The organism is Rhodococcus coprophilus NBRC 100603 (assembly GCF_001895045.1).
Classification (GTDB): domain Bacteria; phylum Actinomycetota; class Actinomycetes; order Mycobacteriales; family Mycobacteriaceae; genus Rhodococcus; species Rhodococcus coprophilus.
In genome coordinates this window covers 454970-539392 of the sequence record NZ_BDAM01000003.1, presented here as the reverse complement: position 1 = coordinate 539392, position 84423 = coordinate 454970, and the positions used below count along the sequence as shown (strand labels likewise).

At 67.0% G+C, this 84423-nt stretch carries 92 protein-coding genes (1 of these 92 running past the window's edge); 73 read left to right on the top strand and 19 right to left on the bottom strand.

Annotated elements, in window-relative coordinates; all coding sequences use genetic code 11:
• Positions 1–1145 (top strand): thioesterase domain-containing protein (locus RDCOP1_RS08450; RefSeq protein ID WP_255311414.1); only part of this gene is annotated, 1145 nt, incomplete at its 5' end.
• A 134-nt stretch (positions 1146–1279) separates the two neighbouring features.
• Positions 1280–2338, top strand: coding sequence for an alpha/beta hydrolase (locus tag RDCOP1_RS08445; RefSeq protein WP_084722497.1), 1059 nt, complete (start codon positions 1280–1282; stop codon positions 2336–2338).
• A gap of 110 nt (positions 2339–2448) precedes the next feature.
• On the opposite strand, the gene RDCOP1_RS08440 is transcribed toward RDCOP1_RS08445, so the two are convergent.
• From RDCOP1_RS08440 to RDCOP1_RS08430, 3 genes are read right to left on the bottom strand one after another with little or no spacing between them, the layout of a single operon-like run.
• Entirely contained in the window at positions 2449–3294 is an 846-nt protein-coding gene (locus tag RDCOP1_RS08440) for an ABC transporter permease (RefSeq protein WP_072699616.1), read from the bottom strand.
• A 4-nt stretch (positions 3295–3298) separates the two neighbouring features.
• Complete coding sequence (locus RDCOP1_RS08435; protein WP_072699615.1) at positions 3299–4141, bottom strand: ABC transporter permease; 843 nt, start codon at positions 4139–4141, stop codon at positions 3299–3301.
• A complete protein-coding gene (locus RDCOP1_RS08430) occupies positions 4138–5184 on the bottom strand; it encodes an ATP-binding cassette domain-containing protein (protein WP_084722496.1) in 1047 nt (348 codons plus the stop codon). The genes RDCOP1_RS08435 and RDCOP1_RS08430 overlap by 4 nt, the downstream gene beginning before the upstream one ends.
• Positions 5185–5421: 237 nt before the next feature.
• Between RDCOP1_RS08430 and RDCOP1_RS08425 the strand changes: the two genes are divergently transcribed.
• The 25 genes from RDCOP1_RS08425 (at position 5422) to map (ending at position 20278) form a co-directional block, all read left to right on the top strand.
• A complete protein-coding gene (locus RDCOP1_RS08425; protein WP_072699701.1) occupies positions 5422–7077 on the top strand; it encodes an amidase in 1656 nt (551 codons plus the stop codon).
• A 465-nt stretch (positions 7078–7542) separates the two neighbouring features.
• Entirely contained in the window at positions 7543–7848 is a 306-nt protein-coding gene (gene rpsJ, locus RDCOP1_RS08420; RefSeq protein ID WP_003938093.1) for a 30S ribosomal protein S10, read from the top strand.
• 28 nt (positions 7849–7876) lie between these two features.
• Positions 7877–8530: a 50S ribosomal protein L3 gene (gene rplC / locus RDCOP1_RS08415; protein WP_072699614.1), complete on the top strand. Its 654-nt coding sequence runs from the start codon at positions 7877–7879 to the stop codon at positions 8528–8530.
• The gene (gene rplD / locus RDCOP1_RS08410) at positions 8527–9207 is read left to right on the top strand and encodes a 50S ribosomal protein L4 (RefSeq protein ID WP_072699613.1); all 681 of its coding nucleotides are present in this window, start codon (positions 8527–8529) and stop codon (positions 9205–9207) included. Before rplC ends, rplD begins: the two co-directional genes overlap by 4 nt.
• Positions 9204–9509 (top strand): 50S ribosomal protein L23, encoded by a 306-nt coding sequence (gene rplW / locus RDCOP1_RS08405; protein WP_072699612.1) that lies wholly within the window; start codon positions 9204–9206, stop codon positions 9507–9509. Before rplD ends, rplW begins: the two co-directional genes overlap by 4 nt.
• Positions 9510–9547: 38 nt before the next feature.
• Positions 9548–10381 (top strand): 50S ribosomal protein L2, encoded by an 834-nt coding sequence (gene rplB, locus RDCOP1_RS08400; protein WP_072699611.1) that lies wholly within the window; start codon positions 9548–9550, stop codon positions 10379–10381.
• Positions 10382–10400: 19 nt separating this feature from the next.
• Entirely contained in the window at positions 10401–10682 is a 282-nt protein-coding gene (gene rpsS, locus RDCOP1_RS08395; RefSeq protein WP_072699610.1) for a 30S ribosomal protein S19, read from the top strand.
• Positions 10679–11077, top strand: a complete 399-nt coding sequence (gene rplV, locus RDCOP1_RS08390) for a 50S ribosomal protein L22 (protein WP_072699609.1) — start codon at positions 10679–10681, stop codon at positions 11075–11077. Before rpsS ends, rplV begins: the two co-directional genes overlap by 4 nt.
• Positions 11077–11874, top strand: a complete 798-nt coding sequence (gene rpsC, locus RDCOP1_RS08385) for a 30S ribosomal protein S3 (RefSeq protein ID WP_072699608.1) — start codon at positions 11077–11079, stop codon at positions 11872–11874. Before rplV ends, rpsC begins: the two co-directional genes overlap by 1 nt.
• Before the next feature lie 3 nt (positions 11875–11877).
• A complete protein-coding gene (rplP, locus tag RDCOP1_RS08380; RefSeq protein WP_072699607.1) occupies positions 11878–12294 on the top strand; it encodes a 50S ribosomal protein L16 in 417 nt (138 codons plus the stop codon).
• A complete protein-coding gene (rpmC, locus tag RDCOP1_RS08375; RefSeq protein WP_072699606.1) occupies positions 12294–12530 on the top strand; it encodes a 50S ribosomal protein L29 in 237 nt (78 codons plus the stop codon). The genes rplP and rpmC overlap by 1 nt, the downstream gene beginning before the upstream one ends.
• Positions 12527–12811: a 30S ribosomal protein S17 gene (rpsQ, locus tag RDCOP1_RS08370; RefSeq protein ID WP_072699605.1), complete on the top strand. Its 285-nt coding sequence runs from the start codon at positions 12527–12529 to the stop codon at positions 12809–12811. The genes rpmC and rpsQ overlap by 4 nt, the downstream gene beginning before the upstream one ends.
• Positions 12812–13123: 312 nt before the next feature.
• On the top strand, positions 13124–13492 hold the full coding sequence (rplN, locus tag RDCOP1_RS08365) for a 50S ribosomal protein L14 (RefSeq protein ID WP_072699604.1): 369 nt from the start codon (positions 13124–13126) through the stop codon (positions 13490–13492).
• Entirely contained in the window at positions 13492–13809 is a 318-nt protein-coding gene (gene rplX, locus RDCOP1_RS08360; protein WP_072699603.1) for a 50S ribosomal protein L24, read from the top strand. Before rplN ends, rplX begins: the two co-directional genes overlap by 1 nt.
• A 1-nt stretch (position 13810) precedes the next feature.
• Positions 13811–14377, top strand: a complete 567-nt coding sequence (gene rplE, locus RDCOP1_RS08355) for a 50S ribosomal protein L5 (protein ID WP_072699602.1) — start codon at positions 13811–13813, stop codon at positions 14375–14377.
• A gap of 4 nt (positions 14378–14381) precedes the next feature.
• Entirely contained in the window at positions 14382–14567 is a 186-nt protein-coding gene (locus RDCOP1_RS08350; RefSeq protein ID WP_072699601.1) for a type Z 30S ribosomal protein S14, read from the top strand.
• 168 nt (positions 14568–14735) lie between these two features.
• Positions 14736–15134 carry a 30S ribosomal protein S8 gene (gene rpsH / locus RDCOP1_RS08345; protein WP_072699600.1) on the top strand — a complete coding sequence of 133 codons (399 nt, stop codon included), beginning with the start codon at positions 14736–14738 and terminating at the stop codon, positions 15132–15134.
• Between the two features lie 14 nt (positions 15135–15148).
• Complete coding sequence (rplF, locus tag RDCOP1_RS08340; RefSeq protein ID WP_072699599.1) at positions 15149–15688, top strand: 50S ribosomal protein L6; 540 nt, start codon at positions 15149–15151, stop codon at positions 15686–15688.
• 2 nt (positions 15689–15690) lie between these two features.
• Positions 15691–16098, top strand: coding sequence for a 50S ribosomal protein L18 (rplR, locus tag RDCOP1_RS08335; RefSeq protein ID WP_072699700.1), 408 nt, complete (start codon positions 15691–15693; stop codon positions 16096–16098).
• A 31-nt stretch (positions 16099–16129) separates the two neighbouring features.
• Positions 16130–16780, top strand: a complete 651-nt coding sequence (gene rpsE / locus RDCOP1_RS08330) for a 30S ribosomal protein S5 (RefSeq protein ID WP_072699598.1) — start codon at positions 16130–16132, stop codon at positions 16778–16780.
• Entirely contained in the window at positions 16780–16959 is a 180-nt protein-coding gene (gene rpmD, locus RDCOP1_RS08325) for a 50S ribosomal protein L30 (protein WP_006554593.1), read from the top strand. The genes rpsE and rpmD overlap by 1 nt, the downstream gene beginning before the upstream one ends.
• Positions 16960–16961: 2 nt before the next feature.
• A complete protein-coding gene (gene rplO / locus RDCOP1_RS08320; RefSeq protein WP_072699597.1) occupies positions 16962–17405 on the top strand; it encodes a 50S ribosomal protein L15 in 444 nt (147 codons plus the stop codon).
• Between the two features lie 202 nt (positions 17406–17607).
• Entirely contained in the window at positions 17608–18921 is a 1314-nt protein-coding gene (gene secY / locus RDCOP1_RS08315) for a preprotein translocase subunit SecY (RefSeq protein ID WP_072699596.1), read from the top strand.
• A complete protein-coding gene (locus RDCOP1_RS08310) occupies positions 18918–19463 on the top strand; it encodes an adenylate kinase (protein ID WP_072699595.1) in 546 nt (181 codons plus the stop codon). The genes secY and RDCOP1_RS08310 overlap by 4 nt, the downstream gene beginning before the upstream one ends.
• Positions 19464–19480: 17 nt before the next feature.
• Positions 19481–20278 (top strand): type I methionyl aminopeptidase, encoded by a 798-nt coding sequence (map, locus tag RDCOP1_RS08305; protein WP_072699594.1) that lies wholly within the window; start codon positions 19481–19483, stop codon positions 20276–20278.
• 63 nt (positions 20279–20341) lie between these two features.
• Here the strand turns inward: map and dtd are convergent, their stop codons facing one another.
• The gene (gene dtd / locus RDCOP1_RS08300; RefSeq protein WP_072699593.1) at positions 20342–20779 is read right to left on the bottom strand and encodes a D-aminoacyl-tRNA deacylase; all 438 of its coding nucleotides are present in this window, start codon (positions 20777–20779) and stop codon (positions 20342–20344) included.
• Positions 20780–20963: 184 nt separating this feature from the next.
• Between dtd and infA the strand changes: the two genes are divergently transcribed.
• The 8 genes from infA (at position 20964) to truA (ending at position 25695) form a co-directional block, all read left to right on the top strand.
• A complete protein-coding gene (gene infA / locus RDCOP1_RS08295; RefSeq protein ID WP_005140011.1) occupies positions 20964–21185 on the top strand; it encodes a translation initiation factor IF-1 in 222 nt (73 codons plus the stop codon).
• Positions 21186–21275: 90 nt separating this feature from the next.
• Positions 21276–21389, top strand: a complete 114-nt coding sequence (gene rpmJ / locus RDCOP1_RS08290) for a 50S ribosomal protein L36 (RefSeq protein ID WP_003938068.1) — start codon at positions 21276–21278, stop codon at positions 21387–21389.
• 212 nt (positions 21390–21601) lie between these two features.
• Positions 21602–21970, top strand: a complete 369-nt coding sequence (rpsM, locus tag RDCOP1_RS08285; RefSeq protein ID WP_072699592.1) for a 30S ribosomal protein S13 — start codon at positions 21602–21604, stop codon at positions 21968–21970.
• Entirely contained in the window at positions 21970–22383 is a 414-nt protein-coding gene (rpsK, locus tag RDCOP1_RS08280) for a 30S ribosomal protein S11 (RefSeq protein ID WP_072699591.1), read from the top strand. Before rpsM ends, rpsK begins: the two co-directional genes overlap by 1 nt.
• Positions 22384–22409: 26 nt before the next feature.
• A complete protein-coding gene (gene rpsD, locus RDCOP1_RS08275) occupies positions 22410–23015 on the top strand; it encodes a 30S ribosomal protein S4 (RefSeq protein WP_072699590.1) in 606 nt (201 codons plus the stop codon).
• A gap of 98 nt (positions 23016–23113) precedes the next feature.
• Entirely contained in the window at positions 23114–24175 is a 1062-nt protein-coding gene (locus RDCOP1_RS08270) for a DNA-directed RNA polymerase subunit alpha (RefSeq protein ID WP_072699589.1), read from the top strand.
• 30 nt (positions 24176–24205) lie between these two features.
• The gene (gene rplQ / locus RDCOP1_RS08265; RefSeq protein WP_072699588.1) at positions 24206–24757 is read left to right on the top strand and encodes a 50S ribosomal protein L17; all 552 of its coding nucleotides are present in this window, start codon (positions 24206–24208) and stop codon (positions 24755–24757) included.
• Positions 24758–24762: 5 nt separating this feature from the next.
• Positions 24763–25695, top strand: a complete 933-nt coding sequence (gene truA / locus RDCOP1_RS08260) for a tRNA pseudouridine(38-40) synthase TruA (RefSeq protein ID WP_072699587.1) — start codon at positions 24763–24765, stop codon at positions 25693–25695.
• Positions 25696–25873: 178 nt separating this feature from the next.
• Here truA and RDCOP1_RS08255 read toward each other — a convergent pair whose 3' ends face one another.
• The 3 genes from RDCOP1_RS08255 to RDCOP1_RS08245 all read right to left on the bottom strand — a co-directional run bounded on the left by RDCOP1_RS08255 (position 25874) and on the right by RDCOP1_RS08245 (position 28899).
• A complete protein-coding gene (locus RDCOP1_RS08255; protein WP_072699586.1) occupies positions 25874–27139 on the bottom strand; it encodes an MFS transporter in 1266 nt (421 codons plus the stop codon).
• Positions 27136–28476: a dTDP-4-dehydrorhamnose 3,5-epimerase family protein gene (locus tag RDCOP1_RS08250; protein WP_169848853.1), complete on the bottom strand. Its 1341-nt coding sequence runs from the start codon at positions 28474–28476 to the stop codon at positions 27136–27138. The genes RDCOP1_RS08255 and RDCOP1_RS08250 overlap by 4 nt, the downstream gene beginning before the upstream one ends.
• Positions 28477–28572: 96 nt before the next feature.
• Complete coding sequence (locus RDCOP1_RS08245; RefSeq protein WP_072699584.1) at positions 28573–28899, bottom strand: hypothetical protein; 327 nt, start codon at positions 28897–28899, stop codon at positions 28573–28575.
• A gap of 410 nt (positions 28900–29309) precedes the next feature.
• Here RDCOP1_RS08245 and RDCOP1_RS08240 point away from each other — a divergent pair, with 410 nt between their 5' ends.
• On the top strand, positions 29310–29891 hold the full coding sequence (locus tag RDCOP1_RS08240) for a hypothetical protein (RefSeq protein WP_072699583.1): 582 nt from the start codon (positions 29310–29312) through the stop codon (positions 29889–29891).
• On the top strand, positions 29884–30204 hold the full coding sequence (locus tag RDCOP1_RS08235; protein WP_072699698.1) for a transcriptional regulator: 321 nt from the start codon (positions 29884–29886) through the stop codon (positions 30202–30204). Before RDCOP1_RS08240 ends, RDCOP1_RS08235 begins: the two co-directional genes overlap by 8 nt.
• A gap of 37 nt (positions 30205–30241) precedes the next feature.
• On the opposite strand, the gene RDCOP1_RS08230 is transcribed toward RDCOP1_RS08235, so the two are convergent.
• The gene (locus RDCOP1_RS08230) at positions 30242–31384 is read right to left on the bottom strand and encodes an acyl-CoA dehydrogenase family protein (RefSeq protein WP_072699582.1); all 1143 of its coding nucleotides are present in this window, start codon (positions 31382–31384) and stop codon (positions 30242–30244) included.
• 56 nt (positions 31385–31440) lie between these two features.
• On the opposite strand from RDCOP1_RS08230, the gene RDCOP1_RS08225 reads away from it, so the two are divergent.
• Complete coding sequence (locus RDCOP1_RS08225; RefSeq protein ID WP_072699581.1) at positions 31441–32022, top strand: TetR/AcrR family transcriptional regulator; 582 nt, start codon at positions 31441–31443, stop codon at positions 32020–32022.
• A gap of 20 nt (positions 32023–32042) precedes the next feature.
• Entirely contained in the window at positions 32043–32618 is a 576-nt protein-coding gene (locus tag RDCOP1_RS08220; protein WP_072699580.1) for an NADPH-dependent FMN reductase, read from the top strand.
• A gap of 7 nt (positions 32619–32625) precedes the next feature.
• Here RDCOP1_RS08220 and eccE read toward each other — a convergent pair whose 3' ends face one another.
• Positions 32626–34245, bottom strand: coding sequence for a type VII secretion protein EccE (gene eccE / locus RDCOP1_RS08215; RefSeq protein ID WP_072699579.1), 1620 nt, complete (start codon positions 34243–34245; stop codon positions 32626–32628).
• 105 nt (positions 34246–34350) lie between these two features.
• On the opposite strand from eccE, the gene eccB reads away from it, so the two are divergent.
• On the top strand, positions 34351–35802 hold the full coding sequence (eccB, locus tag RDCOP1_RS08210) for a type VII secretion protein EccB (RefSeq protein ID WP_072699578.1): 1452 nt from the start codon (positions 34351–34353) through the stop codon (positions 35800–35802).
• Positions 35803–35806: 4 nt separating this feature from the next.
• Here eccB and mycP read toward each other — a convergent pair whose 3' ends face one another.
• A complete protein-coding gene (gene mycP, locus RDCOP1_RS08205; protein ID WP_072699577.1) occupies positions 35807–37174 on the bottom strand; it encodes a type VII secretion-associated serine protease mycosin in 1368 nt (455 codons plus the stop codon).
• A 4-nt stretch (positions 37175–37178) separates the two neighbouring features.
• Positions 37179–38636, bottom strand: a complete 1458-nt coding sequence (gene eccD, locus RDCOP1_RS08200; protein WP_072699576.1) for a type VII secretion integral membrane protein EccD — start codon at positions 38634–38636, stop codon at positions 37179–37181.
• Between the two features lie 245 nt (positions 38637–38881).
• Here eccD and eccCa point away from each other — a divergent pair, with 245 nt between their 5' ends.
• The 9 genes from eccCa (at position 38882) to RDCOP1_RS08155 (ending at position 49827) form a co-directional block, all read left to right on the top strand.
• Positions 38882–42859: a type VII secretion protein EccCa gene (gene eccCa / locus RDCOP1_RS08195; protein ID WP_072699575.1), complete on the top strand. Its 3978-nt coding sequence runs from the start codon at positions 38882–38884 to the stop codon at positions 42857–42859.
• Complete coding sequence (locus RDCOP1_RS08190) at positions 42856–44331, top strand: type VII secretion-associated protein (protein WP_169848851.1); 1476 nt, start codon at positions 42856–42858, stop codon at positions 44329–44331. The genes eccCa and RDCOP1_RS08190 overlap by 4 nt, the downstream gene beginning before the upstream one ends.
• A 136-nt stretch (positions 44332–44467) precedes the next feature.
• Positions 44468–44830: a WXG100 family type VII secretion target gene (locus RDCOP1_RS21160; protein ID WP_231922907.1), complete on the top strand. Its 363-nt coding sequence runs from the start codon at positions 44468–44470 to the stop codon at positions 44828–44830.
• A 46-nt stretch (positions 44831–44876) separates the two neighbouring features.
• On the top strand, positions 44877–45182 hold the full coding sequence (locus RDCOP1_RS08180; protein ID WP_084722494.1) for a WXG100 family type VII secretion target: 306 nt from the start codon (positions 44877–44879) through the stop codon (positions 45180–45182).
• 257 nt (positions 45183–45439) lie between these two features.
• On the top strand, positions 45440–45883 hold the full coding sequence (rplM, locus tag RDCOP1_RS08175) for a 50S ribosomal protein L13 (protein ID WP_072699573.1): 444 nt from the start codon (positions 45440–45442) through the stop codon (positions 45881–45883).
• On the top strand, positions 45880–46395 hold the full coding sequence (gene rpsI / locus RDCOP1_RS08170) for a 30S ribosomal protein S9 (protein WP_072699572.1): 516 nt from the start codon (positions 45880–45882) through the stop codon (positions 46393–46395). The genes rplM and rpsI overlap by 4 nt, the downstream gene beginning before the upstream one ends.
• A 194-nt stretch (positions 46396–46589) precedes the next feature.
• Positions 46590–47930 (top strand): phosphoglucosamine mutase, encoded by a 1341-nt coding sequence (gene glmM, locus RDCOP1_RS08165; protein WP_072699571.1) that lies wholly within the window; start codon positions 46590–46592, stop codon positions 47928–47930.
• A gap of 149 nt (positions 47931–48079) precedes the next feature.
• Positions 48080–48433: a hypothetical protein gene (locus tag RDCOP1_RS08160; RefSeq protein ID WP_072699570.1), complete on the top strand. Its 354-nt coding sequence runs from the start codon at positions 48080–48082 to the stop codon at positions 48431–48433.
• Positions 48430–49827: a hypothetical protein gene (locus RDCOP1_RS08155; protein WP_072699569.1), complete on the top strand. Its 1398-nt coding sequence runs from the start codon at positions 48430–48432 to the stop codon at positions 49825–49827. Before RDCOP1_RS08160 ends, RDCOP1_RS08155 begins: the two co-directional genes overlap by 4 nt.
• A 47-nt stretch (positions 49828–49874) precedes the next feature.
• Here RDCOP1_RS08155 and RDCOP1_RS08150 read toward each other — a convergent pair whose 3' ends face one another.
• Positions 49875–50720, bottom strand: a complete 846-nt coding sequence (locus RDCOP1_RS08150) for a poly(ethylene terephthalate) hydrolase family protein (protein ID WP_072699568.1) — start codon at positions 50718–50720, stop codon at positions 49875–49877.
• A gap of 161 nt (positions 50721–50881) precedes the next feature.
• Between RDCOP1_RS08150 and glmS the strand changes: the two genes are divergently transcribed.
• From glmS to tsaD, 8 genes are read left to right on the top strand one after another with little or no spacing between them, the layout of a single operon-like run.
• Complete coding sequence (gene glmS, locus RDCOP1_RS08145; protein ID WP_072699567.1) at positions 50882–52747, top strand: glutamine--fructose-6-phosphate transaminase (isomerizing); 1866 nt, start codon at positions 50882–50884, stop codon at positions 52745–52747.
• Between the two features lie 43 nt (positions 52748–52790).
• The gene (locus RDCOP1_RS08140) at positions 52791–54260 is read left to right on the top strand and encodes a bifunctional ADP-dependent NAD(P)H-hydrate dehydratase/NAD(P)H-hydrate epimerase (RefSeq protein WP_072699566.1); all 1470 of its coding nucleotides are present in this window, start codon (positions 52791–52793) and stop codon (positions 54258–54260) included.
• Positions 54261–54318: 58 nt separating this feature from the next.
• On the top strand, positions 54319–55500 hold the full coding sequence (gene alr, locus RDCOP1_RS08135; protein ID WP_072699565.1) for an alanine racemase: 1182 nt from the start codon (positions 54319–54321) through the stop codon (positions 55498–55500).
• Positions 55497–56555 carry an alpha/beta fold hydrolase gene (locus tag RDCOP1_RS08130; RefSeq protein ID WP_072699564.1) on the top strand — a complete coding sequence of 353 codons (1059 nt, stop codon included), beginning with the start codon at positions 55497–55499 and terminating at the stop codon, positions 56553–56555. The genes alr and RDCOP1_RS08130 overlap by 4 nt, the downstream gene beginning before the upstream one ends.
• Positions 56548–57030, top strand: a complete 483-nt coding sequence (tsaE, locus tag RDCOP1_RS08125) for a tRNA (adenosine(37)-N6)-threonylcarbamoyltransferase complex ATPase subunit type 1 TsaE (RefSeq protein WP_072699563.1) — start codon at positions 56548–56550, stop codon at positions 57028–57030. Before RDCOP1_RS08130 ends, tsaE begins: the two co-directional genes overlap by 8 nt.
• Positions 57031–57061: 31 nt before the next feature.
• The gene (gene tsaB, locus RDCOP1_RS08120) at positions 57062–57742 is read left to right on the top strand and encodes a tRNA (adenosine(37)-N6)-threonylcarbamoyltransferase complex dimerization subunit type 1 TsaB (RefSeq protein WP_072699562.1); all 681 of its coding nucleotides are present in this window, start codon (positions 57062–57064) and stop codon (positions 57740–57742) included.
• Positions 57739–58221 carry a ribosomal protein S18-alanine N-acetyltransferase gene (gene rimI, locus RDCOP1_RS08115; protein ID WP_072699561.1) on the top strand — a complete coding sequence of 161 codons (483 nt, stop codon included), beginning with the start codon at positions 57739–57741 and terminating at the stop codon, positions 58219–58221. The genes tsaB and rimI overlap by 4 nt, the downstream gene beginning before the upstream one ends.
• Positions 58222–58256: 35 nt before the next feature.
• Positions 58257–59285: a tRNA (adenosine(37)-N6)-threonylcarbamoyltransferase complex transferase subunit TsaD gene (tsaD, locus tag RDCOP1_RS08110; protein ID WP_072699695.1), complete on the top strand. Its 1029-nt coding sequence runs from the start codon at positions 58257–58259 to the stop codon at positions 59283–59285.
• A gap of 37 nt (positions 59286–59322) precedes the next feature.
• Here the strand turns inward: tsaD and RDCOP1_RS08105 are convergent, their stop codons facing one another.
• Positions 59323–60936: an Hsp70 family protein gene (locus RDCOP1_RS08105; RefSeq protein WP_072699560.1), complete on the bottom strand. Its 1614-nt coding sequence runs from the start codon at positions 60934–60936 to the stop codon at positions 59323–59325.
• A 336-nt stretch (positions 60937–61272) separates the two neighbouring features.
• Between RDCOP1_RS08105 and groES the strand changes: the two genes are divergently transcribed.
• On the top strand, positions 61273–61575 hold the full coding sequence (groES, locus tag RDCOP1_RS08100; protein ID WP_006550071.1) for a co-chaperone GroES: 303 nt from the start codon (positions 61273–61275) through the stop codon (positions 61573–61575).
• 87 nt (positions 61576–61662) lie between these two features.
• Positions 61663–63279 carry a chaperonin GroEL gene (groL, locus tag RDCOP1_RS08095; RefSeq protein ID WP_072699559.1) on the top strand — a complete coding sequence of 539 codons (1617 nt, stop codon included), beginning with the start codon at positions 61663–61665 and terminating at the stop codon, positions 63277–63279.
• 172 nt (positions 63280–63451) lie between these two features.
• Here groL and RDCOP1_RS08090 read toward each other — a convergent pair whose 3' ends face one another.
• A complete protein-coding gene (locus RDCOP1_RS08090) occupies positions 63452–63745 on the bottom strand; it encodes a WhiB family transcriptional regulator (RefSeq protein ID WP_072699558.1) in 294 nt (97 codons plus the stop codon).
• A gap of 538 nt (positions 63746–64283) precedes the next feature.
• Here RDCOP1_RS08090 and RDCOP1_RS08085 point away from each other — a divergent pair.
• From RDCOP1_RS08085 to RDCOP1_RS21905, 3 genes are all read left to right on the top strand, one after another.
• On the top strand, positions 64284–65201 hold the full coding sequence (locus RDCOP1_RS08085) for a hypothetical protein (protein WP_231922908.1): 918 nt from the start codon (positions 64284–64286) through the stop codon (positions 65199–65201).
• 120 nt (positions 65202–65321) lie between these two features.
• A complete protein-coding gene (locus RDCOP1_RS08080) occupies positions 65322–65900 on the top strand; it encodes a sigma-70 family RNA polymerase sigma factor (RefSeq protein ID WP_072699557.1) in 579 nt (192 codons plus the stop codon).
• Positions 65893–66915 (top strand): anti-sigma-D factor RsdA, encoded by a 1023-nt coding sequence (locus RDCOP1_RS21905; protein WP_072699556.1) that lies wholly within the window; start codon positions 65893–65895, stop codon positions 66913–66915. Before RDCOP1_RS08080 ends, RDCOP1_RS21905 begins: the two co-directional genes overlap by 8 nt.
• Positions 66916–66997: 82 nt before the next feature.
• Here the strand turns inward: RDCOP1_RS21905 and RDCOP1_RS08070 are convergent, their stop codons facing one another.
• The gene (locus tag RDCOP1_RS08070) at positions 66998–67408 is read right to left on the bottom strand and encodes a DUF5319 domain-containing protein (RefSeq protein WP_072699555.1); all 411 of its coding nucleotides are present in this window, start codon (positions 67406–67408) and stop codon (positions 66998–67000) included.
• Between the two features lie 296 nt (positions 67409–67704).
• On the opposite strand from RDCOP1_RS08070, the gene guaB reads away from it, so the two are divergent.
• The 5 genes from guaB to RDCOP1_RS08045 all read left to right on the top strand — a co-directional run bounded on the left by guaB (position 67705) and on the right by RDCOP1_RS08045 (position 75481).
• The gene (gene guaB / locus RDCOP1_RS08065) at positions 67705–69228 is read left to right on the top strand and encodes an IMP dehydrogenase (protein ID WP_072699554.1); all 1524 of its coding nucleotides are present in this window, start codon (positions 67705–67707) and stop codon (positions 69226–69228) included.
• A 72-nt stretch (positions 69229–69300) separates the two neighbouring features.
• A complete protein-coding gene (locus RDCOP1_RS08060; RefSeq protein ID WP_072699553.1) occupies positions 69301–70440 on the top strand; it encodes a GuaB3 family IMP dehydrogenase-related protein in 1140 nt (379 codons plus the stop codon).
• A 196-nt stretch (positions 70441–70636) separates the two neighbouring features.
• Positions 70637–72364 (top strand): GMC family oxidoreductase N-terminal domain-containing protein, encoded by a 1728-nt coding sequence (locus RDCOP1_RS08055; RefSeq protein ID WP_072699693.1) that lies wholly within the window; start codon positions 70637–70639, stop codon positions 72362–72364.
• A gap of 58 nt (positions 72365–72422) precedes the next feature.
• Positions 72423–73994: a glutamine-hydrolyzing GMP synthase gene (gene guaA / locus RDCOP1_RS08050; RefSeq protein WP_072699552.1), complete on the top strand. Its 1572-nt coding sequence runs from the start codon at positions 72423–72425 to the stop codon at positions 73992–73994.
• A 161-nt stretch (positions 73995–74155) separates the two neighbouring features.
• A complete protein-coding gene (locus RDCOP1_RS08045; protein ID WP_072699551.1) occupies positions 74156–75481 on the top strand; it encodes a hemolysin family protein in 1326 nt (441 codons plus the stop codon).
• 28 nt (positions 75482–75509) lie between these two features.
• On the opposite strand, the gene RDCOP1_RS08040 is transcribed toward RDCOP1_RS08045, so the two are convergent.
• A complete protein-coding gene (locus RDCOP1_RS08040) occupies positions 75510–75758 on the bottom strand; it encodes a hypothetical protein (RefSeq protein ID WP_072699550.1) in 249 nt (82 codons plus the stop codon).
• Positions 75751–77163 carry a PspC domain-containing protein gene (locus RDCOP1_RS08035; RefSeq protein WP_072699549.1) on the bottom strand — a complete coding sequence of 471 codons (1413 nt, stop codon included), beginning with the start codon at positions 77161–77163 and terminating at the stop codon, positions 75751–75753. The genes RDCOP1_RS08040 and RDCOP1_RS08035 overlap by 8 nt, the downstream gene beginning before the upstream one ends.
• 95 nt (positions 77164–77258) lie before the next feature.
• On the opposite strand from RDCOP1_RS08035, the gene RDCOP1_RS08030 reads away from it, so the two are divergent.
• Both RDCOP1_RS08030 and RDCOP1_RS08025 read left to right on the top strand, forming a co-directional pair.
• Complete coding sequence (locus tag RDCOP1_RS08030) at positions 77259–78566, top strand: PspC domain-containing protein (RefSeq protein ID WP_111731637.1); 1308 nt, start codon at positions 77259–77261, stop codon at positions 78564–78566.
• Entirely contained in the window at positions 78566–79249 is a 684-nt protein-coding gene (locus RDCOP1_RS08025) for a response regulator (RefSeq protein WP_174555787.1), read from the top strand. Before RDCOP1_RS08030 ends, RDCOP1_RS08025 begins: the two co-directional genes overlap by 1 nt.
• 4 nt (positions 79250–79253) lie before the next feature.
• Here RDCOP1_RS08025 and RDCOP1_RS08020 read toward each other — a convergent pair whose 3' ends face one another.
• Together RDCOP1_RS08020 and RDCOP1_RS08015 are read right to left on the bottom strand one after the other, a co-directional pair.
• The gene (locus RDCOP1_RS08020) at positions 79254–79742 is read right to left on the bottom strand and encodes a hypothetical protein (protein ID WP_072699547.1); all 489 of its coding nucleotides are present in this window, start codon (positions 79740–79742) and stop codon (positions 79254–79256) included.
• A gap of 106 nt (positions 79743–79848) precedes the next feature.
• Positions 79849–81048, bottom strand: coding sequence for a serine/threonine-protein kinase (locus tag RDCOP1_RS08015; protein ID WP_169848849.1), 1200 nt, complete (start codon positions 81046–81048; stop codon positions 79849–79851).
• A gap of 205 nt (positions 81049–81253) precedes the next feature.
• Here RDCOP1_RS08015 and imuA' point away from each other — a divergent pair, with 205 nt between their 5' ends.
• The 4 genes in view from imuA' to RDCOP1_RS07995 are tightly spaced (at most 24 nt apart) and all read left to right on the top strand, a layout consistent with a single transcriptional unit that may run on beyond the window.
• The gene (gene imuA', locus RDCOP1_RS08010; RefSeq protein WP_072699690.1) at positions 81254–82027 is read left to right on the top strand and encodes a DnaE2-dependent mutagenesis accessory factor ImuA'; all 774 of its coding nucleotides are present in this window, start codon (positions 81254–81256) and stop codon (positions 82025–82027) included.
• Between the two features lies 1 nt (position 82028).
• Entirely contained in the window at positions 82029–83615 is a 1587-nt protein-coding gene (locus RDCOP1_RS08005; protein ID WP_072699546.1) for a DNA polymerase Y family protein, read from the top strand.
• Positions 83616–83630: 15 nt separating this feature from the next.
• Positions 83631–84392, top strand: coding sequence for an alpha/beta fold hydrolase (locus tag RDCOP1_RS08000; RefSeq protein WP_072699545.1), 762 nt, complete (start codon positions 83631–83633; stop codon positions 84390–84392).
• 24 nt (positions 84393–84416) lie between these two features.
• Positions 84417–84423, top strand: partial view of an exodeoxyribonuclease III gene (locus RDCOP1_RS07995; RefSeq protein WP_072699544.1) — the beginning only. The gene runs 908 nt beyond the window's last position; the window shows 7 of its 915 coding nt (coding positions 1–7); its start codon is at positions 84417–84419; its stop codon lies off the right edge, out of view.

Sequence of the window (84423 nt, the reverse complement as noted above, 5' to 3'; positions counted from 1 at the left end):
CGTTGGTGGTGCTCGACGAGTTGCCGCTCAACAGCAGTGGGAAGCTCGATCGGAAAGCGTTGCCTTCCCCTGTCTTCGAAGCTCGGGAGTTCCGGGCGCCGCAGACAGCTGTCGAGCAGGTTGTGGCGTCGGTGTTTTCCGAGGTGCTCGGGGTCGAGCATGTCGGTCTCGACGACAACTTCTTCGAGCTCGGTGGTAACTCCCTGATCGCGACGCAGGTCGCCAGCCGGTTGCAGAAGGGGACTGGCGTCGACGTTCGGGTCCAGTGGCTGTTCACCGACTCCTCGGTGGCTGCACTCGCGCACCGCATCGAAACCGATGCCGGGAGCGAGGAGGACTTCGATCCGCTCACGGACGGCGCCGTACAGGTTCTGCTGCCGTTCCGTACCCACGGTTCCGGAAACCCGTTGTTCTGCATCCATTCGATGTACGGCCTCGCCTGGACCTATTCGGGTCTGACCAGATTCGTGGACGATCGGCCCCTGTATGGGATACAGACGCGCGCACTCTCGGACGACGGCTACCTTCCTGGGACCATCGCGGGGATGGCGGACGACTATCTCCGGGAGATCAGGACGGCGCAGCCCGAGGGACCGTACAACCTGATGGGATGGTCGCTCGGAGGGGTGGTGGCACACGAAGTCGCCGTGAAGTTGCAGAAGCAGGGCGAGTCTGTGGAGAGCCTCGTGATGCTGGACAGTCACTGGGATCTCGAGGCAGCGGAGTTCCGCCGCGCCATTCGCGACAACCTCGCACAGATCGGTGTGATGCTCGAGGACCCGGACGATGTGGCGGCCCTGTCCGACGAACACATCCAAAGACTCTGGGACGCGATGGCGCAGGACGTGACTGCGCTCAGCACGCTCACCCTCGGGCGTTTCCGCAACCTGTACCGAAGTGCCGTCCGATCGGGACAACTGATCGCATCGCATCTCCCGGGAACGTTCGACGGTGACATCCTGTATTTCAGTGCAGCCGACCATCCGCCCGCCCGGCACGGAGCGGCGAAGCGGTGGGCTCACCTCGTGACCGGACAGGTCACCGATGTACCGATCGACTGCAGCCACGACGACATGACCTCGACCGAGGCGCTCGCGGAGATCGGCCCCGTGCTCGACCACTACCTCAAACGGAATGTGGTGTAAGAAGTTGCCGCTGGAATGCGACGCATGTAACTGTACGTAGGCTGCGATCGGGTACGTTCCGTTCGTACTCGCCTCGGCTGAGGCGCCGTTGATGTCGACCACGCTGTCCAACCCGAAAAAGGTGAAAGAACCGTATGAAGCATCCGAGACGAGGATCCGGACGACTTCGCGTCCTGACTGCAGGCGCAGCATGCGCGTTGTTCTCTTCCGCTCTGCTGGTCTCCCCGGCAGCGGCTGATCCGGTCGCGGACACCCTGCAGCCGCTCGAGTCGGTGACGAGCGAGAACGGATCGCACATCAGCCGCATCGAAAAGTACGACGAGCATCAGTTGCTGGTCTACGTTTACTCGGCCTCGATGGACAAGGAAATCCTGCTCGACGTATGGCGTCCGGCAGACGTCAGCGAACCGCGCCCCACGCTGTACCTGCTCAACGGTGCCGGTGGCGGAGAAGACAGCGCGACGTGGCGTTACCGCACCGACGCCATCGACTTCTTCAAGGACAAGAATCTCAACGTCGTCTCGCCGGTCGGCGGTAAGTGGAGCTACTACACCGACTGGAAGAACGAAGACCCCGTCCTCGGCGTGCACAAGTGGGAAACCTTCCTCACCAAGGAGATCCCTCCGCTGATCGACGCGGCACTCGGAACCAACGGCGTCAACGCGATCGCAGGCCTGTCCTCCTCAGGTACGTCGGTACTCCAGCTGGCGATCGAAGGCGGAGATCTGTACAAGGGCGTGGCCGCATACAGCGGATGCGCGCAGACCTCCGATCCGATCGGCCAGGAGTTCGTCAAGCTCACCACCGAGGTGTGGGGCGGCGGCGACACCCGCAACATGTGGGGCGAGCCCGACGACCCGACCTGGGTCGAGAAGGACCCGTACGTCAACGCCGAGAAACTTCGGGGTCTCGAGCTCTACATCTCCAACGGCAACGGACTGCCCGGCCAGTACGACACCCTCAACGGCCCGGAGATCGACGGCAAGGCGGAGATTCTCGCTAATCAGGTGGTCGTGGGCGGTGTCATCGAAGCCGCGACGAACTACTGCACCCACAATCTTCGCGACCGGCTCGACGAGCTGGACATCCCCGCGACCTACAACTTCCGTGACTCCGGCACTCATTCGTGGAAGTACTGGCAGGACGACCTGAAGGATTCGTGGCCTGTGCTGCAGAAGGCCCTCGGCCTCTGACAACGACTGTGAACGCGTGAAGCCTCTCCCATCCGTGGGAGAGGCTTCACTGCTTTCTGCCGCCGGGACTACCCGGTTCCGTGCACGCTCTGCTCGGGACCCTGGCGACGTCAGCCGTCCTGCGCCGCGCGCCGGTACCCCCGGATCGCCGGCACGAGGAAGACCGCCACGGTCCCGAACGACCACGCGAGTGTTTTGACGAACGGTTCGGCCACAGGACCGCCGATCGCCAGCGCGCGCATCGTGTCGATCGCGCACGACATGGGCTGGTTCGCCACGATCGGCTGCAGCCACGTCGGGTATGCCATCACCGGCACGAATCCCGAGTTGAAGAACATCAGCATCGTGCAGATGATCGATACCAGTTCCACCAGGGGGATCCGGCCCGGAACCGTTGCCAGCACGGTCACCATCATCGCGAAGCCCAGCCCGAAGACGAGCGGAACCACGAAGATCAGCAGGGATGCGCCGATACCCTGCGTGAAGCGGAAGCCCATTGCCACGCCCGCGGCAAAGATCACCAGCGACGTGACGAAAACACGTGTCGTCTCGGCCATCATCCGGCCGACGAGACCCGCCGAACGGTGGATCGGCAGGGTGTAGAAGCGTCCCAGCAACCCGGAGTCACGCTCACCACGAAGCCCCACCGCGCTCACCACCGACCCGAACATCGCGCCGACGAGCACGATCATGGGAACGGTACCGAAGATCGACGACTGGCCGGTCACGGCGGTGATGCTGTCGCCGAGCACGATTCGGAACATCACCAGTGTCAGAGCGGGATAGATCAACGCCTGGATCAACGTCGCAGGGTCGCGTGCCCACCGCAGCAGCAGGCGCCCACATTGCAGCCGGCTGTGCTCCCACAACGCGGAAAGTGACTTCTCGTCGCGCACGCGGTTCGGTACCGGAGACAGAAAGGTGTCGTGGTCGCGCGATTCGACGGTATCGCTCATGCACTCACCCCCTCCTCGTCGTGGCCCAGAGGGCAGCCGGAACACAGACCGCAGCGAGTCCCAGCATCCAGAACAGGCTCGGCCGGAACACCTCCCACGTCACCCCGTCCTGCGCCATGTCCCGCATCGCGAAGGAGAACTGCGAGATCGGCTGGTTGCGGACGAACGGTCTGATCCATTCGGGAAAGCCGCTCTCGGGCACGAACCCGCACGAGAGCATCCCGAGGATCAGCTGCGGCAGGGTCAGCGCCTGAGACGTCGCCTCCGGACTCTTGGAGAGGCTCCCGATCGCATCGGCGCCCAGACACAACACCACACTGATGGCGAGCGCCGTCGCGCAGAACAGTGCCGCCTGGCCGAAACCCGCCGAGAATCTGAACCCGATCGCGTAGCCGAACCCGATCGCCGCGATCAGCGAGATCACCGACCGGACGGTCCCGGCCGCCAATCTGGCGAGCAACGGTATTCCGGCGACCACGGGCATGGTCTGCATACGCGCCATGAGCCCGGTGGACGCCTCCGAGGCCGCGAGCTGAGCTGCCGAGATCGCCGTGAAAGCCATGGACTGCAGCACGATGATGGGCATCAGGAACTGGGCGTAGTCGATGCCCTGTAGCTGCATCACGAACTTGAGGGGCAGATAGAACCCGAGTCCGAAGACGACCGGCGCGATCACCGCGACCACCAGTTCGCCCGTGCGTGCCATCGAGTGCAACGAACGGGTGGTCAGCACCCACCACTGGGTCGGCGCGGCCGGCGCGGCCCGTCGATGTTCTGCTCCGCGTGCATCGCCCGGTGCAGGACGGGGTGAACCGTCGGGGACTGCGGAATCGGTGCGCGTGGTCACGGTCGTTCCCCGGCTACCGCCGCCTCGGGCCGCTCCCCGGACGGGGCGTCCGGCGGTGCCCCGGTCGGCGCGGGCGTCGCGGTGTGTCCGGTGAGGCGAAGGAATACATCGTCGAGCGAGGGCCGGCGCAGCCCGATGTCCGCCAGTTCGACGTCGAGAGGTTCGAGGCGCCGGAGGGCTTCGGTGAGCGTCGTGGCCCCTCCGGGTGCCGGAATCGAGATTCGGTCCGCTTCGGCCTCTCCGCCGGGAGCGAATGTGGTGCGCATCGTCGGCGGCACCATGTCGCCGAGAGCCTGCGCGATCGCCGGGAGCGTGCGTGGCTCCACGGGCACGATCTCGCAGAAGCTTCCTCCCGCCGATGCCTTGAGTTGGTTCGCGGTGCCCTCGGCGATGACGGTGCCCCGGTCGATCACGATGATGTTGTCGCTCAGTACATCCGCTTCTTCGAGGTACTGGGTGGTCAGGAGCACCGTGATGCCCTGGTTCTTCAGGGCCGAGACCAGAGCCCACACGCCTTGCCGACTGCGCGGATCGAGTCCCGTGGTCGGTTCGTCGAGGAAGACCACCTGCGGGCGGACCACCAGTCCGCACGCGATGTCGACGCGTCGCCGCATGCCCCCCGAGTAGCCCTTCACCGGACGGCGACCGGCGTCGACGAGATCGAACTCGCGGAGCAGGTCGTCGGCGCGTTGTTTCGCCGACGCGTTGTCGAGTCCCATCAGCCGGCCGAAGAGCACCAGGTTCTCCCGGCCCGTCAGAGTGTCGTCGAGCGCTGCGAACTGCCCGGTCATCATGATCGAACGCCGCACCGCGGCAGCCTCCGCGACGACGTCGTGCCCCGCCACGACCGCACGTCCGGAGGTGGGACGCAACAACGTCGACAGAACCTTGACCATCGTGGTCTTCCCGGCTCCGTTGGGACCGAGGATCGCGAGAACCCGTCCCGCGGCAGCGGAGAAACTGATCCCTTCGAGGGCATGTACGTCGCCGAACGACTTGTGAACGTCCTCCACGACGACTGCCTGATCACGGTTGCTCAGCATCACACCCCACCGTCGAGCTCGGTCCCGTCCTGCTCCGGGACTTCGTCCCCTGCCTGCGGCGGTGCCGCCGACCTGTCGACGGTCGCGGCCGTCGAACCGTGATGTTACCGGCGTCACTGTCTCGAAGCGGGGGCAAACGAACGCATCCGCGCACCACGGAGAGAACGAACGGTAGACATTCCGGGAGAGATCACAGTCGGGCCCGTGCACCGAGCGGGCTCGTGATTCAGTGTGCACGTGGCAACCCCGGTGACGCGTCGGCAACTGATCGGGGGAGCGGCGGGCGGACTGTTCGCATGGGGGTCCGCCGCGGGCGCCGCGCGTGGTGCGCCGTCGCACCGGCTTCCCGAACCGGAGACGGTGAAGACCACCGATCCCGCGTCGATGAGTGCGGTGGAGGCCGCCGCGCTCCTGCGCGCCGGTCGGCTGCATCCTCGCGAACTGCTCGACTCGTGCCTCGCGCGCACCCGCGCATTCGACGGCGACATCGGCTCCTGGGTCCGGCTCTACCCGGAATTCGCGTACGAGGCCGCAGATGCGGCAGGAGCGCGGCTGGCCCGCGCGCGACGGGAGGACACCGACCTCTCACCCCTGTGCGGGTTACCGGTGGGTCTCAAGGACATCTTCGCGGTGTCCGGTCTGCCGTTGACCGCGTCCAGCCGGGTGCTCGAAGGCAATATCGCAGCAGGTCATTCGGGGGTGTGGCGTCGACTCGAGCAGGCCGGCGCGGTGCTCGTGGGACACACCCACACCGACGAGTTCGCGATCGGGCTCACCACCCCTCAGGTCGGTAATCCGTGGAACACCGACTTCTCGCCGGGAGGGTCGTCCGGAGGCAGCGCGGCGGCTCTCGCCGCCCGCTTCGTGCCGTTGGCGGTGGGTAGCGACACCGGGGGGTCGGTGCGAATGCCCGCCAGCGCGTGTGGGGTGTCGTCGATCAAACCCACGTACGGGCGCATCACCTCGCACGGGATGATTCCGCTCACCTGGACCCGCGACCATGTCGGTCCGATGGCACGAAGCCTGGCCGACGCGGCGCTCCTCATGTCGGTCCTCGCCGGAGCGGACGCGGACGATCCGATCACCTCGCTCGGACCCCGGGTTCCGGAGGGTGGATATCCCGTCGCCGCTCGGGGCGGGGCGTCACCGCTCGCCGGGATCCGCGTCGGAGTTTCCACGAACCCCGCTCCCGTTCCCGCGGCGGCCGTGCAGCGCGTCGTCGATATGTTTCTTGATCTCCTGCGGTCGCTCGGGGCGGTTACCGTGCCCGTGACGATGCCGGCGATGCCGTCGTCGCTCGCGACGGGCGACCGGGTGGAGATGGGCTCCTACCACCAGCAGTTCGGGGATCGTCTCGGGTTGTACCGGCCCGAGAACGGTGGGCTGGCTGCGGCGGCCGTGGCGTCGCTGGCTGTGCCGGCCGGCGACTACTTCATGCTCGAACGCGACCGCATCCGGTTCCAGTCGGAGTACAACCGGATGTTCGCGGAACACGCCCTCGATGCCGTCGCGGCGCCGGGCTGTGCCGTCGACGGTGTACGACGCGGCGAACTCCTCGGTGTCGCTGTCACGTCGGGTGCGGTGGCCGACGTGCGGTGGGCCAACTATGCGGGGGCGCCCGTGGTGACGATTCCGGCGGGGCGGTCGGCAGACACCGGGATGCCGGTGGGAGTCCAGCTCGGCGCACGCCCCTGGCAGGATGCCGAGCTCATCGCCATTGGGCTCGAAGTGCAAGCAGCACTACCCGTTTGGCGTGACGAGCCGGTACTCGCGGAGTCGATCGCCCGCGCTCCGGAGGTGCCGCGGGGGACTCCGGGGGCCGGACCGGACCCCACCAACACCAGTGGCGCCGCGGCGCCGGTGCGCACACCTCCGATGAATCCGGTGGGATAATGACGTCCGGGTAGCGCGGTGAGCAGGACCACGCACGGGGCCGAGTTGAACTCTCGTGGGGACTCCTGCATACTGGTCGGGTTGCCTTGACCGGGCCATGGGTTGTTCCGCGGCTCGGATCGGGAAATCGTGACAGTCGCTGCTCGACCCGAGGGTTGGTTGCGGCCACAATGCAAGACGGAAGCAGTACCAGTGTGCGCTCGCATGAGTGCATTCGGTCCCGTTCCTTGCGGTGTCGAAGCGTAGAGCCTTGACACCGGGGAATGAGCGACAGGGCGACACGCCCGACCGCGTGGGCCGGAGAACAATGACAGATGAACAGCGGCAGCGGATCGGGTGAGCCCGGCTCGCAATGTGTATTCCAGTGCTGTTCTCTGTCGCCGTTTCCTCTGGGGAACTGTGCAGACGAGGTGGTTCCCGGCCTGTTCGGGTGCTACGAAACGCGGCAAGAAAAGGACACAAAGCGTGGCGGGACAGAAGATCCGCATCAGGCTCAAGGCCTATGACCACGAGGCGATCGACGCATCTGCGCGCAAGATCGTCGAGACGGTCACCCGTACGGGTGCCCGCGTGGTCGGCCCGGTGCCGTTGCCTACAGAAAAGAACGTGTACTGCGTCATTCGTTCGCCGCACAAGTACAAGGACTCGCGCGAGCACTTCGAGATGCGTACCCACAAGCGGCTGATCGACATCCTCGACCCGACGCCGAAGACAGTCGACGCGCTCATGCGCATCGACCTTCCGGCGAGCGTCGACGTCAACATTCAGTGAGCTTCGGAAGACGCAGCGGAGATAACACATGACTAACCAGATCAAGGGAATCCTGGGCACCAAGCTCGGCATGACCCAGGTCTTCGACGAGAACAACCGGGTTGTTCCGGTGACCGTCGTCAAGGCCGGACCGAACGTGGTCACGCAGGTTCGTACCGAGGAGCGCGACGGCTACAACGCCGTGCAGCTCGCTTTCGGTGCCATCGCGCCCCGCAAGGTCAACAAGCCCGTCCGTGGCCAGTTCGACAAGGCAGGCGTGACCCCGCGCCGCCACCTCGTCGAGCTTCGCGTCGAGGACACCTCGGACTACGAGGTCGGCCAGGAACTCACCGCAGAGGTTTTCGAGGACGGCGCATTCGTCGACGTCACCGGCACCTCCAAGGGCAAGGGCTTCGCCGGCACCATGAAGCGTCACGGCTTCGCGGGCCAGGGTGCCTCGCACGGTGCGCAGGCTGTGCACCGTCGTCCGGGTTCCATCGGCGGCTGCGCCACCCCGGGCCGCGTGTTCAAGGGCACGCGCATGTCCGGCCGGATGGGCTCCGACCGCGTCACGACGCAGAACCTCTCGGTCCACAAGGTGGACGCCGAGAACGGTCTGCTGCTGATCAAGGGCGCGATCCCCGGCCGTAAGGGCGGCCTCGTGATCGTCAAGACTGCAGTGAAGGGTGGTGCACGGGCATGAGCACCGAGACCGCAACCAAGCTGACGCTGGACGTCAAGGCGCCCGGTGGCCAGTCCAACGGCACCGTCGATCTCCCCTCGGAGATCTTCGACGCTCCCGCGAACATCGCGTTGCTGCACCAGGTCGTCGTCGCACAGCTTGCGGCGGCTCGCCAGGGCACGCACTCCACGAAGACTCGTGGCGAGGTCCGCGGCGGCGGCAAGAAGCCGTACCGCCAGAAGGGCACCGGCCGCGCCCGCCAGGGTTCGACCCGCGCACCGCAGTTCGTCGGCGGCGGCGTCGTCCACGGCCCGCAGCCGCGTGACTACACGCAGCGCACCCCCAAGAAGATGAAGGCTGCCGCCCTCCGCGGTGCCCTCTCCGACCGGGCGCGCAACGAGCGCATCCACGTGATCACCGAACTCGTCGCGGGCCAGACCCCGTCGACGAAGAGTGCTCGCGCGTTCCTCGGCGAAATCAGCGACCGCAAGAAGGTCCTGCTCGTCGTCGGCCGTGAAGACGTGGCGGCGTGGAAGTCGGTTCAGAACCTTCCGAACGTCCACGCGCTCGCGCCGGATCAGCTGAACACCTACGACGTGCTCTACAGCGACGACGTCGTGTTCAGCGTCGAAGCGCTGAACGCGTTCATCCACGGCCCGGCAGAGTCCGGCCAGGAATTCAAGGAGGAGACCAAGTGAGCACGATCGCCGATCCGCGCGACATCCTGCTGGCTCCCGTCATCTCCGAGAAGTCCTATGGACTGATGGAAGACGGTACCTACACCTTCCTGGTCCACCCGGACTCGAACAAGACGCAGATCAAGATTGCCGTCGAGAAGGTCTTCGGCGTCAAGGTGACCAGCGTCAACACCGCGAACCGTCAGGGCAAGCGCAAGCGGACCCGCACCGGTTACGGCAAGCGCAAGGACACCAAGCGCGCGCTCGTGACCCTGGCCGCCGACAGCAAGCCCATCGAGATCTTCGGAGGCCCGGTCGCGTAGCGATCGGAACTCTCGAGAGATAGAGGACGAGAAGACTCATGGCAATCCGTAAGTACAAGCCGACTACGCCGGGCCGTCGTGGCGCCAGCGTGTCGGACTTCGCCGAGATCACTCGGTCGACGCCCGAAAAGTCGCTGGTTCGCCCGCTGCACGGTCGTGGTGGACGTAATGCGCACGGTCGCATCACCACCCGGCACAAGGGTGGCGGCCACAAGCGCGCCTACCGCCTGATCGATTTCCGTCGCAACGACAAGGACGGAATCCCGGCGAAGGTCGCTCACATCGAGTACGACCCCAACCGCACCGCTCGCATCGCGCTGCTCCACTACGTGGACGGCGAGAAGCGCTACATCATCGCCCCCAAGGGCCTGGTGCAGGGTGCTCCGGTGGAGTCCGGCCCCACGGCCGACATCAAGCCGGGTAACAACCTGCCGCTGCGCAACATCCCGACCGGTACCACCATCCACGCAGTCGAGCTGCGTCCGGGTGGCGGCGCCAAGATGGCACGTTCCGCCGGCGCGAGCATCCAGCTCCTCGGTAAGGAAGGCACCTACGCCACGCTGCGTATGCCGTCCGGTGAAATCCGTCGCGTCGACGTGCGCTGCCGCGCAACGGTCGGCGAGGTCGGCAACGCCGAGCAGTCGAACATCAACTGGGGTAAGGCCGGCCGTATGCGGTGGAAGGGCAAGCGCCCGACCGTCCGTGGTGTCGTCATGAACCCGGTCGACCACCCGCATGGTGGTGGCGAGGGCAAGACCTCGGGTGGTCGCCACCCGGTCAGCCCCTGGGGTAAGCCGGAAGGCCGTACCCGCAAGAACAAGGCGTCCGACAAGCTCATCGTCCGTCGCCGCCGTACCGGTAAAAAGCGCTAGTCAAGGAGGGAGTTAGAGAATGCCACGCAGCCTCAAGAAGGGCCCGTTCGTCGACGACCACCTCCTGGCGAAGGTCGACGTCCAGAACGAGAAGGGCACCAAGCAGGTCATCAAGACCTGGTCGCGCCGTTCCACGATTCTGCCGGACTTCATCGGTCACACGTTTGCCGTCCATGACGGACGCAAGCACGTGCCGGTGTTCATCTCGGATTCGATGGTCGGCCACAAGCTCGGTGAATTCGCACCGACCCGTACGTTCAAGGGCCACATCAAGGACGACCGGAAGAGCAAGCGTCGATGAGCACTGAAACCACAACCAACAGCGCTAGGGCTGTTGCGCGCCACGTGCGCGTGACCCCGATGAAGGCGCGCCGCGTCGTCGACATCGTTCGCGGTAAGTCCGTCGAGGAAGCCCTCGCAATCCTCAAGTTCGCGCCGCAGTCCGCGGCCGAGCCGGTCGCCAAGGTGATCGCCTCTGCCGCTGCGAACGCGCAGAACAATTACAACCTCGACCCCAGCACGCTCGTCGTCGCGACGGCGTACGTGGACGAGGGTACGACCCTGAAGCGGTTCCAGCCGCGTGCCCAGGGCCGTGCGTTCCGAATCCGCAAGCGGTCGAGCCACATCACCGTGATCGTGGAAAGCGTCGCATCTCGGTCGGGTTCGACTCGCAACCGCCGGAAGGGAGCTCAGTAGTGGGCCAGAAGATCAACCCGCACGGCTTCCGTCTGGGCATTACCACCGACTGGAAGTCGCGTTGGTACGCAGACAAGCAGTACGCGGAATACGTCAAGGAAGACGTCGCGATCCGTAAGTTCCTGGCCTCGGGCCTCGAGCGCGCCGGCATCGCGAAGGTCGAAATCGAGCGCACCCGTGACCGTGTGCGTGTGGACATCCACACCGCACGCCCGGGCATCGTCATCGGTCGCCGCGGCGCCGAGGCCGATCGCATCCGCGCCGAGCTCGAGAAGCTGACCGGTAAGCAGGTCCAGCTGAACATCCTCGAGGTCAAGAACTCGGAGTCCGAGGCTCAGCTGGTGGCGCAGGGCGTCGCCGAGCAGCTCTCGAACCGTGTTGCCTTCCGTCGGGCGATGCGCAAGGCCATCCAGTCGGCCATGCGTCAGCCGAACGTCAAGGGCATCCGCGTGCAGTGCTCGGGCCGCCTCGGTGGCGCCGAGATGTCGCGCTCGGAGTTCTACCGTGAGGGTCGCGTTCCGCTGCATACGCTGCGTGCGGACATCGACTACGGCCTGTACGAGGCGAAGACCACCTTCGGTCGTATCGGCGTGAAGGTCTGGATCTACAAGGGCGACATCGTCGGTGGCCGTCGTGAGCTCGCTGCTGCTGCAGCTGCTCCCGCCGACCGCCCGCGTCGTGAGCGTCCCAGCCGCCCGCGTCGTTCCGGCGCGTCGGGCACCACGGCGACGAGCACCGACGCCGGCCGCGCAGCTTCGGCCGACGCCCCCGCTTCGACTGAGAACAAGGAGGGCTGACGCATGTTGATCCCACGGCGGGTCAAACACCGCAAGCAGCACCATCCGAGCCGTACGGGTGCCGCCAAGGGCGGAACCCAGGTGACCTTCGGTGAATGGGGCATCCAGGCTCTCGAGCCGGCCTACATCACCAACCGGCAGATCGAGTCCGCTCGTATCGCCATGACCCGGCACATCAAGCGTGGCGGCAAGATCTGGATCAACATCTTCCCGGATCGCCCCCTCACCAAGAAGCCGGCCGAAACCCGCATGGGTTCCGGTAAGGGTTCGCCCGAGTGGTGGGTCGCGAACGTCAAGCCCGGTCGGGTGCTGTTCGAGATGAGCTACCCGAACGAGGAGATTGCTCGCGAGGCCCTGCGTCGCGCGATGCACAAGCTCCCCTGCAAGTGCCGCATCGTGACGAGGGAGGAGCAGTTCTGATGGCTACCGGTACCCCCGCCGCGGAACTCCGCGAGCTGAGCGACGCAGAGCTGGCCGACAAGGTCCGTGAGTTCAAGGAAGAGCTGTTCAACCTGCGCTTCCAGATGGCCACCGGACAGTTGGACAACAACCGTCGGCTGCGTGTCGTTCGTAACGAGATCGCACGTATCTACACGGTGCTGCGCGAGCGTGAGCTCGGACTGGCCACCGGCCCCAACACGGGTGATGTGGCATGAGTGAGGAAAAGACAGTGACCCAGAACGAAGAGCGCGCGAGCCGCAAGGTTCGTATCGGCTATGTCGTCTCGGACAAGATGGAAAAGACCATCGTGGTCGAGCTCGAAGACCGTGTGAAGCACCCGCTGTACGGCAAGATCATCCGCCGTACCACCCGGGTGAAGGCGCACGACGAGAACAGCGTCGCCGGCGTCGGCGATCGCGTGCAGCTGATGGAGACCCGTCCGCTGTCCGCGTCGAAGCGGTGGCGTCTCGTCGAGGTGCTCGAGAAGGCCAAGTAGGCCTTACCGGCATCGTCGGTGAATTACGTCGACAGCACCCCCGCCACCCGATCGCTCGGGCGGTGGGGGTGCTGTTCTTCGTCCCGCCGAAGATTTCGACGGGGTACGGAACGCGGTGGTACACCCCAGTTCGGGGCAGGCGACCGAGGGCACAGTTCGCTAATTTGCCCTGGGTACGGTATATGGCCTACTCTGGACGGGTTGCTCACGGGACCCGTGCGCCCAGCGCATGTGCGCCGTGAGCAAACGACGACCGCGTACGTCCAGGTCGGAAATCTGACGTGCATACCAATCCAGGTCAAGGAGAAGTAAGTGATCCAGCAGGAGTCGCGACTGCGCGTCGCCGACAACACGGGTGCCAAGGAGATTCTCTGCATCCGCGTTCTCGGTGGCTCGTCCCGTCGCTACGCCGGAATCGGTGACATCATCGTCGGCACCGTCAAGGAGGCGATCCCCGGCGGCAACGTCAAGCGTGGTGAGGTCGTCAAGGCCGTTATCGTGCGCACCACCAAGGAGCGCCGTCGGCCGGACGGCTCGTACATCAAGTTCGACGAGAACGCTGCCGTCCTCATCAAGGGCGACAACGATCCTCGCGGAACCCGCATCTTCGGACCCGTCGGTCGCGAGCTTCGCGACAAGCGCTTCATGAAGATCGTCTCGCTGGCTCCGGAGGTGCTGTGATGAAGGTGCACAAGGGCGACACCGTGCTCGTCATCTCGGGTAAGGACAAGGGCGCCAAGGGCAAGGTCATCGAGGCCTACCCGAAGCAGAACCGTGTCCTCGTCGAGGGCGTGAACCGCATCAAGAAGCACACCGCAGTCTCGGCCAACGAGCGTGGTGCCTCCACCGGCGGCATCGTCACGCAAGAGGCCCCGATCCACGTTTCCAACGTTGCGGTCATCGACTCGGACGGCAACGCCACGCGCGTGGGCTACCGCGTCGACGAGGAGACCGGCAAGCGCGTTCGGATTTCCCGGAAGAACGGGAAGGACATCTGACATGACCACCACTGAGACCAAGACCCAGCCGCGCCTGAAGGTGCGGTACCGCGAGGAGATTCGCGACGCGCTGCAGTCGGAGTACGGCTACGCGAACGTCATGCAGATCCCCGGCGTCGTGAAGGTCGTCGTCAACATGGGTGTCGGCGACGCCGCCCGTGACGCGAAGCTGATCAACGGCGCCGTCAACGACCTCGAGCTCATCACCGGCCAGAAGCCGGAGATCCGTAAGGCTCGTAAGTCCATCGCACAGTTCAAGCTGCGCGAAGGCATGCCGATCGGTGCACGCGTCACCCTCCGCGGCGACCGCATGTGGGAGTTCCTGGACCGCCTCGTGTCCATCGCGCTTCCCCGTATCCGGGACTTCCGCGGCCTCAACGGCAACCAGTTCGACGGAAACGGCAACTACACGTTCGGCCTGAACGAGCAGTCGATGTTCCACGAGATCGACGTGGACAAGATCGATCGCCCGCGCGGCATGGACATCACCGTCGTCACGACCGCCACCAACAACGAAGAAGGCCGTGCCCTGCTCAAGCACCTCGGCTTCCCGTTCAAGGAGAACTGAGCCCATGGCTAAGAAGGCACTGGTCAACAAGGCCAACAGCAAGCCGAAGTTCGCGGTGCGCGCCTACACCCGCTGCCAGCGCTGCGGCCGCCCGCATTCGGTCTTCCGCAAGTTCGGACTCTGCCGCATCTGCCTTCGCGAGATGGCACACCGCGGTGAGCTTCCGGGAGTTCACAAGAGCTCCTGGTGACGTGAACGGTGGGCGGAGCGCCGACGGCCTCCGCCCACCGCCACGCTGTCATGGGTTCGCGGCATCAACGCCGCGAGCCCGCATCGAAACCGAGTTCGATGTAGGCCCACGGCCGGGATATCCCGGTGTTGCATGGGAACCGCACCGAGAAAGGTGTACAGGTCAGCCATGACCATGACCGACCCCATCGCAGACTTCTTGACGCGTCTGCGTAACGCCAATACGGCGTACCACGACGAGGTCAAGCTCCCGTCTTCGAAGATCAAGGTGAACATCGCCGAGATCCTCAAGCGCGAGGGCTACATCTCCGACTACCGCACCGAGGACGCCGAGGTGGGCACCACCCTCGTCGTCGACCTCAAGTACGGGCCTTCCCGTGAGCGCAGCCTTGCAGGCGTGCGCCGCGTGTCGAAGCCCGGTCTGCGCGTGTACGCGAAATCCACCAACCTGCCCAAGGTCCTGGGCGGCCTCGGCGTGGCGATCATCTCCACGTCTTCCGGCCTGCTCACCGATCGCCAGGCGGCCAAGCAGAAGGTGGGCGGGGAAGTCCTCGCCTACGTCTGGTAAGGGAGGCCACCACAATGTCGCGAATCGGAAAACTCCCCGTAGTCGTCCCCTCCGGTGTCGAGGTGAACATCGATGGCCAGGCCGTCGCAGTGAAGGGCCCCAAGGGCAACCTTTCGCTGACGATCGCCGAGCCGATCGCCGTCGCCAAGGGTGAAGACGGAGCAATCAACGTCACGCGTCCGAACGACGAGCGTCGCAGCCGTGCGCTGCACGGTCTGTCCCGGACTCTGGTGCAGAACCTCATCGTCGGTGTGACCGAGGGCTACACCACGAAGATGGAAATCTTCGGTGTCGGCTACCGCGTGGCTCTCAAGGGCAAGGACCTCGAGTTCTCCCTGGGCTACAGCCACCCCGTGCTGATCGAAGCACCCGAGGGCATCACGTTTGCCGTCGAAACCCCCACGAAGTTCTCCATCTCGGGGATCGACAAGCAGAAGGTCGGCCAGATCGCTGCCAACATCCGCCGGCTGCGCAAGTCCGACCCGTACAAGGGCAAGGGCATCCGCTACGAGGGTGAACAGGTCCGTCGCAAGGTCGGAAAGACGGGTAAGTGATCATGAGCCAGACCGAGAACCAGAAGGCAAAGCGCATTCCGCGCGGCAAGGACGTGTCCACCACGCGTCGCCTCTCGAAGACGCGTCGTCACTTCCGCCTCCGCAAGAAGATCTCCGGTACCGCCGAGCGTCCGCGCCTCGTCGTCAACCGGTCGTCGCGCCACATGCATGTGCAGTTGGTCGACGACCTGACGGGCACGACCCTCGCCGCAGCTTCGACCATCGAACCCGACGTGCGTGCTGTCGAGGGCGACAAGAAGGCTCGTGGTGCGAAGGTCGGTCAGCTGATCGCGGAGCGCGCGAAGGCTGCCGGCGTGGAGGCCGTGGTCTTCGACCGCGGTGGACACACCTACAGCGGCCGTATCGCGGCCCTCGCGGACGCGGCTCGCGAAAGCGGGTTGAAGTTCTGATGATGACTTTTTCGAACGGAAGGAACGCCTGATGCCGGGACGTCAGCGGCGTGACGGCGGCAGCGGCCCTGCCGGCCAGAACCCCAACAGCAGCGGTGACAACCGCGGCGGTCGTGACCGCCGTGACCGCGACTCGCGTGGCGGCAACGCTGCCGAGAAGTCGAACTACATCGAGCGTGTCGTCTCGATCAACCGTGTGTCGAAGGTCGTCAAGGGCGGCCGTCGCTTCAGCTTCACCGCTCTGGTGATCGTGGGCGACGGTAACGGCTTGGTCGGCGTCGGCTACGGCAAGGCCAAGGAAGTTCCCGCGGCAATCCAGAAGGGTGTCGAGGAGGCTCGCAAGGGCTTCTTCCGCGTCCCGATGATCGCCAGCACCATCACTCACCCCGTCCAGGGTGAGGCCGCAGCAGGCATCGTCATGCTGCGTCCGGCTTCGCCCGGTACCGGCGTCATCGCCGGTGGCGCGGTGCGTGCCGTGCTGGAGTGCGCGGGAATCGCGGACATCCTGTCGAAGTCCCTGGGCTCCGACAACGCCATCAATGTGGTGCACGCGACGGTTGCTGCTCTCAAGATGCTGCAGCGTCCGGAAGAGGTTGCGGCTCGTCGTGGCCTCACCCTCGAGGAAGTTGCCCCTGCGGGCATGCTCCACGCCCGTGCACAGGCTGCTGGGAGCGTGAAGTAATGGCAGAGCTGAAGATCACCCAGATCAAGAGCACCATCGGCGCCAAGTCGAATCAGCGGGACAGCCTGCGCACCCTCGGTCTGCGGAAGATCCGTCAGTCCGTCGTCCGCGAGGACAATGCGCAGAACCGTGGCTTGATCAACGTGGTGCGTCACCTCGTGACCGTTGAGGAGGTCTGAAAATGACCATCAAGCTGCATCACCTGCGCCCGGCTCCGGGTGCGAAGACCGAAAAGACCCGCGTCGGACGTGGCGAGGGCTCGAAGGGCAAGACCGCTGGTCGCGGTACGAAGGGCACCAAGGCACGTAAGAACGTGTCGGCGGCCTTCGAGGGTGGCCAGATGCCCATCCACATGCGTCTCCCGAAGCTCAAGGGCTTCAAGAACGCATTCCGCACCGAGTACCAGATCGTCAATGTCGGCGATATCGCCCGGGTTTTCCCCGAGGGTGGCGAAATCGGCATCGACGAGCTCGTTTCGAACGGCCTGGTTCGCAAGAACCAGCTCGTGAAGGTGCTCGGCGAGGGCGAGCTGTCGGTGGCCGTGCAGGTCACCGCCAACAAGTTCTCGGGCTCCGCCAAGGAAAAGATCGCCGCTGCGGGCGGCACCACGACCGAACTGGTCTGACCTGTTCGTTCATGTGAGCCACGGCTCGCGAACGGCCGCGTTGCAGAACCCTGCATCGCGGCCGTTCGTGCTTTCACGGAGTTGAAGTACGCTACCGGCGTACGCCTCTGCTGATGGCGCACTGTTAGAGTTTTAGAGTTGTCTACCTTCCGACGGGTCCGAAGTCGACCCGTCGTCCCCGATCGGCCTGCCAGGAGGATCTTTGCTTTCCGCCTTCGTTTCGGCCCTCAGGACACCGGACCTGAGGCGGAAGATTCTCATCGCCCTCGGTCTCGTGGCGCTGTATCGCCTCGGTGCGACCGTGCCGTCCCCGGGCGTCGACTACGGCAACGTCCAGGCCTGTGTGGATCAGCTCGCCGGCGGCGACCAAGCCGGCATCTATTCGTTGATCAATCTTTTCTCCGGTGGTGCGCTACTACAGCTGTCGGTGTTCGCGATCGGCATCATGCCGTTCATTACCGCGAGCATCATCGTCCAGCTGCTCACTGTCGTCATTCCACGCTTCGAGGAGTTGCGCAAAGAAGGCCAGGCCGGCCAGGCCAAGATGACGCAGTACACGCGTTATCTGGCTGTCGCTCTCGCCGTTCTGCAAGCCACCGGCATCGTGGCCCTCGCGGCCCGCGGCCAGCTGTTGCAGGGCTGTTCCGAGCCGATCCTCGCCGACGACAGCATCTTTGCGATGGTCGTCATCGTGCTCGTCATGACCGCCGGTGCCGCCGTCGTCATGTGGTTCGGTGAACTCATCACCGAGCGCGGTGTCGGCAACGGTATGTCGCTGCTGATCTTCTCGGGTATCGCCGCGGCGCTCCCCACCGAAGGCCGGACTATCCTCGAATCCCGCGGCGGCCTCGTCTTCGCGATCGTGTGTGTGGTGGCCCTGGTCATCATCACCGGCGTCGTGTTCGTCGAGCAGGGTCAGCGCCGGATCCCGGTCCAGTACGCCAAGCGCATGGTCGGCCGGCGGATGTACGGCGGTTCCTCGACGTACCTGCCGCTCAAGGTCAACCAGGCCGGCATCATCCCGGTCATCTTCGCGTCGTCGCTGCTGTATCTGCCCAATCTCATCGGACAGCTCACCGGGGCAACCAGCGCGGTCGAGCCGAACTGGTGGCAGCGCATCGTCAACACGTATCTGATCGATCCGAGCAACCCGGTCTACATCTCGATCTACTTCGCGTTGATCGTCTTCTTCGTGTTCTTCTACGTCGCGATCACCTTCAATCCGGAGGAACGCGCCGACGAGATGAAGAAGTACGGCGGTTTCATCCCGGGCATCCGTCCGGGTCGGCCCACCGCCGAGTACCTAAGCTTCGTGCTCAACCGCATCACGGTTCCGGGCTCGATCTACCTCGGTCTCATCGCAACTCTGCCGAACTTCTTCTTGTCCGGGGGCCAGACCGCCTCGAGCATTTTCGGTGGCGCCGCGGTGCTCATTCTTGTCAGTGTCGCGCTGGACACCGTCAAGCAGATCGAAAGTCAATTGATGCAGCGTAACTACGAAGGGTTCCTCAAGTGAGACTTGTACTCCTCGGTCCTCCCGGTGCCGGCAAGGGCACGCAGGCCGCGATCCTGTCCGAGAAGCTCGGTGTCCCGGCGATCTCGACCGGCGATCTGTTCCGCGCCAACATCGGCCAGGGAACCCCGCTCGGTATCGAGGCCAAGAAGTACATCGATGCGGGCGACCTCGTGCCCGCGGAGATCACGAACAACATGGTTCGCGAACGTCTCGCCGAGCCCGACGCGGCGAACGGTTTCCTTCTCGACGGCTTCCCGCGCAGCGTCGAGCAGGCCAAGGAACTCGAGAACATCCTGCAGGATCTCGGAGTGGCACTCGACGGCGTGCTGTCGTTCGTCATCGACGAGGACGTGGTCGTCGGGCGCATGCTCGCTCGCGGTCGCGCCGACGACACCGAGGACGTCATCCGCAATCGCCTCCGGGTCTACCGTGAGGAGACAGCTCCGCTGCTCGACTACTACCGCGACGCGATCATCACGGTCGACGCCATCGGTGAGGTCGAGGAGATCAACGCCCGCGCGCTCTCGGCGCTCGGCAAGTAGGACGTAGGAATTTCGACATGGGTTTCGGGCGCAAGCGCAAGGTGGTTCCGTTCCGCACTTCCGGTGAACTCGACGCGATGGCGGCTGCGGGCGCCATCGTCGGTGCCGCACTCGTTGCGGTGCGGGACGCGGCGAAGCCGGGCGTGAGCACTCTGGAACTCGACAGGGTGGCGGAAGCGGTGATCCGCGACGCGGGCGCCGTTCCCTCCTTCCTGGGCTACAACGGTTTCACCGGCTCGATCTGCTCGTCCGTCAACGATCGCGTGGTGCACGGCATCCCGTCGGCGGACGACATCCTCGCCGAGGGCGATCTGGTGTCCATCGACTGCGGTGCGATCCTCGACGGATGGCACGGCGACTCCGCCTGGACGTTTGGGGTGGGGGAGCTCGCCCAGGAAGACACTGAGCTGAGCGAAGCCACGCGCCTGTCGATGGAGGCCGGAATCGCCGCGATGCTTCCGGGTAACCGTCTCACCGACGTCTCGCACGCGATCGAGACCGGCACCCACGACGCGGAGAAACTGTTCGGCCGCCCCTTCGGCATCGTGGACGGCTACGGCGGACACGGCATCGGTCGCGAGATGCACATGGAACCGTTCCTGGCGAACGAAGGCGCCCCCGGTAAGGGGCCGCAACTTGTCGTCGGTTCGGTGCTCGCGATCGAGCCGATGCTCACGCTCGGCACCTACGAGACCGAGGTGCTCGACGACGACTGGACCGTGGTCACCACCGACGGCAGTCGCGCCGCGCACTGGGAGCACACCGTCGCTGTCACCGAGTCGGGTCCGCGGATCCTCACCCTGCGTCCCGAATAACGACTGTGTCCCGAATAACGACTGCTTGCCGAAACAACGACCGCGCCCGAGCAGCGATATCGGTCACACCTCGACGAGCAGGGTCACCGGTCCGTCGTTGACGAGGCTCACTTCCATGTGAGCGCCGAAAACTCCCGTTTCGACGTGCGCACCGAGCCCGCGCAGGGCCTGTGCGAATTCCTCGACGAGTGGTTCTGCCACCGCTCGCGGTGCCGCGGCCGACCACGACGGTCGCCGGCTCTTCCGCGTGTCGGCCATGAGGGTGAACTGGCTGACGACCAGCAGCGGAGCGCCGACGTCGGATGCCGATTTCTCGTCCTCGAGGATCCGCATCGTCCACACCTTGCGGGCGAGCGTCGCCGCTTTCGCCGCGTCGTCGTCGTGCGTGACCCCCACAAGGGCCAGAAGTCCGTGTCCGCCCGCCGGCGGAGTGATCCGGGCGACCTCGTCGCCGTCGACCGCAACTGCCGCGGTCTTCACCCGCTGGATCAGTGCCCGCACGTGCGTCCTCCTCGTTCGTCTCCATTTGGCCTGGTGGGAAAACTCCCGTAGCATTGACCGGTGGTGCGCGCTGCGCTCCGGGAAGGTTCGCGTCGAATCTCGAATTCGTGCGACATCCGGAGGCTGGGCGTCACGGTATCGGATGCCGATGCAACCACACATCGAACGACGGATCGCGGAGGATATGGCTAAGAAAGACGGGGCAATCGAGGTCGAGGGCCGGGTTGTCGAACCACTGCCCAATGCGATGTTCCGCATCGAGCTGGAGAACGGTCATAAAGTTCTGGCCCACATCAGCGGCAAGATGCGCCAGCACTACATTCGTATTCTTCCCGAGGACCGCGTGGTCGTGGAGCTTTCGCCCTACGACCTGACGCGTGGACGCATCGTCTACCGGTACAAGTAAGAGCTTCCCCGGCTATACGGTCGGGGAGAACCCTGTCTTCGGTCGCGGTCAGCCGTGTCCGGGGGCGCACATACAGGAGATCGGACGCACGTGAAGGTTCAGCCTAGCGTCAAGAAGATCTGCGAGAAGTGCAAGGTGATCCGTCGTAACGGACGGGTCATGGTGATCTGCGAGAACCTGCGTCACAAGCAGCGTCAGGGCTAGATCGGACCTTCGTCTCGAAGATCTGCTTGGCAACAAGCAAAGAAGACCTTCCAGCACCAGTCGCGTGGTTACGATCCTCGATCAGTCGAGGAGCTGCGCGATCAACCCCCGGTTCGGAGGCCGGGGCCCCACTGTGTTTATCGACTTACACAGTTTTTCGACGCAGGGGACGGGCTGGGAGCAGACCTCCGCACACCGAATAGGAATGCCACATGGCACGTCTCGCAGGTGTCGATCTACCCCGTGAAAAGCGGATGGAGATCGCACTCACTTACATCTACGGCATCGGCCGTACGCGCTCCCAGGAAATCCTTGCGGCGACCGGCGTGAACCCGGATCTGCGCAGCAAGGATCTGTCCGACGAGGATCTCGCCAAGCTCCGCGAGCACATCGAGGAGAGCTACAAGGTCGAGGGTGACCTCCGCCGCGAGGTCCAGGCGGACATCCGCCGCAAGATCGAGATCGGCTGCTACCAGGGCCTGCGGCATCGTCGTGGTCTGCCCGTGCGTGGACAGCGCACCAAGACCAACGCCCGTACCCGTAAGGGTCCGAAGCGCACCGTCGCAGGAAAGAAGAAGTAATGCCTCCCAAGTCACGCACCGCCGGTCCGAAGAAGACCCAGAAGGCACGGCGCAGGGACAAGAAGAACGTCCCGCACGGCGCCGCTCACATCAAGAGCACCTTCAACAACACCATCGTGTCCATCACCGATCCTCAGGGCAACGTGATCTCCTGGGCGTCGTCGGGCCACGTCGGCTTCAAGGGTTCGCGCAAGTCGACCCCGTTCGCCGCCCAGCTCGCCGCCGAGAGCGCTGCCCGCAAGGCGCAGGAGCACGGTGTCAAGAAGGTCGACGTTTTCGTCAAGGGCCCCGGCTCGGGCCGCGAAACCGCGATCCGTTCCCTCCAGGCCGCTGGCCTCGAGGTCGGCACCATCTCCGACGTCACGCCCCAGCCGCACAATGGTTGCCGTCCGCCCAAGCGGCGTCGCGTCTAATACGGGAAAGGAAAAGGTTCTAAGTCATGGCACGTTATACCGGTCCCGTTACACGTAAGTCGCGTCGTCTCCGCGTCGACCTGGTCGGAGGCGATCAGGCCTTCGAGCGTCGCCCCTACCCGCCCGGCCAGCACGGCCGCGCGCGGATCAAGGAGAGCGAGTACCTGCTCCAGCTGCAGGAGAAGCAGAAGGCTCGCTTCTCCTACGGCATCATGGAGAAGCAGTTCCGTCGTTACTACGAGGAAGCCGCAAGCCGTCCCGGTAAGACCGGTGAGGTTCTGCTGACCATCCTCGAGTCGCGTCTGGACAACGTCGTCTACCGTGCCGGCCTCGCCCGCACGCGTCGTCAGGCTCGTCAGCTCGTGAGCCACGGCCACTTCCTGGTCAACGGCAAGAAGGTCGACGTCCCGAGCTACCGCGTCTCGCAGTACGACATCATCGATGTCCGCGAGAAGTCGCTGAGCACGCTTCCGTTCCAGGTGGCGCGGGAGACCCAGGGCGATCGCCCGATCCCGGGTTGGCTGCAGGTCGTCGGTTCGCGTCTGCGGGTGCTGGTCCACCAGCTTCCCGAGCGCGCGCAGATCGACATCCCGCTGCAGGAACAGCTCATCGTCGAGTACTACTCGAAGTAAGGCACATCGTGCCGTGTGTTCTCCGGTCCTTTCGGACCGGAGAACACGCACCCATCCACCAGGGCGTCAAATAGCGGACGCCCACAAGGAGGCAACAGATGCTCATCTCGCAGCGACCCACACTGACCGAAGAGGTCATCGCTGACAACCGTTCGAAGTTCGTCATCGAACCCCTCGAGCCTGGCTTCGGGTACACACTCGGCAACTCGCTTCGTCGCACCCTGCTCTCCTCGATCCCGGGCGCAGCCGTCACCAGCATTCGCATCGACGGCGTGCTCCACGAGTTCACCACGGTTCCGGGGGTGAAGGAGGATGTCACCGACATCATCCTGAACCTCAAGGGCCTCGTGGTCGGCTCGGAAGAGGACGAGCCGGTCACCATGTACGTCCGCAAGCAGGGTCCCGGCACCGTTACGGCCGGCGACATCGTCCCCCCGGCCGGTGTCACCATCCATAACCCGGACCTGCACATCGCCACCCTGAACGACAAGGGAAAGCTGGAGATCGAGCTCGTCGTCGAGCGCGGTCGCGGCTACGTCCCCGCCGTCCAGAACAAGGCGTCCGGCGCCGAGATCGGCCGTATCCCGGTCGACTCGATCTACTCGCCGGTGCTCAAGGTGACGTACAAGGTGGAAGCGACCCGCGTCGAGCAGCGCACCGACTTCGATCGGCTGATTCTCGACGTGGAGACCAAGAACTCCATCACGGCGCGGGACGCGCTCGCTTCGGCGGGTAAGACCCTCGTGGAGCTCTTCGGTCTGGCTCGTGAGCTGAATGTCGAAGCAGAAGGTATCGAGATCGGTCCCTCGCCCGCCGAGGCCGACCACATCGCCTCCTTCGGACTTCCGATCGAGGACCTCGACCTCACGGTCCGGTCCTACAACTGCCTCAAGCGCGAAGGCGTTCACACCGTCGGTGAGCTCGTGGCACGCACGGAGTCCGATCTGCTCGACATCCGCAACTTCGGTCAGAAGTCCATCGATGAGGTCAAGGTCAAGCTGCACTCGCTCGGCCTGTCGCTCAAGGACAGCCCCGCTTCGTTCGACCCCAGCACCGTCGCCGGTTACGACGCCGCGACCGGTACCTGGAGCGACACCGAGCCCGGCTCCTTCAGCGAGACCGACGGCAACGAGGACTACGCCGAGACCGAGCAGCTGTAGCAGCTCACGGTCCGTTACTAGGAGAAAATCATGCCCAAGCCCAAGAAGGGCGCCCGCTTCGGCGGGTCGGCCTCGCACCAGAAGGCGATCTTCGCCAACCTGGCCACCGCGCTCTTCGAGCACGGCCGCATCACCACCACCGAGTCCAAGGCCAAGGCCCTGCGCCCGTACGCCGAGAAGCTCGTCACGCACGCAAAGGCCAACACGCTGGCTTCGCGTCGTGAGGTGCTGAAGGTCCTCCGCAACAAGGACGTCGTCCACACGCTGTTCGCGGAGATCGGTCCTTCCTTCGAGGATCGCAACGGTGGCTACACCCGCATCATCAAGACGATGCCGCGCAAGGGCGACAACGCCCCCATGGCGGTCATCGAGCTCGTCCGTGAGAAGACGGTCAGCAACGAGGCGGATCGCGCTCGCCGCGTCGCCGCGTCGCAGTCCGCTCCTGCTGCCGAGGACAACGTGGTGGAGGCCGTCGAGGCCGACGCCACCGATGCCCAGGTCGAGAACGCGGATGCCGTCATCGAGTCGATCGAAGACGACAACGCCACGGCCGCCGATGCCGACGAGGCCAAGAAGGACTAGTTCCCTTGGTTTCGGCATCTGCTGAAGCACACGAGCCCGCCGACCCTTCCGAGGGCGGCGGGCTCGCTGCTTCCGACGACCCTGCTTCCCACGACTCCGGCGTCGTGGGAGGGCCCGAGCTCACCCGGCTCCGGCTCGATATCGCGTACGACGGCACCGACTTCTCCGGATGGGCACGACAACCCGGCCGCCGCACGGTGTGCGGTGAGATCGAGGAGAAACTCGGCGCGATCGTGCGTACCCCCGTGCTGCTCACCGTCGCAGGCCGGACCGACGCCGGTGTGCATGCGTCCGGCCAGGTCGCGCACGTCGACGTGCCCACGGCGGCACTGCCCGACGACCCTTCACGATGGATCCGGCGACTGGCACGGTTCCTTCCCCGCGATATCCGGGTGACCGGAATCTCTTTGGCGCCGGCGGACTTCGACGCGCGGTTCTCCGCGATCCGCCGCCACTACGAATACCGATTGACGACGGCGCCGTACGGTGCGGAGCCGCTGCGTGCGCGCGACACCGTGGCGTGGCCGAAGTCCGTCGACCTCGAGGCGATGCAACGTGCATCCCGGTCGCTTCTCGGATTGCACGATTTCGCCGCGTTCTGCAAACGCCGCGACGGTGCTACGACGGTCCGCGAACTCCAGCGTTACGACTGGTCGCGTGACGGTGACATTCTCACCGCCTATGTCAGTGCCGACGCGTTCTGCTGGTCGATGGTGCGAAGTCTCGTCGGTGCTGCCCTCGCCGTCGGTGAGGGCCGGCGCAGCGTCGAGTGGATGACCGCGTTGCTGGACGAGCGCGAACGCGCCGCATCGGTCGCCGTCGCGCCCGCGCACGGACTCTCGCTCGTGCGCGTCGACTATCCGGCCGACGACGAACTCGCCGCACGCAATGTCGCGACCCGTGAAGTCCGCGGGCCCATCGTGCCGGGCTGCTGCTGAGGGTCTCGCCTCCCGGTCGTGGGTACGCGGCGAATTTGCAGCTCACCTGATTTGCAGCTCACCTGATCGGCATCGTGAGCCACCTCGAACGCATGCTGGGATCTCCGGGTTACTCCGTCGACAACTGGGTCGATAACGACTTTTTCGGGAGAGGTTTGGTCTGCTGCGAAGCAGCGGTTCATCCGGAAGTGCGATTCAACGGCGGGGTCTCTGCTGGATCGATGGATGTTCGATCGGAGTTTGCCGAGCTGTCCTTGGCGATGATGGCGTACGCAATGAAGGCGAGGACCACGGGGACGGTGCCTGCGAGGAGGAAGAGGAGCCTGACGATTCCGTGGTCGATGAACAGCCCTGTCACCACTGTGGAGATGGGCATTAGAGAGATGCTGCCGAACCAGTCGACACTGGTCACTCTTCCCCGCAGGTCGTCGGGGACGCCTTGTTGCATCAGGGTTTGCCAGAGGACGTTTCCGTAGGCGTTAAAGAGACCGACGAGGGCCATCGCGACCGCCGCCACTGCGACTGTCGGATGAAACGCGATGGCGATGAGGGGAAGGGACCCAAGGCTCCACGCGGCGAAAAGGGTTCCGAATCGGTTGTTGGGGCGGATCGCGAACGATGAGACGAGTGACCCTACGGCGCTGGCGATTCCGTAGCCGACCATGATCAGGGCGTATGCCCCTGCTGATCCCTCACCGAATACGACGGGTAGTGCGACGGATCGTGGGCCCGCCTGCAGAAGGAGCGCTAGTGCGGACCACAGCACTGCCGTCCATATCCATTTTGTCTTGGCCACGTACCGGAAGCCGTCGCCGATGTCCTGAAACACCGATGCCCAGCCGGCCGACTGGTCGGGTGGGGGCGGTTCGTAGGCCGGCACGATTTGCCGAGAGAACGCCGCCGTGACCAGGAACAAGACGCCCACGACTGCGAGAGCAGGGGCGGGGCCGGCCAGAGCGATTGTCGCGCCTCCGATCGCTGGTCCGAAGGCTTTCAGCAGCAGGGACTCCACCAAGGCTTGGAGGCTGTTGCCGACGTGGAGGTGCTCCTTTTCGACGATTTCGGGCAGCAGGGATTCGTTTGCCGGCCCGTATACGCCGTCGCAGGCGCCGACGATCGCCGCTGTTGCGGCCAAGGCGTACCACGGGATGGTGGCGGTCTCTGCCCATAGGCAGACGGCCAGGAGCACGATCCCGGGGATGAAGGCTGACCAGGCGAGAATCGTCCGTTTGGGGTACCTGTCGAGAAGGGCGCCTCCGAAGAGCAAGCTCGACAGAGTGCCGATGAGTCCGCAGCCGACGACGATGCCGACGGTAGTCGGGCCGTATCCGAGGTGGAGTGTAAATAGGGGTAACGCGATGACCCACACGCCCGCTGCTAGCAGCGAGGATGAGAGCGCTAGCCAGAGGTATCGGAAGTCTCGATTACGGAGTGGGCTGGTCATGCCTTCCGGAGTGCCCTTTCCTTCGTGTCCACGCCTGCGTTGGTCGGGGGGTGCGCTCCGGCCGCCACCTTCTTGCGAACTGCGATCTTGACCGGCTGGCCGTCGGGACCATCGATCATGAGGACTGCTGGAGTTCCGGTTGCGGGCGGTCGACTGACGAGTTCCTGCTGCAGCGCTGCGCGTTGCTGGTAGAACGTCTCTGATGCGGGCACCGTGAGGGGCGTCAGTACGGGGAAAGGACGCTGATCGAGCGGCCAGTCGAGGACATCATTGCCGTTGATAGTGTCTATGCCATCATTCTCAGCTTTGACGTAGGACTGAGGCTTGTTGACTGTGAAGACACGCTCTAGCCCGTCGAACGCGTGGGCTACGCCAGCGGGGATCGCAAGGTAGCGCCCCGCGGAGGGAGTGAAGTCCACGGAGACTGTTGCGTGCAGTGTCGGTGAGCCCTCGCGTAAGTCCACGAAGTGTGCGCGCACTGTGTGATCAGGAGGTCCGAGGAACGTCAGCCGATCTTCTTGGGTCAGGTGAATCCCGTAGGCGTCGTGCGTGTAGCGGTCGGTGCCGTGGTCGATGAAGTACATGGGGGCCGCATCGGTCAGCGGTACGAAACCTGAGTTTGGGCCGCTCCACAGGATGGGGTGTGCCCGCCACTGGAGTCCGTCAATGCCGACGATCGGCTCGATGTCAGGATGCGGGTTTCGCTTCTTCGCGTTGACCTTCCGCAGCTTGATTCTGCGGGACTGCCCGTCGTCGAAGGAGACGTCCATCGTCAGGGGGTACTCCTCCGAGTTCGCGCTGATCGCGTTGTACTGCTGCTTCGCGAGCAACCGGTACCACCGCTCGGATGCAGCCTTGCTGTTCGGCTGGAAGAGCGCAACCTCTAGGGGGTCTGCGTCGATCGGGACGTTGATTACGTCGGAATCGGGGTTCCACGAGGTCTTGTCGATTTGGTCTTCCGCAGGAAGGTAGCAATCGTAGGTGTTCAGAGTATGGATCCGTTCGAGCCCGTCGAAGGCGTGTGCTATGCCGGGTGGGATCCGCAGATGACGACCAGACGAGGGTGACCACGTGTGGTGCTCGATCGTGTTCCGGGTGGGCGAATCGATTCGGCAATCGATGAAATGCCCAGTAATGACTTGGCTTTCATCGCCTAGGAAGGTCAGCACGTCCGCCTGGCCGAGGTGGATCCCGTAGTGCCCGTATGTGAATTCCTCTTCGCCGTGGAAAACGATCGTCGAAGGCCTCAGGGTGGGGAAAGGAACCACGTACGACTGGCCGCCGTTAGGCATCCGCCAGTTCTCGATCCAGGAGAGTCCGTCAATCGCGAAGGACATCGGCATGACCTTTCATCAGTCGAGATGGAGCCCAGGGAGCGTGGATGGATGACGATGCCGTGCCGCGAAGCAGCTACTCCGCGGCACGGCGACGCATCAGCTGAGAACTTCGATCTCGTAACCGGCCGCTTCCGCGGCCTCACTGAGCGCCTCGACCGAGGTCGTCGGGAACTCCGTGATGATCTCGTGAACCAGGAACTGCTTGATGCCCGCGAGCGCGTTCGACAGACGTCGAGCCTGCTCGCCGTCAGTCGCGTTGTTCATCACGAACTGCGCGAGGATCGCCTGAAGCGCATCGTCACCGCTCTCGCGCTCGGTGCGGATGCTGTCCGCCGCGGAACTATTGAGAACAGTCAGGTCGGCGTCGGTAGACGGCTTCTCGTCGGCGTACAGGCTCCGGAGGGTTGCAGTGAGGTCGCTCATCGTTCTTCCCAATCTGTCGGAGGATCACCGGAAGAATTCCCAGTGCTCCGAAGCTAGGTCAACGAGTGCGTACGCAAAGTAATTTTGAACTTACTGAATGTAACAAGTTTTTTTACCTTCATGTAACGAGTTGTTTTACCTTCGCCGCGCTCGATCGTTGCGCGATACTGCAGCTCGGCCCGACTCGCTCACTCCTGCTCGGCCCGCCTGTTCTTTCACTTTCACATGGAGCGAGCGACCGGCTCGAGGACGCGGAGTGCAACCCCTGGGACGAAAAGTGTCGGAGGAGCGAAGCGGGGAGAGAGTTTTTGCCGCGCCGGTCGGCGCGGCGGCGGTCCGGCTGTCTTCGCAACTGCACCGTTACCGAATACCCGTTGACAGCGTTCACTTTGCGTTGCAAAGCGAACGGCATGAATTCTTCCTCGCACGGCGCACGCGATGCCGACCACGCGCGGGATCTCATCACCGACATCGACCAGTGGTCGCGACAGGGCAGAAGGCTGTCGTCGCCCGCGTGGTTCCCGCTTCTCGTCGTATCCGTCGCGGTGTTCGCGGCACTGCCGTTCGCACTTCTGCTCGGCGGAAACGCGGCCGGTTACTGGGCTGTCGTGGCTCCGCTCTCCGCGGTGGTCACGGGGTGGTACTTCGCCACCCGTCGTGTGCAACTGCCGTTCGTGCGCGGCACGATCGTGTTGGTAACCGGCGTCGTGATGCTCCTCGTCGTGGCGGCCTTTCTGCTGTGGTTCGCCGGAGACAGCGCGGACTTCCTGCCGTGGATCGTGATCGCCTGCGGTTTCGGGATATTCGCTCTGGTGTGGCGATCGGTGCCGACCGCGTTCTTCGCCGCATCGACCGCGGTCGCGATCGTGGTCGTCGCGCTCGGAGGGTGGGGGAACGTAGGAGTGATCATGACGCTCGTCGTCGGGGTCGGTGCGGTCGCGGCGGCCATGGTCGAACTCGCGCAGGCGGATCCGGGACGTGCGCATGCCTGACACGTCTTCCCCGGACGAGCATCCGACGCTCGGCCTCGACGACGTCGTGCACCAGCGCACCCGCCTCGGAATTCTTTCGCTCCTCCGAGACGGTGCGTCGATGCAATTCGGGGTGCTGCGCGAAACGCTGCGGCTGACGGACGGGAACCTGAACCGTCATCTCAAAGTGCTCGTCGATGCGGGACTGCTGGAGAGCACCCGCGAAGAACGCAAAGGGCGCGCACGTACATGGGTCACGATCACCCCGGCCGGGCGCGCCGCACTCGACGCCGAGATCGCCGCGCTCCGTACGCTGATCGGCGCGCACGACTAGACGGAGACCCGCCCGGTCCGGGGACCGCCGGTCCGGCTCAGCCGGCCAGGGACCGCGCGATCACCAGACGCTGAATCTGGTTGGTGCCCTCGAAGATCTGCGTGATCTTGGCATCGCGCATGAACCGTTCGACGGGGAAGTCCCGCGTGTACCCGTAACCGCCGAGCACCTGCACGGCATCGGTGGTGACCTTCATGGCGGCGTCCGTCGCAACGAGTTTCGCGACCGAGGCCTGGCGCGAGTAGGAGAGCCCCGCGTCCTTGCGGCGCGCGGCGTCGAGATAGGTGGCGCGGGCGGAGTCGACTGCGGCCGCCATGTCGGCAAGGACGAATCCGAGACCCTGGTGGTCGATGATGCGCTTGCCGAACGCCTTGCGTTCCTTGGCGTAGGCGGTGGCCTCGTCGAGTGCTGCCTGCGCGATACCGGTGGCAACGGCGGCGATACCGAGGCGGCCCGAATCCAGCGCGCTGAACGCGATGGGCAACCCTTGGCCTTCGGCGCCGATGCGGCGGTCGGCCGGAACGAACGCGTCGTCGTAATGCGCTGCGGTGGTGGGGATCGCGTGCAGGCCCATCTTCTCCTCGGGCTTGCCGAAGCTCAGGCCCTCAGTTCCGTCCGGCACGAGGAAGCACGAGATGCCCTTCGAGCCGGTGTCGGCGGTACGCGCGAACAGCGTGTAGAAATCGGCTTTACCGCCGTTGGTGATCCACGCCTTCGATCCGGTGATGCGGTACCCGCCGTCGACGGCGGTCGCCCGGCACGCGAGCGCGGCCGCATCCGATCCGGCCTGCGGCTCGGACAGGCTGTACGCGCCGATGGTGTTGCCGCCGAGCATGTCCGGAAGCCACGCGTTCTTCTGCTCGTCGGTGCCGTGGGTGGCCAGGGCGAAACAGGAGAGGCCGTGCACGCTCACCGCGACCGCGACTGCAGCCCACCGGGCTCCGAGCTCTTCGAGGACCTGCAGGTAGACCTCGTAGGGCTGGTCGCCGCCGCCGAACTCCTCGGGATACGGCAGGCTCAGCAGGCCGGCCGCGCCGAGCGCCGGGAACACACCCTCCGGGAACGTCTCGGTGCGCTCGTGCTCGTCGACGCGCGGGGCCAGGACCTTGTCGGCGACGTCGCGGGTCAGCTCGATCAGGTCGTAGGCCTCTTGGGTGGGCAGAAGACGCTCGACAGCCACAGGGTTCCTCCCTCAGAAAACAGTACTGAGAACGATACTGCAGTACTGTCCTACGTATGACAAGAGCGGAGACGCGCCGGACGACTGCGCGCCGGGCCCAACTGTTCGACCAGCTTGTCGAGCTGTTTCTGGCCGAGGGCTTCGCGCACCTCACCCTCGACGACGTCGCCGCCCGCCTCCATTGCTCGAAGTCCACGCTCTACGCGCTCGCGGAGAACAAGGACCGCCTCGTCTACGCCGTCACCGTGCACTTCTTCCGGGGTGCGACCGAGCGCGTCGAAGCAGAACTCGCACGCGGCGAGGGAGCGGAAGCGCGGATCCGCACCTACCTCGAGGCGGTCGGCCGGCAACTCGAACCGGCGTCGGCGCGGTTCATGGAGGACATCGCCCGGACTCCCGTCGCGCGCGAGGTGTACGAGCGCAATACCCGGATGGCCGCCGACCGGGTGCGGATGCTGATCTCCGAAGGCGTCGAATCGGGCGACCTCCGCGACGTGCACGCCGCCTTCGCCGCCGACGTCGTGGCGTCCGTCATGGTGCGGATCCAGCAGCGGCAGGTCGCGGAGGCGACGGGATTGGCCGACGCTCAGGCCTACCGTGAGCTGGCCGCGCTCTTGACTCGCGGTCTGACCGCCTGACCGAGCCTAGGATCGCAGGCATGGACCCACAGATCGGAACCGAGCCGGTCCGCCTCGAGATCATCGTCGCCAGCGTGCGTGCCGGACGCATCGCGCCGGTGGTCGCCGACTGGTTCACCGAAACAGTCCGCCGCCGAGAAGAATTCGACGTCGGCGTCATCGACCTCGCGGAGACACCTCTGCCGCAGGACTTGTCCGGAGGGCCGGAAGCCGACGCGTTCACCCGCCGCGTCGGGGCGGCAGAGGCGTTCGCCGTGGTGACCTCGGAGTACAACCACGGATACCCGGCGGCACTCAAGACCGCGATCGACACGGTGAAACACGAGTGGCGTACCAAGCCGATCGGATTCGTCTCCTACGGTGGGCTGTCCGGGGGCCTGCGCGCGGTCGAACAGTTGCGGCAGGTCGTCGTCGAAGTCCACATGGTCCCGGTCCGCGAATCGGTGAGCTTCCACCGCGTCAAACACGCCTTCGGGCAGGACGGCACCACCAACGACGGTGCCGCGATCGATGCGGCGGAGCGGATGCTGAACCAGCTCGACTGGTGGTCGCGCACCGTGCGCGCGGGGCAGATACGCAGCGTGTATCCGGGCTGAGCGCCGGTCAAGACGCCGGTACGGGTTCCTGAATCCGGGGCCGGCCGATGTGGGTGGTCTCGGCCGCGATCGTCACCAGTGTGAGATCGACGCGGACCGTACCGGCGGTCAGGAGAATCCGATCACCCGACGCTTCCGGCTGGAGAACCGACACGGTCGGGCGTTCTGCAGGCAAGCCGTCCGGTTGCATGTGGATGTGAATCGCGCTGACGTGCGGGGGAACCGTCGTCGGCCGGACACCGTCGTACACCACGGTGTCGAACGAACCGTCGTCGGTGTAGTCACCCGCGACACGTAGCCGATCCGGTCCTGCCGCGCTGTCGAGCAGCGAACGCCACGCACCGACCCTGTCGGTGTAAAGGAGAACCCGTGCTCCGACAGCCACCGCCCTGAACACGATCTGCTTCGCCAGATACAACTCTCCCGCCACGTGCACCGACCGCACCCCGGGCCCGAAGAGGCGCACGGTGACGGCACGACCGGCATCGTCCGAGCCGACGAGCTGACCACAGCCCCCGGACGGCAGTGCCAGATCCTCGAACTCACCGGGTCGGGTGTCTCGCAGCGGCACCACATGTTCGAGCCGGGGGACCGCCACCGGCAGGGCAGCGGTCAGCGCTTGGCGGTCGGCTCCGTACGGGCAGCGGAGTCCGTCGAGCGCCGGAACGGACGCTGAGCGCACGGTGAACCGCGCCGATCCCCCGACACGGACAGCACCACGATCGCCGGGCCGCAGCCGGACCACGAGGGTCGACGCCAGGGCGGGGTACGTCCATACGGAGGTGGCCGCTGCGCGATCGAATCTACGGGCGTCGAAATGCCCGCCGACGTTGAACCCCATCGGGACCGGGACATGATGCGGATGCCGTCGGAACTCGGCCGGCGAGACACCGTGCGCGACCCGACCGGAGGCGAACTCGATCTCGGAAGCCGTGAGAAGTCTTCCGGCACAACCTGCGTCGACAAGCACTCGTACGACCCGCCGAGCCGCGGCACCGACGGTGTGCGCCGCACCTTCCGTTCCGCCGCCGCGCCGGGCGATTGCCTCACGACATGTGGCCGTATTCAGGCGCACTGCCAACCAGACGGTGCGCTCTGCCGCGACGGGAAGCGGACCGAGCAGGTGAGCATAGACCTGGCCCGCCGGAGTCGCATCGCGTACGCGCCACCCGTGCACGACCACGTCGATCCCGTCGAGCACCACGTCGTGCCGGCGCAGGCACGACGCGATCGCGTCGAGCGGCAAGCCGACGTCGGTGTCCACGACCTCGCGCCCCGCCCGCGTGACCTGTCCCGGCGGCGGCACCACTTCGATCACCGCTGTCACGTACGGCGCGTCCCAGCTCAGCCCGATCGGCTGCCCGGACGGTTGCGGGAAGTCCCGCACGACCGCTGCGGACGCGGGTCGTCCGAACCGGTAGCGAATCAGTGCGCCGGCGAGACCGACCGCATCGACTCCGCGGACCGGAACCGACACGGTCAGCGCGACGAGCACCGCCGCTGTCAACGGCACCCACGCCGAAGTCGTCACACCCTGAACACCGGCCCAGACGATCGCGGCGGACACCTGCGCCACCACCAACCGGATGACGCCCCGGGAACGCCCCCGCCTTGCAGCCACATCCATGTCTCCCCCGATCCTGTCCGGCTGCGCCCCCTGCAGCAACGCCGGACATCCCCGCGGAACTGTACTGTGTTGCGGCAGAGAGCGTGCCGTACCGGGGGGAGATACATGGCAGCGCAACCGACCACGCGATGGCAGGTCAGCGGATACAGATTTCTCATGCGCCGGATGGAACACGCGTTGGTGCGACGCGACGTACGGATGATCAGCGATCCCATGCGTTCCCAATCGCGCGCGATGGTCGTGGGAACGGTGGTGGCGTGCCTCGGTCTCGCCGGTTGCGCGGCGCTGGCACTGTTCCGTCCCCAGGACAGGATCGGGGATGCGTCCGTGGTGGTCGGACGTGACTCCGGCGCCCTGTACGTCGCGATCGACGGCACGTTCCATCCGGTCCTCAATCTCGCCTCCGCGCGGCTTGTGCTCGGCTCGCCCGTCGAGCCGGTGGTCGTGGCGGACGAGCAACTCGCGGAGCGTCCCCGTGGCGCCCTCGTGGGGATCCCGGGTGCACCGTCGTCGTTGACACACACGTCGGACGATCTGCCGTGGACCGCCTGCGACACCGTCGAATTCGACGGCACGAACGCTGTGACCACGACCGTGGTCGTAGGCACCCCCGACCGGCGCCGAAATGCGGCACTTCACGACGGCCAGGCGTTGCTCATCTCGTTCGACGGCCGTTTCTACCTGGTGTACAACGGTGTTCGCGCGGAGATCGACCCGGAAGATCGTGCTCTGACCCGGGTACTGGGAATCGAGACGACCCGTGCCCGTCCGGTGAGTCCGGGCCTGCTGGCGTCGATTCCGGAAGTGCCCGCATTGACCGCACCTCCCGTGCCCGGGGCGGGCAGCGCACCGAACGTGCCGGTGCGCGGGTTGCCGGTCGGATCCGTTGTGGCGCTGACCGAACCCGACGGGCAGAGTTTCCACCTTGTGTTGCGCGACGGCGTCCAGGAGGTTTCGCGTGCGACCGCCCAGATACTCCATGCGTCGGATTCACACGGCGCGGCGGAGATTCCGGTGGTGCCCCCGGATGTCCTCAAGGATGTGCCCGCCGTGAACGAGCTTGCGGTGAGCACCTTCCCCGCCGTGGTTCCCGAGATCGTGGAGTCGATCGACTCGCCCGTGGCGTGCCTGACCTGGGACCCGGTATCCGATGCCGACCGGGACCGCTCGGCGCTCCAGTTGTCGGCGGGCACCGCACTTCCACTCGCCGACGATGCCGTTCCCGTGGTGCCCGCGCAGGCGGACGGCGCAGGGCCGAACGCCGATGCCGTCTACATTCCGCCGGGTCGGGGAATCCTCACCACGACGACGGCTGTCACGGCCGGCAGCGACCGGACCGGCGCACTGTTCTACGTCGCCGACACGGGTGTCCGCTACGGCATCGTCGACCGCGAATCCGCTGCATCTCTTGGGTTTTCCGCGGAGCCGGTGCGTGCTCCCTGGCAAATGGTCCAGTTGCTCGCTCCCGGACCGGCACTCGGCAGAGCCGAGGCACTGCTCGCACACGACGGTGTGACCGCCGATACCGGGGCCGTGCCGGTCCGGGCGGGAGGCTGATCGCTCAAGATCGTCCCTCGGGGCGACGGCGCGGCACGGACAGCAGCACGACGGCGGCCAGCGCGATGCATACGGCGGCGGCGATCAGTGCGATGTCGCGCGGGCGGTCGTCCGGCGAAGGGGTGGGCGCGGGTGCGGCGAGTGGGCGAGGCTCGACAGGAGTTCGATCGTCCGGGCGTAGGTGACCGGGTGACAGGGGAGCGGTGACAGCAGCGTGCGGATCCACCACCCCGTGCCCGACCCGAGGGTTCCAGCCCTCGGCGGGAGAGTGGGCGGTTGCCTCGATCCGGGCCATCACCTCCCGTGCGGTCAGGTGGGGATGCCGGGCACGCACGAGCGCCGCGGTCGCGGCGACCAGCGGCGCCGCGAAGCTCGTACCGGAAATCGGCTGGGGCCCAGTCGGTCCGGGAATGTGATCCACGAGGCCTGCGGAACCGGGATTGAGCGACACCAGCCCGCTGCCGGGTGCCGCGACGTCCACCCAGGGACCCGGCAGGCTGTACTCGGAGGGAGTGCCGTCCGGTTCGACCGCACCGACGGTCAATACGTAGTCGTCGTACCAGGCAGGTGAAGCCAGAGTGATCACCGAATCCCACGGATCGGCGCCGGGAGCTGCGGGATCCGACGAGCCGGGGTTCCCGGCACGGCACGCATCCGAGTTGCCCGCAGCCACGACCACGACAACGTCCTCGACGTCGGTGGCGTATTGGACCGCGGCGCCCAACGGCCCGTCGAACAGACCCTCGGATACCGTCCGGCACGCCACTTCCGAGATGTTCACAACCGTCGCTCCCAGGTCCACGGCCCGCCGGAGAGCGAATGCGAGGGTACGGACGTCGCCGTAACCGGTGCCGTTACGAGCGGCATCGTCTTCTGTGTGTGCCCGATCCGAGTAGCGACCGCTCGACTGGCGAATGGTGATCAGTTCTACGTCGGGTGCACCACCGGCGAAACCGGACCCGGCCACCGGGCGGGCAGCGATCAGGCCCGCGACGAGTGTGCCGTGTCCGTCGCAGTCTTCGGTACCGTCGCCCGTCGACACGTAATCACCGCCCGCTTTCAGGGCGGGCAGTCGGGGATGCGGATGGACACCGGTGTCGATGACTGCGACGGTTTGTCCCGCACCGCGCGTGAGCGGCCAGACGGACGCGAAGTCGAGGATCCGTTGGACAGCGGGAATCTGGGGGCCGTCGGGAGCGTCGTTCGGAGCGGAGCACACGATCCGTTGCTCCGTCGTGTCCGGCGGCGCCGCCACGCCTCCCGGTGGCAGGAGTGCGGGATCGGGCACCGGAGGTGCTGCGGCGGCGGGGGTTCCGGCACCGGCAATCAGTGCTGCGATGACGACGACTGCCGCCTGCGCGGGTGGTCGCATCCTGTCAGAGACCTCGCGCCGCGGAGTACAGGCCCGCCACCCAGCACGCGAGTGGAACGACTGTGGCGATCAGGGTGTATTCCGTCAGCTCGGCAATCCTGCGCTGCACAGGGGTGAACTGACGACGTGGCGTCACCGCTCCGAACACGATCGTCCCCGCGAACAGGGCGAGTGCCGCACCGGCGACGAGCCAGGGCGTGCCCGCCGTGAGCACTACCGCACCGGCGATCAGGATCATCAGGGTTGCTACGCCACCGACGATCAGCGGTACGGCTTCACTGGACGATGTGTACGACCGCCCCCTGAACATCAGCACCAGAGCGGTGACGACGGCCAGCGTCACACCGGGCCACGGCAGGACTCCGGCCATCGGAAACGCCGCGCACCACGCGCCGGCGGCGGCGATGACGGCCACGGCGTAGACCAGCCCGGTCAGGTGCGCGCGGGCGCGCGCGATCCGGTCGTCGAGTTCCTCGAAGGCGGGGAGGGGAGCGGCGCTGTCCGGATCGGGCGCGATCGGGTCGAGCGAGGTTCCGGGGACCGGCACCGGAGGTACAGGCAACCTGGCCAGTACCGCTGCGAGCCGTGGGGCGGTGGCGGCGAGGAGCAAGGCGATCATCACAGAGACAGCGCCGAGCGCATGCAGACCGACACCGGTTGTCGTGGCGAGGACGAGTACCACGGTCGCCCCGGCTGCAGATGCGGCAACGCCCGTGAAGGTTGCGGCGCCGACTCCGGTCGCTCGCAATGCGGCGACTGCGACCGCGCCGACCGCCACTGCACCGAGAAGTAGGTGAGGCGGCCCGAGTTCGCCCGGCACGAGCAGCGACCCGGCGGTAAAGGTCGCCGGAACCGCGCAGAGGGCCGGCAACAGAGCCGTCCTCGGGTCGCGTCGACTGCGAGAGACGATCGTTGCCGCAAGCAGGAGAACAACACTCACCACCGCCGCGGCCGCGCCGGCCGCGATTCGGCTCGGGCCCTCCGGCAGGTGAAACAGGGAAAAACAGCCCACGGCGAGTGAGACCGGCGCGAGAACCGTGGCGAGCACCCCTGCGGGAGCCGCACCCCATCGCCGGAATCTGTCCTTGCCCGCCACCGCGACGGCGTACATGACATCGTCGAACAGTGGGGGTGGGGCGGGGGCGCCGGCATCGGCCAGGACGAGCAGTTCCCCGTCGCGCACTGTGTGCTCGTCGAGGCTCAGCGCGCCGGAAAGCGGTGCATGGCCGATCCGGGCGAGTGTCCACGTTCCAGGGTCCACCCGCTCGGGCGTGACATCGAACCGATTCTCGCTCCGATGCGATGCCACGAGGTCCACGATTCCGGGAAGCAGCAGCGCCACAGGAACTCCCAGTGGGAGCGCGAGATCGACCTCGGTGTGTTGCGCCAGCACCGTGATCCGGCACAGATCCGGCGCTTCGAGAGCGCCGTGATGTCCGGACCCCGTGTGCGCGGACGTCATAGCAGATGTACCCCCGTTTGTTTCGGGTCGCCGGAGGCTGCGTGCGGCTACCCCCTGGATGTGCCGCGCCGACCGGGACGACGCAGACCATACGACATGGCGGGCCCGGTGTCTCGCGTGCAGCCGTCTTCGGGCCGGCGCACGGAGACACGCGAATGTCCGGCCGGTGCGCTACCCTTCCCCGGACCGTGGGGGTCGGCCGTCGGGGGGGGCGGTTGGGATGTGTTGTCCGGGGGTGGCGAACGTTGAGTACCGAGCGATTCGTGCGCAGAACGCGCCAGGAGGCCCCACGCACACCCAGCGGCGAGCTGAGTCTGCAAGCGCCGCCGGATATTCCGAGGAACACTCCGGGAAATCTCCTGGTGCGATTGCTGCCCCTCGTGATGGTCGCGGCCATGGTCGGAATGATGGCGCTGATGTTCACTTCGGGAGCTGCCCGGAGTCCGCTCGCGATGATCTTCCCGCTCATGATGGTCGTGTCGATGGTCGGGATGCTCGCGAACGGCGGACGCGGTGGAGCGAAGACCTCCGAAGTGGACGAAGATCGCAAGGACTACCTCCGGTACCTCGATCAGGTGCGGCGGGAAGTGACCGAAACAAGCGGGGAGCAACGAGCGTCCCTGGAATGGGTGCACCCCGATCCCGCGTTGCTGTGGACCCTCGCCGGTACCGCCCGGATGTGGGAGCGGCGCACCGGGGACGCCGACTTCTGTCACGTGCGGGTCGGCCGCGGCGAGCAGCGTCTTGCCACCCGTCTGATCGCGCCGGACACCGGCCCGCTCGAGGACCTCGAGCCGGTCGCGGCGGTGTCGCTGCGGCGGTTCGTGCGCGCCCATTCGGCGGTGCCCTCGTTACCCACCGCCGTCGCGCTGCGGGGCTTCGCGACCGTCGTCCTCGACGGTGACCGCGAATCCGCCCGGTGTCTGGCCCGCGCGATGCTAACCCAGTTGTGCACGTTCCACGGGCCGGACGTTCTCCGGGTGGCCGTCGTGTGCGGACCGGACACAGCAGCGGAATGGGAATGGATCAAGTGGCTCCCGCATGCGCAGCACCCCGAGGCGCGCGATGGGGCGGGCAGTGCGCGAATGGTGTTCGGCTCGATCCTCGAACTGGAATCCGATCTCGCACCGCTTCTTTCGGGAAGAGGGCATTTCACCCGCAACGCGCTCGCGGTCGAAGGGGTTCCCCAGCTCGTCGTCGTCGTCGACGGTGGTGTCTCGGGGTCCGGGTCCGGCCTGCTCGACGACGGCCTGGATTCGCTCACGATCCTCGATCTGTCGGGTTTCGCGCCGCGTCTCGCCGCTGCACGCGGGCTCCAGCTCGTGGTGGAAGACGGTCGTGTCGGCGCGCGATCGGGCGTGAACGTCGAGTCGTTCGCCGACGCCGACGCCGTCAGCGCACCCCGGGCCCAGATGGTCGCGCGACGTCTGGCGCCGTTCCGCGTGGTGGCTCGGAGTTCTGTCGGCGACAACTCCGACGAAACGCCGGCGACGTGGCAGGACCTGCTGGGCGTCGGCGACGTCGCACGCTTCGACCCCGCTCGCGCGTGGGTCCCGCGACGCGGACGTGACCGGTTGCGGGTCCCCATCGGTGTCGGTTCCGACGGCGCCCCGGTGGTGATCGACCTGAAGGAAGCCGCGGAGAACGGTATGGGTCCGCACGGTCTGTGCATCGGAGCCACGGGATCAGGAAAATCCGAATTGCTCCGTACACTCGTCCTGGGCCTGGTCGCCACGCACTCACCCGACGACCTCAATCTCGTCCTCGTCGATTTCAAGGGCGGCGCAACATTTCTGGGACTGGAAGGTCTGCCGCACGTCGCGGCGATCATCACCAATCTCGCCGACGAACTCGCGATGGTCGACCGCATGAAGGACGCGCTCGAGGGCGAAATGAACCGCAGGCAGGAGTTGCTCCGCGCATCCGGGAACTTCGCGAATGTCGGCGACTACGAGAAGGCACGCGTGGCGGGAGCACCCCTGGGACCGTTGCCGGCCCTGTTCATCGTCGTCGACGAGTTCTCGGAACTGCTCTCGCAGCAACCGGAGTTCGCCGACCTTTTCGCCGCGATCGGACGACTCGGACGGTCGTTGCACATGCATCTTCTGCTGGCCAGTCAGCGGCTCGACGAAGGCCGTCTCCGTGGCCTGGACAGCCACCTGTCCTACCGCATCGGCCTGAAGACGTTCTCGGCGAACGAATCACGCAGTGTCCTCGGTGTCCCGGATGCGTATCACCTGCCCGCCGCCCCCGGTGCGGGCTACCTCAAGTCGGATTCGGCCGAGATCGTGCGCTTCGCAGCCGCATACGTGTCGGGACCTTACGTGTCGGGTGGCTCGTCCCGGCGGCCCACCGTGCACGGTCCCGGCGCGGCGCCCCGCCCTCGCGTGTTCACGGCCCGGGGTGTTCCGGCCGACGATCCCGCTCGGCGCACGCCTTCGCTGCCGGTCGTTCCGGACGACGCGCCCACCACGGATGGACGCACTCTTCTCGCGCTCCTCGTCGATCGGATTCGCGGGCACGGCAGGCCCGCGCACGAAGTATGGTTGCCTCCGCTCGACCGGTCACCGACGCTCGACGTGCTGGTCCCCCGTTCGGTGCTCACGGGGGAGGAACCTCGGGCGGCCTCGCTACGGGTTGCCGTCGGAATCGTCGACCGCCCGTTCGATCAACGTCGTGATCCCCTGGTCGTGGACTTGGCGGGTGCGGCCGGCAACGTGGTTGTCGTGGGCGGTCCGCAGTCGGGGAAATCGACGCTGTTGCGCACACTCGTGTTGTCGACGGCGCTCACGCACACCGCCGAACAGGTGCAGTTCTACTGCCTCGACTTCGGAGGCGGGGCGCTCGCGGGTGTGGCGGCTCTGCCGCACGTGGGATCGGTGGCAACCCGGCTCGATGCCGACCGGGTACGGCGCACTGTCGCGGAACTCGTGTCGTTGTTGCGGAGCCGCGAACGACTGTTCGGTGAACTCGGTATCGAGTCCATGGCCGAATTGCGCCGGCGTCGGGCGGACGGCACGTTCGACGCATCCATCGACCCGTTCGGCGACGTGTTCCTCGTGATCGACGGGTGGCCCAGCATCCGCAACGATTTCGAGGCTCTCGAACAGATCGTGAGTGTCCTGGCTTCCCAGGGGCTTTCGTACGGAATACATGTGGTGCTGAGTGCTCCTCGGTGGGGGGACGTCCGACCGGCGATGCGCGACCAGTTCGGTACCCGACTCGAACTGCGCCTCGGTGACCCGTCCGATTCGGAGTACGGGCGGAAGAAGGCGGCGACGGTGCCCGAGGGGCGTCCGGGTCGCGGAATCGACCGCGACGGGCTCCATATCCTGGTGGCGCTGCCGCGAGTGGACGGGCTCTCGGACACTACCGACCTCGGTGCCGGTGTGGCGGGAGCCGTCGCGGCGATCGCGGGGGCCACCAGAGGTGCTGCGCCGCGGGTCAGGATGCTGCCGGAAATCGTCGACCGCGCCGATGTGCTCGCGGCGCTTCCACGGCCGAGCACCACGGATGCGCCTGCCGCGGTGCGTCTCACGATTCCGATCGGCATCGACGAAGCCGAACTCGCCCCGGCCGCCGTGGACTTCACCGACAGTCCGCACCTCCTGGTGTTCGGCGATTCCGGCTGCGGCAAGACGGCACTGCTGCGGGGGATCTGCCGCGGGTTGACGGAATCGAACACCGCAGACCAGGTACGCATCATCGTCGGCGACTACCGCCGCGCCCTGCTCGGCGTGGTCGAGGGAGACCACCTCGGTGGTTACGCGCCGGCCGCGAGCGTCCTGGCCGCGATGGCGCAGGAACTCGCCGGCATCTTCGAGCGTCGCCTCCCGGGACCGGATACCACCCAGCAGCAGTTGCGCGACCGCTCGTGGTGGACCGGGCCGGAGGTCTTCGTGATCGTCGACGACTACGACATGGTCGCGACCAGCGGACAGAACCCACTGACCCCGCTGCTCGACTATCTGCCACAGGCCAAGGACATCGGGTTGCATCTCGTGGTCGCACGCCGAGCCGGGGGAGCCGGCCGGGCACTGTTCGAGCCGGTCCTCGCCCGCTTGCGCGAGCTTTCCAGCCCCGGTCTGGTGATGAGCGGCAACCGCGAAGAAGGTGCTCTCGTAGGAGCGGTGCGTCCTGCGCCGATGCCGCCGGGGCGGGGAATGCTGGTGCGGCGCAACGGTGTGGCACTCGTACAGACCGCATGGTCGCCGCTGCCGTGACTTCGCCGTCCGACACGCTGGTCCTGGCCGTGCTGCCGGGTCGAATCCAAGCGCGGTGGGGAGAGACGTCCAAGTCGATACCGGCGGACGCTGCCCGGCTCGGCGTCGGATGGTTGTTCGGCGACGCTGCCCGCGACTCCCCGGACCCGGTCGACGTCGTCGAGACCGTCGACCACCTCGGTGGGACGGCCTCGTCGCCGGCGGAGGTGCCCGATCCCGGCGTCCTCCTGACCGGCCTCGTGCGGTACGCAGCCGCGGCGGTCGGTGCGCCGCCCACGGTGGACACCGCGGTCGTCGTGCATCCGACGTGGTGGAACGAGCGTCGTCGCCGACTGTTGCACAGCGCCGCTCGCCAGATCGCGCAGAACGCGGTGCTGGTTCCGGTGGCGATCGCGGCGTGCCGTGCCTCACCGCACGAGGGCGCCGAGGGGTACGTCGTACTCGAGATCGGCGAGCGTGGTGTCACCGCCACATCGGTGGTGCCGGGACCGGTACACGACAGCCCGGAGATCGGCCGCGTCGCTCGCGCCCCGGACATCACTGTGGCGGATCTCGCCGCTGTCCCAGACCTCGCGGCAGAACAGACTGTCGCGTCGTTGATCACGGCGGTGACAGCCGATCAGGACGGCACCTTCGTTCTGATCGTCGCGGGTGGTGGACCCGCGCCCGTATCCGCGTGGGACCGGAGCGGCGACGGGATCGGGACCCCGCCGGTGGTTTCGGTCGACGCCGCCGAAATGACGAGATCGATGGCGAGCCCACTCCCTGAGAACCCCTCCCGCGCAGAGGTGTCCTCACCGGTGCCGTGGTTGCAGGAGGTCCGGCCGTCGGGGCCCGCACCGGACGCTCGGACCAGGCGGATCGGCACAGTGCTGGTCGGAGTGGCGACCGCGGGTGTACTCGCGGCGCTGTTCTTGTGGGTCGGCGCACCCGAATCTCGCCGGCCGGAGAGACCGGGCGCAACGGCCACCGACCTCGACACCGAGATCGCCGTCGGCCGGAGTCCGGAGGGAGACGGGCCACCCGGCACCGAACACGGCGAGCGTGGCGCGACGCGCTTCGACGTCGGCCCGGTGCAACTCGATCTACCGAGTTCCTGGCGACTGCGCAATCCGGAGACCGCCGAGTCGGGACGCGCCGAGTTGGTCCCCTCGTCGGGTAGTGATCGACGGATCGTCATCGTCTACAGCGTCCTGGCGAGCGGAATGGACGAGGGGGCGGTAGCGGCTGTCCTCGGCGCGCGAGCGGCCGAGCGCGGCCAGGTGATACGAAACTTGGACTCGGACACCACATTTGCAGACAGAAGTGTGATCGCTTACACCGAAGTACCCGACGAGTTCTCGGAGGTGCGATGGTCGGTGGTGGTCTTTCCCGGCTTGCAGGCGGCGGTGGGGTGCCAATATCTCGGCGGCGAATGGGCGGGGATCCGGAGCGAATGCGAACAGGCGGTGCACACGATCCGGACCGGTTGAAAACAATTCGCGACCGATTCCGCACGGAATGGAACCGTCCGGCCGGTCGCGGCGTCCAACCTTCTGTAAACGCATCCGGCTCAGACCGACTGGGGGGCTGAGACAGCCGGTGCGCGGAACAATCGAAGGAGCACTCGTGACCGCACCGTCGGCCGGAGCAGGGTCCGGCAACAATGGCTTGAGCACAGATGTCGCGACCATGGAGGTGGTCGCGGGGCAACTTCAGGATTCTCGTAACGAACTCGTGGGAATTCTTCGAGTGCTCGGCGACGTCGTGCAGTCCGCGCCGTCGGTCTGGCGGGGCGTGTCCGCGACCAGGTTCGCAGGAATCATGGAGCGCTGGAACGTCAACAACACCAACCTGACCGCCGCGCTCGACGAACTGGCGGAAGCGGTCCGGACCAGCGGTCGCTCGTACTACGCGACCGAACAGGAGAACGCGCGGGCGCTCGGTGCCGTCGATCCCGGTGCCGGTTCCCTTCTCCACGGTTCGTTCTGACCCCGGGTCCGTCCCGCACCCTGAATCCAGCAAAGGAGCACGAACAGTGGCAGTCGATGGTGGAACCGAGATCTTCCAGAACTTTGCGGGCGTCGCAGATCTGCATTCGCGTCTCGTCTCGGGCGAGAAAGCGATCAGGGACACCCTCGATCGAATCGAAGCGCAGGTAGCGCCGCTGGTGTCGACGTGGAGTGGTGACGCTCAGGCCGACTACGTCGCGACGCAGCAGCGGTGGAACCGGGCCGAAGCCGGCCTCATCCAGGTGCTGCAGGACATCGGCCGGATCGTGTCGAGCGGAAACGACGACATGATGGCGACCGAACGACGGAATCAGGCTCGCTTTCCGGGGTGACACCCGGTGCGTCCGGTGGGTGAAGGGGAGGGCCCACGGGCACAGCGTCCCGGTGGTGGAGAGGCCGCCGGGACGTTGTGCTGTCCGGGTGTGTTTTGACCTACCGGGCGCGGCACCGGTATCGTTGATCCTCGGCGTGTCGTCCGTCGTCGTTGCCTTGTGCACGGCGAACATCTCATCCCGGGTCTCAACTGGCCGCCGGGTGGGACCATCGGTGGCATGCGGGCCAGCAGCGAAACGATAGACGAGGAAATTCTGTGTCTACGTACACACCGAAGGCCAGCGAGCTGACCCACGAGTGGCACGTCATCGACGCCACCGACGTGGTCCTCGGCCGCCTCGCGGTCCAGGCAGCAGGCCTGCTCCGCGGCAAGCACAAGCCCACTTTTGCTCCGCACATGGACGGCGGTGATTTCGTCGTCATCATCAACGCCGACAAGGTCGCCATCTCCGGCAACAAGCGGACCGACAAGTTCCTCTACCACCACTCCGGCTACCCGGGTGGTCTGCGGGGTCGTTCGGTCGGCGAGGTTCTCGACAAGAACCCCGATCGTCTCGTGGAGAAGGCCGTCACCGGCATGCTCCCGAAGAACAAGCTCGGCCGCGCCATCGCCAAGAAGCTGAAGGTCTACGCGGGCCCGAACCATCCCCACGCCGCGCAGCAGCCGGTGCCGTTCGAGATCAAGCAGGTGGCACAGTGACGACGCCCGAGGAACAGAACGAGAACGTGACGAACGTCGAAGAGTTCGCCGACAACGTCGAGGTCGCTGCAGACGAGTACGTGGCCGAAGAGGTCGTGGCGGAGCCTGTTGCTCCGATCGTGCTCGACCGTCCGATCCAGACCGTCGGTCGCCGTAAGGAGGCCGTGGTCCGTGTGCGTCTCGTGCCCGGTTCCGGCAACTTCGTCCTCAACGGTCGCACCATCGAGGATTACTTCCCGAACAAGGTGCACCAGCAGCTCGTGAAGTCGCCGCTGGTGACCGTCGAGCGCGCCGAGGGCTTCGACATCCACGCTCGCCTGCATGGTGGCGGCCCGTCCGGCCAGGCCGGCGCGCTGCGTCTCGCCATCGCACGTGCACTCATCGAGGTCACTCCCGAGGATCGCCCCGCGCTCAAGCGCGCCGGCTTCCTCACGCGTGACCCGCGTGCCGTCGAGCGTAAGAAGTACGGCCTGAAGAAGGCCCGTAAGGCATCTCAGTACTCCAAGCGCTGATGTGTCGCCGATGCTGACCTCGTCAGCCTCGGCACTTGTTCGACCACGAGAGCAGGCGTCGGTAGAGATTCGCTACCGGTGCCTGCTTTCGTGCATTCTGTCCTCCGTCAGATTCCGGGGCCGGGTACACCGTGCTGCGGAACCGGGGAGATGTGCGCGGTTGTGACCGCACTGAAAATTTGAGGGGCGTGTCTATGGGTCGGTTGTTCGGCACCGACGGTGTTCGAGGCTTGGCGAATGCCGAGTTGACGGTCGAGTTGGCACTGCGTCTGGCCGGGGGCGCCGCCGCCGTGCTGGCGCCGGCAAATTCCGGGCAGCGGCCGGTGGCTGTGGTCGGACGGGACCCACGTGCGAGCGGTGAGATGCTCGAGGCCGCCGTCACCGCCGGGCTCACCGCAGCCGGCGTCGATGTGCTGTCGGTGGGTGTGCAGCCCACTCCCGCAGTCGCCTACCTCACCGCCGCCTACGGCGCCGACCTCGGAGTGATGATCTCCGCGTCGCACAATCCCATGCCGGACAACGGCATCAAGATCTTCGCGGCGGGTGGGCACAAGCTCGAGGACTCGGTCGAGGACCGCATCGAAGCGGTACTCCAAGGCGAGAACGGATCACCGGCACGCCCCACCGGAGCAGGGATCGGACGCGTCCGCGTCGCCGAAGACGCCGTCGACCGTTATCTTGCCCACCTCGTGTCGACCATGCATCATCCCCTCACGGGTCTGACGGTCGTCGTCGACTGTGCGCACGGCGCGGCGTCGCGCGTCGGTCCCGAAGCCTATGAGGCCGCCGGCGCGACGGTGATCGCGATCGGTGCGGAGCCCGACGGACTCAACATCAATCTCGATTGTGGCTCGACACATCTCGAAGGCTTGCAGAAGGCCGTGCTCGAACACGGTGCGGATCTGGGTCTCGCTCACGACGGAGATGCCGACCGTTGCCTCGCGGTGGACGCGTCCGGTGCGGTCGTCGACGGCGACGCCATCATGGCGATCCTGGCGCTGAGCATGAGCGAAGCAGGCGAACTGCACGACAACACACTCGTCACGACCGTGATGAGCAACCTCGGACTTCATCTCGCCATGCGGGAGGCGAGCATCGAGGTGCGCACGGTCGGGGTCGGGGACCGCTATGTGCTCGAGGAACTGAGACGCGGTGGCTTCAGCCTCGGTGGTGAGCAGTCCGGGCACATCGTGCTGCCCGCTCACGGCACCACCGGCGACGGGGTGCTCACCGGACTGCGGCTGATGGAACGGATGTCGTCGACCGGTCGTTCCCTCGCCGAACTGGCAGCGGTGATGACGACTCTCCCGCAGGTTCTCGTCAACGTCCGGGTGAGCGACAAGGCCGCGGTGGCGAGCGATCCCACCGTCGCAAATGCGGTCGCCGACGCCGAACGCGAACTCGGTGAGACAGGACGCGTGCTGCTGCGGCCTTCCGGCACGGAGCAATTGGTCCGCGTCATGGTCGAAGCCGCCGACGACAACCATGCCCGTAGACTCGCCGACCGCCTGGCCGATGTCGTAGCAGCCGTCTGACAGCAGCGGCTTGCTGCCGATCCCTGTCGGGACCGCGTGCGATCCACCGACGCCCCCTTTCCCACCTCTTCTCGACAAGAGGGAACCGGAGGGGGCGTCGCTGCGTCCAATACAACCGAGACGCAAACCTGGGGCGGAACGGAGCGGGCATGGCAGCACAGGATCGCGTGCGGTTCGACGAACAGGGCGTCGCGGCGATCGCCGGCCGGTTGGAGAGATCGGCGGACGACGCAGATCACGAATGCCGTCGCATTCTCGGGAACCTGGAGTTCGGTCCTCGTGCGGCCGGCGCGCGCTACCGGACGGGCGGTGCCGTGGTCGAGGAAGGATATCGACGCATACGCACCGCATTCGGCGAGTGGGTGACGGTCGTGAACGCGCAGGCGGACGACTTGCGGTCGGTGTCGGACCGGTACACCGAGCGCGACGCGGGCGTCGCGCAGAACCTGAACCGGCTTTCCGGCAACGACGCCCTCACACACCTCGACCGCCGGCCGCAATGACCCCGGCGCCCGATCCGGGACGCATTCTCGACGCGGGTGTCGGTGGACTGACGTTTTTCGCCGAGTACCTGCCCTGCGCGCATCGATGGGGTGCCGCCACCTCCACGACCGTCGAATCACTGCGGGAGAGATACGACGAACAACGCGACCTCGACCTCGCGACGCTCGTCGCCGACGCCTCCGACCTCACCCGGCTCGCAACTGTTCTCGCCGGTCCCATCCTCGAACAGGACGGGCAAGTTCGGTTCCTGCCCCGAGCCTGGGAAGGGGATGCCGCCGACACCGCCCGGTCCCGCCTCGACACCGTCGTCGCCCGGGGACGGGCGTTGCAGAGTGGTGTGCAGGAGCTGTCGCATGCTCTCACCGTCGCGGCGGCGAACGTCGGCGCTGCAGTGACCGAGAAGGCGCGGATCGTAGGACTTTTCGAAGGGAAGCTTGTCGACGGACGTACTTCCGACGAGGTCGCGATGATTCTCGCCGGGGCCGCCGGCGAACCGGGAGGCCCCACCCCCGGGCAAATCTCCCGGTGGTTTCACTCCGCCGGCGGCGACGACCCGGTGAGCACAGCGGAGCCTTGCGCGCGGTGGCTCAGCGAGAGATTCGCACCGGCACTCGGCACTGCGGTCGACACCTTTCTACGGGCATGTGACGACACCGACTGGGTAGTGATGAACGAATTCGACTCTCTTGCAAGACTGTTCGACCTCATCGAACGATCCGGTGAAGCGGGGGTGCCCTCGGGGTACGGCCGGTTGCCGACATCCGGTGCTCCGCTCGGTTCCGGACGGAACGGGTCATCGTCCGGCCCCGGCACTGACGCCGTACAGGCGGGAGCAGACCTCCTCGGTGCAGCCGCCGGACTCGCCGGTGCCGTCCTCGACCTCGCAACCTCGGGCGTGAAGGCCGCGACGGCGCTGCTCGACGCCGCCGTCGAGACACTGCCCGAACCGACGACACCCGACGCAGTTCTGCCCGAAGCCGGTCCGGAAGCACCGCCGGTCACCCGGGAGGAGGGCGGAGTGACGCCCACCGGCCCGGAGGACCGACACCCGGTGAACGCACCGGCGTCCGGCACTCCATCCGCCCCACCGCCCGTCGACATCCCGGCCGGCCCGCCACCCGAAGCCGGACCGGACGCCGGCATCAGCGATCCGGGCGATGCGGCGGCGACGCGGGCCGAGCCGACGGGTGAGGAAAACGACGCGCCGGGGACGAAGGAGAACGGTGTCACCCCGGCGACGGTCCCACCTGGCTCAATCCGGCGCGAAAAGACGAACTCGCGCGAGACACCCGTGGCAGCGGGCTCGGATCAGGCCGGCGAACCGGCTGAGCCCGCCGAAGGAAGGGCGGCCACCGATGGCGGGGCCGTACTCGCGGAGGCCGGACCGCTCTGACTACACCCGGCGCCGAGGTGCCGGTGACACACCTCGACCGCGTGAGATCAGCGTCCGAGGAGCTGATTGATCTGGCTGCCGAGTTCCCGGTCGATCGAACCGGGATCGGTGAGCGACGTGGTGCCGGGAAGCTCACTGGTGGGATCGGAAAAGGCCGCATAGGTCTTGTCGCCGGTCAGACGGTGGAGCAGGAAGCCGGTGAGGAGATACCGGGTGCGCTGCTGCGTGTGCCGCTCGTTCCCGCCGATACCGAGTGCAGCCATCATGCGCCGGCCTTGTGCGAGACCGTTGTCGTCGGCCTTGTCCACGACACGCAGCTGCACGTCGCCGCCCCACGATTCGGCCACAGCTGCCGCATCGCTGGTCATCGAACCGACGCTCTTGTCGCCGACGAGGACGAGGCCGGGAGCGGTGACATGCGCCGCAGCGTCGGACGCGCGCGGCGAGGTGGGTGCCGGATACAGCGAGGCCACGGCAGCGACCTCACGGCGCGCGGCGGCCAGCACGGCGGCACCGGCACCGAAACCGTGCCCGACGAGTGCCAGACGGTCCGGGTGGACACTGATTCGTCCCGTGCCCAGTCGCACGCCGAGGCAGATGTCGAGTGTGGTGAGCAGATCGGTGGACAATCCGACCGCGGACGGGACGGGCCCGCGTTCGGTGCTGGGCGCCCCGACGACGAAGCCCCACGACGCGAGATGCTCGAACAACGCTGTGTACTTGCCTACACCGGTGAGCCAGCCGTGCCCGAACGCCACCGCCGGCAGATTGAACCCCTCGGCGGGGGTATAGACCACGCCGGGTTGTCCCGCGAGCGACAGGTCGCCGCGCAGCACCGAGTGCGGACCGCGCTTGGACAGTTCCTTAGCCAGGGATTTCGGGTTCGCCGCCACGGCGAGAACGTTAGCGGATACGTGGCGGAGGCGGGCCCGCTGTGCCCCGGACGTGCGTGTCGTCCGGAGTCCGCGCGCGCTGCGTCCAAGGCGTTGCCGGGGTTCCACCGAGTTGCAGATGAGTTGCAGTCGTTCCGGCCGCGACCAGTACCCTGCTAACCATGTGCGGAATCGTGGGGTATGTCGGGCACCGTCGTGCTCTCGACGTCGTAGTCGAAGCGCTGCGGCGGATGGAGTACCGGGGTTACGACTCGGCCGGAATCGCCATTCTCGACGGGCGAGGCGGGCTGGCTGTCGAGCGGAAGGCCGGACGCCTGGCCAACCTGGAGGCCGAACTCGCCGAGATCGGTGAGGAACACTTCGACGGCACCGCCGGGATGGGCCACACCCGGTGGGCGACCCACGGCCGTCCGACCGACCGCAACGCGCACCCCCACCGTGACGTGACCGGCAAGGTCGCGGTCGTGCACAACGGCATCATCGAGAACTTCGCGCCGCTGCGCGAGGAACTCGAGAAGGACGGCGTGGAACTGGCCAGCGACACCGACACCGAAGTCGCGGTGCACCTGGTGTCGCGCGCCTACGCCGAAGGGCCGACGGCGGGGAACTTCGTCGAAAGCGCCCGCAGCGTGCTGCGCCGCCTCGAAGGCGCGTTCACCCTCGTGTTCACCCATGCGGACCATCCCGGCACGATCGTCGCCGCCCGGCGCTCGACCCCGCTGGTCGTCGGCGTGGGCGACGGCGAGATGTTCGTCGCGTCCGACGTCGCCGCATTCATCGAGTTCACGCGGGACGCCGTCGAACTGGGCCAGGATCAGGTCGTCGTCATCACCGCCGATTCGTACGAGGTCACCGACTTCGACGGCAACACGAATGTGCGCACCCAGCCGTTCGTCATCGACTGGGATCTCGCCGCCGCAGAGAAGGGCGGCCACGACTACTTCATGCTCAAGGAGATCGAGGAGCAGCCCGACGCGGTGGCCGACACCTTGCGCGGCCACTTCGTCGACAACCGCATCGTGCTCGACGAGCAGCGACTGTCCGATCAGGAACTGCGCGACATCGACAAGGTCTTCGTCGTCGCGTGCGGTAGCTCGTACCACTCCGGTCTGGTCGCCAAGTATGCGATCGAACACTGGACCCGGCTCCCGGTAGAGGTGGAACTCGCCTCCGAGTTCCGTTATCGCGATCCGGTCCTGGACCGGTCGACACTGGTCGTAGCGGTGTCCCAGTCGGGTGAGACCGCCGACACCCTCGAAGCGGTGCGGCACGCCAAGGACCAGAAGGCGCGCGTCCTGGCGGTCTGCAACACCAACGGTGCCCAGATCCCCCGCGAGGCGGACGCGGTCTTGTACACCCGTACCGGTCCCGAGATCGGTGTGGCGTCGACGAAGGCGTTCCTCGCACAGATGGCCGCCAACTACCTCGTCGGCTTGGCGCTGGCGCAGGCCCGCGGCACGAAGTACCCCGATGAAGTGGCACGCGAGTACGAAGACCTCGCCGCGATGCCCGACAAGATCGCTCAGCTCCTCGAGGGCATGGATGCTGTCCGGCAGCTCGCGCGGGATCTGTCGGACTCGCCGGCGGTGCTGTTCCTGGGCCGCCATGTCGGATACCCGGTCGCGCTCGAGGGTGCTCTCAAGCTCAAGGAACTGGCGTACATGCACGCCGAGGGATTTGCGGCCGGTGAGCTCAAGCACGGCCCGATCGCGCTGATCGAGGACGGCCTTCCGGTCATCGTGGTCATGCCGTCGCCGAAGGGCCGCGCGGTGCTGCACAGCAAGTTGCTCAGCAACATCCGCGAAATCCAGGCGCGCGGCGCCCTGACCGTGGTGATCGCGGAGGAGGGCGACGAGACCGTGCGCCCGTTCGCCGATCATCTCGTCGAGATCCCGTCGGCGCCGTCGCTGTTGCAGCCGTTGTTGTCGACGGTGCCGTTGCAGGTGTTCGCGGCAGAAGTCGCGCAGGCGCGCGGGTACGACGTCGACAAGCCCCGCAACCTCGCGAAATCCGTGACCGTCGAGTAAACCGACCGCGTGGCGGACCGGCACGAGGTTCCCAGGAGGGGCGATGCGCAGCTACTACCCGTGTGAGATCGTGCGGGCCGCGGAGGCACCGCTGCTCGCCTCGCTGCCCGACGGCACGCTGATGCGCCGCGCGGCGCACGGGCTGGCCACCGTCGTAGCCGGGGAGTTGCGTGCCCTCACCGGGGGTGTCGTGGGCCGGCGGGTGGTTCTGCTCGTGGGATCCGGCGACAACGGTGGGGACGCCCTGTGGGCGGGCACCTTCCTGCGCCGCCGCGGATGCGCGGTCACGGCGTTGCTGCTCGATCCGGAACGCGCGCACCCAGCGGGTCTCGCCGCATTGAAGTCGGCCGGGGGCCGTGCCGTGCCCGCCCGGCCCGAGCATCTCGGTGACCCCGACCTGGTGATCGACGGGATCGTCGGAATCTCCGGTCGCGGCCCGCTGCGTCCCGCCGCCGCCGACATCGTCGACGCGATCACCGCGCCGATCGTCGCGGTGGACACCCCGAGCGGCGTCGACCCCGACACCGGCGCCGTGGACGGTCCCGCGGTGACCGCAGCCGTCACCGTCGCATTCGGAGCCCTCAAACCGGTCCACGCCCTCGCATCGCCCCGTTGCGGCCGTGTCGAGTTCGTCGACATCGGTCTCGAACTGCCCGAATCCGATCTCGTCGCGGCGGAGCCCGCCGAGGTGGGGGCGATCTGGCCGGTGCCGGGCCCGGACGACGACAAATACAGCCAGGGCGTGGTGGGTGTCTCCGCGGGGAGCGCGAGGTATCCCGGGGCTGCGGTCCTGTGCGCGGGAGCAGCGGTCGCCGCGACCTCCGGCATGGTCCGCTACGCGGGATCCGCGTCGGCCGAGGTGCTTGCCCACCGGCCGGAGGTCGTCGCCGCGACCTCGATCGCGGACGCCGGTCGCGTCCAGGCGTGGGTGGTCGGCCCGGGCGGCGGCACCGGCGACGATGCCGCCGAGACGCTGCGCGCGGTTCTGGCGACCGATCTGCCGGTTCTCGTCGACGCCGACGGGCTCACGGTGCTCGCGCGAAACCCGGACCTGGTTCGGGGACGCGCGGCGCCGACCCTGCTCACTCCTCACGCGGGAGAGTTCGCTCGGCTCACCGGATCTCGGCCCGAACCGGACCGGGTCGCGGCGGTGCGCACCCTCGCCGCCGAGTGGGGTGTCCACGTACTGCTCAAAGGACACGCGACGCTGATCGCACGACCCGACGGCCATGTCTTCGTCAACGACGCGGGAGGGTCCTGGGCGTCGACGGCAGGAGCAGGCGACGTGCTGTCGGGCACGATCGGGGCGCTGCTGTCGTCCGGGATGCCCGTCGACCTCGCGGCCGCCGCCGGTGCTCGCGCACACGCGCTGGCCGCGAACCTCGCCGCGCGCAGCGGTACGTCCGGTGAGGCTCTTCCGGAGGCTTCTGCGGCGCCGGTATCGGCGAGCGCCATCTTGGCCGCACTGCGCGACGCAGTGCGGTTGCTTCGTACCTATATGCCCGAATCGTGACGCGACGCGCAGGACCACGGCGTCGACGGAGAATCGGGCAGTGGCAGGATCGAGAGACGTGACCACGACCCAGCACACTGTGCCTTCAGCCCGGAATGCCCGCCCGCAAGCGGAGGCGCTCATCGATCTGGATGCGGTCACCTACAACGTCCGGCGCCTGCGGGAGTTCGCCGGCGACGCCGCGATCATGGCGGTGGTCAAGGCCGACGCGTACAACCACGGGGCCGTGCCGGTCGCGCGCACAGCCTTGGCCGCCGGAGCGCGCGAACTCGGGGTGACCACGCTCGACGAAGCCCTCGAACTGCGCCGCGCCGGGATCGAAGCGCCCGTGCTGTCGTGGCTGCACGCCTCGGACGCGGATTTCGCGCCGGCGATCGCGGCGAACGTCGAACTCGGTGTCTCCTCCCCGCGACACCTCGAGTCGATCGTCGCGGCGGCGCAGGCCGCCGCGATGACGGCGACGATCACGGTGAAGGTCGACACCGGATTGAACCGCAACGGCGTCGCCCGCGACGAATGGGACGTGTTCGTCGACGATCTTGCGCGTGCCCAGGCCGAGGGCTCGGTGCGCTTGCGCGGCGTGTTCTCCCATCTCGCGCACGGGGACGAACCCGAGCATCGCGTCAACGGTGAGCAGCGTGATCGTCTGAGTGAGGCGGTCGCGGATCTGCGGCGCCGGTCGTTGGCACCCGAGGTGGTGCACCTGGCGAACTCCGCTGCCACGCTCACCCGCCCTGACCTGCGATTCGATATGGTTCGGCCCGGAATTGCGATGTACGGTCTGACACCGATTCCGGAACGCGGCGACTTCGGGTTCCGGCCGGTGATGACGGTACGGACGAAGGTGATTCTCGTGAAGAAGGTCGAGGCAGGGTCGGGTGTGTCGTACGGGCACAGCTGGATCGCTCCGCGCGACACCACGCTGGCACTTCTGCCGATGGGCTATGCGGACGGCATCCGTCGCAATCTCAGCGGACGGATCGAGGTGCAGATCGGCGGTCGGCGGCACCCGCAGATCGGCCGGATCTGCATGGATCAGGTCGTCGTCGACCTCGGGCCGGACGGCGCCGGAGTAAACGAAGGTGACGAGGCGTTGTTCTTCGGAGACGGCCGGCACGGCGAGCCGGGTGCCCAGGATTGGGCCGACAAGCTCGACACGATCAATTACGAGATCGTTACCGGTATCGGCGGTCGCACCGTCCGTACCTACGTCGGAGGCGAAGGGAGCGTGAAGCCATGACGGTCCTGGGCCGGATGGGCATGCTCGGATCGAGCCTGGCCACACTCGCGTCGTCGGCAGGGCTCTACGCGGTACGCACCGCGGGAATGCCCGCTCACGAGTTGTACGGGGACGAGGACTTCGACGCGATCCTGCGGTTGCCGAAGAAGGTGATCACCGCCGAGGACGACGTTCCGCTGGTCGTCCGGGAGTCCGGGTCGCCGTTCGCGCCGCTCACCGTCGTCTTTGTGCACGGTTACTGCCTGCGAATGCAATCGTGGCACATGCAGTACCGGCACATTGCCGAGCGCTGGGGCCGCGACGTGCGGATGGTGTTCTTCGACCAGCGGGGTCACGGTGAATCTGGTGCCTCGGGGTCGAAATCGTGCACCATCGCGCAGCTCGGCCGCGATCTCGGACGGGTCATCGACGTGACGGCCCCGACCGGCCCGGTCGTGGTGGTGGGGCATTCGATGGGTGGCATGACCGCCATCGCCCTGGCCGCGCAGCGACCGGAACTGTTCGAGTCGCGGGTGGTCGGTGTGGGTCTGCTCGCCACCACCGCTGCCGGTCTCAGCAAGACCGGGATCGGGCGGAACCTCGACAACCCGGTCATCGACGCGTTCCGGTACGCGGCGCGCACGGCGCCGGGCTTCGTGCAGCAGGCACGCGGTATGGCCCGTGCAATCGTGTCGCCGATCCTGCGTGCCGCGTCGTACGGGACGGTGGTCAGCCCACGTCTGGTCCGGTTGTCCGATCGGATGCTGGACGAGACGCCGGTGCTCACCATCGTGAACTTCCTGCGCACGCTCGAACTGCACGACGAGTCGGCGGCTCTCCCTGTACTGGGCACCGTCCCGGCCTTGGTGCTCTCCGGGGATGCGGACATGGTGATCCCGTATGCAAGTTCCGAGGATCTCGCCGCCGCGTTGCCCGATGTCGAGCTCAAGCGGGTGCGCGGGGCAGGGCACCTCGTGCAACTCGAATTCCCCGAAGTCGTCAACCGGGCAGTGGACCGGCTCATCCAGCGCGGATTCGCGCACGACGTATCGACCAGGCGGACCGCAATTGTCTGACGACCAGGCCCGGGACACCGGGTCGAACAGCATCGAACTGCACACCGTGGAGGACACCGAAGCGTTCGGGAGGCGGCTCGCCGCCGACCTTCGCGCGGGGGACCTCGTGGTTCTCGACGGCCCGCTCGGAGCGGGCAAGACCGCGCTGACCCGCGGGATCGCAGCCGGACTCGGGGTCCAGGGACGTGTGACGTCGCCGACCTTCGTCATCGCCCGCGAACATCGCCCGGGCGCCGCCGACGGCCGGTCGCCGGTCGGTCTCGTGCACGTCGACGCGTACCGTCTCGGCAACGGACCAGGTGCCCTCGACGAACTCGATGCGCTCGATCTCGACACCGATCTGGCAGACGCCGTGGTGGTCGTGGAGTGGGGCGAGGGTCTCGTCGAGAAGCTCACGGACCGGCACCTGCGTGTGCGTCTGCGGCGAGATCCCGACAGTGACGTCCGCCGCGCGGAGTGGACCTGGGTGGGATGACCGGCCCGCACGGCGGGTACGCTGGTACATCGTGCTCGTGCTCGCCGTCGATACCGCCACCCCCGCCGTGACCTCCGGACTCGTCCGTCTCGGCGGCGACGGAGCGTGGCCGGAAACCCTCGCTGCGCGTGTCACCGACAATCCCCGCGCACACGCGGAAGTGCTCACTCCCCAGATTCTCGAATGCCTCGCCGAAGCTGGGCATACGCCGGCGGAACTCGATGCGATCGTCGTCGGTGTCGGGCCCGGTCCGTTCACCGGCCTGCGCGTGGGCATGGTGACGGCCGCAGCCTTCGGCGACGCACTCGGTGTTCCCGTGTACGGGGTGTGCACCCTCGACGCGATCGCCGCCGATGTGCGCCGACTCGACGGCAGTGACGGTCGCGATGCCGACGGCGGCGACCTGCTCGTCGTCACCGATGCACGTCGTCGGGAGATCTACTGGGCGCGGTACAAGCAGGATCAGCGCGTCGAGGGGCCGGAAGTTCGCAAACCCGCCGAGATCACCGCGGCACCGTCGGTGCGGGTCGCCGGTTCGGCGCCGCATGCGGCGATGTTCGAGGTGCCGGTGGTGGATGTGCAGTCTCCGTCGCCCGCCGGTCTGGTCGCGGTGGCGGCCGAGGCCGTCCGCGCCGGAGCGACCCCCGAACCGCTCGTACCGCTGTACCTGCGCCGACCTGATGCGGTGGAGACAGCGGACCGGCGAGCATGACCCGCACGACGATCGACGCACTGACGCCGGAGGACGCCGAGCGTTGTGCAGAACTCGAAAAGATCTTGTTTCCGGGTGACGATCCGTGGAGTGCGGACGCGTTCCGGTCCGCGATGGCGTCGCCGTACAACCATTACGTCGCGGCGCGGGACGGGGACGGCCACCTGGTGGGTTATGCCGGACTCGCGCGACTGGGTACCGCCGTCTTTCCCGAATCCGAGGTGCACACGATCGGTGTGGATCCCTCTGTTCGCAGGCAAGGGGTCGGCGGGGCACTGCTCGCGGACCTGCTCGCGGTCGCCGACCGATGGGGTGGCCCGGTTTTCCTCGAAGTGCGCACCGACAACGACGCCGCGATCGCGCTGTACCGGCGCGAGGGGTTCGAGATCGTGGGCACCAGAAAGCATTACTACCAGCCGAGCGGCGCGGACGCGTACACGATGAAGCGTCCGGATCCGCGAGAGGAGCGACAACCGTGACCACGGGAAGCGCACTGCCGAAGAACCCCATCGTGATGGGTATCGAGAGTTCGTGCGACGAGACCGGTGTGGGCATCGTGCGGTGGACCGGTGACGGCACCCTCGAACTTCTCGCCGACGAAGTCGCCTCGAGCGTCGACGAGCACGCCCGCTTCGGTGGCGTCGTGCCGGAGATCGCGTCGAGAGCCCACCTCGAAGCAATGGTGCCGACCATGCGACGCGCTCTCGCCGCCGCCGGGATCGACAAGCCCGACGCGGTGTGCGTGACCATCGGGCCGGGCCTCGCCGGTGCCCTGCTCGTCGGCGTTGCCGCCGCCAAGGCGTACGCGGCGGCGTGGGACGTGCCCTTCTACGCGATCAACCATCTGGGCGGGCACGTCGCGGTGGACACCCTCGAACACGGTCCGATGCCGCCGTGCGTGGCGCTGCTCGTCTCCGGTGGGCACACGCACCTGCTGCACGTCGAGGACATCGGCAAGCCCATCGTGGAACTGGGTACCACCGTCGACGACGCCGCGGGAGAAGCGTTCGACAAGGTCGCCCGGTTGCTCGGTCTCGGTTATCCCGGTGGACCCGAGGTCGATCGTCTTGCGCGGGAAGGGGATCGCACCGCGGTGGTGTTCCCGCGTGGCATGACGGGCTCTCGCGACGCCCGCCACGATTTCTCGTTCTCCGGACTCAAGACGGCCGTGGCCCGTTTCGTCGAGGCGAAACAGCGGGCGGGCGAACCCGTTCCGGTCGCCGATGTCGCCGCCGGGTTCCAGGAGGCTGTCGCCGACGTGCTCACCATGAAGGCGGTCCGGGCGGCGAAGGACCTCGGCGTCGATACCCTCGTGCTCGGTGGCGGCGCGACAGCGAACAGCAGGCTGCGTGAACTCGCAGAAGAGCGGTGTGCGGCAGCGGGTATGACGCTGCGGGTACCCCGCCCGAAATTGTGCACGGACAACGGCGTCATGATCGCGGCGCTCGGCGCGCATCTGATCGCCGGCGGTGCGGCACCGTCGGAACTGGGCGCGGCGACCGATCCCGGCCTTCCCGTGTCCGTGTCGCAGGTGTCCGTCTGACCGCTGCGGCGATCTGTCGGTCGCCCGCCTGCTGAGATCAGCCGGTTGTGTCGGCGCTTCCCTCCGGGACGGAGGAATCGGGCGTGTCGAGTGCCGGCGCAACGCCACTTTCCCCCGAGGCCGGTGGCGCGGGCGCTTCGGACTCGAACGGTGTGCCGTCCGGGACAGCCGGAGAGGTAGGCGACGGAGCGACCTCGACCGGTGCCGGTTCGGACTCCGGAGGTGTGCTCGGGTCCGGCGACACCGGCTGCGGGCTCGACTCGACGGGAGGCGTCGTGTCGTCCGTGCCGGGCAGATCGGAGGGGTTCGGCGTCGTGGTGCTCGGCGGCGCCGTGGTGGTGTCGCGATCCGGGAAGGTCTCGGGCGACACCTCGGGCGTGGGCACCTGATCGATCGGCGTGGGAGTCACCGTGGTCGAACCCGTCCAGGAATCGGTGGTGCTCCGCTGGGGCTCGGGTATCACCGGAGGAAGAAGGCCCGTGGCCGGCCTCGACGGAACCTGCTGATCGGACGTGAGCGTCGAGATCGGCAGCGAGTCCGGATCCTGCGCGGGAATCGCGGTATCGGACGACGCAGGTGGTGCGTCGTCGTCCGGCGAGGGCACGGCCCCGCTCGTCATCAGCGGTGAGACCGCTCCGTCGGTGGTATCGCGAGCCGTGAAGTGTTCGGTGGCGAACCCGGCGAGGATCGCGCTCAGCACGAGTACCCCGGCGACCGCGCCCGAGAGTCGTCCGCCCGACCTGGCTCGACCGTGTCTCGATGATCCGACGGTCGGGTATGCCCGTGCGGCGGGGGAGTCGCCGATCAGCGCAGCGCCTTGAGCCGCGGCAGAGGCCGGTTCGGCCACGCGCACGGTCTCGCCGCCGAACGCCGCGGCGATCGCGTCGGCGAGAGCGGGAACGCCGGCCGCGCCGCCGACGAGCGCAAGGATTTGCGGTTGCGGTGCAGATCCCGCGCATATCCGCCGGGTGAAGGCGGCCGCAGTGTCGGCGAGGTCGGCGCTCAGTACGCGCAGGTCTTCGCGGGTCAGGGTGACGGATGCCTCCGGCCCCGCTTCCGCGATGTCGATGCGGGCGACTTCGGCCGTGGTCAGGACTTCCTGCGCGCCCTGGCACCGGGCGGCGAGCAGTCCGGGGTCGATCTGGCGGCGTGAACGCATCGTGCTGGTGGACCGGAGTACCCGGTCGTAGATCCGGGCGCCGAGTGCGTTGCCGCTGACTTCTTCGGTACGGGCGGAGCGCAGGACGGTGCCGGTCGCCTGGTCGAGGACGGACACGGTGGTGCCTGTCGCGCCGAGGTCGGCGATCGCGACGGTGCCCGCCTCGGAGCGGACACCTCCTGCGGTACGGAGGAATGCGAGGATCGCGGCGGTTTCGGGGACGAGCCGGACGTGTCGTCCCGCGCGTTCCGCGGCGGAACGAATGCTCTCGGCTTGTTCGTCGGTGCGATGCGCGACGGTGACGACGGGACGCTCCACCAGATGTGCGCATCGCAGGGAGACGGCGTCGAACACAAGATCACCGAGTTCGCGACTTCGGTCGGAATCCGCGGCCAGTCGGCGGTACTCGGTGGCGGGTCCGGTCGGAGTGTCGACCCGAAGGGCCGAACCGACGCCTGACGCTCCCACGGAGATGCCTAGCGACGTGGGCATAAGTTCACCTCTCGTGCGCGACCGATCTTCGGACAGGGTTCTGTTCCCTCACCCCGGCGACCGTATAGTCGCGCTCTCGATTTCGTTATGCAACCGTAACATAATTCTGTATGTCATGACTTGGAGCGGCGTCGGTGCCTACCCCTCGGGGTGTCGGCACTGTCCCCTCTTGAGCGCTGGCACTCTCATGTATAGAGTGCTAGTGACACCGAGCGTTGACCCGGCACCCGCGACGACGGGTCTGCGTGCGGCGTCACCCGTGGTGACTGAACAACCCCGCGTCCGAGGACATCCAGAGCCTCGGACCCAAAAACCCCTGAAAGTGGAGGGCTCATCGTGGCGAGCGTGAACATCAAGCCGCTCGAGGACAAGATCCTCGTCCAGGCCAACGAGGCCGAGACGACGACTGCCTCCGGCCTCGTCATCCCGGATACGGCGAAGGAGAAGCCCCAGGAGGGCACCGTCGTCGCTGTAGGCCCCGGCCGCTGGGACGAAGATGGCGACAAGCGCATCCCGCTCGACGTCAAGGAAGGCGACGTCGTCATCTACAGCAAGTACGGCGGAACCGAGATCAAGTACGCCGGCGAGGAGTACCTGATCCTGTCTGCGCGCGACGTCCTGGCTGTCGTCGCCAAGTAGGCCGCACACATTCCGCCCCGGAGTTCCGTCATGGACCCGGGGCGGAATCTGTTGCGGATCATCCGATTCCAGGAGTAGCCGGAGAACATGTCCAAACAAATCGAGTTCAACGAGACCGCGCGCCGGGCACTCGAACGCGGTGTCGACCAGCTCGCCGACGCCGTCAAGGTCACCCTCGGCCCGCGTGGGCGGCACGTCGTGCTCGCCAAGGCCTTCGGTGGCCCCACCGTCACCAACGACGGTGTGAGCATCGCCCGGGAGATCGAACTGGAAGATCCGTTCGAGAACCTCGGCGCACAGCTCGTCAAGAGCGTCGCCACGAAGACCAACGACGTCGCGGGTGACGGCACCACCACCGCCACCGTTCTCGCGCAGGCGCTCGTCAAGGCCGGATTGCGCAACATCGCTGCGGGAGCGAACCCGATCGCCATGGGTTCGGGCATCTCCAAGGCCGCCGACCGCGTCTGCGAAGCCTTGCTTGCCGCTGCCACCCCGGTCGAGGGCAAGAAGGCCATCGCGCAGGTCGCCACGGTGTCGTGCCGTGACGCGGAAATCGGCGAGATGGTCGGCGAGGCCCTCACTCGCGTCGGCGAAAACGGTGTCGTCACGATCGAGGAATCCTCGACCATGCACACCGAACTCGTCGTCACCGAAGGTGTGCAGTTCGACAAGGGCTTCCTGTCCCCGTACTTCATCACCGACGTAGACACCCAGGAAGCCGTCCTCGAGGACGCGCTCGTCCTGCTGTACCGCGAGAAGATCACCGCGCTGCCCGACTTCTTGCCGCTGCTCGAGAAGATCGCCGAGTCCGGCAAGCCGGTCCTGATCATCGCCGAGGACATCGAGGGCGAGCCGCTGTCCACCCTGGTGGTCAACGCGATCCGCAAGACCCTCAAGGCTGTCGCGGTCAAGGCTCCGTACTTCGGTGATCGTCGCAAGGCGTTCCTCGACGACCTCGCGGTCGTCACCGCCGGCACGGTCATCAACTCCGACCTGGGCCTGTCCCTCAAGGAGGCCGGACTCGACCTGCTCGGCAAGGCACGTCGCGTCGTGGTCACCAAGGACAGCACCACGATCGTCGACGGTGCAGGCACGGCCGAGGAGATCGAGGCCCGCGCGGCGCAGTTGCGGCGTGAGATCGAGGCGACCGACTCCGACTGGGATCGGGAGAAGCTCGAGGAGCGTCTCGCGAAGCTCGCCGGTGGCGTCGCGGTCATCAAGGTCGGTGCGGCTACCGAAACCGATCTCAAGGAACGCAAGTTCCGGGTCGAGGACGCGGTGAACGCGGCCAAGGCTGCGGTCGAGGAGGGCATCGTCCCCGGCGGCGGCTCGGCGCTGGTCCAGGCGGGACTGTCGCTGCGCGAACTCGAAGACTCGCTCGCGGGCGACGAGGCACTCGGTGTGGCGGTCCTGCGCACGGCGCTGACCGCTCCGCTGTACTGGATCGCGTCCAACGCCGGTCTCGACGGCGCTGTCGTGGTGAGCAAGGTGGCCGAGGCGGACAAGGGCCACGGCTTCAACGCCGCGACCCTCACCTACGGTGACCTGCTCGCGGACGGTGTCGTGGACCCGGTGAAGGTGACGCGATCGGCGGTTGTCAACGCGGCTTCTGTCGCGCGGATGATCCTCACCACCGAGAGCGCGATCGTCGAGAAGCCGGAAGAATCGGCGAACGACGGCCACGGTCACGGGCACGCTCACTAGCGAGAAACCCGAAAGACGAAGCCCCGCGCGGAGTTCCCTGCGCGGGGCTTCGTCGTGTCTCGGGTTCGTGTCTCGGGACGGTCGGGAACCGTTCGAGTGGTAGCGCTGCCGAGTGCGATCTTCGAACGTACGGTGCACCGGGCGGGAAAACCCACTGGGCGCGGCCGCGCCGTCACACGGCGACTTTGCGCCGGCGATGGCGCGCGTACATCTCCCGTTCGGTCTCCGACATCCCACCCCAGATGCCGTACGGCTCGGCGACCGTGAGCGCGTGCTCGCGGCACTGCTCGAGGACAGGGCAGCTGCGGCACAGATCCTTCGCACGGCTCTCACGCTGCGCTCGTGCGCGTCCACGTTCACCGTCGGGGTGGAAGAACATCGAGGAGTCCACTCCGCGACACTTGCCGTCCATCTGCCAATCCCACAGATCCGCGTTGGGTCCGGGCAAGTGATTCGGTGCAGGCATGTGGCACTCCTTCGCAGCGTTGCTCGCATCAGGGGCGAGCGGACCGTAGTTCGGTAGGAGGGATACCCCCCGTAGGACCGAGCCAATCTTTCTTTCGAGCGAACTCACCGTAAAAGCGTTATCGATTCACCGTCAAGGCTTCGGATCAGTGGCGAACTCCATAACGAAAACGACAAGAATTAACCCCTGAAATATTTACATTGCGACCGGGGCATGATGCAACACGGACACGAGGAGACCTTCGTAAATCGGGACCGTGGCCGATGTGCGCTCGTGCCGGCTTCGCGACCAGTGCGAACGCGTCGGCAAGGTGTTTCGGGAGAGTCGTTGCAGCACCGCGGGGTGTTCCCGCCGCCGTAAACGGGCGACATACATATTGTATGTTCTTAACGACCCGTTAAACGAAATGTTCGAATTCGGTTGGTTGGACGTTTGTCCTATTCCACTCTGCAAGACTATTTGCGCGCTCGGTGCGTATTTATTTCGAATCATTCGGCCGGCATCTGCCCGGTTCGGCGGGCAGTGCGATGATTGTCCGATGTTTGCCACCCGCCACACGAAGGATGACACCGAATCGGCACGGCCGCAGCGCATGCCGGGACCGAACATCTCCGATCCGGCGGCCGCGACGGCCGATGCGGCATTCGGCAGTGCTCCGGGGCTGTACCCGATTCCGGCAGCACACGACGTGGAACAGAGATGGCATCGCGCCGTGGCGCTGGGTGGTCAGGGCCGTTACGCCGCCGCGCGATCCGAACTCTCACTTCTCCGGCGGCAGACCGGGCCTACGGGTTCGTGGGCGTCGCTCGTCGCAAGCACCGAGGGGTCGCTGCTCCGGCAGCTCGGGGACCACTGTACGGCGGCCGCATCGGACGGTGCTGCCCTCGCGGCGATAGGAACGGGGAATGCGCCCCAGGAGGATCCGGAGACCCGCATCAGAGCTGTCCGTGCGCGGTGCGACGCCCTGACGGGCCTCGCTGCCGATTCGCTCGGAACTGCCGGGCCCGTGCTCGCCCGCGATCTCCTGAATCGATGTGCTGCAGTACTCGACGAGGCGGAGGACGCCGAGGGCGAGACACCGTTCCTCCGTCAGCAGATCCGTCTCGCGTGGGTGAGCGCGGAGTCCGCGCTCGCTTTCGCGGATTTCGAAAGAGCCCGCGCGTTCGCGGATCGTGCGGTTGCTGTCGCAGCCCGGTACGGCTCGGTGAGGCATGCGGTGAAGTCCGATCTGATCCGGGCAGCGTCCCTGACCGGCGACACCGACCGTGACCCGGCGCGCAATCTCGCGAGAGAGGTCTTCGAGCGCACGGGGGAACACGGGCTGATCCCACTCCGCTGGGCGGCCGCAATGCTGCTCGACGGGATCGGGGGTGGCGCCGACGCGGCCGCGGCGGGGAAGGCATGCGCCACAACGATCATCCGCCGCGGTGGGCGATTTGCACCGATCGGGCGATAGTCGGTACGGCCGTACACGATCTGTCGGAGACTATCGCTACGCTGTGAGAGTTCCACGTCTCCGTGGAAGCACGCCCGGGTGGGGGATCGTGTCGCTGTAACGCCAGGACTTGCGCAATCGATGACTGTTATGGGTGAGGAGTGGGACGCCGCCGTTGTTGCGGCTGCGCAGGGTGATCGTGCTGCTCTTTCCCAAGTTCTCGAAACTGTTCGACCCCTCGTCGTGCGGTACTGCCGCGCACGGGTCGGCTCTGCAGAGCGCGGCCAGCTCTCTGCGGACGACGTAGCGCAGGAGGTGTGCCTGGCTGTGATGACTGCGTTGCCGAGATATCAGGACCAGGGACGTCCCTTCATGGCGTTCGTCTACGGCATTGCGGCCCACAAGGTCGCCGATGCACACCGCAGCGCGGCGCGTAATCGCGCCGAGCCCGTTGCGGATGTGCCGGAAGTGATGTCGGTCGACGGCAGCCCGGAGGACTTTGCGCTCAATTCCGAATCGAGCCGGGAGATGAAGAGGCTGTTGCAGGTTCTCCCGGAGAAACAGCGTGAGATCTTGATCTTGCGTCTGGTGATGGGGTTGTCCGCCGAGGAAACGGCCGCCGCGGTCGGAAGCACAGCGGGAGCGATACGAGTGGCTCAGCACCGAGCCATCGCCAGACTCAAGAAGGAAGTCACGAGAGCAGGTGAAAGGAATGGGTAGGAGGCGCGATTCGGGCGAGAGCTTCTCCGAGGACCTCCCCGACGGTGACGCCACCGTGGACATCTCCGCAGTTCGGCGCGATGATGCCCTCATCGATGCGATCTCGGGCAACGGCCTCGTCGAGACCGAATCGACCGAGGAATACGAACTTGCGACTCTGCTCGCCGGATGGCGCGCCGAGATCCTGTCCGACCCCGTGCCTGCAGGACCGGACCTCGACCAAGTCGTCGCCGCGGTCCACCGGGAGCTCGGCGCCCGCGACACACTCGCGTCACGGCGTGAGCGATCGAGTCGTCAGCTTCGCGTGATCCGCCCGATCGCCGGTGCCGCCGCGCTCGTCGCTGTTGCCCTCGGTGGCGCGGCTGCGGTCTCCTACAGCGCAGAACCCGGCGACCCTCTGTGGGGCGTCAAACAGGTCGTGTTCAGCGAGCGGGCTCATTCGACGGAAGCCCGAATCGACACCACCACAACTCTCGAGCGGGCCGAGCAACTGATCGCCGACGGTAAGGCGAACGAAGCCCAGCAGTTGCTGGCGTCGGCTGAGGCGCGGTCGTCGGCCGTCACCGATTCGGCCGACCGCGACGCCCTCGGCGAATGGTTGCAGCGGTTGTCGGCAGAAATCGAGAAGCTGGCTCCACCCGTGCCGCCCCCACCTCCGCAGCCTGGTCCCGCAGAGGTTCCCGCACCGGATGCCGGGCAGCTGCCGCCGGTGCTTCCGCCACCGGTCGTACCGGCACCACTGCCGGGGACGACCCAGCCCGTGGAGCCGTCGCCGGCACCTGCGCCGCCGTCGCCCTCACCGATAGATCCCACGATCCTCGATGCGCCGCCTGCGTCCGATACCGTGTCGCCGACTCCGACTCCGACTTCGACTCCTCCGGCGAGCCAGCCCGGTACCGGTTCCGGCAGTACGGAGCCTCCCAGTGGGACGCCCGGCGACGCGTCGTCGCAGCAGCCCACGACTCCTGCGTCGGCTTCGATTTCGCAGACCACGGCGAACTCCGAGACCGAGTAGTACTCACGGCGGCTCGGCCGCCCCGAAGACGAGGGCCCGGCAGCAATGCTGCCGGGCCCTCGTCTTCGTTTTGTGGTTCGGATCAGGGTTCGCGCCCGTATGGATCCACCGGCAGGGCCTCGTTCATCGAGGCGTCGGCGTACCCACGGCAGTAGTCCCAGGTCACGTACGCGTCGGGCGCGGGATCGAACGCCGGCTCGTGAGGACGTACGGTGCCGTCGACGAGCAACTGGAGAAGGTTCGCGCGGAGCATGTCCCAGTCGTGGTAGTGGTCCTGGTGGCAGTCCTCACAGCAGACGACGAGACCGCGGACCCCACGTGGGGCCAGCAATGCCTCGTAAACCGCGAGGTCGGCGAGGTCTTCTTCCACCGCGAGGCGCTCGGCAGGGTCGAGTGGCTGTCCCGGTTCGATCGCGTCCAGAGCGGCGGACGGATCGTCGGGATCTCCTGCGAACGGGTCCGGGGGAAGCCCGGGGGGCAACTGATCACGCACGACTCCACGGTACGCAGCCCGAGGGGTTCTGCGCCAGCGGTACGGCCCGGACACGCCGGAACCCGACGTATCCCGCATCGAATCCGCACTGGAAAGGCCGCGGTGCCAGGGTTGGGGGAGGGCGGCTGCAGCCAACAGATACCATGGACAAGTGCGTGCACCACCCTCTCCGGCAGTGCCGGAAGGGGACGCCGCGGCGGCGGTCCTGCAGGTAGGCACCGCTGCACACCACAATTTCCCGTTGCCGGACGGTTTGTCGTCCGCACCCATCGATCGTCACGGAGGGTCCGAACCGCATGAGTAGTACCGGAGGGCATGTGCACACCGGCGGTGACGACCCCGACAAGGTCGCCATGTTGGGACTGACCTTCGACGACGTGCTGCTGCTGCCGGCGGCATCGGACGTCGTCCCGAGCAAGGTCGACACCTCGAGCCAGCTGACTCGCGACATCCGTCTGCGGACACCGTTGGTGAGCTCCGCGATGGACACCGTCACCGAGTCGCGGATGGCCATCGCGATGGCCCGCGTGGGCGGCATGGGCGTGTTGCACCGCAACATGCCCGCCGATATCCAGGCAGCGCAGGTCGAGACGGTGAAGCGATCCGAGGCCGGCATGGTCACCGATCCGGTGACGTGCAAGCCCACCGATACGCTCGCCGAGGTCGACGCGAAATGCGCGCGCTTCCGCATCTCGGGTCTCCCCGTCACCGACGACGACGGTCAGCTCGTCGGCATCATCACCAACCGCGACATGCGGTTCGAGGTCGACCAGAACCGTCCCGTCTTCGAGGTGATGACCAAGTCGCCGCTCGTCACCGCACGCGAAGGCGTCACCGCGGAGGCAGCACTCGGGCTGCTGCGTCGCCACAAGATCGAGAAGCTGCCGATCGTCGACGGACAGGGCAAGCTCACCGGCTTGATCACCGTCAAGGATTTCGTCAAGACCGAGCAGCATCCCAACGCCACCAAGGACCGCGACGGCCGTCTGCTCGTCGGTGCAGCGGTGGGTGTCGGTGACGACGCGTGGACCCGGGCCATGACGCTGGCGGACGCGGGCGTCGACGTGTTCGTCGTCGACAGCGCGCACGGCCACTCGTCGAACGTCCTGTCGATGATCTCGAAGCTCAAGGCCGAGGTCGGCGACCGCGTACAGATCATCGGCGGCAACGTCGCGACCCGGCAGGGCACCGCAGCGCTCATCGAGGCCGGAGTCGACGCCGTGAAGGTCGGCATCGGCCCCGGTTCCATCTGCACGACGCGTGTCGTCGCGGGTGTGGGTGCGCCGCAGATCACCGCGATCCTCGAGGCCTCGACGGTCGCGCGGGCCCACGGTGTGCCGGTCATCGCCGACGGTGGCATGCAGTTCTCCGGTGACGTGGCCAAGGCCCTCGCAGCCGGTGCGTCGACCGCGATGCTCGGCTCGCTCCTCGCCGGCACCACCGAGTCGCCCGGACAGTTGATCCTGGTCAACGGCAAGCAGTTCAAGAGCTACCGCGGAATGGGTTCGCTCGGCGCGATGCAGAGCCGTGGCGAGGCGAAGTCGTACTCGAAGGACCGCTACTTCCAGGACGACGTGCTGTCCGAGGACAAGCTCGTCCCGGAAGGGATCGAGGGCCGCGTTCCGTTCCGCGGACCGCTGCAGCAGGTCACCCACCAGCTCATCGGCGGTCTCCGGGCCGCCATGGGCTACACGGGGGCGTCGACGATCGAGGAACTGCAGAAAGCTCAGTTCGTCCAGATCACCGCGGCGGGTCTGAAAGAGAGCCACCCGCACGACATCACGATCACCGCGGAGGCACCGAACTACGCTGCCCGGTAGGGCATCGAGTCCGCAGCAGGTCCCGTCTCAGGTGTGACGGGAACACCGTCAATTCAGGAGAAAGGGGCGCGTGTGCGCGACCTCGTTGAAATCGGCATGGGCCGCACGGCTCGACGCACCTACGAGCTGGACGACATCGACATCGTTCCGTCCCGGCGGACGCGTTCGTCCAAGGAGGTGTCGACCGCCTGGCAGCTCGATGCGTACCGGTTCGACATCCCCGTGCTCGCGCATCCCACCGACGCCCTCGTCTCGCCGTCGTTCGCGGTGGCACTGGGCAAGGCCGGCGGCCTCGGAGTCATCAACGGCGAAGGTCTGTGGGGCCGGCACGCCGACGTCGACGCGGTGATCACCCGGCTCACCGAAATCGCTGACTCCGATCCGGATCCGAGTGCCGCGATCCGGTACCTGCAGGAGCTGCATGCCGCCCCGCTCAAGCCCGACCTGCTGGCCGCCGCCGTCGCACAGGTGCGTGACGAGGGCGTCACCACTGCGGTGCGCGTGAGCCCGCAGAACGCGCGCACGCTCACCCCCGCGCTCGTGAAGGCCGGCATCGACCTGCTCGTCGTGCAGGGCACCATCATCTCCGCCGAGCACGTCGCGCACGGCGAGGACGAGCCGCTCAATTTGAAGACGTTCATCTCCGAACTCGACGTGCCGGTGGTTGCCGGCGGCGTGAGCGACCATCGGACAGCCCTGCACCTGATGCGCACGGGTGCCGCGGGCGTCATCGTCGGTTTCGGATCGACGGCGGAAGCGACCACCACGAGTCCTTCGCTCGGGATCGGAATCCCGATGGCGACAGCGATCGCGGATGCGGCCGCGGCGCGCCGCGACTACCTCGACGAGACCGGTGGCCGGTACGTCCACGTGATCGCGGACGGGGATATCGAAACCGCCGGCGACCTGGCGAAGGCGATTGCCTGCGGTGCCGACGCCGCGGTGCTCGGCGCCCCGCTCGCGGTGGCGGCAGAAGCTGCCGGACACGGCTGGTACTGGCCGTCGGTGGCGGCGCACCCGTCGATGCCGCGCGGTGCGGTACTTCAGGTCGCGTACGACGAGCGTCCGAGTCTCGATCGGGTTCTGTCGGGTCCGTCCGACGATCCGTTCGGTTCGCTCAATCTCGTGGGCGGCCTGCGACGCTCGATGGCCAAGGCCGGATATTCCGACCTGAAGGAATTCCAGAAGGTCGGCCTTTCGGTGCGTGCCTGACCTTCGCTTTCCCGTTCGGCTTCGCTGTGGCCGGAGGACACCTGCGCTGCGATGCGTTGGGCCTCCGGCCACAGCCGTTTCCGGACCGGCGGGCCTTGGTGCAACTCCCGGTAACGGTTAGGGTGGCCTTGTGCCGTTAGTCACACGGCCAGGGTGCATACTGGCCGGTAACAAATGCCGTTCGGTGGAGGTCGCCATGAGTCAGCAACGGGTTACGGACTACGACGTTCTGATCGTCGGATCCGGGTTCGGTGGAAGCGTCACCGCGCTTCGACTGGTGGAGAAGGGATACAAGGTCGGAATCGTCGAAGCGGGCCGCCGATTCGCCGACGCCGACTTCGCGAAGACCAGCTGGGACCTTCGGCGGTTCCTGTGGGCGCCTAAACTCGGCTGCTTCGGCATCCAGCGCGTGCACCTGCTGCGCGACTGCCTGATCCTCGCCGGCGCGGGTGTCGGCGGCGGCTCGCTCAACTACGCCAACACGCTGTACAAGCCGCCCGCCGCGTTCTTCGAGGACCGTCAATGGGCCGGCATCACCGACTGGCACGACGAACTGAGCCCCTTCTACGACCAGGCACGCCGGATGCTCGGCGTCGTGCAGTACAACCGGATGACCGCGGCGGACAAGGTCATCAAATCCGTCGCGGACGACATGGGCGTGGGCGACACCTTCATCCAGACCCCCGTGGGGGTCTACTTCGGTGAACCCGGCCGCACCGTGCCCGACCCCTACTTCGGTGGCGTCGGCCCGGACCGCGCCGGCTGCCTCGAGTGCGGCGAGTGCATGACCGGTTGCCGCCACGGAGCGAAGAACACCTTGGTCAAGAACTACCTCGGACTTGCGGAAAGCGCAGGGGCCGAGATCATTCCGCTGACGACCGTCACCGATCTGCGTGAGGCGCGCGACGGTACGTGGGACGTGATCACCGAACGCACCGGCTCGTGGGTGCGCAAGGGCCGCCGGACCTACACGGCGTCCCACGTCGTGCTCGCTGCCGGCACATGGGGCACCCAACATCTGCTGCACCACCTCAAGGACACCGGTGCGCTGCCCGCACTCTCCGATCGTGTCGGCGAACTGACCCGCACCAACTCCGAATCGATCGTCGGAGCGGGCATGTACGAGCTAGATCCCGATCTCGACATCACGCAGGGCGTCGCGATCACCTCGTCGTTCCATCCGACTCCCGACACCCACATCGAACCCGTGCGGTACGGCAAGGGCTCGAATGCGATGGGTCTGCTGCAGACCCTGATGACCGACGGCGACGGCCCGACACCGCGCTGGGTCAAGTTCCTCGGCCAGGTGGCGAAGAATCCGCGCAAGATGCTGCGCATGCTGTCGGTGCGGAACTGGAGCGAACGCACGATCATCGCGCTCGTCATGCAGAACCTGGACAACTCCATCACGACGTACACGAAGAAGAGTCCCTTCGGCCGACGGAAGGTCACGAGCAAGCAGGGCCACGGTCAGCCCAACCCCACCTGGATTCCCGCCGGAAACGAAGCGACCCGGCGCATCGCGGAGAAGATCGACGGCGTGGCCGGCGGCACGTGGGGTGAGATCTTCAACATTCCGCTCACCGCTCACTTCCTCGGCGGGGCCGTCATCGGGACGGATGCCGAGCACGGTGTGATCGATCCGTACCAGCGAGTCCACGGTTACCCGACTCTCAGCATCGCGGACGGCGCCGCGGTCTCGGCGAACCTCGGAGTGAACCCGTCGCTTACCATCGCAGCGCAGGCGGAACGCGCGGCATCGCTCTGGCCTAACAAGGGTGAGCAGGATCAGCGTCCCGCCCAGGGCGAGCCGTACCGCAGACTGCAGCCGATCGCGCCGAAGAATCCGGTGGTCCCCCATGGCGCTCCCGGAGCGCTGCACCTGCCCATCGTCGAGATCACCGGCTCGACCGGGGCCGCCTGATCTTCGTGCCGGTCCGGCCGCGTCGGGAGCACCCGGCGCGGCCGCTTAGACTGTTCGGGTGTCGCAAACCCAGCAGTCCAGACCGGTCCTCGTCGTCGACTTCGGAGCCCAGTACGCGCAGCTGATCGCGCGGCGCGTCCGCGAGGCGAACGTGTACTCGGAGGTCGTGCCCCACACGACTGCCGTCGAAGAGATCGCCGCGAAGAATCCGCTCGCGGTGGTGCTCTCCGGTGGTCCGTCCAGCGTCTACGAAGACGGCGCACCCCGACTCGATCCGAAGCTGTTCGATCTCGATGTTCCGGTGTTCGGGATCTGCTACGGCTTCCAGGCGATGGCGCAGGCACTCGGCGGCACCGTCGGCCACACCGGCGCCCGTGAATACGGCCGTACCGATCTGCAGGTCTCAGGCGGCGTCCTGCACGACGGGTTGCCTGCGACACAGCCGGTCTGGATGAGCCACGGCGACGGCGTGACCGCGGCCCCGGAGGGCTTCGAGGTCACCGCGACGAGCGCGGGCGCCCCGGTCGCAGCATTCGAGGACCGCGCACGGCGTCTCGCCGGTGTCCAGTACCACCCGGAGGTGCTGCACTCGCCGTACGGACAGCAGGTCCTCAGCCGCTTCCTGCACGACATCGCGGGTATTCCCGGCAGCTGGACGGCAGCCAATATCGCCGAGTCGCTCATCGAGCAGGTTCGCGCCCAGGTCGGTGACGGACGCGCGATCTGCGGACTGTCCGGCGGCGTCGACTCCGCGGTCGCGGCCGCACTCGTGCAGCGCGCGATCGGCGACCGGCTGACCTGTGTGTTCGTCGACCACGGGCTGATGCGTGAAGGCGAGCGCCAGCAGGTCGAGAAGGACTTCGTCGCCGCCACGGGCGCGCGGCTCGTCACGGTGGATGCCTCCGAGACCTTCCTCCGGGAACTGTCCGGCGTCACCGACCCCGAGACCAAGCGCAAGATCATCGGCCGCGAGTTCATCCGCAGCTTCGAGGGCGCAGTGGCCGAGGTGCTCGGCGAGGGCGCCGAGAAGGGCGAAACCGTCGAGTTCCTCGTCCAGGGCACGCTGTACCCGGACGTGGTCGAGTCGGGCGGCGGGTCCGGTACCGCCAACATCAAGAGCCACCACAACGTCGGTGGTCTGCCCGAGGACCTCCAGTTCTCCCTCGTCGAGCCGCTGCGCCTGCTGTTCAAGGACGAAGTGCGCGCCGTCGGCCGTCAGCTCGGCCTGCCCGAAGAGATCGTCGGCCGGCAGCCGTTCCCCGGCCCGGGTCTCGGTATCCGCATCATCGGCGAGGTCACCCGCGAGCGACTCGAGATCCTGCGTCGTGCGGACTCCATCGCGCGCGAGGAACTCACCTCCGCCGGGCTCGACGGCCAGATCTGGCAGTGCCCGGTCGTGCTGCTCGCCGACGTGCGCAGCGTGGGCGTGCAGGGCGACGGCCGCACCTACGGCCACCCGATCGTGCTGCGTCCCGTCTCCAGCGAGGATGCGATGACCGCCGACTGGACGCGACTTCCCTACGAAACACTCGAGCGAATCTCTACGCGCATCACGAACGAAGTCGCCGAGGTCAACCGGGTCGTGCTCGACGTGACGAGCAAGCCGCCGGGAACCATCGAGTGGGAGTGATCTCCCCCACGCCGTAATGCACGAGAGCAGGTCGACGATGCTCGACCTGCTCCGTGACGCCGCCTCCTCTGCCTAGACTGAAACGTCCCCGGCGAGGAGCGCGGAACATTGGACCACGACCCGGGATCTGAGTCCCGCCGCATTCACCGCAGGTCCACGGCATGACGGGCGGCACGCTCGTCAACGTGGGGGCGGTGCTGCTGTTCGTTCTCGTGGGCGGGGTGTTCGCCGCCACCGAGATGGCGTTGGTGTCGTTGCGGGAGAGTCAGCTTCTGGAGTTGGCCCGGCGCGGCGGGCGTGGTCGCCGCACCGCCGCCCTCGCGCGTGACCCCAACCGGTTCCTGTCCGCCGTGCAGATCGGCGTCACCGTCGCCGGGTTCTTTTCCGCCGCCTTCGGCGCATCCACTCTCGCCCCCGATGTGGCACCGACACTGCGCGGCTGGGGTCTCGGGCCCGCGGTCGCCGATGCACTCGCTCTCGTCGGCACCACATTGGTCATCGCCTACCTGTCACTGGTGCTCGGTGAGTTGGTGCCAAAGCGCATCGCGTTGCAGCGGTCGACCGGGACGGCGCTGGCGACGGCTCCGGCTCTGGACCGCTTCGCGAGCATCATGCGCCCGGTCATCTGGCTGCTCTCGGTCTCCACGGATGCGCTCGTGCGGCTCCTCGGATCCGATCCGTCGCTCAAGAACGAGCAGATCACCCACGAAGAACTGCGCGACATGCTCGTCAGTCACGAGGCGCTGCCGGAAGACGAACGCAGCGTGCTCACCGAGGTTTTCGACGTCGGATCCCGGCACTTGTCCGAGGTGATGCGGCCACGCACCGAAGTGGACTTCCTGCGCGGCGATACGTCGATTCCCGATGCCCGCTCGCTCGCGCTCCGTCTCGGCCATACGCGATATCCCGTCATCGCCGAAAGCGCGGATCACGTCATCGGATTCGTGCATCTACGCGATCTGCTGCTCGCCGAGCGACCGCGGGGGACCGTCGCCGATCTCTGCCGGTCCATCGTCTCCCTGCCGGGGTCCAAGGCCGCCCTCGCCGCTCTGACCGTGATGCGGAGTGGCAATGCGCAGATAGCGCTCGTCGTCGACGAGTACGGAGGCACCGCGGGCATCGTCACGGTGGAGGACATCGTCGAGGAAATCGTCGGTGAGATCGGAGACGAGTTCGACCCGGTCGACGGTGCGTCCGGCACTCCGGGAGCGGGAAGCCCGCCGGCGCTGTACGACGACGTCGACGGACTGCTCCACGTCGAGGATTTCGCCCGGCAGACCGGCATCGCCGTGCCCGAAGGTCCGTACGAGACGATCGCCGGCTACGTCCTGTACCGGCTCGACCATCTGCCGCAGGTGGGGGAAGGCGTCGTTCTCGACGGCAACCGGCTGACCGTCACCGAACTCGACGGTCGCCGCATCGCTCGACTGCGGCTGACCCGGCGACGCCGCTCCGGCCCGGACGAGGCGGCCCGCACTCCGGGCTGACTACGCCGGTGGGGTCGTTCTCGTCCGGCTACTTGCTGCGCCTGCTCGGCAGGAACACCAGCACGGCACCGATCACGACCGCTGCGCCGACGAGAATCCAGCCCCCGTCGAAGGTGGCGAGGAAATCGAGCGAGAACGGTCCGAGCAACGCCCATCCGCTCACCACGAGCGCGGCGAGGCCGGACAGCAGGAGCAGGAGCGAGGGACCTCGGCGGCAGGGCCGAGCCTGGTCTTCCTCCGAGGATCCGGCATCGAATCCGGTGTTGTACTCAGCCACGACGCACCTCCAGGTTGCCGAAGTCGACGGCCGCGTCCAACGTCAGGACCGGCCCTTTCTCGCCGTCCCTGCCGACATCGAGGCCGGGCTCGGGGCATTGTGTGATCTGGCCGGCGTCGACCGAACACGTCGTGCGGACATCGAGGTTTTCCGGCAGCAGCACCTCGACGTTGCCGAAGCTACCGTCGACCGCGACGGTGTGGTCCTCGCTGAGCTCGAGATTCCGCAGGTCCAGACTCATCTGACCGAACTTCGAGGTGTAGACGGGCTGCAGTTCTGCCGCCGAGGTCGGTGCCCAGTCACGGTCACCCCAGTTCGAGCGGTCCATCGGGCCGACGATCGAGGCCAGCACCACGAAACCGAGCAGCGGACCGGTGACGACCAGCAGTCCGTGACCGCGATGCAGGAACGCACCCACGATCATGCCTGCGCCGATGACCGCGAGTGCGATCGCACCGACTCGAGCCGGGGTCATCCATGTGACGTCACCCGATACGGCCACCGCTCCCGCAGCTGCGGCGGCGAGCACCGCGAGTCCGAGCACTGTGGTGGTCAGCCGCGACCGCCGCTTCCGGGTGGGGACGAGATCACGGACTGGTGCGGGTTCGGGGAGATCCCACGCGAACGGCGCGACGCCCAGCGGATCCCACGCCGGTGGCCCGGCGGCGACTCCGGAGTTGTCCTTCGTCGAAGGTCCGGACTCGGCCGGTTCCTTGCGCAAGTTGGGCCCGGATCCGGGAGCCGTGTCCGGCTGCGCAGTCCCGGCCGCGGCGTCCGGCGTGCCGGTCTGCAGGTAATCCGGGTCGCCGGGCGCCGGCCCGCTGGGGGGCGGGTTCGACGCGGTCGCTTGCGTGTACATGCTCCGTATGAACGCGTTGTGCATGAACATCCCGTGCGAGAAGATGCCGTTCTGGAAGGGCGGCTGCGGATACGCGGACGGATCGGACGTGAATCCACCGTCCGGCATCGGCAGTGCAGGAGCTTCCGGCCGGCGCTGGTAGAGCAACCACCATCCAGCGAGCATCAGGAATGCACCGATGAAGCCGGATCCGCCGAAGCCCGCTCCGACCGGTCCGATCGCGCTCGCCGAGATGGCCAGCGCCACGAGGATCACGATCACCTTGGTGGACGAATCCGAGCTGGTCCCGCGTCCCATCAGAGACTCGAGCGGCGACGCCTGGTCGCCGTGGCGGGTGAACAATACCCACGCCGCCAGGTACAGCACGATCCCGGAGCCGCCGAATATCGCCGAGACGACGAAGGCGACGCGAACGAGTACCGGGTCGACGCCGTAGCGCATCCCGATACCCGCGCACACCCCGGCGACATGCCCCTGATCGGGCAGGCGCACCGGGCGAGTGCGCCACATATCCGACAGCTGCTCGGGAAAGTTCCTCGTGGTCATGGGACCATCCTGTCTCCTGGGAGCGTTCGGCACATCGGGGACGGACCCTGATATCCGGCGACCCGGAAAGACCCCGACATCAGGGTTCGTCCCCGATGACGGACGGGCAGCAACCGTGTCAGTATCGAAGGGTGCAGCCTGTCGCCGGATCGCCCACCACCGTCCCTCGTCTCGAACGACGGGTGGGCGGTCGTGTTGTGGGCGGTGTCGCCGGCGGACTGGCCGACCATCTCGGCGTCGACGTCACGAAGGTCCGGGTCGCGTTCACAGTACTGGCCGCGCTCGGCGGGGTCGGCATCGTCGCGTACGGAATGTTGTGGATGTTCGTCCCGCCCGGATCGGACGACGTCCGTCCCGAACCGGGGGAGCGCCGCCGGGCCGTGGGCCTCGCCGTCATGGGCCTCGCCCTCGCGATAGGCCTGTCGTGGCTCTTCAGCGGCGGCGCGGCGTCGGTGATCACGCCGGTGCTCGTGGTTGCGGTGGGCGCGGCCCTCGTGTGGCGGGAATTCGATGCGGAAGGACCCAGGTCGGTCTTCGGCCTCCCGGCCAAACCGACGGTGCTGGCGTGGGCCCGCGTCCTCGGTGGTCTCACCCTCGTGGTGACCGGACTGGGGGTGATCGTCCTCGCTCAGGTGGACGTGGCGGCGTTGCGATCGTCGCTTCTCGCCGTGGTGGTGACACTGATCGGCGCGGCGCTGCTGTCCGTGCCCATCTGGATCCGGATGTGGCGGGCGCTCGAATCCGAACGGGCCGCGCGGGTCCGGAACGAGGAGCGCGACGAGATCGCGTCGCATCTGCACGACTCGGTGCTGCAAACCCTCGCCCTCATCCAGAAGCAGGCGGCGGACCAGCAGGAAGTGCTCCGGCTCGCACGTAGTCAGGAACGGGAACTGCGGCGCTGGCTGTTCGGCGGGGACGAGTCGCCGCGGACTTCGCTCGCGGAAGCACTGCGGACCATCGCGGGTGAGGTCGAGGACCAGTACGGGGTGTCGGTCGTGCCCGTCATCGTCGGCGACGTGGCACCGGAAGACGACGACCTCTCCGCCGAAGCGGTCACCGCCGTGCTGGGCGCGACGCGCGAGGCGCTCGTCAATGCCGCCAAGCACGCGCAGGTGGATAACGTCGATCTGTTCGCCGAGGTCGAACCCGACCAGGTCAGCGTGTTCGTCCGCGATCGCGGCGTGGGATTCGATCCTGAGACGGTGCCTGCGGACCGGCAGGGACTCGCCCGTTCGATCCGGACCCGGATCGAACGGCGCGGCGGACGGACGGTGGTGAAGTCGAATCCGGGCAAAGGCACCGAAATTCGCATCCATATGCCGCGCGCCGGACGTGAGCAGAGTGACGACACGACCTTAGAGTGGGAGGTGACCGACCCCCACCCCGAGGAGCAGACGCAGTGATATCGACCCAGGTGACAGCGTCCGAGGTTTCCGAACGCTCCGGCCGCTTCCGCGTGTTCCTGGTCGACGACCACGCGGTGTTCCGTTCGGGTGTCCGCACCGAGTTGGGGCGCGAACACGACATGGACATCGTGGGGGAGGCCGGTGGGGTGGGCGAGGCCGTCGCCGGTATCGAGGCTGCCCGGCCCGACGTGGTCCTGCTCGACGTGCACATGCCCGACGGTGGCGGCGTCGCCGTACTCAACCGCATCACGGACGGCCCGGTGTGCTTGGCGCTCAGTGTGTCCGACGCGGCCGAAGACGTCATCGCCGTCATCCGCGCGGGTGCGCGCGGGTACGTGACCAAGACCATCTCCGGGCCCGATCTGGCCGATGCGGTACGCCGGGTTGCCGGAGGGGACGCGGTGTTCAGCCCGCGACTCGCGGGTTTCGTGCTCGATTCGTTCACCGGCAGATCGTCGGCGCCGGAACCCCCACTCGATCCGGAACTGGATTCGCTGACCCCGCGTGAACTCGAGGTTCTGCGGTTGCTCGCCCGCGGTTACACCTACCGGGAGATCGCCGAGGAACTGGTGATCTCGGTGAAGACGGTCGAAACCCACGCGTCGAACGTGCTTCGTAAGACGCAGCAGTCCAACCGCAACGCACTGACCCGGTGGGCGCACCGGCGGCGTATCGACTGATCGTTCAGTGGGTCGCGAGGCGTTCGGTGCTTCGCGTGGCGATCGCCGCGGCCACATTGTCGATTCCCCCGAGCACGCCTGCTCCGTAACCGTCGGCCGTGAGCGCATCGCTGTAGCTTCGTGCAGCCGTGAGATGTCCGGCAGCGGAATCGAAGTCGCCGAGTCGGCGGTAGTCGTCGGCGAGATTGAGGTGCAGCGACGGGTAGAAGCCGCGAATGTGGAGGGAAGCGTGGTGCTCCTGGACGCGCTGGTCGTCCAATTCATCGGCAGCCGCCAGCGCTCTGAGGTCCCACTCGAGTGAAGCTTCCGCGCTGTCGTACAGATCGGCCAGATAGTGAGCGAGGGTGCAGCGATGGAGCGGATCTCCTCCGGGGCCCACCTCGCCCCACAACTCTTCGAGCGAAGCACGAGCGTCGGAGGTGCGTCCCGCACGAGCCAGGGTTACGGCGTCGGTAATAGCTGTCATCGTCGGATCTGCTGGTGGAGTGCTCATGGTCTGCTCCCTCTAGCTGTTCGGTGGGAGCAGGATCGTCACATGCACATCCGACACACTCGGCCGAATTCGGACCGCAGACGCGGCCCATGCGGATCGGGAGGTGTCAGGTCACGAGAAAGTTGATGACGAGGGCGGCCACGAGCGCTGCGACCAGCAGCGCGACCATGGCGGCCATCGCGAGCGGTGCGTAGGCGACGACCTTGTCCTGCAGGGTGCTCGGTGCCGGTCCGTTGGGGAGCAGACGGTCGAGCAGATCGGACGGATGGAAGCTCTTCTTCGGCGATCCCTGCTGTTTGTGTCCCGGGGGAATCTCGCCCAGCGGCCGGTCGACGAACGACCCGCGGAGCCGGAGGGGCTCGGCGAGAGGGGTGGCGCGCTGCGCCCAGGATGGAACGGTCCCGTCCTCCGACAGGATGGGACGTCCGCGGAGTTGTGCGGCCGTGCCTCCGGGGCCGAGCGTCACCGCGGCGAGCAGGTCGCGGGCCTGGGCCATGGTCGGCCGGCGGGAAGGGTCCGGCTCGAGCATCGACAGGAGGATGTCGGTGAGCGGTCCGGTGCTCGTGGGCATGATGATCTCGGCACGCGCGACGCGGTGCAGCAAGGCGATCGAATCGGGCTCGAAACCGAACGGCGGCTGTCCCTCGATGGCGGTGTAGAGAGTCGCGCCGAGCGAGAAGACGTCGCTGGCCTCGGTCGGGTCGTTGCCGCGCGCGACCTCCGGTGCGAAATATGCGGGCGTTCCGATGATCACACCGGCCGGGTCGTTGTCGCCCTTGACCCGGGCGATGCCGAAGTCGCTGATCTTCACGACACCGGAGATGTCGCCGCGCTCGGCGATGAGGATGTTGCCGGGCTTGACGTCGCGGTGGACGATGCCGGCGGCGTGTGCGGCGGTGAGGGCGTCGGCGACGTTCGCCCCGATCTGGGCCACGACGTACGGCGGCAGCGTGTCGACGGCGTTCATCACCTGCGCCAGACTCCGGGACGGCAGGTGTTCCATGACGAGCCAGGGCTCACCGTAGTGCAGCGCTACGTCGTACATGGAGATGGCGTGTTCGTGGGTGAGCTGGGCTGCGACCCGGCCTTCGCGCAGTGCGCGGCGACGGATCTCCTCGGCTTCGGCGTGGTCGAGGTCGGCGGTGGAGATCACTTGCTTGACAGCCACATTGCGGCCGAGCCTGGTGTCGCGGGCGAGCCAGACGGCACCCATCCCGCCGCCACCGAGCTTGGAATCGAGTCGATACCGCCCGGCCACGAGGTGGTCCGGGCCGACGACTCGTCCTGCTCTGTCCTGATCGACCACCTTGCCAAGAGTAATGGATGGGCGCGGAGGCACCGGTGCCGAGACTGCGAAGGTGTGGCCGGTCGCTCACTTGACGGCGAGTGACGGCATCGGGTCTACTGGAAATGTTCGAATGGATGTTCGAATACGAATTCGAGCTGGGCCACGCCTTCCCCGTGGTCGGCCGGTCGTGTGCAACGCGGCAGGCGGATGACAGGGGTGCATGTTGGGTGAGGTAGCCGAATTTCCGGTCGGTGGCGGAGCGAGCCAGGAGCGGACGCGGCAGATAGAGGCGCTACGACGACGGATCGCCGCCGTTCCCTCACGCGGCGAGGTCTCCCGGCCGACGCCGGTGTCGGAACCCGTGGAGGTCGCGTCCCAGGGTGTGCTCCCGGTACCCGCACCACTCGCCGACCTGCTGCCGCACGGCGGTCTCGTCCGCGGCAGCGTCGTCTCGGTGTCAGGTGCCGCGTCCCTGTTGCTGGGGGTGCTCGCCTCGGTGACCTCGTCGGGCGGCAATGCCGCGGTGATCGGCCAGCGGCGGCTGGGATTGCTCGCTGCCGCGGAAATGGGTGCCCGGCTGCAACGACTTGCGGTGATCCCGGATCCCGGACCGGATCCCGTCGAGGTCGCAGCCGTCCTTCTCGACGGGATGGATCTCGTCGTTCTGGGGTTGGGTGGCAACTCTGTCCCGCCGTCCCGAGCACGTGCTGTCGCGGCCAGGGCGCGGAGCAAAGGGGCTGTCCTGATCGTCACCGACGGGCAGTGGGAAGGGGCACAGATCCGGCTCGAAGCGCAGGTCAGCGGTTACGAAGGGGTGGACGGTCCCGGACTCGGGAGGCTGTGCGGGACGCGGCTGTCGGTCCGGGCGCACGGCCGGGCGTTTCCTCTGCGCACCACCCAGGTCGATGTATGCGCCGAACGCAGCAAAGTGCTGTGGGAGTCCGGTAACCCCCGTCGCATCGGTGGCGATGCCGGACGAGGACAGGTGGCGCAGTGAGATGGGCGGCGCAGTGAGTACCTCCGGGCAGGCTCCCGGCAGGGTGGTCGCCGTGTGGTGTCCGGACTGGCCGGCGGTGGCGGCAGCGGCGGTCGCTGATCTGCCCGCGACCACCCCGATCGCGGTGGTCGCCGCCAATCGGGTGATCGCGTGTTCTGCCACCGCGCGCGCCGCAGGGGTGCGACGTGGCCTGCGCCGTCGGGAAGCGCAAGCGAGATGCCCGGAACTGCATGTGGCACAGTCCGATACCGACCGTGATGCAATCCGGTTCGAATCGGTGGTATCCGCGATCGACGAGGTTGCTCCGGGGGTGGAAGTGTTGCGTCCCGGTCTGGTGGTGCTGGCAGCCCGCGGTGTCGTCCGATGGTTCGGCACGGAGGAGGCGGCGGCGGAAAGGCTGGTCGACGCGGTCGCTGCGGTCGGAGTCGAGTGCCAGGTCGGCATCGCCGACGAGTTGTCCACCGCGGTGCTCGCAGCGCGGCGCGCCACCCTGGTTCCAGTCGGTGCCGGCGCCGGATTCCTGGCGCCGCTGCCGATTTCGGAACTGGCGGTGGAACCTGCCCTGGCAGCCCCCGAACGCGGTGAAACGGTGGATCTGTTGCGTCGGCTGGGGATACGCGCGATCGGAACGTTCGCCGCCTTGACCCCGGCCGAGGTCGCCTCCCGGTTCGGTTCCGATGCGGTCGCCGCGCACCGGAGTGCCCGGGCCCTGCCCGAACGCCCGCCGTCGGGACGGTCGATCCCTCCCGACCTGGTGGTGGAGTACCCGTGCGATCCTCCGATCGAACGGGTGGACGCGGCCGCGTTCGTCGGCCGCACGCTGGCCGGACTCCTGCACGTACGCCTTGCCGCGGCGGGCGTGGCGTGCACGCGGTTGCTCGTCGCCGCTCGCACCGGAAACGGCGAGGAGCACACCCGCACGTGGCGCTGTGCCGAGCCGTTGACCCCGGAAGGGACAGCCGACCGGGTGCGATGGCAACTCGACGGATGGCTCACCGGCCGCAGTGGCTCCCGTCCCACCGCGGGAATCGTGCTGTTGCGTCTGGAACCGGTCGAAGTGGTGGCCTCCGGTGCGTTGCAATTGGGCCTGTGGGGTGGGGTGGGAGACGAGGACGAACGGGCCAGGCGAGCCCTGGTGCGCGTCCAAGGGCTTCTCGGCGGCGACGCGGTGCAGGTGGGGGTGCTCAGCGGTGGCCGCGGTCCGGGTGAACGCGTCGTACTCGTGCCCGTGGGCGAGGAGGCCGTCCCGACGTCGGATCCCAGCGCGCCCTGGCCCGGTCGGCTTCCTCCACCCGCCCCCGCCATGGTCCTGCAGGAACCGCCCCTCATCACACTGGCCGACGAATCCGGCACGCCGGTGACGGTCACGGAGCGCGGGGTGCTCGACGGACGACCGGCCCGATTGCGATGGGGAAGTCGCAATTGGACGGTGATCGGATGGGCGGGACCCTGGCCGGTGGACGAGTACTGGTGGGATCCGGCGTCGGCGCGGAATGTCGCCCGGCTCCAGGTGCTCCTCGACGGCTCCCGCGCACTGCTCGTCGTCTACGGCGCCGACGGCTGGCGGGTGGAAGGGGTCTACGACTGAGTAGGCTCGGCGGACGTGGACAGCCTCCTGCGTACAGCCGAACCGAACGGTGTCGTGGTTTCGTATCGCGAGACCGTGCCGTCCGGCCGCGCGCATCCTGTTCCGGTCGTGCTGGTGCACGGACTCGGCGGTGACAGTCGCACCTGGACCCGTTTCGCCCGGGTGCTGGCGAGGGCAGGGCGGCGCGTGGTCGCCGTCGACCTGCGGGGTCACGGCCGTAGCGGCCGCGCCGCGTCGTACCGGTTCCACGACTTCGCCGACGACGTCGCGGGGTTGTGCGCCCACCTCCGATTCGACCTGATCGATCTCGTCGGCCATTCGCTCGGAGGGCACACCGGCTCACTGATGGCGCAAAAGCACCCGGGGCTCATCCGGCGTCTCGTGCTCGAGGAGGCACCGTTGCCGTTGCGAGCGGGCGATCCGGTTCCGCGCATTCCCGTCGCCCGTCCCACGCCCGCCGAATTGTGGCACGCGACCAGCAGCATGATCCTCAATCCCCGCGCCGTTCTCGCCTTCGACCGGTCGATGACCGAGACGGTGGTCGGCCAGTTCCACACTCCGAATCCTCAGTGGTGGCAACAGCTTCCACATGTCCGGTCTTCGACCATGTTGCTGCGCGGTGTGCGCCGCGGCAGTCTGGTCGACCCGAGGTTGCTGGCCGCGGCGCTGTCGTCGCTTCCGGACGGAACGGTGCGGGAGATCGGGTGCGGCCACAGCATCCACCGTGACCGCGCCGAAGACTTCGCGGCCGCGGTCGTGCCGTTTCTCATGGACTGAACCCGGTCCCTACACTGGTTCTCCGTGCGTA

Coding starts and splice junctions, on each gene's coding strand:
- RDCOP1_RS08055 (WP_072699693.1), top strand. CDS start 70,637: ATGAGTCAGCAACGGGTTACGGACTACGACGTTCTGATCGTCGGATCC.
- rpsE (WP_072699598.1), top strand. CDS start 16,130: ATGCCGGGACGTCAGCGGCGTGACGGCGGCAGCGGCCCTGCCGGCCAG.
- rpsD (WP_072699590.1), top strand. CDS start 22,410: ATGGCACGTTATACCGGTCCCGTTACACGTAAGTCGCGTCGTCTCCGC.
- map (WP_072699594.1), top strand. CDS start 19,481: ATGGGTTTCGGGCGCAAGCGCAAGGTGGTTCCGTTCCGCACTTCCGGT.
- rpsH (WP_072699600.1), top strand. CDS start 14,736: ATGACCATGACCGACCCCATCGCAGACTTCTTGACGCGTCTGCGTAAC.
- rpsM (WP_072699592.1), top strand. CDS start 21,602: ATGGCACGTCTCGCAGGTGTCGATCTACCCCGTGAAAAGCGGATGGAG.
- rpmD (WP_006554593.1), top strand. CDS start 16,780: ATGGCAGAGCTGAAGATCACCCAGATCAAGAGCACCATCGGCGCCAAG.
- RDCOP1_RS08005 (WP_072699546.1), top strand. CDS start 82,029: ATGGGCGGCGCAGTGAGTACCTCCGGGCAGGCTCCCGGCAGGGTGGTC.
- RDCOP1_RS08105 (WP_072699560.1), bottom strand. CDS start 60,936: ATGCCCACGTCGCTAGGCATCTCCGTGGGAGCGTCAGGCGTCGGTTCG.
- rplC (WP_072699614.1), top strand. CDS start 7,877: ATGACTAACCAGATCAAGGGAATCCTGGGCACCAAGCTCGGCATGACC.
- rplF (WP_072699599.1), top strand. CDS start 15,149: ATGTCGCGAATCGGAAAACTCCCCGTAGTCGTCCCCTCCGGTGTCGAG.
- rpsK (WP_072699591.1), top strand. CDS start 21,970: ATGCCTCCCAAGTCACGCACCGCCGGTCCGAAGAAGACCCAGAAGGCA.
- RDCOP1_RS08240 (WP_072699583.1), top strand. CDS start 29,310: ATGAATTCTTCCTCGCACGGCGCACGCGATGCCGACCACGCGCGGGAT.
- RDCOP1_RS08160 (WP_072699570.1), top strand. CDS start 48,080: ATGGCAGCACAGGATCGCGTGCGGTTCGACGAACAGGGCGTCGCGGCG.
- RDCOP1_RS08350 (WP_072699601.1), top strand. CDS start 14,382: ATGGCTAAGAAGGCACTGGTCAACAAGGCCAACAGCAAGCCGAAGTTC.
- RDCOP1_RS08130 (WP_072699564.1), top strand. CDS start 55,497: ATGACGGTCCTGGGCCGGATGGGCATGCTCGGATCGAGCCTGGCCACA.
- tsaD (WP_072699695.1), top strand. CDS start 58,257: ATGGGTATCGAGAGTTCGTGCGACGAGACCGGTGTGGGCATCGTGCGG.
- RDCOP1_RS08270 (WP_072699589.1), top strand. CDS start 23,114: ATGCTCATCTCGCAGCGACCCACACTGACCGAAGAGGTCATCGCTGAC.
- rplO (WP_072699597.1), top strand. CDS start 16,962: ATGACCATCAAGCTGCATCACCTGCGCCCGGCTCCGGGTGCGAAGACC.
- RDCOP1_RS08235 (WP_072699698.1), top strand. CDS start 29,884: ATGCCTGACACGTCTTCCCCGGACGAGCATCCGACGCTCGGCCTCGAC.
- rpsS (WP_072699610.1), top strand. CDS start 10,401: ATGCCACGCAGCCTCAAGAAGGGCCCGTTCGTCGACGACCACCTCCTG.
- RDCOP1_RS08045 (WP_072699551.1), top strand. CDS start 74,156: ATGACGGGCGGCACGCTCGTCAACGTGGGGGCGGTGCTGCTGTTCGTT.
- rplD (WP_072699613.1), top strand. CDS start 8,527: ATGAGCACCGAGACCGCAACCAAGCTGACGCTGGACGTCAAGGCGCCC.
- eccD (WP_072699576.1), bottom strand. CDS start 38,636: ATGACGTCCGCGCACACGGGGTCCGGACATCACGGCGCTCTCGAAGCG.
- RDCOP1_RS08245 (WP_072699584.1), bottom strand. CDS start 28,899: ATGAGCGACCTCACTGCAACCCTCCGGAGCCTGTACGCCGACGAGAAG.
- rplQ (WP_072699588.1), top strand. CDS start 24,206: ATGCCCAAGCCCAAGAAGGGCGCCCGCTTCGGCGGGTCGGCCTCGCAC.
- RDCOP1_RS08090 (WP_072699558.1), bottom strand. CDS start 63,745: ATGCCTGCACCGAATCACTTGCCCGGACCCAACGCGGATCTGTGGGAT.
- rpmC (WP_072699606.1), top strand. CDS start 12,294: ATGGCTACCGGTACCCCCGCCGCGGAACTCCGCGAGCTGAGCGACGCA.
- RDCOP1_RS08430 (WP_084722496.1), bottom strand. CDS start 5,184: ATGCTGAGCAACCGTGATCAGGCAGTCGTCGTGGAGGACGTTCACAAG.
- rplE (WP_072699602.1), top strand. CDS start 13,811: ATGACCACCACTGAGACCAAGACCCAGCCGCGCCTGAAGGTGCGGTAC.
- RDCOP1_RS08250 (WP_169848853.1), bottom strand. CDS start 28,476: ATGTCCTTCGCGATTGACGGACTCTCCTGGATCGAGAACTGGCGGATG.
- groL (WP_072699559.1), top strand. CDS start 61,663: ATGTCCAAACAAATCGAGTTCAACGAGACCGCGCGCCGGGCACTCGAA.
- rplX (WP_072699603.1), top strand. CDS start 13,492: ATGAAGGTGCACAAGGGCGACACCGTGCTCGTCATCTCGGGTAAGGAC.
- glmS (WP_072699567.1), top strand. CDS start 50,882: ATGTGCGGAATCGTGGGGTATGTCGGGCACCGTCGTGCTCTCGACGTC.
- RDCOP1_RS08035 (WP_072699549.1), bottom strand. CDS start 77,163: ATGACCACGAGGAACTTTCCCGAGCAGCTGTCGGATATGTGGCGCACT.
- eccB (WP_072699578.1), top strand. CDS start 34,351: ATGGCAGCGCAACCGACCACGCGATGGCAGGTCAGCGGATACAGATTT.
- infA (WP_005140011.1), top strand. CDS start 20,964: ATGGCTAAGAAAGACGGGGCAATCGAGGTCGAGGGCCGGGTTGTCGAA.
- RDCOP1_RS08225 (WP_072699581.1), top strand. CDS start 31,441: ATGACAAGAGCGGAGACGCGCCGGACGACTGCGCGCCGGGCCCAACTG.
- rplB (WP_072699611.1), top strand. CDS start 9,548: ATGGCAATCCGTAAGTACAAGCCGACTACGCCGGGCCGTCGTGGCGCC.
- RDCOP1_RS21905 (WP_072699556.1), top strand. CDS start 65,893: ATGGGTAGGAGGCGCGATTCGGGCGAGAGCTTCTCCGAGGACCTCCCC.
- rplV (WP_072699609.1), top strand. CDS start 10,679: ATGAGCACTGAAACCACAACCAACAGCGCTAGGGCTGTTGCGCGCCAC.
- RDCOP1_RS08020 (WP_072699547.1), bottom strand. CDS start 79,742: ATGAGCACTCCACCAGCAGATCCGACGATGACAGCTATTACCGACGCC.
- rimI (WP_072699561.1), top strand. CDS start 57,739: ATGACCCGCACGACGATCGACGCACTGACGCCGGAGGACGCCGAGCGT.
- rpsQ (WP_072699605.1), top strand. CDS start 12,527: ATGAGTGAGGAAAAGACAGTGACCCAGAACGAAGAGCGCGCGAGCCGC.
- rplP (WP_072699607.1), top strand. CDS start 11,878: ATGTTGATCCCACGGCGGGTCAAACACCGCAAGCAGCACCATCCGAGC.
- RDCOP1_RS08445 (WP_084722497.1), top strand. CDS start 1,280: ATGAAGCATCCGAGACGAGGATCCGGACGACTTCGCGTCCTGACTGCA.
- RDCOP1_RS08440 (WP_072699616.1), bottom strand. CDS start 3,294: ATGAGCGATACCGTCGAATCGCGCGACCACGACACCTTTCTGTCTCCG.
- RDCOP1_RS08140 (WP_072699566.1), top strand. CDS start 52,791: ATGCGCAGCTACTACCCGTGTGAGATCGTGCGGGCCGCGGAGGCACCG.
- RDCOP1_RS08080 (WP_072699557.1), top strand. CDS start 65,322: ATGACTGTTATGGGTGAGGAGTGGGACGCCGCCGTTGTTGCGGCTGCG.
- mycP (WP_072699577.1), bottom strand. CDS start 37,174: ATGCGACCACCCGCGCAGGCGGCAGTCGTCGTCATCGCAGCACTGATT.
- glmM (WP_072699571.1), top strand. CDS start 46,590: ATGGGTCGGTTGTTCGGCACCGACGGTGTTCGAGGCTTGGCGAATGCC.
- guaB (WP_072699554.1), top strand. CDS start 67,705: ATGAGTAGTACCGGAGGGCATGTGCACACCGGCGGTGACGACCCCGAC.
- RDCOP1_RS08155 (WP_072699569.1), top strand. CDS start 48,430: ATGACCCCGGCGCCCGATCCGGGACGCATTCTCGACGCGGGTGTCGGT.
- eccE (WP_072699579.1), bottom strand. CDS start 34,245: ATGGATGTGGCTGCAAGGCGGGGGCGTTCCCGGGGCGTCATCCGGTTG.
- RDCOP1_RS08255 (WP_072699586.1), bottom strand. CDS start 27,139: ATGACCAGCCCACTCCGTAATCGAGACTTCCGATACCTCTGGCTAGCG.
- RDCOP1_RS08220 (WP_072699580.1), top strand. CDS start 32,043: ATGGACCCACAGATCGGAACCGAGCCGGTCCGCCTCGAGATCATCGTC.
- RDCOP1_RS08085 (WP_231922908.1), top strand. CDS start 64,284: ATGTTTGCCACCCGCCACACGAAGGATGACACCGAATCGGCACGGCCG.
- RDCOP1_RS08030 (WP_111731637.1), top strand. CDS start 77,259: ATGACGGACGGGCAGCAACCGTGTCAGTATCGAAGGGTGCAGCCTGTC.
- rplR (WP_072699700.1), top strand. CDS start 15,691: ATGAGCCAGACCGAGAACCAGAAGGCAAAGCGCATTCCGCGCGGCAAG.